Origin of the sequence: Methylobacterium sp. 190mf (genome assembly GCF_900107945.1) — a bacterium.
Lineage (GTDB): Bacteria > Pseudomonadota > Alphaproteobacteria > Rhizobiales > Beijerinckiaceae > Methylobacterium.
The window spans coordinates 1-110,854 of sequence record NZ_FNVI01000022.1 but is presented as its reverse complement, the minus strand read 5'-3'; the positions used below and the strand labels follow the sequence as shown (position 1 = coordinate 110,854).

109 protein-coding genes, 2 tRNA genes, 1 other RNA gene, 3 pseudogenes and 1 riboswitch (1 of these 116 cut by a window edge) are annotated in these 110,854 nt (G+C 71.2%); of the genes and pseudogenes, 68 read left to right on the top strand and 47 right to left on the bottom strand.

Annotated features, from left to right (window positions below):
- Nucleotides 1–15, top strand: the 3' portion of a protein-coding gene (locus tag C4T42_RS23635; RefSeq protein ID WP_020096319.1) for a glutathione S-transferase N-terminal domain-containing protein. 606 nt of this gene lie to the left of the window's left edge; only the last 15 of its 621 coding nucleotides appear in the window; its start codon lies beyond the left edge, outside the window; the stop codon is at nt 13–15.
- Between the two features lie 60 nt (nt 16–75).
- A complete protein-coding gene (locus C4T42_RS23630; protein WP_103985956.1) occupies nt 76–1,647 on the top strand; it encodes an ABC transporter substrate-binding protein in 1,572 nt (523 codons plus the stop codon).
- Nucleotides 1,648–1,675: 28 nt separating this feature from the next.
- Here the strand turns inward: C4T42_RS23630 and C4T42_RS23625 are convergent, their stop codons facing one another.
- Complete coding sequence (locus C4T42_RS23625; protein WP_244603265.1) at nt 1,676–3,595, bottom strand: EAL domain-containing protein; 1,920 nt, start codon at nt 3,593–3,595, stop codon at nt 1,676–1,678.
- A gap of 446 nt (nt 3,596–4,041) precedes the next feature.
- Between C4T42_RS23625 and C4T42_RS23620 the strand changes: the two genes are divergently transcribed.
- Both C4T42_RS23620 and gph read left to right on the top strand, forming a co-directional pair.
- The gene (locus C4T42_RS23620) at nt 4,042–4,386 is read left to right on the top strand and encodes an MliC family protein (protein WP_020096316.1); all 345 of its coding nucleotides are present in this window, start codon (nt 4,042–4,044) and stop codon (nt 4,384–4,386) included.
- Nucleotides 4,387–4,506: 120 nt separating this feature from the next.
- A complete protein-coding gene (gene gph / locus C4T42_RS23615; protein WP_103985954.1) occupies nt 4,507–5,205 on the top strand; it encodes a phosphoglycolate phosphatase in 699 nt (232 codons plus the stop codon).
- Nucleotides 5,206–5,212: 7 nt separating this feature from the next.
- On the opposite strand, the gene rclC is transcribed toward gph, so the two are convergent.
- From rclC to C4T42_RS23595, 4 genes are all read right to left on the bottom strand, one after another.
- Complete coding sequence (gene rclC / locus C4T42_RS23610; RefSeq protein ID WP_020096314.1) at nt 5,213–5,836, bottom strand: reactive chlorine resistance membrane protein RclC; 624 nt, start codon at nt 5,834–5,836, stop codon at nt 5,213–5,215.
- A gap of 36 nt (nt 5,837–5,872) precedes the next feature.
- Nucleotides 5,873–6,220, bottom strand: coding sequence for a carboxymuconolactone decarboxylase family protein (locus C4T42_RS23605; protein WP_020096313.1), 348 nt, complete (start codon nt 6,218–6,220; stop codon nt 5,873–5,875).
- An 87-nt stretch (nt 6,221–6,307) separates the two neighbouring features.
- The gene (locus tag C4T42_RS23600) at nt 6,308–7,291 is read right to left on the bottom strand and encodes an AraC family transcriptional regulator (RefSeq protein ID WP_020096312.1); all 984 of its coding nucleotides are present in this window, start codon (nt 7,289–7,291) and stop codon (nt 6,308–6,310) included.
- 86 nt (nt 7,292–7,377) lie between these two features.
- Nucleotides 7,378–8,091, bottom strand: coding sequence for a TetR/AcrR family transcriptional regulator (locus C4T42_RS23595; RefSeq protein ID WP_051123804.1), 714 nt, complete (start codon nt 8,089–8,091; stop codon nt 7,378–7,380).
- A gap of 165 nt (nt 8,092–8,256) precedes the next feature.
- Here C4T42_RS23595 and C4T42_RS23590 point away from each other — a divergent pair, with 165 nt between their 5' ends.
- From C4T42_RS23590 to C4T42_RS23575, 4 genes are all read left to right on the top strand, one after another.
- Nucleotides 8,257–9,462, top strand: a complete 1,206-nt coding sequence (locus C4T42_RS23590; protein ID WP_020096310.1) for an acyl-CoA dehydrogenase family protein — start codon at nt 8,257–8,259, stop codon at nt 9,460–9,462.
- A gap of 138 nt (nt 9,463–9,600) precedes the next feature.
- Nucleotides 9,601–10,779, top strand: coding sequence for a beta-ketothiolase BktB (gene bktB, locus C4T42_RS23585; RefSeq protein WP_020096309.1), 1,179 nt, complete (start codon nt 9,601–9,603; stop codon nt 10,777–10,779).
- Between the two features lie 17 nt (nt 10,780–10,796).
- A complete protein-coding gene (locus C4T42_RS23580) occupies nt 10,797–11,837 on the top strand; it encodes a phosphotransferase family protein (RefSeq protein ID WP_020096308.1) in 1,041 nt (346 codons plus the stop codon).
- A complete protein-coding gene (locus tag C4T42_RS23575) occupies nt 11,834–12,163 on the top strand; it encodes a DUF6285 domain-containing protein (protein WP_020096307.1) in 330 nt (109 codons plus the stop codon). Before C4T42_RS23580 ends, C4T42_RS23575 begins: the two co-directional genes overlap by 4 nt.
- Before the next feature lie 138 nt (nt 12,164–12,301).
- On the opposite strand, the gene C4T42_RS23570 is transcribed toward C4T42_RS23575, so the two are convergent.
- From C4T42_RS23570 to C4T42_RS23545, 6 genes are all read right to left on the bottom strand, one after another.
- Nucleotides 12,302–12,697: a CsbD family protein gene (locus C4T42_RS23570; RefSeq protein WP_020096306.1), complete on the bottom strand. Its 396-nt coding sequence runs from the start codon at nt 12,695–12,697 to the stop codon at nt 12,302–12,304.
- A 79-nt stretch (nt 12,698–12,776) separates the two neighbouring features.
- Complete coding sequence (locus C4T42_RS23565) at nt 12,777–12,980, bottom strand: CsbD family protein (protein ID WP_020096305.1); 204 nt, start codon at nt 12,978–12,980, stop codon at nt 12,777–12,779.
- 97 nt (nt 12,981–13,077) lie between these two features.
- Entirely contained in the window at nt 13,078–14,001 is a 924-nt protein-coding gene (locus tag C4T42_RS23560) for a hypothetical protein (protein ID WP_020096304.1), read from the bottom strand.
- Nucleotides 14,002–14,078: 77 nt separating this feature from the next.
- The gene (locus tag C4T42_RS23555; protein ID WP_020096303.1) at nt 14,079–14,582 is read right to left on the bottom strand and encodes a CsbD family protein; all 504 of its coding nucleotides are present in this window, start codon (nt 14,580–14,582) and stop codon (nt 14,079–14,081) included.
- 90 nt (nt 14,583–14,672) lie between these two features.
- On the bottom strand, nt 14,673–14,843 hold the full coding sequence (locus tag C4T42_RS23550; protein ID WP_020096302.1) for a CsbD family protein: 171 nt from the start codon (nt 14,841–14,843) through the stop codon (nt 14,673–14,675).
- Between the two features lie 95 nt (nt 14,844–14,938).
- On the bottom strand, nt 14,939–16,399 hold the full coding sequence (locus tag C4T42_RS23545; protein ID WP_103985953.1) for a helix-turn-helix transcriptional regulator: 1,461 nt from the start codon (nt 16,397–16,399) through the stop codon (nt 14,939–14,941).
- A gap of 260 nt (nt 16,400–16,659) precedes the next feature.
- Here C4T42_RS23545 and C4T42_RS23540 point away from each other — a divergent pair, with 260 nt between their 5' ends.
- Together C4T42_RS23540 and C4T42_RS23535 are read left to right on the top strand one after the other, a co-directional pair.
- Entirely contained in the window at nt 16,660–17,079 is a 420-nt protein-coding gene (locus C4T42_RS23540; protein ID WP_234081646.1) for an RNA polymerase subunit sigma-70, read from the top strand.
- A 383-nt stretch (nt 17,080–17,462) separates the two neighbouring features.
- Nucleotides 17,463–17,846 (top strand): hypothetical protein, encoded by a 384-nt coding sequence (locus tag C4T42_RS23535; protein WP_020096299.1) that lies wholly within the window; start codon nt 17,463–17,465, stop codon nt 17,844–17,846.
- Between the two features lie 53 nt (nt 17,847–17,899).
- On the opposite strand, the gene C4T42_RS23530 is transcribed toward C4T42_RS23535, so the two are convergent.
- Nucleotides 17,900–19,228, bottom strand: coding sequence for an alpha-amylase family glycosyl hydrolase (locus C4T42_RS23530; protein WP_103985951.1), 1,329 nt, complete (start codon nt 19,226–19,228; stop codon nt 17,900–17,902).
- A 270-nt stretch (nt 19,229–19,498) separates the two neighbouring features.
- Nucleotides 19,499–19,574 (bottom strand) — tRNA-Ala (locus C4T42_RS23525).
- A gap of 123 nt (nt 19,575–19,697) precedes the next feature.
- On the opposite strand from C4T42_RS23525, the gene C4T42_RS23520 reads away from it, so the two are divergent.
- Both C4T42_RS23520 and C4T42_RS23515 read left to right on the top strand, forming a co-directional pair.
- Nucleotides 19,698–20,000 (top strand): YggT family protein, encoded by a 303-nt coding sequence (locus C4T42_RS23520; protein WP_020091350.1) that lies wholly within the window; start codon nt 19,698–19,700, stop codon nt 19,998–20,000.
- Nucleotides 20,001–20,012: 12 nt separating this feature from the next.
- The gene (locus C4T42_RS23515; RefSeq protein ID WP_020091349.1) at nt 20,013–21,056 is read left to right on the top strand and encodes a MaoC family dehydratase; all 1,044 of its coding nucleotides are present in this window, start codon (nt 20,013–20,015) and stop codon (nt 21,054–21,056) included.
- Nucleotides 21,057–21,106: 50 nt separating this feature from the next.
- Here the strand turns inward: C4T42_RS23515 and C4T42_RS23510 are convergent, their stop codons facing one another.
- The 3 genes from C4T42_RS23510 to C4T42_RS23500 form a co-directional block, all read right to left on the bottom strand.
- Nucleotides 21,107–21,739, bottom strand: coding sequence for a hypothetical protein (locus C4T42_RS23510; RefSeq protein WP_020091348.1), 633 nt, complete (start codon nt 21,737–21,739; stop codon nt 21,107–21,109).
- 93 nt (nt 21,740–21,832) lie between these two features.
- Nucleotides 21,833–22,381 carry a formaldehyde-activating enzyme gene (locus C4T42_RS23505; RefSeq protein ID WP_012321386.1) on the bottom strand — a complete coding sequence of 183 codons (549 nt, stop codon included), beginning with the start codon at nt 22,379–22,381 and terminating at the stop codon, nt 21,833–21,835.
- A gap of 168 nt (nt 22,382–22,549) precedes the next feature.
- Nucleotides 22,550–23,113: a L,D-transpeptidase family protein gene (locus C4T42_RS23500; protein WP_020091347.1), complete on the bottom strand. Its 564-nt coding sequence runs from the start codon at nt 23,111–23,113 to the stop codon at nt 22,550–22,552.
- A 250-nt stretch (nt 23,114–23,363) separates the two neighbouring features.
- On the opposite strand from C4T42_RS23500, the gene C4T42_RS23495 reads away from it, so the two are divergent.
- The 9 genes from C4T42_RS23495 (at nt 23,364) to crcB (ending at nt 35,246) form a co-directional block, all read left to right on the top strand.
- Entirely contained in the window at nt 23,364–23,792 is a 429-nt protein-coding gene (locus C4T42_RS23495) for a hypothetical protein (RefSeq protein WP_020091346.1), read from the top strand.
- 156 nt (nt 23,793–23,948) lie between these two features.
- Nucleotides 23,949–25,229 carry an efflux RND transporter periplasmic adaptor subunit gene (locus C4T42_RS23490; protein ID WP_103985950.1) on the top strand — a complete coding sequence of 427 codons (1,281 nt, stop codon included), beginning with the start codon at nt 23,949–23,951 and terminating at the stop codon, nt 25,227–25,229.
- 18 nt (nt 25,230–25,247) lie between these two features.
- Nucleotides 25,248–28,406: an efflux RND transporter permease subunit gene (locus tag C4T42_RS23485; protein WP_103985949.1), complete on the top strand. Its 3,159-nt coding sequence runs from the start codon at nt 25,248–25,250 to the stop codon at nt 28,404–28,406.
- Between the two features lie 351 nt (nt 28,407–28,757).
- Nucleotides 28,758–30,374: an ABC transporter substrate-binding protein gene (locus C4T42_RS23480; RefSeq protein WP_100252894.1), complete on the top strand. Its 1,617-nt coding sequence runs from the start codon at nt 28,758–28,760 to the stop codon at nt 30,372–30,374.
- 10 nt (nt 30,375–30,384) lie between these two features.
- Nucleotides 30,385–31,365: an ABC transporter permease gene (locus C4T42_RS23475; RefSeq protein ID WP_042672011.1), complete on the top strand. Its 981-nt coding sequence runs from the start codon at nt 30,385–30,387 to the stop codon at nt 31,363–31,365.
- 175 nt (nt 31,366–31,540) lie between these two features.
- The gene (locus C4T42_RS23470) at nt 31,541–32,512 is read left to right on the top strand and encodes an ABC transporter permease (protein WP_020091341.1); all 972 of its coding nucleotides are present in this window, start codon (nt 31,541–31,543) and stop codon (nt 32,510–32,512) included.
- Between the two features lie 139 nt (nt 32,513–32,651).
- Nucleotides 32,652–33,632: an ABC transporter ATP-binding protein gene (locus C4T42_RS23465; protein ID WP_020091340.1), complete on the top strand. Its 981-nt coding sequence runs from the start codon at nt 32,652–32,654 to the stop codon at nt 33,630–33,632.
- Nucleotides 33,629–34,609 carry an oligopeptide/dipeptide ABC transporter ATP-binding protein gene (locus tag C4T42_RS23460; RefSeq protein ID WP_020091339.1) on the top strand — a complete coding sequence of 327 codons (981 nt, stop codon included), beginning with the start codon at nt 33,629–33,631 and terminating at the stop codon, nt 34,607–34,609. Before C4T42_RS23465 ends, C4T42_RS23460 begins: the two co-directional genes overlap by 4 nt.
- 64 nt (nt 34,610–34,673) lie before the next feature.
- Nucleotides 34,674–34,735: riboswitch (Fluoride riboswitch) on the top strand.
- Between the two features lie 79 nt (nt 34,736–34,814).
- On the top strand, nt 34,815–35,246 hold the full coding sequence (crcB, locus tag C4T42_RS23455; protein ID WP_020091338.1) for a fluoride efflux transporter CrcB: 432 nt from the start codon (nt 34,815–34,817) through the stop codon (nt 35,244–35,246).
- Nucleotides 35,247–35,265: 19 nt separating this feature from the next.
- Here crcB and C4T42_RS23450 read toward each other — a convergent pair whose 3' ends face one another.
- Nucleotides 35,266–35,709: an MEKHLA domain-containing protein gene (locus C4T42_RS23450; RefSeq protein WP_020091337.1), complete on the bottom strand. Its 444-nt coding sequence runs from the start codon at nt 35,707–35,709 to the stop codon at nt 35,266–35,268.
- A 6-nt stretch (nt 35,710–35,715) separates the two neighbouring features.
- Nucleotides 35,716–36,876 (bottom strand): L-dopachrome tautomerase-related protein, encoded by a 1,161-nt coding sequence (locus C4T42_RS23445; protein ID WP_020091336.1) that lies wholly within the window; start codon nt 36,874–36,876, stop codon nt 35,716–35,718.
- A gap of 308 nt (nt 36,877–37,184) precedes the next feature.
- Between C4T42_RS23445 and C4T42_RS23440 the strand changes: the two genes are divergently transcribed.
- Nucleotides 37,185–37,913 carry a ParA family protein gene (locus tag C4T42_RS23440; protein WP_020091335.1) on the top strand — a complete coding sequence of 243 codons (729 nt, stop codon included), beginning with the start codon at nt 37,185–37,187 and terminating at the stop codon, nt 37,911–37,913.
- Nucleotides 37,914–37,932: 19 nt separating this feature from the next.
- Here the strand turns inward: C4T42_RS23440 and C4T42_RS23435 are convergent, their stop codons facing one another.
- Nucleotides 37,933–39,318 carry a M20/M25/M40 family metallo-hydrolase gene (locus C4T42_RS23435; protein ID WP_020091334.1) on the bottom strand — a complete coding sequence of 462 codons (1,386 nt, stop codon included), beginning with the start codon at nt 39,316–39,318 and terminating at the stop codon, nt 37,933–37,935.
- Between the two features lie 273 nt (nt 39,319–39,591).
- Between C4T42_RS23435 and C4T42_RS23430 the strand changes: the two genes are divergently transcribed.
- The 5 genes from C4T42_RS23430 (at nt 39,592) to C4T42_RS32060 (ending at nt 44,254) form a co-directional block, all read left to right on the top strand.
- A complete protein-coding gene (locus tag C4T42_RS23430; RefSeq protein WP_026604649.1) occupies nt 39,592–40,116 on the top strand; it encodes a (2Fe-2S)-binding protein in 525 nt (174 codons plus the stop codon).
- The gene (locus C4T42_RS23425; RefSeq protein ID WP_020091332.1) at nt 40,113–41,120 is read left to right on the top strand and encodes a xanthine dehydrogenase family protein subunit M; all 1,008 of its coding nucleotides are present in this window, start codon (nt 40,113–40,115) and stop codon (nt 41,118–41,120) included. Before C4T42_RS23430 ends, C4T42_RS23425 begins: the two co-directional genes overlap by 4 nt.
- 8 nt (nt 41,121–41,128) lie before the next feature.
- Nucleotides 41,129–43,381, top strand: coding sequence for a xanthine dehydrogenase family protein molybdopterin-binding subunit (locus C4T42_RS23420; RefSeq protein WP_020091331.1), 2,253 nt, complete (start codon nt 41,129–41,131; stop codon nt 43,379–43,381).
- 204 nt (nt 43,382–43,585) lie between these two features.
- A complete protein-coding gene (locus tag C4T42_RS23415) occupies nt 43,586–44,023 on the top strand; it encodes an EamA family transporter (RefSeq protein ID WP_103985948.1) in 438 nt (145 codons plus the stop codon).
- 75 nt (nt 44,024–44,098) lie between these two features.
- The gene (locus C4T42_RS32060) at nt 44,099–44,254 is read left to right on the top strand and encodes a hypothetical protein (protein WP_020091329.1); all 156 of its coding nucleotides are present in this window, start codon (nt 44,099–44,101) and stop codon (nt 44,252–44,254) included.
- Between the two features lie 25 nt (nt 44,255–44,279).
- Here C4T42_RS32060 and C4T42_RS23410 read toward each other — a convergent pair whose 3' ends face one another.
- The 3 genes from C4T42_RS23410 to C4T42_RS23400 all read right to left on the bottom strand — a co-directional run bounded on the left by C4T42_RS23410 (nt 44,280) and on the right by C4T42_RS23400 (nt 47,291).
- Nucleotides 44,280–44,960 carry a glutathione S-transferase family protein gene (locus tag C4T42_RS23410; RefSeq protein WP_026604648.1) on the bottom strand — a complete coding sequence of 227 codons (681 nt, stop codon included), beginning with the start codon at nt 44,958–44,960 and terminating at the stop codon, nt 44,280–44,282.
- Nucleotides 44,961–45,033: 73 nt separating this feature from the next.
- Nucleotides 45,034–46,518, bottom strand: a complete 1,485-nt coding sequence (locus tag C4T42_RS23405) for a M48 family metalloprotease (RefSeq protein WP_103985947.1) — start codon at nt 46,516–46,518, stop codon at nt 45,034–45,036.
- Between the two features lie 5 nt (nt 46,519–46,523).
- Nucleotides 46,524–47,291, bottom strand: a complete 768-nt coding sequence (locus tag C4T42_RS23400) for a pentapeptide repeat-containing protein (protein WP_244603264.1) — start codon at nt 47,289–47,291, stop codon at nt 46,524–46,526.
- Between the two features lie 763 nt (nt 47,292–48,054).
- Between C4T42_RS23400 and C4T42_RS23395 the strand changes: the two genes are divergently transcribed.
- The 4 genes from C4T42_RS23395 to C4T42_RS23380 all read left to right on the top strand — a co-directional run bounded on the left by C4T42_RS23395 (nt 48,055) and on the right by C4T42_RS23380 (nt 52,759).
- On the top strand, nt 48,055–48,462 hold the full coding sequence (locus C4T42_RS23395) for a helix-turn-helix transcriptional regulator (RefSeq protein WP_012321411.1): 408 nt from the start codon (nt 48,055–48,057) through the stop codon (nt 48,460–48,462).
- A gap of 177 nt (nt 48,463–48,639) precedes the next feature.
- Nucleotides 48,640–49,818, top strand: coding sequence for a methionine adenosyltransferase (gene metK / locus C4T42_RS23390; protein WP_020091324.1), 1,179 nt, complete (start codon nt 48,640–48,642; stop codon nt 49,816–49,818).
- A gap of 315 nt (nt 49,819–50,133) precedes the next feature.
- The gene (locus tag C4T42_RS23385; protein ID WP_020091323.1) at nt 50,134–50,871 is read left to right on the top strand and encodes a tRNA (guanine(46)-N(7))-methyltransferase TrmB; all 738 of its coding nucleotides are present in this window, start codon (nt 50,134–50,136) and stop codon (nt 50,869–50,871) included.
- A gap of 172 nt (nt 50,872–51,043) precedes the next feature.
- Nucleotides 51,044–52,759 (top strand): HWE histidine kinase domain-containing protein, encoded by a 1,716-nt coding sequence (locus tag C4T42_RS23380; protein ID WP_051123710.1) that lies wholly within the window; start codon nt 51,044–51,046, stop codon nt 52,757–52,759.
- A gap of 25 nt (nt 52,760–52,784) precedes the next feature.
- Here the strand turns inward: C4T42_RS23380 and C4T42_RS23375 are convergent, their stop codons facing one another.
- The gene (locus C4T42_RS23375) at nt 52,785–53,639 is read right to left on the bottom strand and encodes a hypothetical protein (RefSeq protein ID WP_020091321.1); all 855 of its coding nucleotides are present in this window, start codon (nt 53,637–53,639) and stop codon (nt 52,785–52,787) included.
- Between the two features lie 299 nt (nt 53,640–53,938).
- Here C4T42_RS23375 and C4T42_RS23370 point away from each other — a divergent pair, with 299 nt between their 5' ends.
- From C4T42_RS23370 to C4T42_RS23355, 4 genes are all read left to right on the top strand, one after another.
- Nucleotides 53,939–54,538: a superoxide dismutase gene (locus C4T42_RS23370; RefSeq protein ID WP_020091320.1), complete on the top strand. Its 600-nt coding sequence runs from the start codon at nt 53,939–53,941 to the stop codon at nt 54,536–54,538.
- 200 nt (nt 54,539–54,738) lie between these two features.
- Nucleotides 54,739–56,265: a murein biosynthesis integral membrane protein MurJ gene (murJ, locus tag C4T42_RS23365; RefSeq protein ID WP_103985945.1), complete on the top strand. Its 1,527-nt coding sequence runs from the start codon at nt 54,739–54,741 to the stop codon at nt 56,263–56,265.
- Nucleotides 56,266–56,336: 71 nt separating this feature from the next.
- Nucleotides 56,337–57,014 carry a haloacid dehalogenase type II gene (locus tag C4T42_RS23360; RefSeq protein WP_020091318.1) on the top strand — a complete coding sequence of 226 codons (678 nt, stop codon included), beginning with the start codon at nt 56,337–56,339 and terminating at the stop codon, nt 57,012–57,014.
- Nucleotides 57,015–57,280: 266 nt separating this feature from the next.
- Nucleotides 57,281–57,628, top strand: coding sequence for a hypothetical protein (locus C4T42_RS23355; RefSeq protein ID WP_091676443.1), 348 nt, complete (start codon nt 57,281–57,283; stop codon nt 57,626–57,628).
- A 54-nt stretch (nt 57,629–57,682) separates the two neighbouring features.
- On the opposite strand, the gene C4T42_RS23350 is transcribed toward C4T42_RS23355, so the two are convergent.
- The 3 genes from C4T42_RS23350 to C4T42_RS23340 all read right to left on the bottom strand — a co-directional run bounded on the left by C4T42_RS23350 (nt 57,683) and on the right by C4T42_RS23340 (nt 61,516).
- Nucleotides 57,683–59,440, bottom strand: coding sequence for a carbamoyltransferase C-terminal domain-containing protein (locus tag C4T42_RS23350; RefSeq protein ID WP_103985944.1), 1,758 nt, complete (start codon nt 59,438–59,440; stop codon nt 57,683–57,685).
- Nucleotides 59,441–59,617: 177 nt separating this feature from the next.
- Complete coding sequence (nhaA, locus tag C4T42_RS23345) at nt 59,618–60,820, bottom strand: Na+/H+ antiporter NhaA (protein ID WP_020091315.1); 1,203 nt, start codon at nt 60,818–60,820, stop codon at nt 59,618–59,620.
- 54 nt (nt 60,821–60,874) lie between these two features.
- Nucleotides 60,875–61,516 carry a TlpA disulfide reductase family protein gene (locus tag C4T42_RS23340; RefSeq protein ID WP_020091314.1) on the bottom strand — a complete coding sequence of 214 codons (642 nt, stop codon included), beginning with the start codon at nt 61,514–61,516 and terminating at the stop codon, nt 60,875–60,877.
- Between the two features lie 42 nt (nt 61,517–61,558).
- Between C4T42_RS23340 and argH the strand changes: the two genes are divergently transcribed.
- The 3 genes from argH to C4T42_RS23325 all read left to right on the top strand — a co-directional run bounded on the left by argH (nt 61,559) and on the right by C4T42_RS23325 (nt 64,307).
- A complete protein-coding gene (argH, locus tag C4T42_RS23335; protein WP_020091313.1) occupies nt 61,559–62,938 on the top strand; it encodes an argininosuccinate lyase in 1,380 nt (459 codons plus the stop codon).
- Between the two features lie 250 nt (nt 62,939–63,188).
- The gene (locus C4T42_RS23330; RefSeq protein WP_020091312.1) at nt 63,189–63,470 is read left to right on the top strand and encodes a hypothetical protein; all 282 of its coding nucleotides are present in this window, start codon (nt 63,189–63,191) and stop codon (nt 63,468–63,470) included.
- 108 nt (nt 63,471–63,578) lie between these two features.
- Entirely contained in the window at nt 63,579–64,307 is a 729-nt protein-coding gene (locus C4T42_RS23325) for a hypothetical protein (protein WP_020091311.1), read from the top strand.
- A gap of 8 nt (nt 64,308–64,315) precedes the next feature.
- Here the strand turns inward: C4T42_RS23325 and C4T42_RS23320 are convergent, their stop codons facing one another.
- Nucleotides 64,316–64,603 carry a hypothetical protein gene (locus C4T42_RS23320; RefSeq protein ID WP_091675555.1) on the bottom strand — a complete coding sequence of 96 codons (288 nt, stop codon included), beginning with the start codon at nt 64,601–64,603 and terminating at the stop codon, nt 64,316–64,318.
- A 407-nt stretch (nt 64,604–65,010) separates the two neighbouring features.
- Nucleotides 65,011–65,688 carry an HAD family hydrolase gene (locus C4T42_RS23315; protein ID WP_020091309.1) on the bottom strand — a complete coding sequence of 226 codons (678 nt, stop codon included), beginning with the start codon at nt 65,686–65,688 and terminating at the stop codon, nt 65,011–65,013.
- 199 nt (nt 65,689–65,887) lie between these two features.
- Between C4T42_RS23315 and C4T42_RS23310 the strand changes: the two genes are divergently transcribed.
- Nucleotides 65,888–66,208: a hypothetical protein gene (locus C4T42_RS23310; RefSeq protein ID WP_020091308.1), complete on the top strand. Its 321-nt coding sequence runs from the start codon at nt 65,888–65,890 to the stop codon at nt 66,206–66,208.
- A 41-nt stretch (nt 66,209–66,249) separates the two neighbouring features.
- On the opposite strand, the pseudogene C4T42_RS23305 reads toward C4T42_RS23310, so the two are convergent.
- The 3 genes and pseudogenes from C4T42_RS23305 to C4T42_RS23300 all read right to left on the bottom strand — a co-directional run.
- Nucleotides 66,250–66,732, bottom strand: a pseudogene (locus tag C4T42_RS23305) (PAS domain-containing protein); the annotation flags it as partial.
- Between the two features lie 321 nt (nt 66,733–67,053).
- Nucleotides 67,054–67,218: a hypothetical protein gene (locus C4T42_RS32055; RefSeq protein WP_020091306.1), complete on the bottom strand. Its 165-nt coding sequence runs from the start codon at nt 67,216–67,218 to the stop codon at nt 67,054–67,056.
- Between the two features lie 9 nt (nt 67,219–67,227).
- Nucleotides 67,228–68,754: an FAD-dependent monooxygenase gene (locus tag C4T42_RS23300; protein WP_103985943.1), complete on the bottom strand. Its 1,527-nt coding sequence runs from the start codon at nt 68,752–68,754 to the stop codon at nt 67,228–67,230.
- On the opposite strand from C4T42_RS23300, the pseudogene C4T42_RS32885 reads away from it, so the two are divergent.
- Nucleotides 68,693–68,923 (top strand): annotated as a pseudogene (locus tag C4T42_RS32885) (hypothetical protein); the annotation flags it as partial. The gene C4T42_RS23300 and the pseudogene C4T42_RS32885 overlap by 62 nt on opposite strands.
- A gap of 67 nt (nt 68,924–68,990) precedes the next feature.
- Entirely contained in the window at nt 68,991–69,464 is a 474-nt protein-coding gene (locus C4T42_RS23295) for a TetR family transcriptional regulator (protein ID WP_348529874.1), read from the top strand.
- Nucleotides 69,465–69,490: 26 nt separating this feature from the next.
- Here the strand turns inward: C4T42_RS23295 and mepA are convergent, their stop codons facing one another.
- Nucleotides 69,491–70,411 carry a penicillin-insensitive murein endopeptidase gene (mepA, locus tag C4T42_RS23290; protein ID WP_020091303.1) on the bottom strand — a complete coding sequence of 307 codons (921 nt, stop codon included), beginning with the start codon at nt 70,409–70,411 and terminating at the stop codon, nt 69,491–69,493.
- A gap of 120 nt (nt 70,412–70,531) precedes the next feature.
- On the opposite strand from mepA, the gene C4T42_RS23285 reads away from it, so the two are divergent.
- Nucleotides 70,532–70,948 carry a PRC-barrel domain-containing protein gene (locus C4T42_RS23285; RefSeq protein ID WP_020091302.1) on the top strand — a complete coding sequence of 139 codons (417 nt, stop codon included), beginning with the start codon at nt 70,532–70,534 and terminating at the stop codon, nt 70,946–70,948.
- 25 nt (nt 70,949–70,973) lie between these two features.
- Here C4T42_RS23285 and C4T42_RS23280 read toward each other — a convergent pair whose 3' ends face one another.
- The 4 genes from C4T42_RS23280 to fumC all read right to left on the bottom strand — a co-directional run bounded on the left by C4T42_RS23280 (nt 70,974) and on the right by fumC (nt 73,714).
- Nucleotides 70,974–71,600: a ParB-like protein gene (locus C4T42_RS23280; RefSeq protein ID WP_020091301.1), complete on the bottom strand. Its 627-nt coding sequence runs from the start codon at nt 71,598–71,600 to the stop codon at nt 70,974–70,976.
- Between the two features lie 82 nt (nt 71,601–71,682).
- A complete protein-coding gene (locus tag C4T42_RS23275; RefSeq protein ID WP_020091300.1) occupies nt 71,683–71,907 on the bottom strand; it encodes a ribbon-helix-helix domain-containing protein in 225 nt (74 codons plus the stop codon).
- A gap of 137 nt (nt 71,908–72,044) precedes the next feature.
- The gene (locus C4T42_RS23270) at nt 72,045–72,242 is read right to left on the bottom strand and encodes a DUF4169 family protein (RefSeq protein WP_042672647.1); all 198 of its coding nucleotides are present in this window, start codon (nt 72,240–72,242) and stop codon (nt 72,045–72,047) included.
- A 62-nt stretch (nt 72,243–72,304) separates the two neighbouring features.
- Nucleotides 72,305–73,714 carry a class II fumarate hydratase gene (gene fumC / locus C4T42_RS23265; protein ID WP_020091298.1) on the bottom strand — a complete coding sequence of 470 codons (1,410 nt, stop codon included), beginning with the start codon at nt 73,712–73,714 and terminating at the stop codon, nt 72,305–72,307.
- Nucleotides 73,715–73,836: 122 nt separating this feature from the next.
- Here fumC and C4T42_RS23260 point away from each other — a divergent pair, with 122 nt between their 5' ends.
- Together C4T42_RS23260 and C4T42_RS23255 are read left to right on the top strand one after the other, a co-directional pair.
- Entirely contained in the window at nt 73,837–75,231 is a 1,395-nt protein-coding gene (locus C4T42_RS23260) for a cytochrome P450 (protein ID WP_091927894.1), read from the top strand.
- A gap of 85 nt (nt 75,232–75,316) precedes the next feature.
- Complete coding sequence (locus C4T42_RS23255; RefSeq protein ID WP_103985942.1) at nt 75,317–75,595, top strand: hypothetical protein; 279 nt, start codon at nt 75,317–75,319, stop codon at nt 75,593–75,595.
- A gap of 220 nt (nt 75,596–75,815) precedes the next feature.
- Here the strand turns inward: C4T42_RS23255 and C4T42_RS23250 are convergent, their stop codons facing one another.
- Nucleotides 75,816–76,442 (bottom strand): SspB family protein, encoded by a 627-nt coding sequence (locus tag C4T42_RS23250; protein WP_020091294.1) that lies wholly within the window; start codon nt 76,440–76,442, stop codon nt 75,816–75,818.
- Nucleotides 76,443–76,506: 64 nt separating this feature from the next.
- Nucleotides 76,507–76,888, bottom strand: a transfer-messenger RNA (tmRNA) gene (ssrA, locus tag C4T42_RS23245).
- Between the two features lie 24 nt (nt 76,889–76,912).
- Between ssrA and C4T42_RS23240 the strand changes: the two genes are divergently transcribed.
- The 7 genes from C4T42_RS23240 (at nt 76,913) to C4T42_RS23210 (ending at nt 83,928) form a co-directional block, all read left to right on the top strand.
- Nucleotides 76,913–77,737 carry a type II CAAX endopeptidase family protein gene (locus tag C4T42_RS23240; protein WP_100252910.1) on the top strand — a complete coding sequence of 275 codons (825 nt, stop codon included), beginning with the start codon at nt 76,913–76,915 and terminating at the stop codon, nt 77,735–77,737.
- Between the two features lie 146 nt (nt 77,738–77,883).
- Entirely contained in the window at nt 77,884–78,678 is a 795-nt protein-coding gene (locus tag C4T42_RS23235; RefSeq protein WP_103985941.1) for a thymidylate synthase, read from the top strand.
- Nucleotides 78,675–79,163, top strand: coding sequence for a dihydrofolate reductase (locus C4T42_RS23230; protein ID WP_020091291.1), 489 nt, complete (start codon nt 78,675–78,677; stop codon nt 79,161–79,163). The genes C4T42_RS23235 and C4T42_RS23230 overlap by 4 nt, the downstream gene beginning before the upstream one ends.
- Nucleotides 79,164–79,445: 282 nt before the next feature.
- Nucleotides 79,446–80,639 carry an FtsH protease activity modulator HflK gene (hflK, locus tag C4T42_RS23225; protein WP_042672660.1) on the top strand — a complete coding sequence of 398 codons (1,194 nt, stop codon included), beginning with the start codon at nt 79,446–79,448 and terminating at the stop codon, nt 80,637–80,639.
- Nucleotides 80,636–81,613 carry a protease modulator HflC gene (locus C4T42_RS23220; RefSeq protein WP_020091289.1) on the top strand — a complete coding sequence of 326 codons (978 nt, stop codon included), beginning with the start codon at nt 80,636–80,638 and terminating at the stop codon, nt 81,611–81,613. Before hflK ends, C4T42_RS23220 begins: the two co-directional genes overlap by 4 nt.
- A 113-nt stretch (nt 81,614–81,726) precedes the next feature.
- Nucleotides 81,727–83,280 (top strand): DegQ family serine endoprotease, encoded by a 1,554-nt coding sequence (locus tag C4T42_RS23215; protein ID WP_091979704.1) that lies wholly within the window; start codon nt 81,727–81,729, stop codon nt 83,278–83,280.
- Between the two features lie 141 nt (nt 83,281–83,421).
- Nucleotides 83,422–83,928, top strand: a complete 507-nt coding sequence (locus tag C4T42_RS23210; protein WP_020091287.1) for a coiled-coil domain-containing protein — start codon at nt 83,422–83,424, stop codon at nt 83,926–83,928.
- Nucleotides 83,929–83,931: 3 nt separating this feature from the next.
- Here the strand turns inward: C4T42_RS23210 and serB are convergent, their stop codons facing one another.
- Nucleotides 83,932–84,825: a phosphoserine phosphatase SerB gene (gene serB, locus C4T42_RS23205; protein WP_103985940.1), complete on the bottom strand. Its 894-nt coding sequence runs from the start codon at nt 84,823–84,825 to the stop codon at nt 83,932–83,934.
- A gap of 14 nt (nt 84,826–84,839) precedes the next feature.
- Here serB and miaA point away from each other — a divergent pair, with 14 nt between their 5' ends.
- Nucleotides 84,840–85,766, top strand: a complete 927-nt coding sequence (gene miaA / locus C4T42_RS23200; protein ID WP_103985939.1) for a tRNA (adenosine(37)-N6)-dimethylallyltransferase MiaA — start codon at nt 84,840–84,842, stop codon at nt 85,764–85,766.
- Between the two features lie 126 nt (nt 85,767–85,892).
- On the opposite strand, the gene C4T42_RS23195 is transcribed toward miaA, so the two are convergent.
- Entirely contained in the window at nt 85,893–86,762 is an 870-nt protein-coding gene (locus C4T42_RS23195) for an NAD(P)-dependent oxidoreductase (RefSeq protein ID WP_103985938.1), read from the bottom strand.
- Between the two features lie 290 nt (nt 86,763–87,052).
- Here C4T42_RS23195 and C4T42_RS23190 point away from each other — a divergent pair, with 290 nt between their 5' ends.
- The 5 genes from C4T42_RS23190 to C4T42_RS23170 all read left to right on the top strand — a co-directional run bounded on the left by C4T42_RS23190 (nt 87,053) and on the right by C4T42_RS23170 (nt 93,873).
- On the top strand, nt 87,053–89,113 hold the full coding sequence (locus tag C4T42_RS23190) for a carbon starvation CstA family protein (RefSeq protein ID WP_103985937.1): 2,061 nt from the start codon (nt 87,053–87,055) through the stop codon (nt 89,111–89,113).
- A gap of 8 nt (nt 89,114–89,121) precedes the next feature.
- Nucleotides 89,122–89,343 (top strand): YbdD/YjiX family protein, encoded by a 222-nt coding sequence (locus C4T42_RS23185; protein WP_020091282.1) that lies wholly within the window; start codon nt 89,122–89,124, stop codon nt 89,341–89,343.
- Nucleotides 89,344–89,567: 224 nt separating this feature from the next.
- Nucleotides 89,568–89,768: a DUF3606 domain-containing protein gene (locus C4T42_RS23180; RefSeq protein WP_020091281.1), complete on the top strand. Its 201-nt coding sequence runs from the start codon at nt 89,568–89,570 to the stop codon at nt 89,766–89,768.
- 106 nt (nt 89,769–89,874) lie between these two features.
- Nucleotides 89,875–90,309 carry a tellurite resistance TerB family protein gene (locus tag C4T42_RS23175; RefSeq protein ID WP_020091280.1) on the top strand — a complete coding sequence of 145 codons (435 nt, stop codon included), beginning with the start codon at nt 89,875–89,877 and terminating at the stop codon, nt 90,307–90,309.
- Between the two features lie 279 nt (nt 90,310–90,588).
- Complete coding sequence (locus tag C4T42_RS23170; RefSeq protein ID WP_103985936.1) at nt 90,589–93,873, top strand: efflux RND transporter permease subunit; 3,285 nt, start codon at nt 90,589–90,591, stop codon at nt 93,871–93,873.
- Between the two features lie 97 nt (nt 93,874–93,970).
- Here C4T42_RS23170 and cynS read toward each other — a convergent pair whose 3' ends face one another.
- Entirely contained in the window at nt 93,971–94,459 is a 489-nt protein-coding gene (cynS, locus tag C4T42_RS23165; protein ID WP_029358676.1) for a cyanase, read from the bottom strand.
- A gap of 306 nt (nt 94,460–94,765) precedes the next feature.
- Here cynS and C4T42_RS23160 point away from each other — a divergent pair, with 306 nt between their 5' ends.
- The 5 genes from C4T42_RS23160 to C4T42_RS23140 all read left to right on the top strand — a co-directional run bounded on the left by C4T42_RS23160 (nt 94,766) and on the right by C4T42_RS23140 (nt 100,738).
- Entirely contained in the window at nt 94,766–96,658 is a 1,893-nt protein-coding gene (locus tag C4T42_RS23160) for a sigma 54-interacting transcriptional regulator (RefSeq protein ID WP_026604645.1), read from the top strand.
- A gap of 86 nt (nt 96,659–96,744) precedes the next feature.
- Nucleotides 96,745–98,025, top strand: coding sequence for an EAL domain-containing protein (locus C4T42_RS23155; RefSeq protein WP_103985935.1), 1,281 nt, complete (start codon nt 96,745–96,747; stop codon nt 98,023–98,025).
- Nucleotides 98,026–98,202: 177 nt separating this feature from the next.
- On the top strand, nt 98,203–99,765 hold the full coding sequence (gene tsaE, locus C4T42_RS23150; RefSeq protein ID WP_244603263.1) for a tRNA (adenosine(37)-N6)-threonylcarbamoyltransferase complex ATPase subunit type 1 TsaE: 1,563 nt from the start codon (nt 98,203–98,205) through the stop codon (nt 99,763–99,765).
- 19 nt (nt 99,766–99,784) lie between these two features.
- Entirely contained in the window at nt 99,785–100,537 is a 753-nt protein-coding gene (locus tag C4T42_RS23145; protein ID WP_103985933.1) for a nucleotidyltransferase family protein, read from the top strand.
- A 124-nt stretch (nt 100,538–100,661) separates the two neighbouring features.
- Nucleotides 100,662–100,738 (top strand) — tRNA-Arg (locus C4T42_RS23140).
- A 25-nt stretch (nt 100,739–100,763) separates the two neighbouring features.
- On the opposite strand, the gene C4T42_RS23135 is transcribed toward C4T42_RS23140, so the two are convergent.
- Nucleotides 100,764–101,897: a tyrosine-type recombinase/integrase gene (locus tag C4T42_RS23135; protein ID WP_103985932.1), complete on the bottom strand. Its 1,134-nt coding sequence runs from the start codon at nt 101,895–101,897 to the stop codon at nt 100,764–100,766.
- A 484-nt stretch (nt 101,898–102,381) separates the two neighbouring features.
- Between C4T42_RS23135 and C4T42_RS23130 the strand changes: the two genes are divergently transcribed.
- Nucleotides 102,382–104,076, top strand: a complete 1,695-nt coding sequence (locus tag C4T42_RS23130; RefSeq protein WP_146074026.1) for a VPA1262 family N-terminal domain-containing protein — start codon at nt 102,382–102,384, stop codon at nt 104,074–104,076.
- Nucleotides 104,073–105,500: a hypothetical protein gene (locus C4T42_RS23125; RefSeq protein ID WP_146074025.1), complete on the top strand. Its 1,428-nt coding sequence runs from the start codon at nt 104,073–104,075 to the stop codon at nt 105,498–105,500. Before C4T42_RS23130 ends, C4T42_RS23125 begins: the two co-directional genes overlap by 4 nt.
- Nucleotides 105,501–105,667: 167 nt before the next feature.
- On the opposite strand, the gene C4T42_RS23120 is transcribed toward C4T42_RS23125, so the two are convergent.
- Nucleotides 105,668–106,246: a recombinase family protein gene (locus C4T42_RS23120; RefSeq protein ID WP_103985929.1), complete on the bottom strand. Its 579-nt coding sequence runs from the start codon at nt 106,244–106,246 to the stop codon at nt 105,668–105,670.
- Nucleotides 106,247–106,359: 113 nt separating this feature from the next.
- Here C4T42_RS23120 and C4T42_RS31575 point away from each other — a divergent pair, with 113 nt between their 5' ends.
- Both C4T42_RS31575 and C4T42_RS23115 read left to right on the top strand, forming a co-directional pair.
- Nucleotides 106,360–106,647 carry a hypothetical protein gene (locus C4T42_RS31575; RefSeq protein WP_146074024.1) on the top strand — a complete coding sequence of 96 codons (288 nt, stop codon included), beginning with the start codon at nt 106,360–106,362 and terminating at the stop codon, nt 106,645–106,647.
- A 9-nt stretch (nt 106,648–106,656) separates the two neighbouring features.
- Nucleotides 106,657–107,358, top strand: a complete 702-nt coding sequence (locus C4T42_RS23115) for a DUF2971 domain-containing protein (protein WP_103985928.1) — start codon at nt 106,657–106,659, stop codon at nt 107,356–107,358.
- Nucleotides 107,359–107,906: 548 nt separating this feature from the next.
- Here the strand turns inward: C4T42_RS23115 and C4T42_RS31570 are convergent.
- Nucleotides 107,907–108,302, bottom strand: a complete 396-nt coding sequence (locus tag C4T42_RS31570) for a hypothetical protein (RefSeq protein ID WP_146074023.1) — start codon at nt 108,300–108,302, stop codon at nt 107,907–107,909.
- A gap of 202 nt (nt 108,303–108,504) precedes the next feature.
- Between C4T42_RS31570 and C4T42_RS23110 the strand changes: the two are divergent.
- Nucleotides 108,505–108,927: pseudogene (locus C4T42_RS23110) on the top strand (MFS transporter); the annotation flags it as partial.
- 71 nt (nt 108,928–108,998) lie between these two features.
- Here C4T42_RS23110 and C4T42_RS31565 read toward each other — a convergent pair.
- The 3 genes from C4T42_RS31565 to C4T42_RS23105 form a co-directional block, all read right to left on the bottom strand.
- On the bottom strand, nt 108,999–109,259 hold the full coding sequence (locus tag C4T42_RS31565) for a hypothetical protein (protein WP_146074022.1): 261 nt from the start codon (nt 109,257–109,259) through the stop codon (nt 108,999–109,001).
- Nucleotides 109,260–109,496: 237 nt separating this feature from the next.
- The gene (locus C4T42_RS31560; RefSeq protein WP_146074021.1) at nt 109,497–109,772 is read right to left on the bottom strand and encodes a hypothetical protein; all 276 of its coding nucleotides are present in this window, start codon (nt 109,770–109,772) and stop codon (nt 109,497–109,499) included.
- A gap of 89 nt (nt 109,773–109,861) precedes the next feature.
- A complete protein-coding gene (locus C4T42_RS23105; RefSeq protein ID WP_103985927.1) occupies nt 109,862–110,263 on the bottom strand; it encodes a helix-turn-helix transcriptional regulator in 402 nt (133 codons plus the stop codon).
- A gap of 337 nt (nt 110,264–110,600) precedes the next feature.
- On the opposite strand from C4T42_RS23105, the gene C4T42_RS23095 reads away from it, so the two are divergent.
- The coding region (locus C4T42_RS23095) for a transposase (protein WP_181049204.1) at nt 110,601–110,854 on the top strand (254 nt) is incomplete at its 3' end.

Genomic DNA, 110,854 nt, shown 5'->3' with positions numbered 1-110,854 from the left:
GTCCCGCTGAGCTGAGGCGGGGCGCCCCCTGGTCCGGCGCTTGCGACGCCGGAATCCACCGTTCGGGGAGTGACGATGAGGCGACGCACCTTCCTGGCCGCGGGGGCCGCGGCCCTGGCGGCCCCCTCCGTCGGGCGGGCGCAGGGCGCCCGGGTCCTGCGCATGGTCCCCCAGGCGAACGTCACCTCCATCGATCCGATCTGGACGACTGCGATCGTGACCCGCAACCACGCCTACGTGGTCTACGACACGCTGTTCGGCCTCGACGCCGACCTGCGGCCGCAGCCGCAGATGGCGGCCGGCCTCAAGGTCGAGCAGGACGGGCGCAGGGTGACGATCCCCCTGCGCGCGGGCCTGCGCTTCCACGACGGCACGCCGGTCCTGGCGCGGGACTGCGTCGCCAGCATCCGGCGCTGGGCGGCGCGCAACGGCTTCGGCCAGACCCTGATGGCCGCCACCGACGAACTCGCCCACGACGGCGACACCGATATCGTGTTCCGCCTGAAGGCGCCGTTCCCGCTCCTGCCCCAGGCGCTGGCGAGCGTCAGCCAGCCGGCCTTCGTCATGCCCGAGCGGATCGCCCAAACCGATCCGTTCAAGCAGATCACCGACGCCACCGGCTCCGGGCCGTTCCGCTGGAAGGCCGACGAGTTCAACTCGGGCAGCCTGATGGTCTACGAGCGCCACCCCGGTTACGTGCCGGCGCCCGGGACGCCGAGCCTGACGGCGGGCGGCAAGGTCGCCCATTTCGACCGGATCGAGTGGCGGATCATCGCCGACGGCGCCACCGCGGCGGCGGCCCTGCAGAACGGCGAGATCGACTGGTACGAGCAGCCGCCGCCCGAACTCCAGCAGCTGCTCGCCCGCAACCGCGACATCGTGGTGGAGGGCCTCGACCGGCTCACCAACCCGGCGATCCTGCGGATGAACCACCTGCAGCCGCCCTTCGACGACGTCGCGGTGCGCCGGGCGGTGCTGCCGGCGATCGTCCAGAGCGACTTCATGGCGGCGATCGTCGGCGACGATCCCGGGGCCTACGACGACCGCTGCGGGATCTTCACGCCCGGCACACCGATGGCGAGCCAGGTCGGCCTGGAGGCGCTCACCGGGCCGCGCAGCCTAGAGGCGGCCCGCGCGGCGCTCAGGGACTCGGGCTACGACGGCGCGAAGATCCGGCTCATCGGCCCCACGGACCTGCTGGCGCCCGCGGCGCTGACCCAGGTCGCGGCCGACCTGCTCCCCCGGATCGGCTTCAACGTCGACCTGGCCCTGAGCGACTGGGGCACGGTGATCCAGCGGCGCGTCTCCCGCGAGCCCGTCGAGAAGGGCGGCTGGTCGGTGCTGCTCACCACCTTCTCGTCCTTCGACAACGCCGACCCCGCCGCCCTGCAGCCGCTCCGGGCCAGCGGGCCGAACGCGTGGTTCGGCTGGCCGTCGGTGCCGCGGCTGGAGGCGCTCCGGACCGCGTGGTTCGCGGCCCCCGACGCGGAGGCGCGCCGGGCGATCTGCGCCGACATGCAGCGGATCGCCCTCGAGGAGGTCGTGTTCGTGCCGGTCGGCTCCTACCGTTCGATGACGTCCTACCGGCGCGACCTCACGGGCCGCCTCCCGGGCTTCCCGATCCTCTGGAACCTCCGGCGCGCCTGAGGCGGCTCCGCCTCGCGCCGGTGCCGCCTCAGGCCCTCCGGCGCACCGTGCCGGCCTCTGCCTCTGCCTCTGCCGCTACCTTCGCTTCCGCCGCGCCCTCGCGCTCCAGCCGCTCCAGCAGGTCGCCGAGGGGCATCGGGCGGCCGATGTGGTAGCCCTGGGCGTAGCGGCTGCCGTGCCGCCGCGCCACGTCGAGCTGCGCCTCCGTCTCGATCCCCTCGACGATCCCGTCGAGGCCGAGGTTGCGGCACAGGTCCAGGATCGTGGAGACGAGGCTGCAGCCCCGGTCGGTGTCGATGTCGGCCATGAAGCCGCGGTCGATCTTGATCTTGTCCAGCGGCAGGCGGTGGACGTAGCCCAGGCTGGAATAGCCGGTCCCGAAATCGTCGAGCGCGATCTTGATGCCCAGGCTGCGCAGGGTGGTGATGGCCGCCTTGGCGTGGTCGAAGTCGCGCATCAGGGCGGTCTCGGTCAGCTCGAGCGTCAGGCGGCGCGGGTCGATGCCGCTGCCCCGCACCGCCGCCAGGATCGACAGGACGGTCTCGGGCGAGGCGAGGTCGTGGGCGGACAGGTTGAAGGACAGGCCGGTCCCGGGCGGGAGCTGCGCGCAGTCGGCGAGCGCCTTGCGCAGGAGCAGCAGCGTCACCGTGTGGATCATGCCGCCGCGCTCGGCGGCCGCGATGAACCGGTCCGGCGCGACGCGGCCCAGCGTCGGGCTCGTCCAGCGCGCCAGACCCTCCACGAAGGCGGTCCGCCCCGTGGCGAGGTCGAGGACCGGCTGGTAGTGCAGCACCATCTCGGCGGCGAGGTCCGCCGTCCGCAAGGCCGTCTCCACCGCCTGCTCGGCGCGGATCGCGTCCTTGTGCTCCTGCGAGAACAGGGTCGTCGCGCCGCGCCGCTGCTCCTTGGAGTGGTAGAGCGCGTAATCGGCGCGGTCGAACAGGGCGTCGGCGTCGTGCGAGACCCGGCAGGGCAGGGCGAGCCCGCCCGAGCAGCCGGTGACGACCTGGATGTCGCCGATCCGGATCGGCCGCTGCAGCGCCGTGCAGACGCCGTCGCAGAAGGCAAGCGCCGCTGCGGCCGAAGCCGGCGCGCGCAGGATCACGCCGAACTCGTCGCCCCCCAGCCGCGTCACCACCACGTCCGCCCCCGCGAAGGCCGCGAGGCGCCGGCCGGCCTCCGCCAGGACGCGATCGCCGACATTGTGCCCGTAGGTGTCGTTGATCGGCTTGAACCGGTCGAGGTCGAAGATCGCCAGGGCGAAGGCCATGTCCGCCCCGGAGGACGACCGGAGCGCCTCGTCGAGCTTCTGGAAGAAGTAGCGCCGGTTGGGGAGGCCGGTCAGGCTGTCGGTCTGGGCGAGGCGCGCGTTCTCCTCTGAGAGCCGGCTCGCCACGGCCTGGGACGCGACGAGGGCGACGAAGGCCCGGTAGTTGGTGTTGAGGATGCGGACCATCACGGCCGTGACGAAGGCCGTATTGGCCGCGATGGCGAGGAACACGTGGTTCCCGCTCGTCACGCAGCAGAACAGGAACACGCCCATGACGATGCCGGTGACCAGGAAGGCCGCCAGCGGCAGGTAGGTCAGGCAGAAGATGCAGGCGATCACCGTGACGGCCACGAAGATCGCGACGTGGCCCTGCTCGTAGGGGCCGCCGAACGTGTTCAGGACCATCGCCCAGATCACGAAGGCGACGGAGAAGAAGACCGTGAGCACCGTCGTTCGCCGCAGGTGGCGGGCGGCCTGCGCCTCGTTCAGGGTCTCGGGCCTCAAGCGCCACCAGTGGATCGCGCGCAGGAGGCACAGCGCGATCACGGTCCCCGGGATGCCGAGGGTCAGGTAGGCGGGCGCCAGACCGTAATGCGTCACCGCGAGGGCGCCGGCATTGACCGAGAGCAGTCCGTAGAGGGACGGGATATGCTTCTGCAGTTCCGCGAGCTGACGCATGGCCGTCAGACCCGGGGCGGATGCGGTCGACCTCCCGATCAATATCGAGAAAGGATATTTCGGACGGTTCATCGAAGCTGCGTCTGAGAGATTGCCGTATTATTATACTCCTAACATTAAAGAGATATTTAAGCCGCGAGCTGTCACGGCGGTCGTCCACGGCTCTATTCCCCGCGCCCGAGCGCCGCATCGCGGCGCTCGGGAGACAATCCGCCGGGCGGGCGAGCCGACGATTTACCGATTCCGTCCCAAGTTGAGCGGGAAGTGACCCGGTTCGACTTGTATCGAGGATCGTACAATTGCCTCGCTGCTCCATCTGCTCTTCCAGGGACTGGTGGATGGGGGTCGGTCGGCCGCCTCGCGTGCCGTCGGCGCCGATTGCCCGGACAGGACATCCCGGCGATGATCGTCGTCGCGGCCGCGGCCGCGGGGCTCAGGAGAGGCCGATGAGAATCCGTGTCCACGTCGCCCGGCTGGCGATCCTCGTCGGCGGGCTGCTCGTGGCCGCCGCGCCCGCGCAGGCCGAGACGATCGACGTGACCTTCGCCTGTCCGAACGGTCGGACGCTGGCCGTCACCTTCCTGAACGCCGCGGGGCCGGAGCGGGCGGTTGTCCGGCCGGACAACGGCGCCGCCGTCACCCTGCCGGTGCAGCTGAGCGGGTCGGGGTTCCGCTACGCCGACGCCACGCACGAGCTGCGGGGCAAGGGGCGGTCGGTCACGTGGACCGACGGCGCCGGCACGCCGGTCACCTGCACCGACCGGACGCCGGCCGACGCCAAGCCGCGCTAGGCTGCTCGGGGCGCGTGCCGGACCCTGGCCCGGCAGCGCCGGACCCGCTAGGAACCGCCCGTCCCGGAGATTGAGGCGTCGGCGTCCCGCCGCGCGTCGCCCGCGACGCGGAGACGTTCCTTGCCCGCGCCCGCGCCCCCGTCGCGCTTCGACGCCGTCCTCCTCGACTTCGACGGCACCCTCGTCGACAGCCTGGCCGATCTCCGGACGGCCCTGAACGCCACCCTGGCGCGGGAGGGCCTGCCGCCGGTCGGGACCGCCGCGATGCGGGCCATGGTGGGCGACGGCGCGGTGGCGCTGCTGCGGCGCGCCCTGCGGGCCTCGGGCGGCGATCCGGAGCGGGCGCCGGACCTGCTGCCGGCCTTCCTGGCCGTGTACGAGCCGCTCGCGGCCGCCGGTACCGCCCTGTTCCCCAACGCCGCCGCGGCGGTCCGCGACCTCCGGGCGGCGGGCTACGCGCTGGCGATCGTCACCAACAAGCCGGCCCGCGCCACCGGCCTGATCCTCGACGCGGTGGGGCTGGCGCCGCTGATCGACACGGTCGTGGGCGGCGACACGCTGCCCGAGCGCAAGCCCGATCCCGCGCCGCTGCGGGAGGCCCTGCGTCGCCTGCGGGTCGAGCCCGGGCGGGCCGTCATGGTCGGCGACATGCACCACGATATCGCGGCCGCCCGCGCCGCCGGCACCGCCGCCATCCTGGCCCGCTACGGCTACGGGCGCCCGGACGACGCGCGGACCGCCGACGCCGTCCTCGACGACATCGGCGGCCTGCGGGCGATGATCGGGGCGCTGCCCGCGGGCGGCACCCCGGCCTCCTAGGGGACTCCTAGCGGCTTGCCGCGAGGTCGAGGCGGGCGGGGGCGCCCGGCGCCCGGGCCTGCCGCTCGAGGACGGCGCGGGCGCTGTCGGCGAGGACGAGCCACGCGCCGGCCATGAGGGTGACGTCCTTGAGGACGAGGCGCCCGGCACCCGAGAGGTAGGGGAAGCCGTGCTCGGCGTCGCCGAGCGCGGCGACCCAGGCCTCGGGGGTGGTCACGAGGAACGACAGGGTCACCACCGGGGTGAGGAAGGCCAGCACCGCGCCGGCCAGACCCAGCCGCCGCGACGCCAGCCCGACGAGGACGAGCAGGCCGATCAGCAGCTCGACCGTGCCGAGTCCGCGGGAGAACGCGTAGGTGTGGTTGGCCGTCTGCCACGCGCGGGCGGCGAGGTTGAGCTCGCCCTCGTGGGTGAGGTGCTGCGCGTACTGGTCGGGGTGGGCGTAGAAGAACGCCATCACCGGGCTGTTGGCGACGAAGGGCGTGATGCTGTCGGCCTCGTAGGGCACGAACTTGAGCGCGCCGATCCAGAGGAAGATGACCGCGATGGCGACCCGCATGGCCTGGAGGCCGAGGCGGTTCGAGCCCGGCCCGGAGACGAGGCCGAGGACGCGGCGAACCTGCGTGTTCATGGCACGATTCCTTGCTCAATCGGATGGGGGGAGGGGCTACGCCTCGGCGGAGGCCGCGAAGGCGTCGAGCGCGCGGGTCGCGTAGACGACCGCGGCACCGGCATTGAGGCTGGTGGCGACCCCGAGGGCCTCGGCCAGCTCGGCCTCGGTGGCGCCGAGCTTGCGGGCGGCGTCGGTGTGGACCGTGATACAGCCGTCGCAGCGCAGGGAGATCGCCACCGCCACCGCGATCAGCTCACGGGTCTTGGCGTCGAGCTGGCCGGTCTTCTGGCCCGCCGTGCTGAGGGTGCCGTAGCCCCGCACCGTGTCGGGGCTGAGCTTGGCGAAGTGTCCGACGCCGGCGGTGACCTGCTGGCGGTAGCTGTTCCAATCGATCATGTGCATGACGACCTCCTTCGTGATGACGAGGAAGGTAGTCGGGGCCGGCCGCGCCCTCGATGACCGCGCGGCGCAGGCCGATGACCGGGCGGATCAAACCGCCTGCGGGGGCGCCTCGGCCTGCCGCGCCTGTCCGGGGCGGATCCCGTACTTGCGCAGGAACGCCCGGCTGAGGGCGGGCGCGGACTGGTAGCCGACCTCCGCGGCGAGACGGTCCAGCGGGACCGTCTCGGTGCGCAGGCGGTGATGGGCGAGCCCGAGCCGCAGGTCGGTGAGGAATTCCAGCGGGGCGACGCCCGCCGCCCCACGGAAGGCGCGCACGAGGCTCGCCCGCGACGCGGCGGCCGTCGCGGCCAGTTCGTCCAGCGTCCAGGGATGCACCGGGTCGCGCACCATCGCGAGCACCGCCCGGGCGGTGAGCGGCTGCCCCAGGAGGCGCAGCAGGCCCTCGGCCGGGGCCGACGCCTCGAGATGCGCGCGGAGCATCATCATGAACAGCGCGCTCGCGAGGTTCTCGGCGACCGCGACCGACCCGGCGCGGAGGTCGTTCAGCTCCTCGCGGATGCCCGCCAGGAGCGGCGCGAAGCGGGTGGCCAGGGGCTCGGTGCCGACGCTCAGGACGAGGAGGTCGGGCAGGGCGGTCACGATCAGGGTCTGGGGCGCCGCCTCGAAGGCCAGGCGGCCGCAGATCAGCTCGACGTCCGGCTCGGCCCCGACGGTGGTCTTGAACCGCAGATCGTGCGCGTGGCGGACCGCGACGGGCAGGGGCGTCGACGGCGGCGGCCCCGCGCCGTGGAACAGGTGCGCGTCGCCGCGCGGCAGGAGCAGGATGTCCCCGGCCGCGACCTGCAGCGGCGCGCCCCCAGGCCGCCGCAGCGTGGCGCGGCCGCGCGTCACGAGGTGGAAATAGGCCTGCCGCGTCGGCTCCGGCGCGTGCGGGGCGGCCCAGGCGCCGCCGAACCGGCAGACGTCGTCCAGGTGCGGCCGCACGCGCAGCAGCGGCGCGAGGCCGCTCAGCGGATCGTCGATTCCGGCGGTTCCGTGTGCGTCCGCGCGGCGCCCGATCGGTCCGGCCATGCTCCCCGCGCTCCGGAATGCCCTCCGGGCCCGGCATAAGGGCGCGCGGCGGCCCCGACCAGGGGGTGTTCGTCCGCCGCGCCGGTTCAGCCCGCCGCGATGGCCTTCTCGACGAAGGCGGTCACGCCGGCGATGTAGCGCTGGATCGGGATCCCGCGCTTCCGGTGCTTGGCCCGCTTCACGTACCAGTCCTGCAGGAGCGGCTTGATCAGCGCGGCGGTGAGGTCGACGTCGGCGACCGCGAAGACGCCCGCCGCCGCGCCGCGGGCGAGGACTTCGGCGAAGATGCGCTCCGTGGCGGCCTCGCTCTCCGTCGCCATCGTCCGGGCGGGGGCCGGGAAGCCCTTCGCCTCCATGAAGGCGAAGACGAACCAGGGCTGCATCGCCTCGGTCAGGCGGATATGGGTCTCGATCAGCCAGCGCAGATGCGCGGCCGGATCCGCCGCGAGCCCCGCCGGGGCCTGCCGCAGGACCGCCTCGGCCGTCTCGGCCACCTCGGTGAGGATCATGACCAGCAGCGTGTTCTTGTTGTCGAAGTACGAGTAGAGCCCGCCCATGCTGAGCCCCGAGGCCCGGGCGAGGTCGCGCAGGCTCGTCTCGTGGAAGCCCTGCCGGCTCGACAGCTTCAGCACCGCCTCGATGATCCGCGCGAGGTTGGCGACGGCGACATGGTCCTTCCGGACGCTGATCCGGTCCCGGTGCCGCGCCAGGATCCGCGCGCAGATCGCCTCGGTGGCGTAGGCGTCCTTCACCGGAAGGTGTGCCGGAAAGTTCGCCGGAAGAGCGTCTGCGGGGCTCATCGATCCATCGTCGCGCCGTCGTCGTTTCGTCGTCGCGCCAGCCCGCGGTGGCCACGACCGGGAGCGGCTCCCGAGGTCTAGCCCGTTGCCAGGCGCGAATCCAGGCGATAAAAAGCGAGCGCTCGCTCGATTTTCGTCGTCGGCACCGACCCAGGAGGTGGGCCCGTGGATTTCACCATCTCCCCGCGCGTCGAGGATTACCGCGCCCGGATCGCGGCCTTCGTGGACGCGCACATCTTGCCGCTCGAGGCCGATCCGGCCGCCTATGACGGCCACGGCAACATCAGCCTCGCCGAGCTGACGCGGCTGCGCGGCCTCGCCCGCGCAGAGGGCCTGTGGTGCCTGCAATTGCGGCCCGAGACCGGCGGCGCCGGGCTCGACAAGGTCGGCATGGCGGTCTGCTACGAGGCCATGAACCGCTCGATCTTCGGCCCGGTCGTGTTCAACTCGGCCGCGCCCGACGACGGCAACATGATGGTGCTGGAGAAGGTCGCGACCCCGGACCAGAAGGCGCGCTGGCTCGCGCCGATCGTGGAGGGGCGGGTCCGCTCGGCCTTCGCCATGACCGAGCCGCATCCCGGCGGCGGCTCCGATCCCGGCATGATCCAGACCCGGGCCGAGCGGCGGGGCGACGGCTACGTGGTCACCGGCCGCAAGTGGTACATCACCGGCGCCGAGGAGGCCGAGCACTTCATCCTGATGGCGCGCACCTCCGACGACGCGCGGAAAGGGCTGACCGCCTTCCTGTTCCACAGGGACCAGCCCGGCTGGCGGATCCTGCGCCGCATCCCGATCATGGGGCCGGAGGAGCACGGCGGCCATTGCGAGCTGCTGTTCGAGGGCCTGGAGATCCCGGCCGAGAACGTCCTGATGAACGAGGGCGACGGCCTGAAGCTCACCCAGATCCGCCTCGGGCCGGCGCGGCTGACCCACTGCATGCGCTGGCTCGGCCTGTCGAAGCGCTGCGTCGAGATCGCCCGGGCCTACGCGGCCGAGCGGCACGGCTTCGGGATCCGGCTGGCCGACCGGGAGAGCATTCAGCTGATGCTGGGCGACCTCGCGATGCGGATCGAGATCGGCCGCCTCCTGGTGATGAAGGCTGCCTGGGCCCTCGACCGGGGCAGCTTCGCCCGCAAGGAGGTGTCGATGGCCAAGGTCCACGTGGCCAACCTCCTGCACGCGGCCGCCGACACGGCGATCCAGATCAACGGCGCGCGGGGCTACTCCACCGACACGCCCCTCGAGTGGATCTACCGCTACGCCCGGCAGGCGCGCCTCGTGGACGGGGCCGACGAGGTCCACAAGATGGTCCTGAACCGCAATCTCGAGGCCGAGGGCGACGCCTTCTGGTCGTGGGACGTCGGGGCCTGAGCGTCGGGGCCTGAGCGTCGGGGCCTGAGCGTCGGGGCCTGAGCGTCGGGGCCTGAGCGGGGCCGACACCGTCCGCCCGCCGCGCGGGGCGCGTCGGCAGGCCGAGCCAGACAGGGAAGCCGAGAGGAAGCCGAGAGTATGACCGAGGTCGTGATCACAGGCGCGGTGCGCACCGCGATCGGCACGTTCGGCGGCGCGCTGGCCGGCACGCCGCCCTCCGTCCTCGCCGCAAGCTGCGTCGCGGAGGCGCTGCGCCGCGCCGGGACCGCGCCCGAGACGGTCGGGCACGTGGTCCTCGGCAACGTCATCCCGACCGAGCCCCGGGACGCCTACATCGCCCGCGTCGCGGCGATGGAGGGCGGGATTCCCGCGGAGGTGCCGGCCATGACGGTCAACCGCCTCTGCGGCAGCGGCCTGCAGGCGATCGTCTCGGCCGCGCAGTCCATCCTGCTCGGCGACGCCGAGACGGCCGTGGCCGGCGGCGCCGAGAGCATGAGCCGCGCCCCCCACCTGCTGACCACCGGGCGGACCGGGTCGCGCATGGGCGACGCCGTGCTGGTCGACTACATGCTCGGCGCGCTGACCGACCCGTTCGGCAACGGCCACATGGGCGTCACCGCCGAGAACGTGGCCGCGCGCTACGCCGTCCCCCGCGACGCGCAGGACGCCTTCGCGGCCGAGAGCCAGGCCCGCGCCGCGCGGGCGATCCGCGAGGGCCGGTTCCGGGAGCAGATCCTGCCGATCGAGGTCCAGCGCAAGCGCGAGACGGTGGCCTTCGACACCGACGAGCACCCGAAGGCCACGACCGCCGAGGACCTCGCCAAGCTGCGCCCGGCCTTCTCCAAGACCGGCAGCGTCACGGCCGGCAACGCCTCGGGGCTGAACGACGGCGCGGCGGCCCTCGTCCTGTCAAGCGCCGCGCGGGCCGCGCGCGACGGCGCGACGCCGCTCGCCCGCATCGTCGGCTACGCCCACGCCGGCGTGGACCCGTCCGAGATGGGCATGGGCCCGGTGCCGGCGGTGCGGCGGCTGCTGGAGCGGACCGGCCTGCGGGCGGCGGATTTCGCCGTCGTCGAGTCGAACGAGGCCTTCGCGGCGCAGGCCTGCGCGGTCTCCCGCGCCCTCGACCTCGATCCCGACAGGGTCAACCCGAACGGCGGCGCCATCGCCCTCGGCCACCCGATCGGCGCCACGGGGGCGATCATCACCGTCAAGGCCCTCTACGAGCTGGCCCGGACCGGCGGCCGCTACGGGCTCGTGACCATGTGCATCGGCGGCGGCCAGGGGATCGCCATGGCCCTCGAGCGCGTCCCGTGACGCGGCCCTGAGGCACCATGCTGGACGTGGATCAGAGGACGGCGCTCTGCGCCTGGATCGGCCGGACCCTGGAGGCCGGGTCGGTCGCGCTCGACGACGCCCGGCCGCTGACCGGCGGCTCGATCCAGGAGAACTGGATGCTGTCGTGCCGGGTCGACGGCGCGCCCCGGAGCTTCGTCCTGCGCAAGGACGCGGCCGCCACCATCGCGTCGAGCCGCTCGCGGGCGGAGGAGTTCCGGATCCTGCGCGCCGCCTTCGCGGCCGGCGTGCGGGTGCCGGAGCCGGTCGGATTCTGCGCGGATCCGGGGGTGGTCGGGGCGCCCTTCGCGCTGATGGGCCTCGTCTCCGGGATCGGGCTGGGGCCGCGGGTGGTCAAGGACACGAGCCTCGGCGGCGACCGCGCGGCCTTGGCCGAGCGGCTCGGCCGCGAGCTCGCCCGGACGCACGGCATCCTGCCGGCGGCCGGCCCGGGCACCGCCCCGGCGGACGACCTCGCCTTCCTCGGCGCGCCCGAGCCGGAGCCGGCCCTGGCCGAGATCCGCGCGCTCCGGGCGAGTCTCGACGGGATCGGCGCCGCGCGCCCGGCCCTCGAATGGGGCCTGCGCTGGGCCGAGCTCCACGCGCCGCCCTGTCCCCGGCCGGTCCTGGTCCACCGCGACTTCCGCACCGGCAACTACATGGTCGATGCCGAGGGCCTGACGGCGATCCTCGACTGGGAATTCGCCGGCTGGGGCGACCCGGTCCAGGATATCGGCTGGTTCTGCGCCGCCTGCTGGCGCTTCGGCCGGCCCGACCTGGAGGCCGGCGGCATCGCCCCGCGGGCCGCCTTCTACCGCGGCTACGAGGCCGAGAGCGGGCGCGCGATCGAGCCGGAGGCGGTGCGCTACTGGGAGGTCATGGCGCATCTGCGCTGGGCGGTGATCGCCCTGGAGCAGGGCCACCGCCACGTCTCCGGTCAGGAGACGTCGCTGGAGCTGGCGCTGACCGGCCGGATGGTGCCCGAACTCGAGGCCGCGATCCTGCGCGAGACCGCGCCCGAGCGGTGGGGAGCCCGATGAGCGAATCCTTCCTGGACGCGCCCGCGGGCGCCGCCCTCCTGTCGGTCGCCCGGCAGAGCCTCCTCGACGAGGTCGCGCCGGCCCTGTCGGGGCGCCAGCGCTACGTCCTGCTGATGGCCGCCAACGCGATGGGCGTGGTCATGCGGGAGATCGCGCAGGCCGGCGCGGCGGCCGGGGCCTGGGAGCGGGCGCTGGGCGGCGCCGGATCGCCGGCCGAGCTGGTCGCGGCGCTCCGCGCCGGCCGGCGCGACGGGGACGCGGCGCTCCACGCCGCGCTCGTCGAGACGACACGGATCGCCGCCGGCATCTGGAAGGCCCCGGGCTAGCGATCCCGGGCTCCGGATCCGGGCGTCAGTAGGTGCGGCCGGTGCCCCGGCGCCGGTCGTAGCGGCGCCCGAGATAGGCGATGAGCTTCGGCACGATGAAGGCCGTCAGGAGCTTGCGCAGCATCGGTAAACCCTCCGTCAGCGGGTGCGGCGGACGAGCCATCCCGCCGCGAAAGCGACGGCGGCCAGGCCCAGCAGGGTGTTGGTGCGGTTGGCGTCGGCCGTGCGGATCGCCTGCCGGCCGTAATCGGCGCCGCGGCGGCGCGCGTCCCGGGCGCGGTCCCGGCCCTCGTCGATCAGGTGGTCGGCCCGCCTCCGGGCGGCCTCGGCCAGATGGCGGCTGTCCTCCGCCAGGTCCTCCGCGAGGTCCTCGGCGCGGTCGCGGGCGCGGCCGTAGGCGTACTGCGCGCCGCCGGCCACCTGATTGACGGCGCCGCGCACTTGGCGGGCCGGGTCACCGGTCAGGCCGCCCAGGGCGGTCTGGGCGCGGCCCTTGAGGTGGCGGGACGCGCCGCGGATCTGGTCGCGGTTCATGCAGCTCTCCTGGTGTCGGGGAATGGAGCCCCGCCTCGGCGGGGGCGGCGGCGCCGGGGAGCCGGCGCCGCGGGACGGATCAGTGCTTGCCGGTGATCTTGTCGGCGACGGACTTGGCGCCGTCCTTGACGTCGCCGACGGTCTTCTGCGCCTCGCCCTTCAGCTCCTGCGCCTTGCCCTCGGCCACCAGCTTGTCGTTGCCCGTCGCCTTGCCGGCCGCCTGCTTGACGTTGCCCACCGCCTCGTTGGCCAGGCCCTTGATCTTGTCGGTCGTGCTGCTCATCGCGTGTGCTCCTGCTTCGCTGGTGAGGCCGGTCTCCCCGGCCGGTGGTGGCCCCCGCGATCGACGCGGGGGCCGGTGAAGGTGTCAGAGGGAGGTGTCAGACGCGCCGGGTCTCGTAGGCGCCGAGCAGGGTCGCGGGCTTGGGCGCGCCCATCCGGCCGCCGACATACGCCGCCAGCGCACCCAGGATCAGCGCCAGCGCGGCGTAGAACGCGCCCTGCGTGGCCGCCGACTTCGCCGTCACGGCAGCGGCCTCGGCCTTCTGCTTGGCGCTGGCCACCGCCTGCTCGTACTGCTTCTGGTAGTCGTCGATCTGCGCCTTGGCCTGATCCGGCGTGATGCCCTGCGCCTTGGCCAGGGCGTCGGCGGCGCGGGTCTTGGCCTGCTCCTTCTGGGCCGGGTCACCGGTCAGGACCGCCTTCACCGCCGCCACGGCCGCGTCCTTGGCGGCCTGCGGGTCCTGGCCGGCGGCCTGCTGGCGGACCTTGTCCTCGATGCCGTCGAGCGGGTTCGAGATCTTCGACAGCGACGGCGCCGCCGCCTGGGCGGCGGTCTGCACCGTGCCGCCGACGAGGTTGCCGGCGCCGCCGAGCGCGCTCGAGACGGTGCCGAGCGTGCCGCCGACCAGGCCGCTGGCGGCCGAGGTCAGCATGTACAGCACCACCAGGGTGGTGACCGCCCAGGAGACCAGCCCGTGCAGGGCGGCCGCACCCGGAAGGGCCTTGCCCGAGAGCCGCCCGGCAATGAGGCCGCCGGCCAGCGAGGCGACGAGGCCCGAGGCGACGAACCACGCGCCCGCACCCATCGAGACGGTGGAGGCGGAGGGATTGTCGGCGGCGGTCGTGCCGACCGAGGCCAGCCCGACGCCGACGCCGACGAGGTTGATGATCACCTGGGTGACCAGCGCGGTCACGGCGCCGGCGAAGATGGCGCCCCAGGAGACTTGGTTGAGCAGGACGGCGCGCGTGTCGGCGTGCGCGTCCGGCGCGAGGGGCGTTGCAACGGTCTGGATGGTGGTCACGCTGTCACTCCGGTGGTGGATCGCTGAAATTCGTGGGGCCGCCGGCCCGGACGGCCCAGGGGCGGCCGGGACGCGGCTCAGTCGCGGCGGGCGCTGACGAGCAGGCCGAGGCCGAAGCCCGCGATGCCGGCGATGAGCAGGGCGGCGAGCGGGTACTCGGCGACCTGCTGGCCGACCTCGCGGGTGCCGCGGCGCAGGGCGTGGCTGCCGCGCGCGTAGGCGTCCTCGGCGTAGTCGTACGCCTCCTCGGCGGCGTGGCGGACGCCGCGCTCGGCGCGGGCGTACTGGTCCTGCGCGGCGCCCTGGGCGCGGCGGGCGCGGGCCTCGACGTCGTCGGCCCCGAGATCGTCGACGGCGTCGCGAACCCGACCACCGAAGTCGCGGGCCGCGTCGGCCACGTGGTCGGCCGCGTCGCGCACGGTGTCCTTGGCCTGGCCGTAGAGGGTCTCGGCCTGTCCGGCGGCCTCGCGGGCGCGGCCCTCGACCGAGTCCCGCCGCGAGCCGGTCAGGTCGCCGAACGCGCCCTGCACCTTGCCGCCGAGTTCCCGGGCCGCGCCCGTGATCCGATTGGTATCGACCATGTCGTTCTCCTTCGTCGTCGCGTCGGCGACCGCCTCCGCGATCGCGCTCGTGGTGGGGGCGCCTCACCGTGAGGCGCCGGGTGACGTCCGTCAGCGCGGGCCGGAGCCCGCGGGCCCGGAGCCGGCCTTCGATCCGGGCGCGTCGCGCTTCTGGCGCCGGCCCTCGGTCTCCGTCCGGGCATCGCCGGTCAGCTTGCCGATGGCCTCCTTCACCGAGCCCTTGAGGTGCTCGGCGGACGGTGTCTTCCTGTCTTCGGTCATGGGCGCCTCGTCATGCGTGAGAAAACCCTTGCCGAGCGGAAGATGTACGCCGGGCGCGCCGGATCAATGGTTTAGTTGTACCAGTATGGCGGTATTCATCCGTCAGAGATGTTCAGGGGAAAGCCGTTCTCGCGCCCCCAAACGACTGCCTCGCTGCGCTTGTGGATGCCGATCTTGCGGTACAGGGCGGCGCCGTGATTGCGCACCGTGTTGCGCGACAGCCCGAGCTTGCGCGCGATCGCGTCGTCGCCGAGCCCCGCGCAGATCAGGTTGAGGATCTGGCGCTCGCGAACGGTCAGGCTCGGCGCCGCCGCGTCGCCGCCCTCCCGGGCCGGCCGGCGCAGGTTCGCCAGCTTCTCGATCAGCCCGCGGCTGAACCACGACGTGTCGGCCATCACCGTCTCGATCGCGTCGAACAGCTCCCGCTCCGAGTGCTTGCGCGCGGTGATGTCCTGCAGCACCAGCAGAACGAAGGCCGTCTCGTTGATCTCGACCCGCTCGGCCGAGACCAGGCAGTCGAGGTTCGCGCCGCTCTCGTGGCGCAGGCACACCTCGAGACCCAGCACGTAGCCCTGCCGCTCCAGGGCGGCCTCGACCTGCAGGCGCTGCTTCTCGGCGACCCACAGGCCGGCCTCCTCCAGCGAGCGGCCGACGACGCGGTCCCCGCCCAGGCCGAAGACCCGGCTGAACGCCTCGTTCACGCCCGTGACTTGGCCGTCCTCGGCCCGCACCAGCACGGTCGGGATCGGCGTCATCCGGAACGCCTTGGCGAAGCGCTCCTCGCTCTGGCGCAGGGCGGCCTCGGCCTTCCGGCGCAGTTCCAGGTCCGCGAAGGTGAACAGCATGCAGGGCTCGTCGCCCATCTCGATCGGCTGCCCGGCGACGATCACGAAGCGGCTCCCGCCGTCGGGCAGGTCGAGGCAGGCCTCCATCTGCGGGATCGTGCCGCCCGCGTTGAGCCGCGCGACGGCGAGGTCGCGGTTGCGCGCGCCGGCCAGGACGTCGACCTCGTAGACGCTGCGGCCGATGACGGCGTCGCGGGTGTGGCCGGTCATCTCCAGGAAGCCGTGATTGACCTTGACGTGGCGCAGGTCGGACAGCCGCGTGATCACGGCCGGGGCCGGGTTGGCGTTGAAGGTGCGCTCGAACCGTTCCTCGGCCTCGAACTGGTCGGAGACGTCCTTCAGGATCAGCGCGAGGCAGCTCGGGTTGCCGTCGCGGTCCGTGGCCACGAGGCTGCGCAGCGAGTGCACGAAGTCCATGTCGGGCTTGTCGGCCCGCCGCACCTCGACCACCACGTCGTGGAAGGTCTCGCCGGCGATCACGCGCTCGATCGGGTACTGGTTGGGCGTGATATGGTTGCGGTATCGGAGGCAGAAGCGGTCGCGATAGGCGTCGACGGTTGGGCCGAGCTCGTCGAGGCTCTCGGCACCGTGCATCGCCAGGGCGGCCGCGTTGGCGTAGGCGATGGTCTGGTCGGGCTCGACCAGGATCACGCCCTCGCTCAGGCCGGCGATGATCTGCCGGAGCTCATGCCTGTCGACGCCCGCCGTCACAGCTTCTGCACCCCTTCACGCGGTCACTGCCCTGTCGGCAGCGGGGCACAAACGGGTTGCGCACAAGCCGGTTCCCTCATCTAAGTTATTTTCCTGGTATACGCGCACCATTGACGCGGGCGTTTTGAGCCAAAGATAAATGCTCGCAACGCCGCGACGCCGTTCCCGCGCGCTCTCGGCCCCCCTTCCCAGAAGACGTGGCCATGCCGACCGTGCAGGATATTGACCGACTAGTGCGGGGGACCGCGGAACACGGGGACGTGATCTCCGCCCCGGGTGCGACATCATGTACGAGTCGGCGCGAGAATTTTCCAGAAGTTGCAGAACTTGAGGAAAATTCGCGTCTAAGACGCCTGCTCGACCGCCTGTCGGAGGCCGCGGACGCCGCGGAGGCCGAGGGGCAGGTCCCGGTCGGCTTCGGGGCGGCGCTGGTCGACGCCGTGCCGGACCTGCGCCGCCGCGCGCTGATGCTGACCCGCGACGCCATCGCGGGCGATGTCCAGGGGGACGACCTCGTCCGGCTCACCCTCCTGAAGGCCTGGGAGCGCCGGGCGGCGTTCCGGCCTGGAACCGGGATGCCCGCATGGCTCGACACGTTCCTGCGCAGCCGCCCCGCGGGCGGCCGCGCCGGGCCGACCGGCCTGTCGCGGAACGGCGTGTCTGCCGGGATGGCCCGCTGAGACATGTCGGCGCGTGGCATCCCGCGGAGCCGGTGAGAAACACGGCGTACTGGTAAAAATATCTCATTCCCACGAATGTGTTAGGCCCCATATCGCGGTCGTGGAACGCGCCGTGCGCCGTCGGGCGCCGCCGGGTTCCGCGCCCCTTTCCCGAGGTTGTGCCGGGCGGATGGCCCTCTTGTCCGGCACGGCCGCGAGGCCGGGCGCCCGCGCCGCTCCGGGCGCGCGTCCGGCCCGTTGCCCTTTCACCCCGTGCTCCGGCTCCCGACGCTCCGTCGTGCGACCGCACCGACTGACGGTCCGCCCGCGCGCCGTGCCGCGCGACGGATCCCCCCGGCACGGAGGAATCCCATCCGAGATCCGAGACCATCACTGAGGAGACGATGACCCGACTTCGCGCCGCACGGCTCGCGCCCGCCCTGATCCTGACCGCCTGCACGACCGTCTGCGCCGCGACGGGAGCCTCCGCGGCCAACCGGTTCGACGGGTCATGGTCGGTCATCGCCACCGCGGAGAGCGGGAGCTGCACGGGGCCCTACAGCTATCCCATCGTGATCCGGGACGGGACCGTGGACGACGTCGGCGGCAACGGCGTCGACGCCTCCGGCCGGGCAGGGCCGGACGGCCGGATCACCGGCACGATCCGCAAGGGGCTGGCCAGCGTCTCGGTCACGGGCCGCCTGCGCGGGTCCGCCGGGACCGGCCGCTGGACGCTGTCCGGGCTCGGTGCCTGCGCGGGGCGCTGGACGGCCCGCCGCACCGGCTAGGGAGAGCGGGCGGTCGGCCTCTTTCCGGCCCCTTTCCGGCCGAGGCGCGGCGGTCACACGGTCAGGACGGCCCAGCCGTGGGCCGGAAGGGTCACGCGGGCGCCGGTGCTGCCGGCCTCGGCGAGATCGCCGGTGCCGGCCTCGATCGCCCGGGCTTCCGGCACCGGCAGCGTCGCGTCCGCGTCGGCGAGGTTCAGGGCCGTCAGCACCCGCGCGCTCCCGTCGCCCAGCGCGAGCACGATCTGCGCGTTGGCGAGGTGCAGCGCCCGCGCCCGCGCGCGGTGGAGTCCGGCGTGGCGCCGCCGGAGGGCGATCAGGTCCCGGTGCAGCCGGTAGATCGGCCAGCCGTAGGGAGCGAGATCCGCGGGCGTCGGCGGGAAGGCCGGCCGGATAGCGTCGTCGCCGCCGACCCGCTCCTCCTTCACGCCGCGGAAGGCCTGCTCGTCGCCGGCATAGATCGAGGGCGTCCCGCCGCAGGTCAGCAGGATCGCCAGCGCGTGCGGCAGGTGCCGCTCGTCGGTGAGCCGGCTCGCGATGCGCGTCACGTCGTGGTTGCCCACGAAGGTCAGGGGCGCGAACCTGTCGAGAAGGCCGTTGTGCCGGTCCAGGGCGTGGGCCAGCTCGAACAGGTTGCGATCGTTGAGGGCGCTCCAGATCGCCTTCCAGAGCTCGTACTGGGTCACCGAATCCATGCCGGTGTCCTGCACGATGCGGGCGTAGTCGCCGTGGATCACCTCGCCGACGATGTAGGCCTCCGGATGCGCGAGGCGGACCTGCCGCAGCACGCGCGCCCAGAAGCGCGGCGGCACCGCGTAGGCCGCGTCCAGCCGCCAGCCGTCGGCGCCCCGGGCGAGCCAGTGGCCCATGACGGCGGCGACGTGGTCAGCGACGCGCGGGTCGTCGTGGTTGAGCGTGACGAGCTGCCGGTGTCCCTCGAAGCAGGCGTAGTCCGGCTCGATGCCCGGGCCGGAGCCCCGCGGCCAGGACAGCCGGAACCAGCCGGCCCGCTCGGATTCGGGCCCGTGCCGCAGGACGTCCTGGAAGGCCGGGTGCGCCCGCCCGACATGGTTGAACACGCCGTCGAGCAGGACGCGGAGGCCGCGGGCCCGGGCCGCCGCGACCAGGGCGTCGAAATCGGCCTCGTCGCCGAGGCGCGGGTCGATGCGGAAATGGTCGATCGTGTCGTAGCCGTGCGTGGAGGCCGCGAAGATCGGCCCGAGCGCCAGCCCGGACGCGCCGAGCTCGACCGCGTAGTCGAGCCAGCCGTGCAGGTGGGCGAGGCGGTGCGTGACCGGTGCGGCCGGATCGGCTTCGTCGGGGGCTCCGACGAAGCCGAGGGGAAAGACCTGCCACCAGACTGCCTGTTCGATCCAGGACGCCACGCGACCTCCTCCGTCTCCGATCGGGACCGAACCCTGCCGCGCCGCGATGGTTGCAGGCTCGCCGCCGGCCCGGACGCGGCCTCGGCTCGCGGCGGGGGATCCCCGGGCAGCCCGGACCAAGATCTGGGGCGGGGCGCGGTCACGGGTCGGGATGTGGGATCGGGCAGGTGGCGCGGGGCGGGAAGAGATCTCCGCGGACCGGCGCTAAGTCCCGGCCGCGCCAGCGCTATCGCTGCGGAACCGGGACGCTGTCTTGTCACCAGGAAAGCCTGGTGGAGCTGAGGGGATTCGAACCCCTGACCTCCGCAGTGCGATTGCGGCGCTCTCCCATCTGAGCTACAGCCCCGTCGAGGCGCCGGCCTTGTAGGCGCGGGCGGCTCAGCCTGTCAATTCCCTGTTTCAACGTCGCCCGCCGCGCGCCGCTCCGGCGCTGGGGTGCGGGCGGCCCGAAGGATACGCGCGGACCCGCATGAACGCCCTGATCTGGCTCTTCGACACGGTCGTCCAGCTTTTCATCTACGTCCTCATCGCAAGCGCGGTTCTCAGCTGGCTCGTCGCGTTCAACGTGGTGAACGTGCGCAACCCGATCGTCGCGCAGATCGGCGAGGTGCTCTACCGGCTGACCGAGCCGGTGCTGCGGCCGATCCGCAACCTGCTGCCCAATCTCGGGGGCGTCGACATCTCGCCGATCATCCTCATCTTGCTGCTGCTGTTCATCAGCCGTCTGCTGCATGAATACGCCGTGCCCGCAGCTTACGTTTACACGCAGTAGGGTCGAACGCCCGTGAAGACGAATCCTGGCCGCTTCTTCGAGGATTTCCGCCTCGGCGAGACCATCCGCCACGCCACCCCGCGCACCGTGACGGTGGGCGACGTGGCGCTGTACACGGGCCTCTACGGGCCGCGCTTCGCCGTGCAGTCGTCGGACGCCTTCGCCCGGGCCATCGGCTACCCGAAGAGCCCGCTCGACGACCTGCTCACCTTCCACATGGTGTTCGGCAAGACCGTCCCGGACGTCTCCCTCAACGCGCTGGCCAATCTCGGCTACGCCGAGGGCGGGTTCCGGCGGCCGGTCTACCCGGGCGAGACGCTCTCCACCGTGTCGGAGGTGATCGGCCTCAAGGAGAGCTCGAACCGGCAGACCGGCGTGGTCTACGTCCGCTCGGTGGGCTCCGACGAGCGCGGCGAGACCGTGCTGAGCTATTGCCGCTGGGTGCTCGTGCGCAAGCGCGACCCCGAGGCGGCGATCGCCGAGGAGCACGTGCCGAGCCTCGCCAAGGTGGTCGACCCGCAGGACCTCGCGGGCGCGCTGCCGAAGCTCTCGGCCGCCGCCTACGATACCGACCTCGCCGGCAGCCCGCACCGCTTCGCGGATTACACGGTGGGTGAGAAGATCGACCACGTCGACGGCATGACCGTCGAGGAGGCCGAGCACCAGATCGCCACGCGCCTGTTCCAGAACACCGCCAAGGTGCATTTCGACGGGCTGGCCGCCAAGGACACCCGCTTCGGCCGGCGCCTGATCTACGGCGGCCACGTGATCTCGCTGGCGCGGGCGCTGAGCTTCAACGGGCTCGGCAACGCCTTCGCCCTCGCGGGCATCAACGCCGGCCGCCACGTGGCGCCGCTCTTCGCCGGCGACACGGTCTATGCCTGGAGCGAGGTGCTGGCGACCGCCGATGTCGGCCGCGACGATGTCGGGCTCCTGCGCCTGCGGACGGTCGCCACCAAGAACCAGCCCTGCGGCGCCTTCCCGGACCGCGCCGGCGACGGCTACGACCCGGCGGTGATCCTCGACCTCGACTACTGGGCGTTCGTGCCGAAATAGGCGGCCGCGCCCCGGACGGCACCGCTCGGCGAGGCCGGCGGGGGCGCGCCTCAGCGGATCCCGCCGCCGACCACGCCCGCCTCGACCGCCAGCGACAGGCGGTCCGTGACCGCCCACTCGACGCCCACGCCGGCCACCGGCCGGACCGCGATGTCCTGGCGCGCGAACGGCAGCGACCCCGGGGTCGGCCCGACGCGCAGCGTCTGGTGCAGGGCCAGGGCGCCGGTCTTGGCGTAGACCAGCACGTCCGGCGCGACGAGGGTGCCGACCTTCACCTCCAGGGATCCGGCGAAGTCGTTGGAATAGGCGAGCCGCCCGTAGCCCGGCGTGAGGTTGCCGCCGAGGCCGGCGAGATAGTCGAACCCGCCGCTGATGCCGTAGAGGATCGGGCCCTCCTGCCACATCCGGCCGCCCTCGAACCCGATGGTCGGTCCCGAATAGCTGCCGAGATGCCGGGACGTGCTGACCGCGTAGCCGGTCGACAGGCGGGCGTAGGAGCCGGTCCAGCGGCCGTACGCGTCCTCGGGCATCTGCGGCCACGCGAAGGAGGGCAGCGGCGCGAAGCCGATGGACGGCCAGAACAGCGCCTGGGCGGCGGCGGGACCGGCCGGGAGCCAGCAGGCCCCGAGCACGAGGCCGGCCGCGAGGCGGCGGAACGGACGGGAATCGGCGCGTCTGCTCATGCCGCCATCCTACCCGAAGGCACCGGATCGCGACAGGCTTGGCCGTGGCCGCCCGCGGGATCGTGCGCGCCCCGCCCGCCGCTGACCGGGCGCTCAGATTTTTCCGTCGAGGCCCATCTGGTAGTACTTGTGGGTGATCTTGTCCTGGTTCTCGAGGAGCCAGTCGATCGAGGGCTCGTTGGTCATGGCCTTGCGGATCGCCTCGGTCATGCCCCGGCGCTGGATGTCGAACAGCGCCTTGTGGTCGACGTGCTGGGCCTCGATGACGCCGGGGCTGAGCCAGACCGAGCAGATGATGCCGAGGTCGTTGGCCTTGTGCTTGGGGATGTAGCCGGCGCGCACGGCGTCCAGCACGCCGTTGGCGATGGCGAACTGGACGGTGCCCATCAGGATCGAGGTGTACTTGCTCTCGGTGACACTGACCTTGGACACGCACAGGGTGACCGGGCGGACCATGATGTCGGTGTTGAGCAGGGCGAAGACGCGGCTGTGGCCGACGACCTGATCGCCGGTCAGCGTGGCCAGGGCGGTGCCGACCGGCCCGTCGAGCTCGCCGATGATGACCTCGGGCTCGGAGGCGGTGTTGGGCGGCCCGCCCGCGACCAGGGCCTCGCCGGCCCGCAGGATGATGCGCTCGTTCATGCTGTCCCTCGTGGCGGTCGGGCGATCCGGCTCTGCCCGACGGCGCGGCTCCTAACACCGGCCCGCCGCGCCTGTCGACGCGGGCGGGCGCACGCCACCGGCTGCGGCTCCGCGGCGCGGGAGGAGGGGGCGGCCGGAGGGGGGCGGCCGTCGCGGCCGCCCGCCCGGTCAGTCGCGCACGATGACCTTGGTGCCGACGCGGACCCGGTCGTAGAGGTCGGTCACGTCCTTGTTGGTCATGCGGATGCAGCCGGACGAGACCGCCGCGCCCATCGTCTCGGGCTCGTTCGAGCCGTGGATGCGGTAGAGCGACGAGCCGAGATAGAGGGCGCGGGCGCCCAGCGGGTTGTCCTGGCCGCCGGCCATGTACCGCGGCAGGTCGGGGCGGCGGGCCAGCATCTGCTGCGGCGGGCGCCAGTCCGGCCACTCCTTCTTCATGGTGACGGTCTTGGTGCCGGACCACGAGAAGCCCTGCCGCCCGACGCCCACGCCGTAGCGGACCGCCGCGCCGCCGCCGAGCACGTAGTAGAGCCGGCGCTGGCGGGTCGAGACCACGATGGTGCCGGGCTTCTCCTTGCCGGTCCACGCCACCGTCTCGCGCGGGATCGCCTGGCTGCGGAAGATGTTGAGGAAGTCCGCGATCGGACCCCTGTCCAGCGGGTTGGCGGCCGCCGCCGGGGCGCTCCCGAGCAGCAGGCCCGCGAGCCCGAGTAGCGCGATCCGTCTCGCCATGGTCTTCCGTCCTCCGTTCGTCGCGACGCGGTTCTTCGCGGATCTCGGCGGGTCTTCGCAGATCTCGGCCGGGCCCGCGCGGAACCCCTGCGCGCATGGGGAGAGCCGGCCCGGACTTCACGGCAAGGTTGAGGCCGGCCCGCCAGTATGGCCACTTCCGGGCGCAGCTGTGTGCTGCGCGCAACACTGGGCGGGTGGCGCGACGCCGTGGGTGATTGCGCGCGGCGACAGCCGTGCTTATCTCAGACTCGTGATCCGATCCGCCGCTCTCCTGACCCGCCGCGCCGCGGGCCTGCCGGACCGCCTCGCCCGGGGCCTCGCCGCGCTGGCGCTGCTCGTACTCGCGACGGCCGCGCTGGTGGCCGCGCCCGCGCGGGCCGAGGCCGCGCGCCCGGAGGGCCCGGCCTGCGCCATCGCGAGCCCGCGCCTGACGATCCTGTCCGGCACGCCGGACGCGCAGCCCGAGGCCAAGCGGTCCGAGGCCAAGCGTTCGGTCTTCGGCCGCACCGATCTCTGCGCCGCCGACAGCGAGATCCTCACCGAACTGGGGCTGCCGCGCCCGCCGGTCGACGCGCCGCGCCCCCGTCACACTGTCAACGCATCGTTCGACTACAGGTCCGACAGCGTACCGGCCTCCGCGCCGGACGGTTCGCCGCACCGGCCTCCACGCCGGGCCTGACGCGCGCGCCGGTCTCGCGGCCGGCATGATGGCGCGCCCGTCCTGATCTTCGCCCGACCGGCCTCGTGACCGGTCCCGGGATCTGACTCGACGATGCGCGGGCCCACGCTCCGCGCCAGCCTCAGCAGACGCATGCTTTCAGGAGCGTCGGTAATCGTGACCCGCACTTTGTCCGCCAGAATCCCGTCGTCGTTCCGCGCCTCGGCCCGCGCGACCGCCCTCCTGCCCGCGGCCCTGCTCCTGCTGGGTGTCGCCGCCTGCAACCCGAAGCAGGTCGCCGCGCCGACCCCGCCGGTGCCGGAGGTCGGGTTCGTCAAGGTCGAGCCCCAGGCGATCCCCTACCTGCGCGACCTGCCGGGCCGCGTCGCGCCGATGCGCATCGCCGAGGTCCGCTCCCGGGTCTCCGGGCTCGTGGTCAAGCGGCTCTTCGAGCAGGGCAGCCAGGTCAAGGAGGGCGACATCCTCTACAAGATCGACCCGGCGCCCTACGAGGTCGAGCTCGCCAGCGCCGAGGCGGCCCTCGCCCGCCAGGAGGCCGCCCTGGTGCTCGCCCGCCAGCAGGCCGACCGGCTCGAGCAGCTGCTCTCCCGCGCCACCGCGAGCCAGGCGCAGTACGACGCCGCCTTCGCGGCCAAGAAGCAGGCGGAGGCCGAGGTGGCCGGCGCCAAGGCGACCCGCGACCGCGCGCAGCTCAACCTCGGCTGGACCGACGTGCGCGCGCCGATCACCGGCCGCATCGGCCGGGCGCTGCTCACCGAGGGCACGCTGATCGAGCCGGGCTCCACGGGGGCGCTCGCCACGATCCAGCAGCTCGACCCGATCTACGTCGACATCACCCAGTCGGTCGGCGAGCTGAACCGCCTGCGCCGGGACCTCGCGAGCGGCGAGCTGGCGCGCCTGGAGGACAACACCGCCAACGTCCACCTGATCATGGATGACGGCTCCCTCTACCCGCTGGCGGGCCGGCTGCTGTTCTCGGACGTCACCGCCGACCCGAGCACCGGCCAGGTGACGCTGCGGGTGCAGTTCCCGAACCCGCACGACGAGCTGTTCCCCGGCATGTACGTGCGGGCGCGGATCAAGCAGGGCATCGATTCCGACGCGATCGCGGTGCCGCAGCAGGCGATCCAGCGCACCGACGACGGCCGCGCCGAGGTCTGGATCGTGCGTGCCGACGAGACCGTGATGCGCCAGCCCGTCGAGGTCGGGCCGGTGGTCGGGCAGAACTGGCTGATCCGCTCGGGCCTCAAGGCCGGCGAGCGCGTCATCATCGACGGCTTCCAGAAGATCACCGTCGGCGCCAAGGTGAAGCCCCTCGACCAGACCCCGGTCCACGGCGAGACCGGACCGAAGCACGACACCGACGAGGCGCCCGACGTGCCGGGCGACAAGGCGGAGGTCACCCCGCGGGCCGCCGCCGTCCAGCAGCGCCACTGAGTCCGGGAGAGCCCGATCATGGCACGCTTCTTCATCGACCGCCCGGTCTTCGCCTGGGTGGTGGCGCTGTTCATCTGCCTCGGCGGCGCGCTCGCCATCCCGAACCTGCCGGTGGCGCAGTACCCGGTGATCGCCCCGCCCTCCATCGCCCTGTCCACGGCCTATCCGGGCGCCTCCGTGGAGAGCCTCTACATCGGCACCACCCGGCTCATCGAGGATGAGCTGAACGGCGCCGCCAACATCATGAGCTTCGAGTCGACCACCGACTCGTTCGGCTCGGTCAACATCACCGCCACCTTCCAGCCCGGCACCGACCCGTCGCTCGCCTCGGTCGAGGTGCAGAACCGGCTGAAGCGCGTGGAGGCGCGCCTCCCGGCCGAGGTGCGCCAGCAGGGCATCCTCGTGGAGGAGGCCTCGGCCGCGACCCTCAACATCATCACCCTGGTCTCCAAGGACGGGTCGATGGACGAGGTCGGCCTCGGCGACTTCCTGATCCGCAACGTCATCAACGAGATCCGCCGCATCCCCGGCGTCGGCCGCGCGACGCTCTACTCGACGGAGCGGTCGCTGCGCGTCTGGGTGGATCCCGACAAGCTGCGCGGCCTCTCGCTCAGCGCCTCGGACGTCACCGACGCGATCCGCAACCAGAACGTCCAGGTCGCCTCCGGCTCGGTCGGCGCGCAGCCGAGCCCGACCCGGCAGGCGCTCACCGTGCCGATCATCGTGAAGGGCCAGCTCGGCACGATCGAGGAGTTCGGCGCCATCGTGCTGCGGGCCAATCCCGACGGCTCGAACGTGCGCCTGCGCGACGTCGCCCGGATCGAGCTCGGCGGCGACGCCTACCAGTTCTCCACGCGCCTCAACGGCGGCCCGGCCGCCGGCATCTCGGTGACGCTCGCCCCGGACGGCAACGCGCTCGAGACCGCCAAGGCGATCCGCGCCAAGATGGTGGAGCTGTCCCAGTTCTTCCCGCCGGACCTGAAGTGGGACATCCCCTACGACATCACCCCGGCGGTGGAGGCCTCCATCGAGAAGGTGCTGCACACGCTGGTCGAGGCGGTGGTGCTGGTCTTCCTCGTGATGTTCCTGTTCCTGCAGAACATCCGCTACACCCTGATCCCCACCATCGTGGTGCCGATCGCCCTCATGGGCACGGTCACGGTGATGTGGATCTCGGGCTTCTCGGTGAACGTGCTCACCATGTTCGGCATGGTGCTGGCCATCGGCATCCTGGTCGACGACGCCATCGTGGTGGTGGAGAACGTCGAGCGGATCATGAACGAGGAGGGGCTGCCCCCCAAGGAGGCCACCAAGAAGGCCATGGGGCAGATCACCGGCGCGATCATCGGCATCACCCTGGTGCTGATCGCCGTGTTCATCCCGATGGCGTTCTTCCCCGGCTCGGTGGGCATCATCTACCGGCAGTTCTCGATCGCGATGGTGACCTCCATCGCCTTCTCGGCGCTGCTCGCCCTGTCGCTGACGCCGGCGCTCTGCGCGACCTTCCTGAAGCCGATCGAGAAGGGGCACGGCCACGCCAAGGGCGGCGTGTTCGGGATGTTCAACCGCTTCGTCGATCGCGAGACCGCCCGCTACGGCCGCGGTACCGCGGCGTTCATCCGGAAGTCCGGCCGGGTGATGCTGGTCTACGTCGCGCTGGTGGCGGGCACGGCCTACGCCTTCGTCAACCTGCCGGAGGGCTTCCTGCCGGTGGAGGACCAGGGCTTCTTCACGGTCGACATCCAGACGCCCCCGGGCGCCTCCTACAACCGTACCCAGGAGGCGGTGCGCAAGGTCGAGGAGCACCTGCTGGCGCAGCCCGGCGTCGCCACCGTGACGATGCTGAACGGCTTCTCGTTCTCGGGGCAGGCCCCGAGCACCAGCCAGGCCTTCGTGACCCTGAAGCCCTGGTCCGAGCGCGACGCCAAGAACTCGGCCGCCGCGCTCGTGGCCGGCACCAACGCGGCCCTCGCCACGTACCGCGACGCCACGGTGGACGCGCAGGAGCCGCCGCCGGTCGACAACCTCGGCAACGCGGCGGGCTTCTCGTTCCGCCTGCAGGACCGGGCCAACCGCGGCTACGCGGCCCTGCTGTCGGCCCAGGAACAGCTCCTGAAGCTGGCCTCGCAGAGCCCGGTTCTCCAGAAGGTGAAGATCGAGGGCCTGCCGCCGACCCCGCAGGCGGAGCTGGTGATCGACCGCGAGAAGGCGGCCGCGCTCGGCGTGAAGTTCGAGGACATCAACAACACGATCCAGCTCAACCTCGGCTCGGTCTACCCGAACGACTTCCCCAACCGGGGCAAGATGCAGCGGGTCTACGTGCAGGCCGAGCAGCTCCAGCGCATGAACGCGTCGGACATCCTCAACTACGCGGTGAAGAACGCCACCAACACGATGGTGCCGATGTCGTCCTTCGCGGAGCTGAAATGGAGCATGGGGCCGAGCCAGATCGTCGGCTTCAACGGCTACCAGTCGGTGCGCTTCACCGGCGAGCCGAACCCCGGCTACACGTCGGGCGACGCCATCGCCGAGATGGAGCGGCTGATGCTGCAGCTGCCGAAGGGCTTCGGCTACGCCTGGACGGGTCAGTCCTACCAGGAGAAGCAGGCGGGCAGCCAGGCGAGCCTGCTGCTCGCCCTGTCGGTGCTGATCGTGTTCCTGTGCCTCGCCGCGCTCTACGAGAGCTGGGCGATCCCGGTCTCGGTGATGCTGGTGATCCCGCTCGGCGTCATCGGCGCGGTGGCGGCCGTGTACCTGCGCGGCATGCCCAACGACGTGTACTTCAAGATCGGGCTGATCACGATCATCGGCCTCTCGGCCAAGAACGCGATCCTGATCGTGGAGTTCGCCAAGGACCTCTGGAAGCCCGGCACCTCCGTGGTGCGGGCCGCGGTCGAGGCGGCGACGCTCCGGTTCCGGCCGATCGTGATGACCTCGCTCGCCTTCATCTTCGGCGTGGTGCCGCTGGCCATCGCCACCGGCGCCGCCTCGAAGAGCCAGCAGGCGATCGGCACCGGCGTGATGGGCGGCATGATCACCGCGACCGTGCTGGCGGTGTTCTTCGTGCCGGTCTTCTTCGTCGTCGTCATGCGCCTGTTCCGGCGCAAGGCGGTGGCGGAGGGCGAGGCGGCGGAGGCCGAGACGCGGCACGAGCCGGCGCGGGTGGCGGCCGAGTAGGCCGGCGCCGGCCGCGCGTTGCGGCGTCCGGTCGACGTCTTCGCTGGATGCCGCCCGCTCCGTCATCACGAGCGGAGCGACGTGACCCAGGGCAGCGCGCCGTCGCGCGGCGCCGCCCTGGATGGCTTCGGTGCGCTCGCCAAGACGGGGCGCGTCTAAGCCGCGATTCTGTAACGGGGATGAAGCGGGGAAAACGCGCTTCGGAACGCGCTTCGGAAGACACGAGATGTCGCGCCCCCGCGACAGGCTCGGCCCTCGTCTTGTATACAGATGGTCCGATGCTTGCTGACGCCGCGGTGGACACCGCCGGGGCAGCCGGCCGGTGGCGCATTCACGGTCTCGGAGATCCGCTTGTCCCGCTCAGCCCTGAAGACCCTCGCCCGCGGCGTGGCCGCGAGCACGGTCGCGACGTTCGCGTTCGCCGCGCTGCCCGCGCAGGCCGCCAACGTCTTCCGCTTCGCCTTCCAGGGTGACCTGAAATCCCTCGACCCGTACTCCCTCAAGGAGAGCTTCACGGAAGGGATGCAGCAGGCGGCCTACGAGTCCCTCGTCACCCTCGACAAGAACCTGAAATTCGCCCCCGGCCTCGCCGAATCCTGGGAGACGCCCGAGCCGACCCGCTGGCGCTTCCACCTGCGCAAGAACGTGAAGTTTCACGACGGCTCGCCGTTCACCGCCGACGACGTGATCTTCTCCGCCCAGCGCGTCCGCGCCCCGGGCTCGAACTTCACCACCAACGTGCCCGCCGACGCCGAGTTCGTGAAGGTCGACGACTTCACCGTCGACATGGTGCTGAAGAAGCCGAACCCGATCGCCATCGCCCAGTTCCCGACCTGGGTGATCATGTCGAAGGCGTGGTCCGAGAAGAACGGCGTCGTGCAGCCGACGCCGCCCAGCGCCACCAGCCCGAGCTACGCCACGCTGCACGAGAACGGGACCGGCCCGTTCGTGATCACCGAGCACCAGCCCGGCGTGAAGACCGTCTTCAAGAAATTCGACGGCTACTGGGGCAAGGTCGAGTCGAACCTCGACGAGGCGGTGCTGACCACCATCGCCAACCCGGCGACCCGCGTCGCCGCGCTCCTCTCCGGCGAGGTCGACTGGATCGACCCGGTGCCGCTGCAGGACCAGCAGCGGGTCAACGCCAGCGGCACCGCCACCGTGATGGCGGGACCTGAGCTGCGCACGATCTTCCTCGGCATGGACCAGGACCGGGACGAGCTGAAGGATTCCAGCGTCAAGGGCAAGAACCCGTTCAAGGACATCAAGGTGCGCGAGGCCTTCTACCTCGCCATCGACGAGGACACGATCGCCAAGCGCGTGATGCGCGGGCAGGCGGTGCCCTCCGCGCTGATGATCGCCCCGGCCCTCTACGACCGCGGCGCCGAGTTCAAGCGCCCGGCCACCGACCTCAAGAAGGCCAAGGAGCTGATGGCCCAGGCGGGCTACCCGGACGGGTTCTCGCTGACCATGGATTGCCCGAACGACCGCTACGTCAACGACGAGGCGATCTGCCAGGCGGTGGTCTCGATGCTGGCCCGCATCAACGTCAAGGTGAACCTGAACGCCCAGCCGAAGGCCAAGTACTTCGCCAAGGTGCTGGCGCCTGCCTACGACACCTCGTTCTACCTGCTGGGCTGGACCCCGTCCTCACTGGACAGCCACAACATCCTCTACGAGATCGTCGGCTGCCGGAAGCCCGGCGACAAGTCGGGCCGGGGCAGCTGGAACCTCGCCGGCTACTGCGACCCGAAGATCGACGCGATCGCCGACAAGGTCGAATCCGAGACCGACAAGACCAAGCGCGACGCCCTGATCAAGGAGGGCTTCGACGTCCTCAACGCCGACTGGGGCTACATCCCGCTGCACCAGCAGGCGCTGGCCTGGGGCGTCTCCAAGAAGGTCCACCTGACGCAGCGCGCCGACAACCTGCTGCTGCTCTACTGGGTGTCGAAGGACCCGCAGTAGGGGCCGGGGCGTGCTCGCCTTCCTGCTGCGCCGGGTGATCCAGGCGGCCGCGGTCCTCGCGGTCGTCGGGCTCATCGCCTTCGCGATGTTCCGGTTCGCGGGCGACCCCGTGAACCAGATCGTCGGGCCCGACACCACCGTGGCCGAGCGGGCCCAGATCCGGACGGATCTCGGCCTCGACGACCCGGTCCTGGTCCAGTTCGTCCGCTACGCCGGCAACGTGGTGCGGGGCCAGTTCGGCATCTCGTACCAGTTCCGGCAGCCGGTCTCGCAGCTGCTCGCCGAGCGCATGCCGGCGACGCTGGAACTCGCCTTCTGCGCGACGGTCTTCGCCCTGGTGGTGGGAATCCTGATGGGCGTGTACTGCGCGCTGCGCCGGGAGTCCTGGCTCGCCGGGCTGTTCCAGGCGGTCTCGCTGATCGGGATCAGCCTGCCGACCTTCCTGATCGGTATCCTGCTGATCTACCTGTTCTCGGTGACGCTGGGCTGGCTGCCCTCCTACGGGCGCGGCGACACGGTGCGGCTCGGCTGGTGGACCACCGGCTTCCTGACCGCCTCCGGGCTCAAGGCGCTGATCCTGCCCTCGGTGACGCTCGGCCTGTTCCAGATGACGCTGATCATGCGGCTGGTCCGCGCCGAGATGCTGGAGGTGCTGCGCACCGACTACGTCCGCTTCGCCCGGGCGCGGGGGCTCACCACCCGCGCCGTCCACCTGCGGCACGCGCTCAAGAACACCCTGGTGCCGGTGATCACCATCGCGGGGCTGCAGCTCGGCTCGGTCATCGCCTTCTCGATCATCACCGAGACGGTGTTCCAGTGGCCCGGCATGGGCCTGCTCTTCGTCCAGGCCGTGCAGAACGTCGATATCCCGATCATGTCCGCGTACCTGCTGCTCGTCGCGCTGATCTTCGTGACCATCAACCTCGTGGTCGACATCCTCTACACGGTGGTGGACCCGCGCCTGCGGCTGCCCGCGGGGCGGACGGCGTGAGGTCGGACATGACGGACTCCTCCGCCCGGCCACCCCGTCATCGCGAGCGCAGCGAAGCGACCCAGGGCAGCGCGCGTCCGGTCGGCGTGGCTCTGCTGGATCGCTTCGCGCCGCTCGCAAAGACGACAGGTGCCTCCCTGAGCTTCCCGACTGGACATGGCGTGAGGGGCGGCCGATGAGCGGGTACGACCTCGACGCCGGCGACGCGCCGCCGGTCCCGTTGCCGGAGGCGAAGCCCTCGCGGCTCGCGCGCTGGCGCGACTCCGACCTGCTGGCGAACTTCCTGCGCTCGAAAACCGCTGTGGCGGCGCTGATCGCCACGCTGCTGATGGTCGGGCTCGCCTTCGCGTCCCCGTGGATCGCCCCGCAGAACCCCTACGACCCGGCCCAGCTCGACCTGATCAACTCCAACCTGCCGCCGATCTGGCAGGCGGACGGACAGGCGCCGTTCTATCTCGGCACCGACGACCAGGGCCGGGACGTGCTCTCGGCGGTGCTGTACGGCCTGCGCCTGTCGCTGATCGTCGGCGTGCTCGGTGTGCTGACCTCCGGCATCCTCGGCATCGCCCTCGGCCTGATCGCCGGCTACGCGGGCGGCTTCCTCGACACGCTGATCATGCGGGTCGCCGACGTGCAGCTCACCTTCCCGGCGATCCTGATCGCCCTGGTGGTGGACGGCGTCGCCAAGGCGAGCTTCGGCAGCGCGCTCGATGTCGGGCCGCTGATCGGGCTGATCGTGGTGTCGATCGGCCTGTCCTTCTGGGTGCAGTACGCCCGGACCGTGCGCTCCTCCGTGATGGTCGAGAAGGGCAAGGACTACGTCCAGGCGGCGCGGCTGATCGGCCTGTCGCCCCCGGTGATCATGGTCCGCCACGTCCTGCCGAACGTCACCGGCCCGGTCTTCGTGATCGCGACGATCAACCTCGCGCTGGCGATCATCACGGAGGCGACCCTGTCGTTCCTCGGCACCGGCCTGCCCGAGACGATGCCGTCGCTCGGCACGCTGATCCGCACCGGCAACCGGTTCCTGTTCTCCGGCGAGTGGTGGATCGTCGCCTTCCCGGGGCTGGCGCTCGCCGGGCTCGTCATCGCCATCAACCTCCTGGGGGATTGGCTGCGCGACGCGCTCAATCCGAAGCTGCAATGATCGGGCATCGTCATCGCGAGCGCAGCGAAGCGACCCAGGGCAGCGCGACCTCGGTGAGCGCGGCGCCGCTGGATTGCTTCGCTCCGCTCGCAAGGACGGGAGGGGTCGTCCGACGGCCCGACGCCGGAACGGCCAAGGCATGACCGACACCATCCTCTCCGTGCGCGACCTGACGGTCGCCTTCGACACCCGCCGCGGGCCGCTCACCGCCATCGATCGGGTCTCGTTCGACATCGGCCGCGGCGAGATCCTGGGCGTCGTCGGCGAGTCCGGGGCCGGCAAGTCGGTGACCGGCTCGGCGGTGATCGGGCTGATCGACCGCCCCGGTCGGATCGCCGGCGGCGAGATCCGCCTGCGGGGCGAGCGCATCGACAACCTCTCCCCCGAGGCGATGCGGCGGGTGCGCGGCAAGCGCATCGGCATGATCTTCCAGGATCCGCTGACCTCGCTCGACCCGCTGTTCCGGGTCGGTGACCAGATCGTCGAGACCCTGCGCACCCACACCGACCTGTCCGCCAAGGCGGCGCGCAGCCGCGCCATCGACCTGCTCGCCGAGGTCGGCATCCCGGCGCCCGAGCGGCGCATCGACGGCTACCCGCACGAGTTCTCCGGCGGCATGCGCCAGCGGGTGGTGATCGCCCTCGCGCTCGCGGCCGAGCCGGAGCTGATCATCGCGGACGAGCCGACGACTGCCCTCGATGTCTCGGTCCAGGCCCAGATCATCACGCTGCTCAAGCGCCTGTGCCGCGAGCACGGCACCGCGGTGATGCTGGTGACCCACGACATGGGCGTCATCGCCGAGGCCGCCGACCGGGTGGCGGTGATGTATGCGGGACGGGTGGCCGAGATCGGCCCGGTCGCGTCGGTGATCGCCAAGCCGCACCACCCCTACGCGGTCGGCCTGATGGGGGCGATCCCGACCCTGTCGCAGGAGGCCGAAAGGCTGAGCCAGATCCCCGGATCGATGCCGCGGCTCACCGCCATCCCGAAGGGCTGCGCCTTCAACCCGCGCTGCCCGAAGGTCTTCGCCCGCTGCCGCGTCGAGCGGCCCGAGCCGATCCCGGTCGACGCGAGCCGGGTGGCCTGTCACCTGTACGATGCAGCGGAGCGCGCAGCGTGAGCGCCTACGTCGAAGTCACCGACCTGCGCCGCCAGTTCGACGTCTCGAAGCCCTGGCTCAACCGGGTGATCGAGCGCGAGCCGCGGAAATTCCTCACGGCGGTCGACCGCGTCGGCTTCGCGATCGAGAAGGGCGAGACCTTCGCGATCGTCGGCGAATCCGGCTCCGGCAAGTCGACGGTGGCCCGGATGGTGGTCGGCCTGCTGCCGCCCACGGCCGGCGAGGTGCGGATCACCGGCGTCTCGATGACTGACCCGCGCCAGGCCGCGGCGCGGCGGCGCCTGCGCGCCCGCATCCAGATGATCTTCCAGGACCCCTACGCGTCCATGAACCCGCGCTGGCGGGTGGGGAAGATCATCGCCGAGCCGATCCGGGCCTTCGACCTGATCCAGGGGGAGGGGGCGATCCGTGCCCGGGTCGGCGAGCTCCTCGGCCTCGTCGGTCTCCACGCCGACGACGCCCGAAAATACCCGCACGAATTCTCAGGCGGGCAGCGCCAGCGGGTGGCGATCGCCCGGGCGCTGGCGAGCCAGGCCGAGTTCCTGGTGGGCGACGAGCCGACCTCGGCGCTCGACGTCTCGGTGCAGGCGCAGATCCTCAACCTGATGCGCGACCTGCAGGACCGGCTGGGGCTGACCTACCTGTTCATCTCCCACAACCTCGCCGTGGTCCGCCACATGGCGACCCGGGTGGGCGTGATGTATCTCGGCCGCCTCGTGGAGGTCGCGTCCGCCAGGGACCTGTTCGCGACGCCGCGCCACCCCTACACGCGGATGCTCCTCGACGCGGTGCCCGACCTCGCCCATGTCGGCCGCGCCCGGGTGCCGGTCTCCGGCGAGATCCCGAACCCGATCGACCCGCCGCCCGGCTGCACCTTCAACCCGCGCTGCCCGCTCGCCAACGACCGTTGCCGGACCGAGGTGCCGGCGCTCCTCGACGGCGTCGCCTGCCACGCCGTGCAGGAGGGGCGGGCCTGACCAGCGGGCCCGGGGGGCTGCCCCGGGCGGCCGTTGCGCTCGGCCCGCGCAGGCGCTATGGGCCGTCCCCGATGGGGATGGAGTTCCCCGAAACCGCCCGTCAGGGCTGATGACTCCTACCGCGAAACCGGCGGTGGGAGTGCGTCTTGCAAGCACCCGCCGCGACGGCGGGTTTCTCATGCCCGCCCGACGCACTGGAGCGCGCATGTCCTTCACCACCTGCATCCTGGTCATGATCGGCGGTGCCCTCGGCACCCTGGCCCGCTACGTCGTCTCGGTGCTGGCGCTGCCCATCAGCCGCGACCTGCCCTGGGGCACGATCCTCATCAACGTGACGGGCTCGTTCATCATCGGCCTGTTCGGCACGCTGACCCTGGCGCATGGGCGCTTCCCGGTCTCCGAGAACGTCCGCCTGTTCGTGATGATCGGGCTGTGCGGCGGCTACACGACCTTCTCGTCGTTCAGCCTCCAGACCCTCGACCTCATGCGGAACGGCGCGGTGGTCCGGGCCATGGTCAACGTGTTCGCCTCGGTGGTGCTCTGCGTCCTCGCGGTCGCGCTGGGCCACGTCGTGGCGGCCCACTGGAACGGCGGCGCCGTGCAGATCGCCCAGGTCAGCATCGAGGAGGACGGCTGACCGGGCGGCGGCCTGGCCCTCACGCGTCGCGCCACTGCGCGAAGGTCGCGGCCTGCCCTACCGTCGCGCCGTCGCGGTCGAGCTGCCAGACCACCGCCTCGTCGATCCAGAAGCGCCGGCCGTCCTTGGCGATCCGCAGGCCGCGATAGCCGCGGCTGAAGCCGTCCCGGGTGACCGCGTCGAGGAGCCGCTGCCGCTCGGCCCGCTCGGGAGCCTCGGCCGAGAGCCGCGAGGGCAGGCCGACGAGCTCGTCCCACGCGTAGCCGAAGCAGGCCTGCGCGGTCCGGTTGGCGTAGACGAAGCGCGGATCCGCGCCCCCGTCATGGGCGAGCACCGCGAACGGGGCTGCCGCGTAGAGCCAGTCCGCGTCCGCATCCGCCGGCACCAGAGGCTCGCCGAGGCGCCGCGCGTAGCTGCCGGTGAGCAGGGCGAAGAAGTCCGGGTCGTGCGAGAGGTCCGTCATGATCCGCTACAGGACTGGGTCGGCGTCGATGCGCATGCGCAGGATCGCGTAGGGCGGCTGCTGCAGGTCCCGGCCGCGGTTGAATTCCGGCCGCCGGTTCACCTGGGCCGCCGAGATATAGAGCCAACGGTCCGGGGTGATCCAGAACGTGTCGGCCCAGACCAGCCGGTCGTCGGCGGCCAGCACCTCGACGGTGCCGTCCGGCAGGCGCCGGCCGACCGCGTTGTGCTCCTGCAGGCTGAGATAGACCCGGTCCTGGGAATCGGTGGTCAGTCCCCCGGTCATGCCCTTCTCGCCGAGATCCGCGACGGCGGCGGCCACGGCCGCGTCCGCGACGTCCGGATCGCGCAGGGCCGCTGTCTCGACCGCGTAGAGCCGCCGGCTCATCAGCGGCGCGTAGTAGAGGCGGCGGCCGTCCGGGCTGATCGCGATGCCGTTGGCGCCGCCCTTCGGGCTCTTCTCGGGCGCGTCGCCCTTCCGCTCCATCACGGGGCGGCGCTCCACGAACTTGACCATGCCCTCCTCGGACCGCGTGCTGACGTGGTCCGCGAGGCGCCGCACCACCCGCCCGCTGTCGAGGTCGACCGCCAGGATCGCGCCCGCGCCGGACTGGCCCTGGTCGGTGACGTAGGCCAGCGCGCGGCCGTCGCGCACGTCGACCCGCAGGTCGTTCAGGGAGGAATCCGGGCCGATCCCCGCGTCGAGGGGGATCGTCCGGCGGACGCTGTTCCGGCCGATATCGATCGCCAGGATCTTCGCGCCGCCCGGCACCGGCCGCCCCTTGCCGGCGGGCAGTCCGGCATCGAGCACCCAGAGGGTGTCGTCGCGGTCGAAGACGCCGTTGGGGACGTGGAACAGCGACGCCTGCGGCGCGCCCGGATCCGGGCGGTTGGTCGCCGCGTCCGGGTAGGGCTTCACCGACCCGTCGGGCAGCACCTCGCCGAGGGTGATCGGCTCCGCGCCGGTGAAGCGCGGCATCATCACGAAGATCCGGCCGCCCCGGGCGATGGCGAGCCCCGTGGGGGTCGAGGGCGCGTCCGCCGCGATGGCGAGCTCCAGCGTCCCCACGGGCCGGCTCGTCGGGGGCGACGGCGTCGCGGCGCGCGCCGCGGGGGCGGCGAGGGCCAGGAGACCGGTTCCGAGCAGGCGGCGGCGATCGAGGCGCATGGGGATCCTGTCGCGGAGCTTGTCGGGGCGAGGGTCTTGGCGCGCCGCTCAACCTGTGGGGATGCCGGCCCAACGCGCGGGCCCGGCGCACGATCCCGCGATGCGGTATCGCGGCGGCCTCGCGGCGGAAGTCCGGGACCGGTCCCCGGGACCGGTGATCGGGAGCCGCCTCGGGGCGGTCCACAGGTGCCGGGGCGCGGCGCTGGCTCCGGCCCACGCCGTCACGCTAAGCACGGTCGTGCCGGTCGTTCGATTCGGCGCCGCCTGGGCCGCGGCCCGGCTGACAGATGTGGAGAGGTGGGACACGCATGGATCCCGAAGGATCCGAACCGGCGCCGGAGACCGCGCCCTGGCCCGACGCCGGGCCGCTGCGGGTCCTCGCCCTGGCGGTGCAGAAGGGCGGGACGGGCAAGACCACCCTGGCGGCCTCCCTGGCGGTCGCCGCCGCGGAAGCGGGCGAGCAGGTGACCGCCCTCGATCTCGACCCGCAGAGCTCGCTAGCCGGCTGGGGGGCCCTGCGCAAGAACGACGGCAGGAGCGACCGCGCGCGCGACGCCGTCGCGGTCGACCGGGTCCAGCCCTGGGAGATGGGCCAGCTCTCGGAGATCCTCGGTATTCTCGCCGAGCAGGGCACGACCCTCGCCGTCCTCGACACCGCCGGCAGCGCGTCCGGCCTCGCGCCGGCCCTGAAGGACGCCGATTTCGTCCTGATGCCGGTCCGTCCCTCCCGGCTCGACATCGTGGCCGCCCGGCCGACGCTCCAGGCGCTGGTCGGCCTCGGCCTGCGGGAGCGGCTGGCCCTGGTGCTGAACCAGTGCCCGCCGCCGCCCTCGCCGCGCACCAGCGCCTACGCGGCGCAGCTGCGCGCCCTGGGCGTGCTGGCCGAGCCCGGGATCATCCACCGGGTCGACCACCAGGACGCCCTGGCGACCGGGCTCGGCGTCACGGAATTCGCCCCCGGCAGCCAGGCCGCCGAGGAGGTCCGGGCGCTCTGGGCCTGGGTCGACGGGAAGATGCGGGCGGCGCCCGCCCGCTGAGATCGGGCCGCTGCCGGGATCAGCCCTGGCCGAGGGCCGCGAGGATCCGCGCCCAGGAGCGCGTGCCCTTGTGGAAGCTCGTCAGGTCGTACTTCTCGTTCGGCGAGTGGATCCGGTCGTCGTCGAGGCCGAAGCCGATCAGCAGGGTGTCGCGCCCCAGGATCCGCTTGAAGTCGCCGACGATCGGGATCGAGCCGCCCGCGCCCACGGTCACGGCCGGCACGCCCCACTCGTCCTGCAGCGCCGCCTTGGCGGCCCCGAGCTGCGGCATGTCGAAGGGCAGGCTGATCGCCCGCGAGCCCTTGTAGGTGATGACCTCGACCTGGCAGTCGGCCGGCACCCGCGCGCGCACGAAGGCCTCGAAGCTCTCGGCGAGCCGCTTCGGGTCCTGGTCGTCCACGAGGCGGAACGAGACCTTGGCGGAGGCGGTGGAGGCGATCACCGTCTTGGTGCCCTCGCCGGTATAGCCGCCGATGATGCCGTTGGCGTCGCAGGAGGGGCGGGACTGCACCAGCTCGATCGGCATCCGCCCGCGCTCGCCCGCGGGCTCCTTGAGGCCGATCGGCCCGAGCAGCGTCTCCGGCGTCAGGCCGAGGCCGCGCCACTGCTCCAGCAACTCCGGCGGGCGCTCGTGAACGCCCTCGTAGAAGCCCGGGATCGTCACCCGCCCGTCCGCGTCGTGCAGGTCGGCGATGATCTTCGACAGAACGTGGATCGGGTTGCGCGCCGCGCCGCCGAAGAAGCCGGAATGCAGGTCGCGGTCGGCGCAGGTGACCTTCACCTCGAAATAGGCGAGCCCGCGCAGCGACGACGTGATGGCCGGGGTCTTCCGGTCCCACATGCCGGTGTCGCAGACGAGGACCACGTCGCAGCCGAGTCTCTCGCGGTTGGCCGCGACCCATTCGGGCAGGCCTTGTGATCCACTCTCCTCGGCGCCCTCGATCAGGATCGTGACGCCGCAAGGCAACTCGCCGTGCATGGCGATATAGGCCCGGCATGCCTCCACGAAGGTCATCACCTGACCCTTGTCGTCGGAGGCGCCGCGCCCGACGATCGTCTTGCCGCCCTGGCCGTCGTCAGCGATGTGCGGCTCGAAGGGCGGCGTCTTCCACAGGTCGAGGGGATCGACCGGTTGCACGTCGTAATGGCCGTAGAACAGGACGTGCGGCGCTCCCGGCTTCGGCCGGTGGGCCAGGACCACCGGGTGGAGCGAGGTCTCCTCCACCGAGGTCTCGAAGCCCAGCGCGGTCAGGTCCTGGGCGAGCCAGGCGGCGGCCTCGCGGCAATGCCCGGCATAGGCGGGATCGGTGGAGATCGACGGGATCCGCAGGAAGGCGAACAGCCGCTCCAGGGCGTTCTCCAGGTCCGTGTCGATGTCGTTGAGGATCGCGTCGAGCGCGGCCATCGGTGGCTCCGGGGTGCGGCGTGGACTCTGCGGGAAGGAGGGTTAGCCGAGGCGAGGTGGGGCCGGCAATGTCGGACGGTGCGGCGGCCGATATGCGCGCCGCAGGCGCGCCACCCTCGCTCACGGGTTGAGACGGCGCGCTCCGGAACAGGCGCAGATTGGAATGGTTATCGACCGGAAGCCCAGGCCGCGGCCCGCGCGTCGCTGCCGGTCGCTGCCCCGGACCGATCCGCTCCCGCCCGGCCCCGGCCGGCCCAGACCGTGGACGACATCATGCGCCTCGAGACCCAGCCGCCGGTGTCGGCGGACACGCCGATCGGCATCACGCTGACGATCAACGGGCAGCGGCGCGAACTGCAGGTCGCACCGTGGACCACGCTCCTCGACCTCCTGCGCGAGCGGCTCGACCTCACCGGCACCAAGAAGGGCTGCGACCACGGCCAGTGCGGGGCCTGCACGGTGCTGGTGAACGGCACCCGGGTGAATTCCTGCCTGACGCTGGCGGTGATGAAGGACGGGGCCGAGATCACCACGGTCGAGGGGCTGGCCGCCCTCGGCGACCGGGCGGGCAGCAACGCCCTCCACCCGATCCAGGAGGCGTTCATCGAGCACGACGCCTTCCAGTGCGGCTACTGCACGCCGGGCCAGCTCTGCTCGTCGGTCGGCCTGATGAACGAGGGCCACGCCCACACCCGGGACGAGATCCGCGAGGCGATGAGCGGCAATATCTGCCGCTGCGGCGCCTACACCAACATCGTCGACGCCATCGAGGACGTCATGCAGGGAGGCGCCCGATGAACCGCTTCGACTACGTCCGCGCCGGCACGGTGGCGGAGGCGGTGCAGGCCTTCGGGGCCGGGGCCCGCTTCATCGCCGGCGGCACCAACCTGATCGACCTGATGAAGTACGAGGTCGAGAAGCCGGGCCGGCTGATCGACATCACCCGCCTGCCCCTCGACCGGATCGAGGACAGCGGGGACGGCCTGCGGATCGGGGCGCTCGTGACCAACGCCAAGGCGGCCTACGACGATCGGGTAGCGGCCCGGTACCCGCTCCTGCGCAACGCCATCCTGGCCGGCGCCTCGGCGCAGCTGCGCAACGCCGCCTCCACGGGCGGCAACCTGCTCCAGCGGACCCGCTGCTACTATTTCTACGACGTGGCCACGCCCTGCAACAAGCGCGCGCCCGGCTCCGGCTGCCCGGCGATCGGCGGGATGAACCGCATCCACGCGATCTTCGGGACGAGCGCGCACTGCATCGCCACCCACCCCTCCGACATGTGCATCGCGCTGGCCGCCCTGGAGGCCACCGTGCGGGTGAGCGGACCGCAGGGCGACCGGTCGATCCCGTTCTCCGAGTTCCACCGCCTGCCGGGGGATTCGCCCGAGCGGGACACGAACCTCGCCCCCGGCGAGATCATCGTGTCGGTCGACCTGCCGGAGAGCCGCTTCCCGCAGCACTACACCTACCTGAAGCTGCGCGACCGCCTGTCCTACGCCTTCGCGCTGGTCTCGGTGGCGGCGGCCCTGGAACTCGACGGCGACCGGGTGAAGACCGCGCGGCTGGCGCTCGGCGGCGTCGCCCACAAGCCCTGGCGCAACCGCGAGGCCGAGGCCCTGCTGGAGGGCAAGCCCGCGACCCGCGAGAGCTTCCAGGCGGCGGCCGACCTGATCGTCGCGGAGGCCAAGCCCCAGTCGGAGAACGGCTTCAAGATCGATCTCGCCCGGCGCGCCATCGTGCGCGGCCTCGAGCAGGCCGCCGCCGGCACGCCCCAGTCGCTCAGCGACAAGCGCATCCAGTAGGTTCTGCCATGACACAGACCTTCAGCTCCACCGGCCGCGACACCTTCGTCGGCAGCCCGCGCAGCCGCATCGACGGGCCCGCCAAGGTGACCGGGCTCGCCAAGTACGCGGGCGAGTTCGCCGCGCCCGACCTCGCCTACGGCTATGTGGTGTCGAGTTCGATCGCCAAGGGCCGGATCACCGCCATCGACTCGGTCGAGGCCGAGGCGGTGCCGGGCGTCCTCAAGGTCCTGACCCACGAGAACCGGCCGCGGACCGCGTGGCGGGACAAGAACTTCCAGGACCAGGTGGCGCCCCCCGGCTCGCCGTTCCGCGCCCTCTACGACGACCTGATCGTGTTCAGCGGCCAGCCGGTCGCCCTGGTGGTGGCGGAGGATTTCGAGACCGCGCGCTACGCCGCGTCCCTCGTCCGCGTGAGCTACGCGATGGAGGAGCCCGGGACCGACCTGGAAGCCCTGCGCGGCACCGCCTACGACCCGCCCTACAAGCGCACGGGCATCAAGCCGCCGCCGGAGCCCTGGGGCGACGCCGACAAGGCGTTCGGCAGCGCGCCGGTCCGCGTGCAGGGCGCCTACAGCCTCGCCGACGAGCACCACAACCCGTTGGAGCCGCACGCCTCCACGGTGGTGGTCGAGCAGGACGGCACCTACACGGTCTACGACAAGATCCAGGGCGTCTCGAACAGCCACCAGTATCTCACCAACGTCTTCGGCCTGAAGCCCGATCAGGTCCGGGTGCTCAACCCCTATCTCGGCGGCGGCTTCGGCTCGGGCCTGCGCCCGCAGTACCAGCTGTTCCTGGCGATGCTGGCCGCCCAGGAGCTGAAGCGCTCCGTGCGCGTGACCCTGACCCGCGACCAGCTGTGGAGCTTCACCTACCGGTCCGAGGCGCTGCAGACGATCGCGCTCGGCGCCGAGGCCGACGGGAGGCTGACGGCCCTGCGCCACGACGCCGTCCAGGGCACCTCGCAGTACGAGGATTACCAGGAGGTCGTCGTCAACTGGTCGGGCGTCCTCTACCGGTGCGACAACGTCGCCCTCGGCTACCGGCTGGTGAAGCTCGACACGCCGACGCCCGGCGACATGCGCGCCCCCGGCGCGGTGACCGGCGTCTTCGCCATCGAGACCGCGATGGACGAACTCGCCTACGCGACCGGGCTCGACCCGATCGACCTGCGGCTGAGGAACTACGCCGAGTCCGACGCCACCGCCGAGGGCAAGCCGTTCGGCTCGAAGGAGCTGAAGAGCTGCTTCCGGCAGGGCGCCGAGCGGTTCGGCTGGGCGAAGCGCAGCCCTGAGCCCCGCTCCATGCGCGAGGGCCGGGAGCTGGTCGGCTGGGGCGTGGCCACCGGCATCTGGGAATCGATGATGATGCAGTCGAGCGCCATCGCGACCCTGACGCCGGACGGCCGCCTGACGGTCGGCAACTCCACCGGCGACATCGGCACCGGCACCTACACGATCCTGACGCAGATCGCGGCCGACACGCTGGGCCTGCCGATGGACGCGGTCACCACCAAGCTCGGCGACACCCGCCTGCCGGAGGCCCCGGTCGCCGGCGGCTCGTGGACGGCCGCCTCCTCGGGCACCGCCGTGATGAAGGCCTGCCGCAACGTCGGCGCGCAGGTGTTCAAGCTCGCCCGCGCAATGGAGAACTCGCCGCTGGCCAACGTCGACTTCGACCGCGCCGTGTTCGCGGACGGCCGCATCGCGGTCGCGGGCGATCCGGGCCGCAGCGTGTCGCTCGTCGAGGTGCTCCAGGCGGCGGGCGTCGACAAGGTCGAGGCCGTCGAGGAGGCCGGGCCCGACAAGGACTTCAATCAGAAATACGAGGCCTACACCCACTCGGCGATCTTCGCCGAGGTGAAGGTCGACGAGGAGCTGGGTCAGGTCCGGGTCACCCGCATCGTCTCGGCGATCGCGGCCGGCAAGGTGCTGAACCCGAAGACGGCGCGCAGCCAGATCCTCGGCGGCGTCGTGATGGGGATCGGCTCGGCCCTCGAGGAGGAGTCGATGCTCGACCACCGCATCGGCCGGTTCATGAACCACAATCTCGGCGAGTACCACGTGCCGGTCCACGCCGACATCTACGATATCGACGTGATCTTCGTGGAGGAGGAGGACAAGGCGAACCCGCTGGGCGTGAAGGGGCTCGGCGAGATCGGCATCGTCGGCACCGCGGCCGCCATCGCCAACGCGGTCTTCCACGCCACCGGCAGGCGGGTGCGCGACCTGCCGATCACCGTCGACAAGCTCCTGTGAACAGCGGATGTTTCACGGGAAACATTGACGGTTCGGCAAGGAGTCGCGCGGATCACGCTGGGCCGCGCCGTCAGCGCGAGCGCAGCGAAGCGACCCAGGGCGACGCGACATCGTCGAGCGTGGCGCTGTCTGGGTTGCTTCGCTGCGCTCGCAAGGACGAGGATGCGTCCGAGCCCTGCGAATAGGGACGGCGTAGGAATTTCCGTGAGCCCCCTGCTGGAATCCTGGCGCTTCTGGGCGCTCGCCGCCGCCGGCTTCGCGGCGCTGACCGCGATCCTCGCCAAGGTGGGGGTCGCGGGCGTGCCGTCGGACGTCGCGACCTTCGTGCGCACCGCGGTGATCCTGATCTTCGCCGGCGCGATCGTGGTCGCCTCCGGGCAGGCCGGCGGCCTCGCGCAGGTCTCCGGTCGGAGCCTCGTCTTCCTCGTCCTGTCGGGGCTCGCCACCGGGGCGTCGTGGCTCTGCTACTTCCGCGCGCTGTCGCTGGGCGACGCTGCCCGGGTCGCGCCGATCGACAAGCTCAGCGTCGTACTGGTGGCGATCCTCGGCGCCACCCTGCTCGGCGAGACCCTCAGCCTCGCCGTCTGGGCCGGCGTCGCGCTGATCGCGGCGGGCGCGGCCCTCGTCGCCTCCGGACTGTGAGACCGTGCGCGCTGGCGCACCGATCCCTTAACGCGATGCGCGCATCCTGCGGTTGCCTCGCGAAAGGGGACCGTCATGGAATGGGTTTATCGCGGCTTCGAGACCTCGATGCTCGGTCTCGCACTCTGTCTCGGACTCGGCGCCTGCCTCACGCTCGGCACCGCGCGCGTGCCGGCCGGAACGCTCTCCGTCACCCTGCCGATGCTCACGGTGACCGCCCCCGCGCCCTGAGGCGCGGGACCGGTCCGGCGGGGCGTCAGGCGGCGCCCTTCACGGCGCGGAACATGAAGCCCCGCGCCTCGGCGTCCATCTCCGCCTTGAAGGCGTGGCGGCCCTTCAGCGCCTCGGCGGCCTGGGCGGCCGGCCGCGCGTTGACCGCGTCGAGGTGGCGCTTGACGTTGGGCAGGTCCCCGAAGGCGCCCTCGCCGAGGACGAAGGGCACCATCCGGGCCCAGCCCCAGACCGCCATGTCGACGATCGTGTAGGTGTCGCCCAGCACGTAGGGGCGGTCGGCGAGGCGCTGGTCGAGGATGCCCCAGTGCCGGTGCGCCTCGAAGGCGTAGCGCTCGGTGGCGTAGGCGCCCCCGTCCTGCGCGAAGTGGCGGAAATGCACGCACTGGCCGGAGAACGGCCCGATGCCGGTCGCCACGAACATCAGCCAGGACAGCATCTCGCCGCGGACCGGCTCGCCCTCCGGCAGGAACCGGCCGGTCTTGCCCGCCAGGTACATCAGGATCGCGTTCGAATCGAACACGGTGACGTCGCCGTCGACGATCGCCGGCACCTTCCCGTTCGGATTGACGGCCGTGTAGGCCGGATCGAACTGCTCGCCCCTGCGGGTGTCGACCGGCACCGGCTCGTAGGGCAGCCCCATCTCCTCGAGGCAGAGGGCGACCTTCATGGGGTTGGGGCTGAGATTGTAGAAGAATCGAATCACGGCGCTCTCCCTGAACGACCCGGGCAGGATGTCCGGGCCCCGCGCCCGCACAAGGCGCGGCCGCGCAGGGCGGCTATTCCGCGACGATCTTGTAGCCGCGTCCCGGCACCAGCGCGGCGCCCCGCTCCAGCCCGTTGAGGACGAGGAACCGGTCGAGCGCCCGGTCGGGCACCGCCATGCGGCGGGCGAGGTCCTCGGCGCTGGTCGAAGTCGCCTGGACTACCTGCAGCCGCAGGGGGCGCAGGACCGCCTCGTCGGGCGACACGGCGACGAGGGTCGCGGTCCAGCGGCGGAAGGCCGGGTCGGGATCGGTGGCGCCCTTGGCGGCCATGATCATCCGGTAGGTCGAGTCGCCGATCCGGATGGCCGCGAGGCGGAAGGTCCACTCCTTCCCCCGCGACAGCGCGAAGGCCGCGGGGTGGCCCGCGACGTCCCGGGTCTCGAAGCCGGCCGGGTCGAGGGCGTCGTTCCAGCTCGCCTTGAGCACCGCCTCGAGGGACTGGCCGTCCTTGGCCTCGATCTGGTCGAACAGCAGGCGCCGGGCGCCGTCCGGGGTGGTCCCGAGCACCGCCGAGCGGGTGTTCTCCAGGGTGAAGCCCTCCGGCACCTCGAAGGCGATGCCGAGGCCGGGATGGATGAAGCGGTGCCCGCGCACCGCGCCGTCGCGCGGGTTGTCGCCGTAGGCGAGCCCGTCCACCGCCGCGAGGTAGGCGGCGCGGTCGTCGGTGCCGATGCCCGGCGCGCCGATGCGGCGGGCCGCGCGGGTGACCTGGGTGATGCGCTCGGCCGTGCCCGGATGGGTCGCCAGCATGTCGGGCGCGGCGGCGCTGCCGGCCTTCAGTCCTGTGGAGCGGTTGAGCGCGGCGAGGAAGCGCCCGGCCGCGAACGGGTCGTAGCCGGCCTTGGCCAGGGTGCGCACGCCGGTGGCGTCCGCCTCCAGCTCCTGCTCGCGGGAGAACCGGGCGAGGGCGAAGCGCGACTGGCTCTGCAGCTGCGCGCCGGTATCGGGGTCGTTCAGCACGTCGGCCACGACGCGGCTGACGAGCGCCGAGCGCAGCTCGAGCTCGCTGCGGGCCGTGGCGTGGTTGAGGGTCACGTGGGCCATCTCGTGCGCCAGCACGGCGGCCACCTCGGAGGTGTCGCTCGCCAGGGCCACGAGGCCGCGGGTGACGTAGAGCCGCCCGTTCGGCAGCGCGAAGGCGTTGACCACCGGTGAGTCGAGGAGCGTCACCGTGTAGGCCTGGTCGGGCCGGTCGCTGGCCTTCACGAGGCGGTCGGTCACCTCCGTCAGCATCCGCGTGAAGTTGGGGGCCCGGGCCTCGCCCCCGAAGGAGGCCACGAGCTTGAGGTGGTCGGCATCGGCGGCGCGCTCGCGGCCGGTGGTGCGCGGCGCCTCCGCGGGCACCCGCACCACGGCCGGCCGCACGGTCGCCTCGGTCTGGTCGGCCACGCAGGCGCCGAGCAGCAGGGCGAGGCCGCCCAACGCCGCCGCGCCGAGGGTGCGCCGCCCCGCCGCGCGGGTCCGCCCCGCGCCGATGTGCCCCGTGATCCCGCCCATCGCGATCAGCGCCGCAATCCCCGTTCCCCCTCCGGATCGGCCTCCGGCCGGTCCGTCTCCTCGAGCGTCTCGAGCCCGTCGAGGGCGACCTCCAGGGTCGGGCCGCGCCGGACCTCCAGGAGGCCGCGCACCCGCACGCGCCGGCCCTCGAGCGAGGCCGCACTCAAACCACGGGCGCGCATCATTCGCCAAGTGCGTTTCGATACTGTCACCGTGAGGCCGTCCGTGCCGCGGGCCGCGAAATCGAGATAGGTGCGCGCGCCGCGCTCGCCGACATGGCGGATTCGGCCCTCCGCGACGACGAAATGTCCGACCTTCTCCCGGAGCGCCGGGCCGTCCTCCGCCGCAGGGCGCGCCGCGCCCCAGAGGCCGAGCCCGCGCGCGCGGGCGGCCGCCTCCACGAGGCGCAGGCCGGGCCGGCACAGCGAATCGGCCTCGTTCGCGTCCGCGTACGCGAGGCCGGCCCCGATGAGGCCGCCCGCCAGATCCGCGCCCGCCAGATCCGCGCCCGCCAGATCCGCGCCCGCCAGATCCGCGCCCGCCAGATCCGCGCCCGCCAGATCCGCGCCCGCCAGATCCGCGCCCTCCGCGATGTCGCCCTCCGCGACCAGGAGGTCGGCCCGCGCGCGCTCCCACCGGTCGGGCTGCCCGCGGGGAACCACCGTGACCCGGGCGCCCCGCCGGGTCTCGAGCCAGGTCCGCGCGGCGGACGCGGCCTCCGGCGTGTCCGGCCAGCGCAGCGAGTCCAGCACCGCCCGGAGGCCCGAGACCATACGGATCTCCCCGCGGGGCCCGATTTCCGCCACTACCTCGTCGCGCGCCGGCCCGGTCGCGCACGCCGACGGCCCGGCGCGCGACGCGGCGCGTGCCGGACAGGGCACCGCAGCGGCGAGCGCCGCCGCCATCAAGGTCGCCATCGAGGCCGCCAGCGGGCGTCCCCGCACGACCGCCGCGCGCCCGCGCATCGGTTCCCCCCGCGATCGCGGGCTCCGGCACCGCGCCCCACCGGTCGCGGTTGGCCTCGGCCGGCGAGAATGCTATGGAGCGCCGGTCGTCTCCGTAGCTCAGCTGGACAGAGCACAGGTTTCCTAGAAGGTTCAATTGGGCGTCGCGCCGGGAAACCGCGCGACGGATCCGCTCAAAGTCGGGGAAAGCTTCCGGCATCGACGCGCCGCCGTCCGATGCTCTGCCGATCCCGAGCCAAGCCCGCGCGGCGCCCCGGCGTTCTGTGGGAAGGTGTAGAGACTAGACGGGCGGCACCTACCGGTTGGATGCAGTCCAGCCCACGGTGAAGGGATAGTCCAGGCCACGAACGCGGACCTTCGGGGCGCGGCGGCGAAAGCCGAAGTGGTATGAAACCTGGGGTCGCAGGTTCGAGCCCTGCCGGGGACACCAAGTTGTCTATTCTTGCAGATCTCCCGGCCGCAGAGCCGTGAGCAAATCGTCCACCACGTCGAACGCCTGCCGGTGACAAGTACCGAGGGGCGCGCTAAGCTTTGCCGCCAGGATTCATGGCAGGGGGTGGACGAGCACTTCATGGCGGGCCAGAAGACCGATCAGCGCGACGTCTATGTCGGGCAACGCATCGCCGAGCAGCGCCGCAAGGCATCGCTCACACAGCGCCGCGTCGCGCAGAGCTTCGGTATGTCTGCAGCTCAGCTCCAGAAGTACGAGAAGGGAACCAACCGGATCAGCGCCGTCCATCTCGACATCTTCTCGCGCATGACCGGCGTGCCGATGGATTACTTCTTCAAAGGGATGCCCCGGAACGATGACTTCATCGCGCCGGGCTTCAGCGAGCGCGAGCAGTCGACCCTGTCGGAAGCCGGGTTGAAGGGGCTGGCGGAAGTCGTGGGCCGCCACATCACCGAGAACTTCTCCGAGGAGGCGCGCCGCGACGTGGCCGACGCCATCCGGGCCCTCGAGAGCAAGCTCGGCGGCTGAGGGCAGGGGCGGGCCCCGGGGCGTCGCGCGATCGTTTTTCCGGTCGCTTCGTCCGGTATAGCGGATCCGTTCGTTCCTCCATCTTGACCGGCCCCCGGCCGGGTGCGAGAACCCCGGCCCCATGAAGGGTCAAACGCCGCGATCGCGACGGCGTACCTCTGCAGCCGAGGCCGTCCGATGCCGCGTTCCAACTACCTGTTCACCAGCGAGTCCGTGTCCGAGGGACACCCCGACAAGGTCTGCGACAGGATCTCGGACACCGTGGTCGACGCCTACCTCGCGGCGATGCCGGAGGCGCGGCTCGGCGTCGAGACACTCGCCACGACCAACCGCATCGTCATCGCCGGCGAGGTGCGCGGACCCGATTCGGTGACCTTCAAGGACCTCGAGGCCCTGACCCGCGAGGCCGTGAAGGATATCGGCTACGAGCAGTCGGGCTTCCACTGGAAGAACAACGACGTCGCGATCCACCTGCACGCCCAGTCGGCCGACATCGCCCAGGGCGTGGACGCGGCCGGCAACAAGGACGAGGGCGCGGGCGACCAGGGCATCATGTTTGGCTACGCCGCCGACGAGACGCCCGAGCTGATGCCGGCGCCGATCTTCTACGCCCACAAGATCCTCAAGGACCTCGCCGACGCCCGCAAGGCGAAGCAGGGCGACGCCGCCAAGCTCGGCCCCGACGCCAAGAGCCAGGTCACGGTCCGCTACGAGAACGGCCGCCCGGTCGAGGTGACCCAGATCGTGCTGTCGACCCAGCACCTCGACGAGTCCCTCGATTCCGCGGACGTCCGCGCCATCGTCGAGCCCTACATCCTGAAGGCGCTGCCGCAGGGCTGGGTCAACGAGGGCACGGTCTGGCACGTGAACCCGACCGGCAAGTTCGTGATCGGCGGCCCGGACGGCGACGCCGGCCTCACCGGCCGCAAGATCATCGTCGACACCTACGGCGGCGCGGCCCCGCACGGCGGCGGCGCGTTCTCCGGCAAGGACCCGACGAAGGTCGACCGCTCGGCGGCCTACGCGGCGCGCTACCTCGCCAAGAACGTGGTGGCCGCGGGCCTCGCCAGCCGCGCCACGATCCAGCTCGCCTACGCGATCGGCGTGTCGAAGCCGCTCTCGATCTACGTGGACCTGCACGGCACCGGCACGGTCGACGAGGCCAAGCTCGAGGCCGTGCTGATGGACGCCATGGACCTGTCGCCCCGCGGCATCCGCACGGCGCTCAGCCTGAACAAGCCGATCTACGCGCGCACCTCGGCCTACGGCCATTTCGGCCGTGCCCCCGAGGCCGACGGCGGCTTCTCGTGGGAGCGCACCGACCTCGCCGGCAAGCTGAAGTCGGCGCTGGCCTGAGGGCGGCTTCCGCTCGGCCCCGGGCCGACGCGCGGGCCGGAGATCGGCGGCGCGCCGGGGTGACGTGAAGGCGGTGCGGGCGGTGCTTTGAGCGCCGCCCGGTCCCGGATGCTCCGCGGCCCCGCGGCCCGTGTTCCCGATCGGGCGCTGGCGGCGCGGTGCGTTCGGCGCCGCGGCGTCCGCGCGGGTGCCGCGCCACCCGATCGTGCCGCGTCGCGGCGTGCCGGGCGTGCTGTCCCGGACGGCATCCCACCGACGCGCCCCGTCTCCGGTCGTGACCCGGGACGCGTCCCATCTCCGAGGTAGACTGAGCCGGTGGACACCGACGCCCCTGGACGCTCCGACCACCCGGTCGAGGAGCCGGAGCGCGCCTTCTTCGGGCGCCGCAAGGGCAAGCGCCTGCGCGGGCAGCAGGAGCGCCGGCTCGCCGAGCTGCTGCCGAGCCTGCGGGTCGACCTGCCGCCGGGCGACGCGATCCTCGATCCGCGCGCGCTGTTCCCCGCCATGCCGGCGCCGCCGGAGGCGCTGTGGCTGGAGATCGGCTTCGGCGGCGGCGAGCACCTCGCCGCCCAGGCGGCCGCGCATCCGGCCGTCGGCATCATCGGCGCCGAGCCCTTCGTCAACGGCGTGGTCAAGCTGCTGGCGGCGATCGAGGCGCGTGCGCTGCGCAACGTCCGCATCCGCGACGAGGACGTGACCGCCCTGCTGGCGCGCCTGCCGGATGCCTGCCTCGACCGGGTCTACCTGCTCTATCCCGATCCCTGGCCCAAGCGGCGGCAGCGCAAGCGCCGGTTCGTCTCCGACGCGTCGCTCGCCGAGATCGGCCGGGTCCTGAAGGACGGCGGCCTGTTCCGCTTCGCCAGCGACATCGACGACTATGCCGGCTGGACGCTCGTCCGGGCCGCGCGGTGCCCGGTCCTCGCCTGGACGGCGCGGGACGCGCGGGACTGGACGCGGCCGTTCCCGGGCTGGCCCGGCACGCGCTACGAGGCCAAGGCGCTGGCAGCGGGCCGCCGGCCCACCTATCTGGAATTCGCCCGCCGCCCCCGCTGAGAGCCCCCGCGGTCGGGTCGCGCGGGTGCCCGGTCGCCGCAGGCGGAGCGGAACGCCTTGCCACAGTCACGCTCGGGCGCCATCCTCAGGGCCCGCCGCGGTCCGTGATCGTGGCGGGAGGGGGCTCATCTCCGGCGGGAGCGCGCCACGGCGCGTTCGAGGATTCTTCCGAGTGAATGAGAGGGTGGGTCAGGACCCGGCGGCGGAGGACCCGTTGCGCGCCGGCTTCGACGAGGCCGCGATCGGCCTCGCCGTGCTGTCGGCGGACGAGGCGGGGATCGTCGCCGCCAACCGGGCCCTGCACGATCTCGCCGGCTGGCCGCCCGGCACCCTGCCCGGGCGCGCGGCCGCCGAACTCCTGGGCGAGGGGCCGGAGGGGCTCCGGGACGGTCTCCAGGTCTGGCGCCGGGCGGACGGCACGCCCCTCGACGTGCGGGTCCGGCGCGCGGGCCGGACCCTGGCGGTCGAGACGGTCGACGTGGACGCGGCGGCCCATTCCGAGGCGAACCGCGAGGCCCTCGCGGCCGCCGGGCTCGGGGAATGGCGCTGGGACCGCGCGACCGGCCTCCTCACCCTGTCGCGCCGCGCCGCCCGCATCCTCGGGCGCCCGCCGGGCCGTTCCGTCTCGTGGGAGGAGCTGAAGACCGGCCTGTCGCCGGCGGAGCTCGCGCGCCTGAGCGCACTGATCGCCGAGGCCGACGGGACCGACGAGCCCTACCAGTTCGACACGGCCACGACGGTGGCCGGGCGGACCGTGATCCTGCGGGTGCGGGGGCAGGCCGTGCCGGGCCCCGACGGCGCGCCGATCGGCATGGTCGGCGTCCTCCAGGACATCACCACGCGGGTCGAGGCCCGGGACGAGATCCTGTCCCGCGACCAGCGCCTGCGGGTCGCCACCACGGTCGCCCGGCTCGGCATCTTCGAGTGGCACATGCTCGAGGACCAGGCGATCTGGGAGAACGAGCACATGTACGAGATCTTCGGGCACGCGCCCGAGGACGGGACGATCGGCAAGACCGAGTTTCTCAACGACATCCTCCACCCGGACGACCGCCCCGCGGTCCGGCGGGCGATCTCCCAGGCGCTGCGGGAGGACGGGGACCTGCACATCAGCGGCCGGATCCGGCGCAAGTCCGACGGCGTGTGGCGCACGATCGACATGGCCGGCCGGTTCGAGCGCGACGCCCCCGGCCGCCTGCCGCGCCGCCTGATCGGCGTCGTCGCGGACGTGACCGACCGCCGGGTCGCGGAGGAGCGCCAGAGCCTGCTGATCCGCGAGCTGCACCACCGGGTCAAGAACACGCTGGCGACCGTCCAGGCCATCGTGGGCTCCACCGCGCGGACGGCGTCCAGCATCGAGAGCTTCTACGAGGCCTTTGTCGGGCGGATCAAATCCCTGGCGCACACGCACTCGGTGCTCACCGAGGACACGTGGCAGACGGCGTCGATCGCCAATCTCCTGCGCAACGAGCTGAAGCCCTACGCGGAGGTGGCGCCGGACGGCGCCGCCGAGGGGCGCATCAGCCTCGACGGGCCGGCGATCGACCTGCCCTCCGAGATCGCGGTGCCGATCGGCATGGCGATCCACGAGCTCACCACCAACGCGGCGAAGTACGGGGCCCTGTCGAACCGCACCGGCCGGGTGGCGGTGGAATGGTCCCTGGAGCCCGGCGGCCCGGCCGGGATCCTGCGGTTCTCCTGGCGCGAGACCGGCGGGCCGCCGGTCGCGCCGCCGAGCCGCCAGGGCTTCGGCTCGCGCCTGCTGCAGCGGGTCCTGATCACCCAGGTCCAGGCCGAGGTGACCACCGACTACGCCCCCGGGGGCTTCTCCCTGACCATGCGGGCCCCGATCCCGCCGCGCAACGACAGCCTCAACCCGCTGGTGTGACGCCGCGGCCGTCCCCGGGGCGGGTTCACGCCGCGCCGCGGGTTCCGGACTCGCCGCCGCCGTCAACGAAGGCTTTCAGCTCGTCGAGGGACGCGAAGGTGAAGCGGCCCTGCGGCGTCTCCGCCTCGATCGAGCCGTCCTCGAACATCACGTAGGTGTTGCCGCCGGAGGCGTAGCGCCCCACGACGGTGCGTGGGGCGGCCGGCGGGGCCGGCTCGGGCTCGGGGGGCGTGTCGAGGCTCGGGCGCAGGGCCGGCGCCTCGTCCGCGGCTGCCTTCTCGGGCTCTTCCCGCAGCGGCGGCTCGGGGGCGGCGAACAGGTCGTCCTCGGGCGCGATCGCGCGCTCGGTCGGCGCGTCCGGCTCGGGGCGGCGGTCCGCCTCCGGGACGAGGACGGGCGGGACCGCGTGCGCCGGCTCGGCCGGAACCGGCTTCGGCGCTTCGACCGCGCCGGGTTCCGAGAAGGGGGCGCGGGCCTCGTCGGCCCGGAGCTCCAGGCTCGGCTCGATCCGGGGCCGCTCGGGATCGAAGGACGGCTCGACCACCGACGGCACGATGAAGGCGGGCGCCGCCGGCAGGACCGGCGGCAGCCGGGTCCGGCCCTCGTCGACGGGGGCCGGTGCCGATGCCAGTGCCGGCGCCGCGGCGGGGGCCGGCCGCGCGCCGGCCGCCGGGGCGCGCCCGAGCGCGCGCTCCACCCGCCGGAACCCGAGCGCCACGACGCCGAGGCCGAGCAGCACCGCGCCCGACGAGGCCGCGACCGATCCCGCGATCACCATCGCGAGCCCGCTCTCCAGACGCACGTACGGGAAGCCCTGGATCACGGCGGCGCAGCCCCCGATGATCATGGCGGCGGCGAGCGCGAACAGCGCAGCGATCATGGTACTCTCTGACACGGGCCGGCTGACGGCCGGCGCTCAAGGCGTGCCGCACAGTAAGGCCTAGCCGTCATATTGCAAAACTCGGGACCGAGATGCCGGGGAAACCGGAATAGTCCGGATCTGCGCCGGCTATCTCCGGGTCGGCCGAGCCGCCGCGTGCCGGCGATCTGCGGAACTTCCCGCGCCGCCGTGGCGGAACGGCGTTGCCGTCCCGCGGCCACCGACTTACCTAGCGGGCTCTCGACTCGGGAGCCCCCGCCGGGGACGAGGCCGCCCCCTGCTAAGCGGAGATAGACGCGATGACCTTCACCCTGCCGGAACTGCCCTACGCCTACGACGCGCTGGGGCCGTACATGTCGAAGGAGACCCTCGAGTTCCACCACGACAAGCACCACAAGGCCTACGTCGACACGGGCAACAAGCTGCTTGAGGGCACGGATCTCCAGGGCAAGAGCGTCGAGGAGATCGTCAAGGCCGCCTACAACACGAATCAGCCGCTCTTCAACAACGCCGGCCAGCACTACAACCACATCCACTTCTGGCAGTGGATGAAGCCGAACGGCGGCGGCGCGATCCCGGGCGCGCTGGCCAAGAAGATCGACGAGGATCTCGGCGGCGCCGAGAAGTTCAAGGCGGACTTCATCCAGGCGGGCGTCGGCCAGTTCGGCTCGGGCTGGGCGTGGCTCGCCGTCAAGGACGGCAAGCTCGCGATCATGAAGACCCCGAACGGCGAGAACCCGCTGGTCCACGGCGCCAAGCCGATCCTCGGCGTCGACGTGTGGGAGCACTCCTACTACATCGACTACCGCAACCGCCGTCCCGACTACCTGAAGGCGTTCATCGAGAACCTCGTGAACTGGGAGCACGTGGAGAAGATGTACGCCGAGGCGACCCGCTGAGGCGTATCGCCGGTGCCGCGGATCCTGTGTCCGCGGCACCCTTGAGGTGGCGCACGAAACCGGCTCTTGATGCGCGCGACGCCGGCTGACCCGGTGCAGATGGGGCCGGCCATTTCCTCTCGATCGACACGCGCGACGCTTCGACCGTGCTCCCGCCCGCCCCCGTTGCGGGGGGAGGTGGTGGGCGAGCGCCCCAACCCATGATCCGCTCGATCCTGTCGGTCGGCGGCTGGACCCTGGTCTCCCGCGTCACCGGCTTCGCCCGCGACGTGGTCATGGCCGGCGTGATGGGCGCCGGGCCGCTGGCGGACGCCTTCGTGGTCGCCTTCCGGCTCCCGAACCATTTCCGCGCGATCTTCGGCGAGGGCGCGTTCAACACCGCCTTCGTGCCGGCCTATGCCGGGCTCGCGGAGGCCGGCGAGCCCGGGGCGGCGCACCGCTTCGCCGACCGCGTCTTCACCCTGATGCTGATCGTGCAGCTCGTGCTGCTCAATCTCGCCCTGCCGGCCATGCCCTGGGTGGTCCACGCCCTGGCGCCGGGCTTCGCGGAGGACGGCGAGCGCTTCCAGCTCGCCGTGGCGCTGACCCGCATCACCTTCCCGTACCTGCTGTTCATGACGCTGGTGACGCTGCTGTCGGGCATCCTGAACGCCCACCGGCACTTCGCCGTGGCGGCGGGCGCCCCGGTCCTGCTCAACCTCGCCATGCTGGCGGCCCTGGGGTTGAGCTTCCTGTTCCCGAACGCGGCCTACGCCGCCGCCTGGGGCGTCGCGGTCTCGGGCGTGCTCCAGTTCGGGCTGCTGTGGTGGGGCTGCCGCCGCGTCCGCGTGATGCCGGACCTCGCGGTGCCGCGCCTCGATCCCGCGCTCAAGCGCTTCTTCGTCGTGCTCGGGCCCGCGGTGATCGGCTCGGCCGGCTTCCAGATCGCGGCCTTCGCCGACACGATCATCGCGAGCTGGCTGCCCACCGGGGCGGTCTCGGCGCTCTACTACGCCGACCGGCTCTACCAGCTGCCCTTCGGCGTCATCGCCATCGCGGCCGGCACCGTGCTGCTGCCCGAGATGAGCCGCCGGATCGCGGCCGGCGACGTCGCCGGCGCCCACGCGGCACAGAACCGGGCCGCGGGCTTCTCCCTGGCCCTCTCGGCGCCGTTCACCGTGGCGTTCCTGACCATCCCGGGCCTGATCATGGCGGCGCTGTTCCAGCGCGGCGCCTTCAGCGCCGAGGACGCGGCGCGGGCGGCCTCGGTGCTGGCGGCCTACGGCCTCGCCCTGCCGGCCGTCGTGCTGGTGCGCAGCGCCGTGGCGAGCTTCTACGCCCGCCAGGACACCAGGACGCCGCTCTGGGCCTCCCTGACCGCGATCGGCGTCAACGTCGCCCTGAAGCTGTGGCTCACCGGCCCCTACGGCGTCACCGGCCTCGCGCTCGCCACCGCGGTCGCCCAGTGGGTGAACCTGCTGCTGCTGCTCGTCCTGGCCAAGCGCCGGGACTGGACGGCGCCGGGGCGCACGCTCGGCCTCACCGTCGCGGGGGTGGCGCTGGCCTGCCTCGGGCTGGCGGCGGTCGCCGTCTACGGCCAGGGGCTCGTCCAGGCGCTGGTGCCGGCCCTGCCGCACGGGCGTGACCTCGTCGTCCTGGCGGTGCTGGGGCTCGTCGGGGCCCTGGTCTACGGCGGCCTGCTGGCGGGCCTGCTGCACCTGTTCGGCCTGCGCCTGCGCCGGGCCTGAGTGACCCGGCCGGGCTCGCCGCCGCGCGGGTCCGGCCCCAGATCGGGCGAGAGCACCCAGTGAGGACCGCCATGACCGACGCACCGAATCCCCTCGCGGGCGTGAAGGCCGCGGTGTTCGACGCCTACGGCACGCTGTTCGACGTGAACGCCGCGGTCCAGCGCTACGCCGAGGCGGTGGGGCCGGACGCCGCCCACCTCTCCGAGGTCTGGCGCAACAAGCAGCTCGAGTACAGCTGGACCCTGTCGCTGATGGGCCAGTACGCCGCCTTCTGGGACCTCACCGTGCGGGCCCTCGACTACGCCCTGGCGGTCCACCCGAACGTCGATCCCGGCCTGCGCGAGCGGCTCCTCGACGCCTACCGGGACCTCGAGGCCTACCCGGAGGTCCCGGGCGTGCTGGCGGCCCTGCGCAAGCGCGGAATCCGCACCGCCGTCCTCACCAACGGCAACGCCGCCATGGTCGACCGGGCGGTCGCCTCGGCGGGGCTGGCCGACCACCTCGACGCGGTCCTCTCGGTGGACGACGCGCAGGTGTTCAAGACCCATCCCGACGCCTACCGGATCGCCCTGACCCGGCTGGCGGTGGGGCAGGGCGACGTGCTGTTCTGCTCGTCGAACCGCTGGGACGTGGCGGGGGCGGGGGCCTTCGGGTTCCGGACCGCCTGGGTCAACCGCAGGGGCCTGCCCGACGAGTACGCGGATCTGGCGCCCACGACGGTGGTGGGATCTCTCGACGGGCTGCTCTGAAGGGGGATCTGCGGCAGCCGCGTCCGGCGCGGGAAATGCCCATTCCGTCCTTGCGAGCGCAGCGAAGCAATCCAGGGACACGGCTGCATCCGGGCAAAGCGCGCTGCCCTGGGTTGCTTCGCTGCGCTCGCAAGGACGAAGCGGATATCGCGCCGCCACGGGCCTCCGCCGCGGCTTATCTGGTACACGATCGAATTGGCCCACTTCGCGGATTCTTAATCCTCCCGGTGTTGGATCATCCTCAACACGAACGGGAGATGTTTCGCGTGTCCTTGAACGGTTCCTTCACGACGATCCGCGCTGGGGCCGCAGCCCTCGCGGTCACCCTGGTGCTCGGGGCGGTCGCCCCGGCCACCGCCCGCGACCAGACCGGCGCCATCGTCGGCGGCCTCGCGGCCGGCGTCGTCGGCGGCATGGTCGGCAGCGCCCTCGTCAACGGCGCGAACCAGCCGCCCCCGCCGCCGCCGGAGTACCGCCCGCGCCGGGTCGTGGTCGAGGAGCCCGAGACCATCGTGGTGCGCGAGCGCCGCGGCCCGATCTGCCACTACGAGCGCCGCAAGGAGTGGCTCGGCGACGGCGAGTTCACCTACCGCCGCGTCGAGGTCTGCGAGTAAATCGCGTCCGCGGTTATCGGACCGGCGCCGCGTCCCCCGGGGGCGCGGCGCGTCTCATTTCACGACCAGCCAGTCCTCGACCACGAGGGCGTCGAGGCCGGTGGTATAGAACATCAGGATCGCGTCCTCCGCGCCGTGGAGGATCGGCTTGCCCATCACGTTGAAGCTCGTGTTGAGCAGGATCGGCACGCCGGTGATCGCCGCGAAGGCGCCGATCAGGGCCGCGTAGGCCGGGTTGCGCGCCGCCGTGACGCTCTGGAGCCGGCCGGTGCCGTCTTCGTGCACCACCGCCGGCACCCGGGCGCGGACCGCCTCGCGCCAGACCAGGGTACGCTCCATGTAGGGGCTGTCGGCGTAATCCTCGAACCAGTCCGGCCCGGCCTCCGCCAGGATCGACGGCGCGAACGGCCGGAACGCCTCCCGGTACTTCACCTTGGCGTTGAGCGCGTCCTTGGCGCCTTCCGGCCGCGGATCGGCCAGGATCGACCGGTTGCCGAGCGCCCGGGGCCCGAACTCCGCCCGGCCCTGCACACAGCCGACGAGGCCGCCCTCGGCCAGGATCCGCGCCGCCGCGCGGGTCGCCTCCGCGTGGCCGACGCGCCGGGCCCGGGGCTCCTGCTCGGCGAGCCGCTCCATCGGCGCCGTGGAGACCCGCGAGCCGAGATAGGGCGTGAGCGGCCGGGCGGCGGGCGGCGGACCGGCCCAGCCCGGATTGTCCTCCGCGTAGGCGAGCCACGCGGCGCCGACCGCGTTGCCGTCGTCCGCCGGGGCCGAGGGCACGTGCAGCCGGGTGAAGCCGGACCGGCCGAGCACCCGGCCGTTGTAGGAGGAGTTCAGCCCGCAGCCGCCCGCGATCACGAGGTTCTCTGACGGCGCCAGCGCGTGGGCCTCGGCCACCAGCGCGTCCATCAAAGTCGCGAACAGGTCCTGGCCGCAGCGGGCGAGGTCGGGCCAGCCGTTCTCCAGGGCATCGGCCGGGCGGCGGGCGCGGATCTCCGCGGCGACCGCCCGGATCGTCTCCGCGTCGGCGTAGCGCAGGCGGTGGCCCTCGACCGTGCAGAGCCGGCCGAGCAGGGCGGCGAGGTCCGGGTCGGGCCGGCCGTAGGGGGCGAGCCCCATGATCTTCCACTCCTCGCCCTTCACCTGATCGAAGCCGGCGAGGTCGGTGATCAGCCCGTACAGGAAGCCCAGCGAGCCGCGCCCGCGGTGGCGGCGCAGCTCCGTGATCCGGCCGCCCTCCAGGCGGTAGATCGCCGCCGCACCGGTCTCGCCCATGCCGTCGACCACCAGGGCGGTGGCCGTCTCGAAGGGGCTGCCCCAGAGGCCGTAGGCGGCGTGGCACAGGTGGTGCGGGTAGCGCCGCTGCCCGGCGATCGTCGCCCGGGGCGCCGCGCCGCTGATCCGCGCCTCCTGGTTCAGGGCCAGCAGGGTGCCGTGGCCGGCCCGCTCCTGCGCGCCGTGGAGGTCGGCGATGAACACCCGCTCGGCCTGCTCGGGCACGAAGGAGCGGTTGAGCGCCGTGGTGTGGGTGGCGAGCGCCATCAGGTCGAAGGCCCCGGCACCGGCCTGGCCGCGCAGGAAGTCGGTGAATTGCGGGCCCCAGGTCGAGGCGACGACGAGTTCCGAGCCCGGCGGGACGTGCGCCTTCAGCAGTGCGGCCATCTGCGACGGGGCGTCCGGCTCGCAGTTCGGCGCGCGCTTGTACTGCAGGGCGCGCTCCGCCGCCTCGGCGAAGAGCAGGGTGCCGTCGGGCCCGACCAGGGCGAGGGCCGGGTCGTGGAAGGTGGTGGCGAGGCCGAGATAGAAGCGCATGCCCACGGGGGGTAGCGCATTTTCGCGCCGGACGGAGCCCGGCACGTGCGCGAGGTGCCGTCCTTGCGCCGCCGTCATTGCGAGCGGAGCGAAGCAATGACGGCGGCGCCACGCTTCCCGATGTTCCGCTGCACTGGGTTGCTTCGCTGCGCTCGCAATGACGAAGCGCGCCGCCCGCTAGTGCGGGGCGACGCGGCGCTTCGCGACGAGGAGGATCGCCGCGCCGGCGAGTCCCGACAGGGCCGAGCCCGCGAGCACGCCGAGCTTCACGGCGGTCTCGTGCTCCGGGTCCGGGAAGGCGAGGCCGCCGATGAACAGGCTCATGGTGAAGCCGATGCCGCACAGGACCGCGACCCCGTAGACCTGCCCCCAGCCGGCCCCGGCCGGGCGCTTGGCCCATCCCAGCGCCACGGCCAGCCGCAGGCTCGCGAACACGCCGGCCTGCTTGCCGAGGAACAGGCCCGCCGCGATGCCGAGCGTCACCGGCTGGAGCAGGGCCTCGGGGGTGAGGCCGGAGAGGTCCACGCCGGCATTGGCGAAGCCGAAGACCGGGACCACCCCGTAGGTGATCCAGGGGGCGAGGGCGTGCTCCAGCCGGTGCAGGGGCGAGTGCGCGTCCTCCGGCCGGCCCGGGCTGACCCGGATCGGGATCGTGAGCGCGAGCAGCACCCCCGCGATCGTCGCGTGGATCCCGGAGCGCAGCACGAGGACCCACAGCACGAGGCCGAGGAGCCCGTAGGCCGGGAGCCACCCGATCCCCGCCCGGTTGAGGCCGTAGAGGGCGGCCAGCACCGCGGCGGCGAGCGCCAGCATGGTGAGGTCGAGGCCGGAGCTGTAGAACAGCGCGATCACCACCACGGCGCCGAGGTCGTCGACGATGGCGACCGCGCTGAGGAAGATCTTGAGGGAGACCGGCACCCGCGACCCGAGGAGCGCGAGGACGCCCAGCGCGAAGGCGATGTCGGTGGCGGCCGGGATCGCCCAGCCCCGCAGGGTGCCGGCCCCGAGATTGGTGAGCGCGTAGAATGCGGCCGGGACCGCCATGCCGCCGAGCGCGGCGATGCCCGGCAGGACCCGGTCGGGCCAGGTCCGCAGCCGCCCGTCGAGGGCCTCGCGCTTGATCTCCAGGCCGACCAGCAGGAAGAACCCGGCCATCAGGCCGTCGTTGATCCAGTGCTGCACGCTCATCGGGCCGAGTTCGGCGTGGAGGGCGTGCGCGTAGGTGTCCGCGAGCGGCCCGTTGGCGACGACCAGCGCCAGGGCCGCCGCCGCCATCAGGATCAGCCCGCCCGCCGCCTCGCCGGCGAGCAGCGTGCGGATGATCGAGAGGGGGCGGGGCCTCCGCCTCGGAGGGGCGCGGTCAGGTGCGGGCGAGGTCATCGCGACACGCCTTGCCGCGCATCGGAGACGCGCGCAACCGCGCGGCCGCGACCGTTACGACGTCCGCCCCAGGGCCGCGCGGATCAGCGCCAGCCCGTCCGCGCTCGACCACGCGGCCGGCCCCTTCATCACCCCGATCGTGCAGCCCTGCGCGTCGACCAGCATCGTGGTCGGCAGGCCGGGCGATTGCGTGTCGCGCTGGAGGATCGGCAGCACGCGGCCGCCGGGATCGGCGTAGAAGGCGAGGTCGTGGATGCCCGCCTGCTTCAGCCATTCCGACGGCTTCTCGAGGTTGCGCGTGTCGACGTTGATCGCGACGACCTGGAAGTCGGGCCCGCCGAGCTGCGCCTGGAGCCGGTCGAGGGCCGGCATCTCGGCCTTGCAGGGCGCGCACCACGTCGCCCAGAGATTCACGAGGAGCAGCCGGCCCCTGAGGTCGGCGAGGCCGGTCTCGGCGCCGTCCGGCCCCTTGAACCGGATGTCCGGCGCGGGCCGGGCCTGCGGCGGGGCCTGCATGGCGGCGACCTCGCCCTTCGCGGCCGCATCGACCCGGGCGAGCGCCGGCTTGGCGGCGGCGCAGGGCTGAAGGGCGCCGCCCGTGTTGCCGGGCAGGAGACCGCTCCCGTATAGGGCGAGGCCGAGGACGGCGAGCGCGGCGACGCCCGCGCCGGCCAGGATGGGCGTGCGGCCGGGCATCAGGCTCGGGCCTCGGGACGGTCAGGGCGCGGAAGGATCGACATGAGCAACCGGATGTGGGGCGGCCGCTTCGCGAGCGGCCCGGCGGAGATCATGGAGGAGATCAACGCCTCCATCGGGTTCGACAAGCGCCTCGCGCCCCAGGATATCCGCGGCTCGCTGGCGCATGTGGCGATGCTGGGCCAAGCCGGCATCCTGCCGGCGGAGGATGTGGCCGCGATCGAGGCCGGGCTCAAGTCCGTGCGCGACGAGATCGAGGGCGGCACCTTCGCGTTCAAGCGCGAGCTCGAGGACATCCACATGTCGGTGGAGAGCCGGTTGACCGAGATCGTCGGCCCGGCCGCCGGCCGCCTGCACACGGCGCGCTCGCGCAATGACCAGGTCGCCACCGACATGAAGCTCTGGGTGCGCGACACCCTCGATTCCCTCGACCAGCAGGCCGCCGACCTGCAGCGCGCCCTCAGCCAGGCGGCGCTGAAGCACGCCGGCACCGTGATGCCGGGCTTCACCCATCTCCAGTCGGCCCAGCCGGTGACCTTCGGCCATCACTGCCTCGCCTACGTCGAGATGCTGGCCCGCGACCGGGGCCGGTTCCGCGACGCCCGGGCGCGGCTCAACGAGTGCCCGCTGGGCGCCGCCGCGCTCGCCGGCACCTCCTTCCCGATCGACCGGCACGCCACCGCGGCGGCCCTCGGCTTCGACCGGCCGACCGCCAACTCCCTCGACTCGGTCGCCGACCGCGACTTCGCCCTGGAGGCGCTGGCGGCGGCCTCGATCTGCGCCGTGCACCTGTCGCGCTTCGCCGAGGAGCTGGTGGTCTGGACCTCGGCCCAGTTCAACTTCGTGCGGCTGTCGGACGGGTTCACGACCGGCTCGTCGATCATGCCGCAGAAGCGCAACCCCGACGCCGCCGAGCTGGTGCGCGCGAAGAGCGGCCGGATCATCGGCGCGCTGACCGGCCTGCTCATCGTCATGAAGGGCCTGCCGCTCGCCTACTCGAAGGACATGCAGGAGGACAAGGAGGGCACCTTCGACGCCCTCCAGGCCCTGTCCCTGTGCCTCGCCGCCATGACCGGCATGGTGAAGGACTTGGAGCCCAACGCCGAAGTGCTCGGCCGCGCCGCCGGCTCCGGCTACGCCACCGCCACCGACCTCGCCGACTGGCTGGTGCGCGAGCTCGGCCTGCCGTTCCGGCAGGCGCACCACGTCACCGGCCGCCTCGTCGGCGCGGCCTCCGCCAAGGGCGTCGGCCTCGAGGCGCTGTCGCTGCCCGAGATGCAGGAGGCGGAGCCGCGGATCACCGAGGCGGTCTACGCGGTGCTGGGCGTCGAGAACTCGGTGGCGAGCCGCACCAGCTACGGCGGCACCGCGCCCGACAACGTCCGGCGCCAGGCGCAGGCCTGGATCGAGCGGCTGGGCTGAGCCGCCGCGGCCGACGGCGACCGGCGCCGGCTGGCGCTTCGCGCCGCTAGCCCCCGAGGGTTGCCGGGGGGCTGCGGCCCGCCGCTCCGACCGTGGGGTGGCCCCGGTCGCCTCGGACCGGGGATCGGGCCCCGCTCATCCACAGGACCGCTCAAAATTGTGCATTGCAACCCTCGGCCCGCCCGCGCGTTCACCGTCTGGCTAAGTCCGCTCAGCTACAAGCTTCGCCGTCTGGATCGGAGTTCGCAGGATGCCTGTCGAGAGTTGGCTGAACACGGAGGAGGTGCCGGATTTCGCGGCGCACGCCACGGCGATGATCGACGCCGCCCTGACCGGTTCGGGCCTAACGCGCGAGTCCTACTGGGCCGCCGTCCGCAAGGGCTACAACACCCCCTACAACGATCCGCCCCGCCAGCGCGCCGCGCCGGCCCGGCCGAACGCGATCGCGGTGCCCGCCGGCCCGGCGGTCGAGCCGCTGCCGGTCCCGGCCGGCGTCATCGCGGCCCGGGCGACGGAAGCCCGCGCCGTCTGATTGTCGACGGATCCCGCCCCGCCATCTTGCCGACGTTTTACGCAAGCTTCACTAATCCCGAACCCCGGTCCGGCTCCTGACGGAGCCGCCCGTCGTCAGGAAGTGAAGATGGTCCGCGTCCCCCGCTCGCTCCCGGTCGGAGCTCTCGCCCTGCTCGCCTCCGGGCTGGTTACCGGCCTCGTCGGAGGTGTTCTCGGCGGGACCTGCCTGGTCGCGACGGCGGCCCACGCCCAGGACGCGGCGGCGGCCCCGGACGCCGGCGGTGGCGACGCGGCCCCGTCGCGGCGCGGGCGGCGGCACGGCCGCGAGCGGAGCAAGCGCGCCGAGAAGAAGACCGCGACCCCGCCGGGGATGCAGCAGGCCACCCCGGTGGCGATCTTCGGCGACTGGAACGTGTTCGTGAACGGCGACGGCCGCAACAAGCTCTGCTACGCGATCGCGCAGCCGCAGACGCGCTCGCCCAAGACCCTGAAGCGCGACACCGCCTACCTGTTCGTGAGCGTGCGCAAGGGCGAGAACATCCAGAACGAGGTGGCGGTGATGCTGGGCTTCCCGTCGAAGCCCGCGGCCTCCCAGGTCAAGCCCGGCTCCGCGGCCGCGCCGACCGACCCGAGCCTCAACCTCGGCGCCAGCCGCTACGGCCTCGTGGTCAAGGACGGCAATGCGTGGCTGCAGAACCCCGCCGAGGAGGCGCGGGTCGTCTCCGAGATGAGCGCCCGCAACCCGAAGATCATCATCAAGGCCACGTCGCTGCGCGGGAACCCGACGAGCGACGAGTACGCGCTCGGCGGATTCGCGGAGGCCATGAAGCGCACCCGGGACGAGTGCAGCAAGTAGCGGGCGGGTCAGGCCCGCCGCAGCGCGGGCCGGTGCGCCCGGTCGGGGGGCCGGGTCCGGGCGCTCATGCGCGCGCGGGCCGCGCGGGCGGCCTGCTCGGCCGTGCGGAACACGGCGCCGTCGAGCCCGTCGAAATCGCGCGCGGACGAGAAGAACCGGACGCCGCGCCCCTCGGGAACGGCGATCCCGGCGGTGACCTCACCGATCTCGATCACCCGGGCGGGTTCGCTCGGGCCGAGGGCCGGGTCCGCGAGGTCGGGACGGTCTTCGGGTTTGTACTCTGCGAGGCTGTGCATCGGATCGGGAACTCCCTGGGCCGGCCGGTCGCCGTGCCGGATCGCGTTGGCTGCTGCGGAGGATCGACGGGGCTCAGCGTCGACAGCGCCGGCGGGCGGCGGGGCAGCAGGGGGCGATCGGGAGCGGGTATCGTAGGGACGATGTGCGAGTGACCATCGGACGTCCTCCAGACTGAAGGACCGCGCGGCGCGGGGCCGGCGCAGTGCTTTAGCGTTTGATCACGCGGCGCAAGCTACGCTTCTCAAAGGACCGCGGCCGGTCCTGTCGCGCACCCGAAGTGCGCGGCCGGGCCGGCATCCCTGAAGATGGGCGCGGCACGGCGCACCGTCAACGGAACGGACTTCCGATTTCGAGGGCCGGCCTGGCAGGAAGCCGGTCCCGGGCGCGCGTCCGGGAGGCGGATCGTTCAGGCCGCGGCGATCACCGCGGCGAGGTCGGAGAAGTCCGAGAAGATCCGGGCCGCGCCGGCCTCCGCGAGCCCGGCGCCCGCCGGGTCGTGACCCCAGTGGCCGCCGCCGGTGAAGCCCGCGACCCGCATGCCGGCGCTCCGGGCCGCCGTGACCCCGGGAACGCTGTCCTCGATCACGAGGCAGGCCGCCGGAGCGACGCCCATCCGCTCGGCGGCGAACAGGAACAGGTCGGGGAAGGGCTTGCCCCGCGCCACCTGCGCCGAGGAGAAGACGCGGTCGCCGAACAGGGGGAGCAGCCCGGTCAGCGTCAGGGAGTGGCGCAGCCGCACCGGGTCGCTGCTCGACGCGACGCAGACCGGCAGGCCCACGGCGGCGACCGCCTCGGCGACGCCGCGCATCGCCCGCAGCTCCGCGTCGAACAGCGCCAGGGTCTCGGCCTTCACCGCCTCGACGAACCCGTCGGGCGCGGTGACGCCGTAGTCGCGGGCGATATGCGCCATGATCGAGGGCATCGCGGTGCCGGTGAAGCGCGCCCGCACGGTGGCGAAGTCGATGTCCACGCCGATCCGGTTGAGCCCGGCCGTCAGGCAGGCGAGGCTCAGGGGCTCGCTGTCCACGAGGACGCCGTCGCAATCGAAGATCACGAGGCCGAGATTCGTCGCGCGCGCGTCCAAGGTCGACCGTTCCCCGCACGGCCCGCCGCCGCCGGGCGACCCTGTGGCACGGGCCCGAGGGCCCCGCAACCGCGCGGATCGACGCTCGCCCCGGGCACTGACCGGGTGCTTGCACCTTGCGGCGCGGCCCCATACTCCCGGGGCGGGCGCGCCGATCCGGCACCCACGGCCCGTAAGGCAAGGCTCAGAAGGCCCCGCGATGTTCCGCTTCCTGGCCCGCGTCCTGGGCTTCCTGCTGATGGCCGGCGGCTTCGTCGCGCTGGTCTACGACGGCGCCCGCTCCATCGCCAACAACGGGCTGCGGGTGACGCCGCTCTCCGACGTGATCGCCACCCTGTTCAAGGACAAGGCCAGCGCCCTGCAGGGCAGCGTGGAGGGGGCGGCGCCCTGGCTCTGGCACATCCTGGGCCTGCCGCTCACCCTGGCGCCGGCCTCCCTGATCGGCCTCGGCCTCGGCGCGGTCCTGCTCTGGCTCGGCCAGCCGGGCCGCGAGCCGATCGGGTTCCTGACGAAGCCCTGATCCGACGAAGCCCTGATCCTCCGGGCGGCCTAGCGGGCCGCGAGCTTGGCCTCGGCCTCGGCCAGGGCGGCCTTCAGCCGCTCGATCTCGGCGGTCAGCGCGTAGTGCTCGCTGACGTCGAGCTGCGAGGCGAAGAAGTAGACCACCCGTCCCGCCTCGTCCCGCACCGGGCCGACGTAGAGGGCGTTCTGGAAGGTCGAGCCGTCCCTGCGGTAGTTAAGGAGGTCGACCCGGATATCCTCCTCCCGCCGGACGGCCGCGCGGAGGCGGTCGACGGCCGCCGCCTCGGTGTCGGGCCCCTGCAGGAAGCGGCAATTGCGGCCGACCACCTCCATCCGGGTGTAGCCGGTGAGTTTCAGGAAGGCGTCGTTCACGAAGACGATCGGGTTATCGTGCTGGGCCGGATCGGTGATGATCATCGGCATCCGGGTCGCCCGCACGGCGGCCGCGAAGGGATCGCCCCGGTGCGCCTCCGCCTTGAGGTCGTCCGGCACGTGGCTCGTGGCGGTCCCGCCCGTCTCCATCCGGATCAGCCCCTCACAGCGCCGCGCAGGGCGGCCGTCCGACCCGCGTCGTCGGGGCACCAAGCCGGAATTTGCCCGCGCGGTCCAGTCTCTCGCGGCGCGGTTCGCGGAGGGCGGGCGCCGAACGTCGTCCGGCGGTCCCCGCCTTCCCGTGTCGGGCGGCGCCCAAGACCGGGAGGCGGGCCGCTGGCGCACCGCTTCGCGGGGGCATGCCACCAGCAGGCCCCGGCCAAGAAGCTGGCCAAGAACCGGGCCAAGAACCGGGCCAAGAACTCGGCCGGCTGTTGCGGCCCGGCGGGAACCGGCGGCGGCGCCCGAGCCTCACGGGCTCCGGCTGTCGGGCCGCGTCTGCGGGCCCGGCACCGGGGCGCCGGCGGCGCCCCGCAGGGGCGGCGTGCTGTTCGGGCTGCGCAGCACGATCAGGACGCTGCCGAGGACCGAGAGGGCGAGGGCGGTCACGAGGAGGATGAAGAGCCAGCGGGGCATCCGGGGCGGTTAGCACATCGGAGCCGGCGCGCCGAGCGGCCCGGCCAGTGACGGGCCGAACCAGCGGCCCACCGCCTCCCGCAGGCCGTCGAGGGCCGTTGCCGCGCCCGTCCAGGCGACGCAGCCGTCGGGGCGGACCAGCGTCGAGGGCCCGTCCGGGACCGCCACGCAGCTCACCCGGCCCGTCGCCGCGGCGACCATCCGGGAGGCCGCGCCGTCGGCGCTGCCGTCGACGAGGAGGCCCCGGCCGTCCTGCATCGCGCCGTAGAGCGTCGCGCCACCGGCGCCGAGCGGCCCGTCGCCGGCCATCCGGCCGACCGCGTCCTCGGGCGAGCCGAGATCGTACCGGGCGCTCAGGCCGCGCATCAGGCCGCCGAGGATCCGGCTGACCTCGTCGCTCTCCAGGAGCCGCGCCATCAGGTCGCGCAGCGCGCCCGATTGCGGATCGGGCCGCAGGATCGCCGCCTGGGCGCGGGTGTTGGCCGTGACGGCCTCGGCCACCGGGCGCCGCTCGGCCGTGTAGGTATCGAGCAGGGTCTCGGGCATCTCCCCGCGCAGCACGGCGGCGAGCTTCCAGCCGAGATTGGCGGCGTCGCCCAGGCCGAGGCTCAGGCCCTGGCCGTCGAAGGGCGCGTGGACATGCGCCGCGTCGCCGGCGAGCAGCACGCGGCCCCGGCGGTAGGTGTCGACGAGGCGCGTGTTGTCGGCCCACCGGTTCGCGACCGCGACCCGGGCGACGCGGACGTCCGTGCCGCTGACCCGGCGCAGCGCGGTCTCGATCTCGTCGCGCGTGACGGGCGCCTGCCGGTCGGCCGGCGGGCCGCTGAAATCCAGCATGAACAGGCGGCGCGGGAACGGCCCGTGGCCGTAGACGCCCCCCGGCCCGCGGTGCCAGCCGACCGGCAGCGCGCCGGCGGGATCGTCGAGATCGGCGATCGCCTGGTACATGGTGAGCGTCGGCGGCGTGCCGGGGAAGGCGAAGCCGGCCATCTTGCGGACCGCGCTGCGGCCGCCGTCGCAGCCGACGAGATAGGCGCAGCGGACGCGCGCGTCGCCCGTCGGCGCGGTCCAGGCCACCTCGACCCTGTCGGCCGCCTCCGTGAAGCCCGTGAGCGTGCAACCGCGGCGCAGGTCGATCCCGAGCGCCGCGGCGCGGTCGAGCAGCATGGCTTCGAGGCTCTGCTGATCGACCGCGCGCATGCGCCGGTCCGGCTCCGCCTGCGGGCCGCGGCGGATGAACAGGAAGCCGAAATGGCCGCTGAACTGCGCCCCGCGCGGGCCGCCGCCGACCTGACCCGGCAGGCGGTCCATCGCCGCGAGGCTCCGCGCCTCGGCGGCCTCGATCGCCGCGCCCATCCCCCGCCGCTGCAGCGCCTCGACGCCCAGGGGGCCGAGCCCCAGCGCCTTGATGGTGGTGCTCGGCTCGGTGAGGCGCTCCAGCACCCGGACGCGCGCGCCCCCGAGGGTCAGCTCGATGGCTGTGAGGAGCCCGACCGGACCGGCTCCAACCACGACGACGTCGACAGGCTCATCCATGGACTTAATCGATTTCTATACTCAGTCCATGAATGGATGTGGTATGAGGCGGCGCATGTCAACGCCTCCCGACCGCCGGTCCCGCAAGCGCCTCGCCACCCGGCAGGCCATCTCCGACGCCGCCACGCGGCTGTTCCTGGAGCGCGGCTTCGACGCCGTGACGGTGGATGAGATCGCGGCGGCTGCCGATGTCGGCCGGATGACCGTGTTCAACCATTTCCCCCCGCAAGGAGGACATGTTCTACGACCGCGACGAGGAGGGGCGCGCACTCCTGCGCGAGACCCTGCGGCAGCGCGATCCCCGGGTCGCGCCGGTCGAGACGCTCCGCCAGCTGGCGCACCGGCTGGTGACGGGCCGGAACCCGGTCGTGGAATTCTCGGCGCGCAGCGGCGCCTTCGTCGCGACGGCGGCCGGGAGCGAGACGCTCAAGGCCCGGGCCCGGGCGATCCGGGACGAACTCGCGGGCGTGGTGCGGGTCGCGCTCGCCGAATCCGTCGGGCGCGGGCCGGAGGATCCCGACGCCGACCTGGCGGCCGGCCTGTTGCTGGCGACCTGGAGCGTGGCCTTCCTCCGGGCGCACCGGACCTTCCGGGCGACGCGGCGGACGGAGGCGGCGAATGCCGCCTTCCTGGCGGTCATCGACCGGGGGACGGCCGGCCTCGCGGCGGCGCTGGCCGGCACGCCCTACGCGGAGGCGGCCGCGCCCTGAGCGGCGACCATCCCCGGGGGCCCGGCCTACGGCGCCTTCAGCACCGCCCGGCAGGCGGCGGGCAGCGCCGCCATGGTCATGGCGGGCTTGGCCTTCGGCGGCGTCTTCGGGGGCTTCGGGTGGAGCACCGCGTCCGAGAACCAGTAGCTGAGGTCGTCGCAGCCGTCGCCCGGCGGCGGCGCGCCCTGGGGCTGGCAATCCTCCTGGCCGGCCGGGCAGGAAAGCCGGATATGGTAGTGGTAATTGTGCCCGTACATCGGGCGGACCTTGGACATCCAGCGGCTGCCCGCGGCGTCGCGGCAGAGGGCCTTCTTGATCGCCGCGTTGACGAAGATGCGCTCCACCTCCGGCTGCTCGGCGGTGATCTTGATCAGCTGCAGGTGCGTGGGCGTCCAGACCTGGGGATCGATGTCGAGGCGGTCGCGGCGGACCATGTCGGTGGCCGAGGTCTCCTCGCGCTCCGCCCGGCTCATGCGGTGGTCGGGCATCGGCGTCAGCCAGACGTCGGCGTCGATGCCGATCTGGTGCGAGGCGTGGCCGGTGATCATCGGGCCGCCGCGGGGCTGGGCCATGTCGCCCACGAGGAGGCCGGGCCAGCCGACCCGGGCGGCCTTCTGCGACAGCCGCTCGATGAAGTCGACGAGGTAGGGCGTGCCCCACATCCGGTTGCGGGACGGGCGCATGACCTGCCAGTTCGGCCCGTCGAGCGGCAGCGCCTCGCCGCCGGCGAAGCAGCCCTTGGCGTAGAAGCCGTAGATGTGGGCCGGACCGGAGGACGCCTTGGTGACCCGCCCGAACAGCGCCTTGGCGGGCGTCGAGGGCGCGTCCGGATGCTCCAGGGGCGGCAGCGGCTTCGGATTGACGCTGCCGCGATCCTGGGCCTGCGCGGCGGCGGGCAGGAGCAGGGCGGCGAGCGCGAGGCTCTGGGCGAAACGCGGCATCGGCATGCGGGGGCTGTTCGTCCGGCTGGAGAGGGCGGGCGCGGGCGCCCGCCGGAACGTGGCCCAGGGGCGGGGCGTTTTTCGGGCAGACGGCGCGCGTCGCGCGGAAACGGTCGGGAGGCGGCGATGACGGCCACGGGAACGGGAACGGACACCGGTCAGCCCGGCACGGCGAACCCGGCCGGCCGGGAGCCCCGCCGCCTGATCGCCAGCGATCGGGTCATCGGGACGGATGTCCGCCGGCCCGACGGGACACGGGTCGGACGGATCGAGCGGCTGATGCTCGACAAGGTCTCGGGTCGGGTCGCCTACGCGGTGATGAGCTTCGGCGGGTTCCTGGGCCTCGGCGAGGACTTCTACACGCTGCCCTGGTCGGTGCTGCGGTTCGAGCCGCAGCAGGACGCCTACGTGGTCGACATCACCGAGGCGCAGCTGCGCGCCGCCCCGGCCCGCACCCCCGAGGGCACCGATCCGGCCGCGGACGGCGCCTGGGAGGAGCAGATCCACCGCTACTACGACGCGGCGCCCTACTGGGGCATCTAGGCGGCGCCGGGACCGTCTGCGGGTCTCAGCGGACGTGGCGGGTCACCGGCCCGCACCAGCCGGGCAGGTAGTCGGCGTCCTTGGACTTGGCCAGCGACATCGCCCGCTCCAGGGCCGAGGAGAAGTCGTTCTCGATCCGCTTCTCCTTGATGTTCCGCCGCAGGAAGTCGGCCCAGAGAAACTCGCTGAACGGCGTCGTGTCCTTCGCGAAGCCGCCGGCCCGGCGCAACTCGCCGGCGAGGCTGCGATAGGGGTCGTCCACCAGGGCGTCGACGGATTTCGGGATGTCGTCGAAGTGCTGGCGCACGCCGTCGGCGTCGTAGGGGTGGGTCCAGGATTTGTGGTCGCAGACCGTCCAGAACGCGTCTTTGTCGAGGTAGTGCAGGTCGGCCACCACGGTGACGAGCACGTTCTCGACGCCCTCCTCGTGCAGGGCGCGGGACAGGTGGTGGTGATCGATGATGTAGTGGCGCTTCTTCGGCCCGAGCAGCGTCGGGATCATGTGGGCGCCGAGGAATTCCTTCTTCTTCTCGCCGTCGTACTCCCGCCAGCGCCGCCGCTTCTCCGCCACTTCCCGGTAGCCCACGGTCATCTGCGTCGGGCGCAGCTCCGCGATCGGGATGGTCTTGAGCAGCGGCTCTCTACTGGCCATGGGGTCTCCTTCGTGCGTGGATTTGTCACGCGATCGTCAGACACCTATTCAGGATCGGGAGAGCGGCCAGGGCGCGCGGCGCTCACGTTTCCGGCATCGCGCGGACGGCCTCCAGCACGAACACGCGGATCGCCGAGGACAGGTTCTGGCCGTCGCGGCCGGCGTCGATGTGCCCGATGAGGGCCTGGACCGACTGGCCCCGCGCCTCCGCGATCGCCCGCAGGGCCGCCCAGAACGGGTCCTCCAGGGACACGCTGGTCCGGTGGCCGGCGATCATCACGGAGCGCTTGGTGATGCCCGGGCTCATGGCGAGGCGGCTGCGCGTCCCGTCCTCGCGAGCGGAGCGAAGCGATCCAGGGCAGCGCGACCCTGGTCGGCGTGGCGCGACTGGATCGCTTCGCTCCGCTCGCGAGGACGGTGGGGCTGCTGCATCCGGATCTGCTCTCAGTCCGCCGGATCGGGCTCGCCCCGCTCCAGGCGGTGGCCCTCGTGCCGCTCGGTCTCCAGGGCCTTGCGGCGCTGCTGGAGGGTCCTGGCCTTCTTCGGCTGCCCGAAGGCGATCCGGTTGGCCTCGGCCTTCGTGTCGGCCTCGGCGCGGGCCTTCGCCTTGCGGACCTGACGCAGGTTGATGATCTCGGCCATGGATCGCCTCCCGGCAATGGCGGCCGGCGCAGGACACCCGCGCCGGCCAAATACCCAAGAAACTAATCGGCGCTGGGGGCCAGCATGGTCTCCGGCCGGACCACGCGCTCGAACTCCGCCTCGGTCACGTAGCCGAGGCGCAGGGCTTCCTCCTTGAGGGTCGTGCCGTTCTTGTGCGCGGTCTTGGCGATCTCGGCGGCCTTGTCGTAGCCGATCGAGGGGGCGAGCGCGGTGACCAGCATGAGCGACCGGCTCATCAGGTCGGCGATCTTGTCCTCGTTGGCCTTGATGCCGACGACGCAATTGTCGGTGAAGCTCACCGCCGCGTCGGCGAGCAGGCGGATCGACTGCAGCACCGCGTTGGCGATCACCGGCTTGAACACGTTGAGCTCGAAATTGCCCTGGGAGCCGGCGAAGCTCACCGTGGTGCCGTTGCCGATCACCTGGGCGCAGACCATCGTCAGGGCCTCGCACTGGGTCGGGTTGACCTTGCCGGGCATGATCGACGAGCCGGGCTCGTTCTCGGGGAGCGACAGCTCGCCGAGGCCGGAGCGCGGGCCCGAGCCGAGGAAGCGGATGTCCTGGGCGATCTTGAACAGGCCGGCGGCGAGCGCCGAGAGGGCGCCCTGCGTGAATACCAGGGCGTCGTGGGTCGCGAGCGCCTCGAACTTGTTCTCGGCCGACGTGAAGGGTAGGCCGGTCAGCTCGGCGACCTTGGCGGCGAAGCGCTCGGCGAATTCCGGATGGGCGTTGAGGCCGGTGCCGACCGCCGTGCCGCCCTGGGCGAGCGCCAGCACCCCCGGCAGGGTCGCGGCGACCCGCGAGCCGCCGAGGGCGACCTGCGCGACGTAGCCGGAGAATTCCTGGCCGAGGGAGACCGGCGTCGCGTCCTGCAGGTGGGTGCGCCCGATCTTGACGATCGCGTCGAAGGCCTTGGCCTTGGCGTCGAGGGCAGCGTGCAGGTGGGAGAGCGCCGGCAGCAGGCGACCCTGGATCTCGCGGGCCACCGCGATGTGCATGGCCGTCGGGAAGGTGTCGTTGGAGGACTGGCCGCGGTTGCAATGGTCGTTCGGGTGGACCGGCGACTTGCCGCCGCGCTGGCCGCCCAGGCGCTCGTTGGCGAGGCTGGCGATCACCTCATTGGCGTTCATGTTCGACTGCGTGCCCGAGCCGGTCTGGTAGATGACGAGCGGGAACTCGTCGTCGTAGCGGCCCTCAACGACCTCGGCGGCCGAGGCCGCGATGGCGTCGGCGAGCTTCGGGTCGAGGGCGCCGAGATCCTTGTTCACCAGGGCGGCGGCCTGCTTCACGACGCCGAGTGCGTGGACGAGCGGCGCCGGCATCCGGTCGGTGCCGATCTTGAAGTTCTGGATCGAGCGCTGCGTCTGCGCGCCCCAGTAGCGATGCGCCGGGACCTCGATCGGACCGAAGGTGTCGGACTCGGTGCGGGTGGCGGTCTCGGTGGGCGACATCGTGGCCTCTACGTCTGGTGCAGTGCGGTGCCTACTTAAATGAGGCGCGGGTGAATCGCGATGCCGGTTTTCCCCGGCGCGCCGACAAGGGCGGGGCTCTGTTCCCGCCGGACAAGGAGCCGATGAGCGCCACGATCGATCTCTCCGAACCGATGGCCGGCACCCGGTTCCGCCCCGTCGTGCCGCCGCCGCTGAAGGAGCCGCTCGGCCTGTTCGAGTTCCTGCGGGCGGCGCGCAAGAACCCGATCACCACCTGGATGGACGCGCATTTCAAGCTGCCGGTCGTGGCGGCCGAGGGCGCGATGGGCCGGATCACCCTGGTGAGCGACCCGGCGCTGATCCGCTACCTGCTCATCGAGAACCCCGACGGCTACCGCAAGGACGACCTCCAGCGCCGCGTGCTGGCCCCGGGGCTCGGCAACGGCCTGCTCAGTGCCGAGGGCGACGAGTGGCGGCTCCAGCGCCGGACGCTGGCGCCGATCTTCAACGCCCGCACGGTCCAGGGCTTCTCCGACGCGATGAACGCCGCCGGGGCGCGGCTCGGCCGCCGCCTCGTCCGCCGCGACGGCAAGCGGGTCGACGTCGCCCTGGAGATGACCCGCGTCACCCTCGACGTGCTGGAGCGGACGATCTTCACGCAAGGTTTGCCGAGCGATCCCGACGCGCTGGGCCGCGCGATCACGCGCTTCCTCGAGGCCGTCGGGCCGATCGACCCCCTCGACGTGTTCGGCGTGCCCGATTTCGTGCCGCGGATCGGCCGGTTGCGGGCGCGGCCCGCGGGGCGCTTCTTCGCCGAGGTGGTCGACGAACTGATCGCACGGCGCAAGGCGCTGATGACGGGGGGCGAGGCGCCGCGGGACCTGCTGACGCTGCTGCTCGCCGCGCAGGATCCCGAGACCGGCAACGGGCTCTCGGACCTCGCCGTGAAGGCCAACATCGTCACCTTCATCGCCGCCGGCCACGAGACCACGGCCAACTCCCTGACCTGGGCGCTCTACTGCCTGTCGCAGGATCCCGCCGCGCAGGCGCGGGTCGAGGCCGAGGTCGACGCGGCCGGGCCGGGGGATTTCGCCGTCGAGCGCCTGCCCTTCACCCGGGCGGTGATCGAGGAGGCGATGCGGCTGTTCCCGCCGGTCCCGTTCCTCAGCCGGCAGGCGGTCCGCGACGACCGGCTCGGCCGGATCAAGGTGCCGCGGGGCTCGCTGGTGATGGTGGCGCCCTGGGTGCTCCACCGCCACCAGCTGCTCTGGGACGACCCGGAGGCCTTCGTGCCGGAGCGGTTCCTGCCCGAGAACCGGGACGCGATCCCGCGCTTCGCCTACCTGCCGTTCGGGGCGGGGCCGCGGGTCTGCATCGGCCAGAGCTTCTCGATCCAGGAGGCGGTGATCGTGCTGGCCCACGTGGTCCGGGCGGTGCGCTTCCGGCTGCCGGCGGATCACCCGCCGGTCACGCCGCTCCACCGGGTGACGCTCCGGCCGGAGCACGGCTTGCGCATGGAGGCCGAGCGGCGAGCGTGAGCGGGTTGACGAGTTCCCCGTGCGTTCTCACATTGCCGGAACGGGTCAGCAGAGTCGCGCTGGCTGAGATCGGGCACGAACCGCGATGGTCGACACCGTTGCTCCCGCGACGCTGGATTATGCCGAGCAGGTCGCCCGCGTCCTGCGGTCCAATGCGGAGACGGAAAAGTTCGTGGCCGAGCAGCGGAAGCTGATCGACGAGCAGACCAAGCTTCAGGCCGAGGCGGCGAAGCTGCACGCCGAGACGCTCAAGCTCGGTCGAGACCGTGTCCTGGCCCCGCTCTCCATCGGTTTTGCCGGCATGGCAGCAGCGGCCGCATTCTTCGGCGCGGGCGCCGCGTTCGTCAAACTTATGAGCCCCTGATCGTCGATCTGGGGCACGACTGGCGCCGGCGCGGTCCGAAATGCCTGCCGCGACTGTGTGAAGCTCCCTGGGCGATCGTCTGGGCAACGTTCGGTCGAGGCCTGCTATCGGGCATGCCCCGAGCTTCGATTTGAGCGCGTTCCCATCGCCTCGCCTCACCGCGCCTGAGCCTGACGGATCTCGCAGCTGAAGGTCGTGACCGAGTCGGCCAGGGGCGATCTCAGCTCTTCTTGCGGAAGGCGTCCAGGCTCACGACCTCGGCGCTGCCCTCCTCACCCTCCTTCTTGGCGGCGGGGCGGGGGGCCTTGTCGTCGGTCTTGCCGGCGTCCTTCTCGCCCGGGGCGGCGGGCGCGGGCAGCCCCTTCGGCGCGCCCGCGCCGATCGTCGCGAGACCGGCGCTCTTGGGCCGCACCTCGCCGGGTTCCGAGCCGGCGCCGCGGGGACCGGGCTTGGCCGGGGCGGCGTTGGCCTCCTCGGGGGTCTCGCCGGCCTCGCTGAGGTCGAACTTCAGGCCGAACTGCACGGAGGGGTCGAAGAAGCCCGACAGGGCGTCGAACGGCACCAGCAGGCGCTCCGGCACGCCCGAGAAGGACAGGCCGACCTCGAAGGCGTGCTCGGTGACGTTGAGGTCCCAGAACTGGTGCTGCAGGACGATCGTCATGTCCTGCGGGTACTTCTCGCGCAGGGCCTGCGACATCCGCACGCCGGGGGCCTCCGTCCGGAACGAGACGTAGAAATGATGCTCGCCCATCAGCCCCTCGCGGGCCGCGTCGGTCAGGACCTTGCGCACCACGCCGCGCAGGGCGTCCTGTACCAGGAGGTCGTAGCGGATCAGGTCGTCTGCCATCTGCGGTCGCGCTCTCGCCCGGTCTGCCCGGCGCCCCGCCGCGGATGGCCGGACCGAGGACTGAAGTGGAGGCTTCTGTTGCCAGGCGCCTCCGAACCCCGCCTATGCGGAGCTACCCGCTAGGACTTCAGGTCGATATTGGGGACCGCTTACGCGGCCACCGCCACCGGAGCAAAGTTGTCGTTGGCAACTATTGCAAAGGCCCGATAACGGCGGAACCATGCCGAGCGAAAGCTCAACCTTTACGCCCTCGTCGATCCTATTTCGCCCCCGCCGAAGCCCCGGTTCCGATCACGCCCCTTGCGGCAGCATGTCCTGGGCTCGGGTGGAGGCGCCGGGTACCGCCCCCGGGTCCGATAGGTTTATTGCGAAGAACGTTTATCGCCATAGCCGGCCTCGCGACCGGCTCCCGAGATATAGAGGGGATCGGTCCGGTTTTGAAGCCCGATCGTGTCGCGCCGCCGCCTCATTTGGAGCCTCCGGGGGAGGCTGTTGCCGGAAGTGCGCAGTCGCGCGCCGCCGTCCCCGGTGCGCGGGGCCCGCTCGAGCGCGCCTGGGGCGCGACGTGGCGGCTCGGCGCCCTGGTCGCCCTCGTGGTCGTCTATCTCGGCGCGGCGAGCCTCCTGTCCCTCGCCACGGTGCGCGTCGGCTTCGACCTCTGGAGCGGGATCGACCCGTTCCTGCCCCCCGAGCGGCGCCCGTTCCTGGGCGCGGTGGAACTCGCCCACCGGGCCTTCGCGATCGACGCCCTGCGCCAGGTCTACCTCGCCGCCCTGGTGCTCGGCGGCGCGTGGTGGCACGACCGGGCCGGTTGGCGCCGCCGCCTCGCCCTCGACCGCGAGCGGCCGAACGGCATGCGGCCGGTCGCGCTGCTGGGCCTCCTGCTGGTCTGGCCGGTGCTGCACATCGCCTGGGTCACCGGCACGGCGGAGCTGTTCGGCGCGAGCTTCGGCCAGCACGTGCGGCTGTCGCCGTTCATGAGCCAGGCGGCGGTCGCGGCCTGGCTCGCCTATCTGGCGATCCTGGCGCCGGTGGCCGAGGAACTGCTGCTGCGCGGCGAGGCCTTCGCCCGCGCCCGGGCGGCCGTCGGACCCGCGGGGGCGATCCTGGTCACCGCGCTCATCTTCGCCGCCGCCCACATCTCGTCCTGGGGGCTCGCCCGGCCGGTCTCGCTGCTGCCCCTCGCCCTGGCGCTGGGCTGGCTGCGCTGGCGCACCGGCCGGCTCTGGCCCGGCATCGCCCTGCACGGCTGGTCGAACCTCGCCCTGGTGACCTACCTGCTCTGGCCGGTCTGAGGGCTGGTCTGAGGGCCTGTCCGAGGCCGGCCTGGCCGACAGGGCGCCGCGCGCAGGCCTGCGCCGGAGCGGCTCCCGCGCGACGGCGGTGGACATATGGCGGCGGCGCGCTTGCCGGCCGGCGCGCCGGCGCGCAGGAATGGGCGATGGACGCTTATCACGACCTGCTCCGGCGGATCCTCGACGCGGGCGTCGCCAAGGACGACCGCACCGGCACCGGCACGCTCTCGGTGTTCGGCCACCAGATGCGCTTCGACCTGTCGGCGGGCTTCCCGCTGGTCACCACGAAGCGGCTGCACCTGCGCTCGATCATCCACGAGCTGCTCTGGTTCCTGGCGGGCGACACCAACGTGGCGGCGCTGAAGGCGAACGGCGTGACGATCTGGGACGAGTGGGCGGACGAGCGCGGCGATCTCGGCCCGGTCTACGGCAAGCAGTGGCGCTCCTGGGAGAGGCCCGGCGGCGGCACTGTCGACCAGATCGCCGGGGTGCTCGACGAGATCCGGCGCAACCCCGATTCCCGCCGCCTGATCGTGTCGGCCTGGAACCCGGCCGACCTCGACCGGATGGCCCTCGCGCCCTGCCACTGCCTGTTCCAGTTCTACGTCAGCGAGGGGCGGCTCTCCTGCCAGCTCTACCAGCGCTCGGCGGACGCCTTCCTGGGCGTGCCGTTCAACATCGCGAGCTACGCGCTCCTGACCCACATGATCGCCCAGGTGGCCGGCCTCGGGGTCGGCGACTTCGTCCACACCTTCGGCGACGCGCACCTCTACAGGAACCACTTGGAGCAGACCCGCACCCTCCTGGCCCGGGAGCCGCGCCCGCTGCCGCACCTGCGGCTCAACCCGGAGGTGCGCGACCTCTTCGCCTTCCGGTTCGAGGACATCGCCATCGAGAACTACGACCCGCATCCCGCCATCGCGGCCCCGGTGGCGGTATGAGCCCGATCGTTTCCCTGGTCGCCGCCGTCGCCCGCAACGGCGTGATCGGCCGCGACAACGGGCTCGCCTGGCATCTCTCCAGCGATCTCAAGCGCTTCAAGGCCCTGACCATGGGCAAGCCGATGCTTATGGGCCGGCGCACCTGGGATTCGATCGGCCGGCCCCTGCCGGGGCGCCGCACCCTGGTGCTGACCCGGGACACGGGCTTCCGCGCCGAGGGGGTCGAGACCGTCCACGACTGGGACTCCGCGCTGGCCGCCGCCGGGGCGGAGCTGATGGTGGTCGGCGGCGCCGAGATCTACGCGCTCGCGCTCCCGCACGCCGACCGGCTCCACCTCACCGAGGTCGAGGCCGAGCCCGCCGGCGACGTGCGATTCCCCGCCTTCGACCGCGCCCGCTTCCGGGAGACGTTCCGCGAGGCGCACCCGGCGGGCCCGCGGGACGAGCACGCCTTCGCCTTCGTCGACTGGGAGCGCGCACGCTGAGGCGCGCCGCCGCATTTGCGTTCCGCGCCGCGCATGCCCACCTGCCAGCCTTGACAGCACGGGGCGTGCGCCCGCAGGTGCCTGTCGGGTGCGCGCGCTCACGCCGGGCCTGCACATCCTGCGGGAAGATGCGCGTGCGGGCCCTCGAGGCCTCCAGCCGGGAGCGGTCGCGGTGCGATCGGTCCGGATGGTCGGGACTAGGCGGGCGAGCGTGGCCGTTCAGGCAGGGGGCGCCGGTCGGGACGTGGGCCGGGCGCGGACAGGCAGGAGACGACGGCTAGGATGCCTTGGAGCAATCAGAGCGGCGGCGGGGGGCCCTGGGGCCGGCCCGGCGGTAACGGCGGTGGTCCCTGGGGTGGCGGCAGCGGCGGCGGCGGTGGCAAGACGCCGCCGAACCTCGAGGACCTGCTCCGGCGCGGGCAGGACCGCCTGCGCGGTCTGATCCCGGGCGGCGGTGGCGGTTCGGGCGGCGGTTACGGCGGCGGCGGCTCGACCGGCGTCGGCGGCGGCCGCAGCGCGGCGGTGATCGCCGTCCTGGCCGTCGCCATCTGGCTCGCGACCGGCTTCTACACCGTCTACCCCCGTCAGGTCGGCATCGAGACCATCTTCGGTCGCTACGTCGGCACCAAGGGCGAGGGCCTGCGCTACAACTTCCCCTATCCGATCGGCGGGGTGGTGAAGCCGGATGTCGGCTCCCAGAACTCGATCCAGATCGGCTTCCGCGCCGGCCCGAACGGGCAGGGCCGCAACCGCGACGTGCCGGACGAGAGCCTGATGCTCACCGGCGACGAGAACATCGTCGATCTCGACTTCGAGGTGCAGTGGCGGGTCAACCCGCTGAAGGCCTCCGACTTCGTGTTCAACCTCCAGAATCCGGAGGGCACCATCAAGGCGATCTCCGAGAGCGCGATGCGCGAGGTGATCGGCCGCCGCAACATCCAGGCGATCCTCACCAACGAGCAGTCGAGCATCGCCCAGGAGGTGAAGGAGATGGTCCAGAAGGCGCTCGACGAGTACGGCGCCGGCGTGCGCATCGAGGTGGTGCAGCTCGTCTCGGTCAACCCGCCGCCGGAAGTGCGCCCCGCCTTCATCGACGTGAACGCGGCCCAGCAGGACGCCGACACGGCGCAGAACGAGGCCAAGACCTACGCCAGCCGCGAGGTGCCGCAGGCCCGCGGTAAGGCGTCCCAGATCGTCCAGCAGGCCGAGGCCTACCGGACGAAGGCGACCGCCGACGCCACCGGCCAGGCCGCGCGCTTCAGCGAGGTCTACGCCTCCTACAAGGCCGCCCCGGCGATCAGCCGCGAGCGGATCTTCCTGGAGACGATGGAGAAGGTCCTGGGCTCCGTGAACAAGGTGATCATCGACCAGAACGGGACGCAGTCCGGCGGTGCCACCGCGGCCGGCGTGCTGCCGGTGCTGCCGCTCTCCGAGTTCGGCGCCCGCGCCCAGACCCAGACGGGAGCTGCCCGATGAAACAGGCTCTCCGCACCGGCCTGATCGTGGTCGCGGCCATCGTCGCGATCGGCCTCTACGCCTCGATCTTCACCGTCGGCCAGATGCAGCAGGCGCTCGTCCTGCAGTTCGGCCGCGTCCGGGCCGTCCTCAACGCCACCGGCGAGGACAAGCCCGGCCTGTACTTCAAGATCCCGTTCATGGAGAACGTGGTCGTCTTCGACAAGCGCGTGCTCGACCTCGACCTGCCAGTCCAGACGGTGCTCACCGCCGACCGGCAGAACCTGGAGGTGGACGCCTTCGCCCGCTACCGGATCGTCGATCCGCTGCGCTTCTACCAGGCGGTGGGCAATATCGGGCTGGCCAACCAGCGGCTCGCGAGCTTCACCAATTCCGGCCTGCGCAACGTGCTCGCCCGCTCGACCCGCGACGCGATCGTGAAGACCGATCGCGGGCAGCTGATGCACCAGATCCAGGAGGACGTGAACCGGCAGGCCAAGGCGCTCGGCATCGAGATCGTCGACCTGCGCATGACCCGCGTCGACCTGCCCGCGCAGAACTCGGCCGCTGTCTACCGGCGGATGAAGACCGAGCGCGAGCGCGAGGCCGCCGACATCCGCGCCAACGGTGACCAGATCGCCGCCACGATCCGCGCCAAGGCCGACCGCGAGGTCACGGTCATCCTGGCCGAGGCGACGCAGAAATCCGAGCAGCTGCGTGGACAGGGTGACGCGGACAAGAACCGCATCCTCGCGGACGCGTTCGGGAAGGACGCGGATTTCTTCAGCTTCTACCGCTCGATGCAGGCCTACGAGAGCGGGCTGAAGGGATCCGATACCCGCCTGGTGATCAGCCCGAACACGGACTTCTTCCGCTTCTTCAGCGATCCGCAGGGCCGGGCACCCGCCCCGGCCGCCCGCGGGCCGCGCGGGCCGGCCGATCCGAGCGCTACCACGGGCTCGACGACCGGCTCCACGGCGGGGACGGCGCGCTGAGGGGGCCCGTTGGCGCCCCGGCGCCCGGGGATTACCGTGCAGGACAACCCGCGGGCGATCGGCCATCGGTCGAGGCCCGCGGGACCGGAAACGCGTTCATGAAGAGGTCGACCATGCACCCCGTCGCGAGCGCCCCCGAGGCGCCGTTCGACCGCGCCCCGGCGCGGCCCCGCTCCCGCGCCCGCGCGGTGATGGCCTCGATCCTGATCGGCGCCTCGGTCACCGTCTCCGTGGCCGCGACCGCCCTGCCGGTGCCGGCCTTCGCCAAGGGGCCGGCCTCCCTCGCCGATCTCGCCGAGCAGGTCACCGACGCGGTGGTGAACATCTCCGCGTCCACCACCGTCGAGGCCCGCGCCGGCCGTGCCGGGCCGCAGGTGCCCCCGGGCACCCCGTTCGAGGACCTGTTCGAGGAGTTCTTCAACCGGCGCGGCGGCCGCGGCGGCGGTGGCGGCGGTGACGGCGACGGGCCGCGTCAGCAGCGCAAGTCGAACTCCCTCGGCTCCGGCTTCATCATCGATTCCGCCGGCCTCGTGGTGACGAACAACCACGTCATCGGCGACGCCAACGACATCCAGGTCATCCTGCACGACGGCACGAAGCTGAAGGCCGAGATCGTCGGCAAGGATTCGAAGATCGACCTCGCCGTCCTGCGGGTGAAGCCCCCGGCCGACCGCACGCTGAAGGCCGTGCCGTTCGGCGATTCCGACAAGATGCGGCCCGGCGACTGGGTCATCGCCATCGGCAACCCGTTCGGGCTCGGCGGCTCGGTCTCGGCCGGCATTGTCTCGGCGCGGGGCCGGAACATCGAGTCCGGACCCTACGACAACTACATCCAGACCGACGCGGCCATCAACAAGGGCAATTCCGGCGGCCCGCTGTTCAACATGGACGGCGAGGTGATCGGCATCAACACGGCGATCCTGTCGCCGACCGGCGGCTCGGTGGGCATCGGCTTCGCGGTCCCGTCGGGCACGGCCAAGCCCGTGATCGACCAGCTCCGCGACTTCGGCGAGGTCCGCCGCGGCTGGCTCGGCGTGCGCATCCAGAACGTCGACGACACCACCGCCGAGGCGCTCAACCTCAAGGGCGGCGCGCGAGGCGCCCTGGTGGCCGGCGTCGACGAGAAGGGACCGGCCAAGACCGCCGGGATCGAGGTCGGCGACGTGATCCTGAAGTTCAACGGCGCGCCGGTGAAGGCCTCGGGCGACCTCCCGCGCATCGTCGCCTCGACGCCGGTGGGCCAGAAGGTCGACGTGGTCGTCATGCGCAAGGGCGAGGAGGTGACGAAGCCCGTCACCCTCGGCCGCCTGGAGGACGGCGACAAGCCGCAGCTCGCCAACCTGCGTCAGCCGGAGCCCGAGAGCGCGACCCGGCAGGCGCTGGGCCTCAACCTCTCCGGCATGACCGACGAGCTGCGCAAGAAGTACTCCATCAAGGACACCGTGAAGGGCGTGGTCGTCACTCGGGTCGACCCGAACTCGACCGCCGCCGACAAGCGGATCCAGCCCGGCGAGGTGATCGTCGAGGTCGGCCAGGAGTCGGTCAGCACCCCCGCGGAGGTGACCAAGCGGATCGACGCCCTCAAGAAGGACGGGCGCAAGTCGGTGCTGCTGCTGGTGGCGGGCGCCACCGGCGACGTGCGCTTCGTGGCCGTCGGCCTCGACTGAGCGGCCTCATCCGCGTTGCCGAGGGCCGTCGCTCCGCGGGGGGCGGCGGCCCTCGCGCGTTCAGGGGTCCCACATTGACGCTACGCGGCGGCACGGCACACTGGGGCCGCGAGTCGGTGCGGCTCGGGCGAGTTCGGACCCATGACGGCCGTTGCGTTCGACACCCTGAAATTCGCCCGCGCCCTGCGGGAGAAGGCGAAGCTGTCGCCCGAGCAGGCGGAGGGCCTGGCCGACGCGCTGGTGGACGTCTTCGACGGGAATCTTGCAACCAAAGCCGACATTCGCGACGTGCAGGCCGAACTGCAGATCGTCCGCGGCGATATCGAAGCCCTCAAGATACAGACCCGCGGCGACATCGAGGCACTGCGACTCACGACCCAGGCGGATATCGAGGGGCTTCGCATCTCGACCAAGGCGGATTCTGACAGTCTTCGTCAGTCGACCAAGTCGGATATCGAAGCCCTCCGCCTATCCACAAAAGCCGACATCGACAGTCTGCGCCTTGAGACCAAGGCCGACATCGAGGCCGTGAAGGGCGCGATCGCCTCCGCGAAGGTCGAGACGGTGCGCTGGCTCGTCGGCGCGATCGGCTTTCAGACGCTCGCCGTGCTCGGCGCGGTCATCACCCTGACCCGCACCCTCCACTGAGCCTCACCCCACGAACTCCGCCGCCGCGTAGCCCTGCAGGTACAGGAGCGCCGTGAGGTCGCCGTGCTCGACCCGGACCCGCGCCGCGGCCGCGACCGCGGGCTTGGCCCGGAACGCCACCCCGAGGCCGGCCTCGCCCAGCATGTCGAGGTCGTTGGCGCCGTCGCCGACCGCGAGGGTCTCGGCGGCGCCGAGGCCCAGCTGCCCGCGCAGCGCGATCAGCGTCGCGCGCTTCTCGGCCTTCCCGACGATCGGGTCCTCCACCAGGCCGGTGAGCCGCCCGTCCGCCACGCCCAGCACGTTGGACCGGTGCTCGTCGAAGCCGATCATCGCGGCGATCGGGCCGGTGAACAGCGTGAAGCCCCCGGAGACCAGGCAGGTCTGGGCGCCGTGCGCCCGCATCGTCCGCACCAGCGTGCCGCCGCCCGGGGTCAGAGTCAGGTGCTCGGCGATCAGCCCGTCGACCGCGCCGACCGGGATGTCCTTCAGGAGCGCGACGCGCTCGCGCAGGGCCGGCTCGAAGGCGATCTCGCCCCGCATCGCCCGCTCGGTGATCGCCGCCACGTGGTCCTTGAGGCCGAGCGTCCCGGCGAGCTCGTCGATGCATTCCTGCTCGATCATGGTGGAATCCATGTCGGCCAGGAACAGGCGCTTGCGCCTGTGCGCGTCGGCGGGCAGCACCGCGAGGTCGATCGGCTCGCCGGCCAGCGCCGTGCGCAGCCTGTCGGTGAGGGACGCGGCGGCCGCGGGCTCGCCCGGCACCAGCAGCTCGGCCGCCACCTCGCCGTGCAGGATCCGGGGCTGGTGCTCCGTCCGCAGCACGGCGCGCGTCTCGGCCAGCACCGCGTCGGTGATGGACGGCCGATCCGGGTTTGCTATCAGGACCGCGACCAGCATCGTGGAGTTTCGCCTTGCCGCCAGACCGGGGGGAAGCCGGGGGGCGCCCGGCCGCGGTCCTCATCGCAGGGCCCACCGCGTCGGGCAAGTCGGCGCTGGCCGCGCGGCTGGCGGAGCGTCACGGCGGCGTGGTGATCAACACCGATTCCATGCAGGTCTACGCGGACCTGCGCCGCCTGACCGCGCGGCCCGACCCGGACGAGGAGGCGCGGGTCCCCCACCGGCTCTACGGCCACGTCGACGGCGCCGTGAACTACTCAGCCGGACACTTCGCCCGCGACGCGGCGGCGCTGCTGGCGACGCTCGGCGGGCGCCTGCCGGTCTTCGTCGGCGGCACCGGCCTGTACTTCCGGGCGCTGGAGCAGGGCTTCTCGGAGCTGCCGCCCGTGCCCGAGGCGGTGCGGGCGCGGGTGCGGGACGCGGCGGAGGGGCGCCCGACCGAGGCGCTGCACGCCGAGCTCGGCCGGCACGATCCCGAGGGGGCCGCCCGCCTGCGGCCGAGCGACCGGATGCGGGTGATGCGCGCCCTGGAGATCTTTCTCGCGACGGGCCGACCGATCGCCAGCTTCTACGGCGATCCCGTTCCCGGCCCGCTCGCCGGGCGGAACCTCCAGAGAATCTTCCTGGCACCCGACCGGGCGGTGCTGCGGGCCCGGATCGACGCCCGCTTCCGGACCATGATCGCCGAGGGGGCGCTGGACGAGGTCGCCCGCCTGCGCGCGCGCGGCCTCGACCCGATGCTGCCGGTGATGCGCGCCCACGGGGTGCCGGGCCTGATCGCCCACCTCGACGGGGCGATGAGCCTCGAAGCGGCGATCGTCCGGGGGCAGGCGGATACGCGCGCCTACGCCAAGCGCCAGTTCACGTGGTTCCGCCACCAGATGGGGGAGGCGTGGCGCTGGGTGGATCCGGAATCCGCGGGGGTCGAGGAGCCGTTCTGAGGCGAGCGTCCGACCGCCGGGGGAGACCGGTGCGCGCGGTGCCGCGATCCAGGCGGCCCCCTCTCGCGGGAGAGGGGACCTGTCGCGTCTTGCCCGGTCCTCGGCTCCGGGCGAAGGCCGGAGGCGTCAGCGCTCCAGCCGCGCCACGAGGCTCGACGTGTCCCAGCGGTTGCCGCCCATGGCCTGCACCTCGGCGTAGAACTGGTCGACGAGGGCCGAGACCGGGAGCTTGGCGCCGTTGCGGCGGGCCTCGTCCAGCAGGATGCCGAGATCCTTGCGCATCCAGTCGACCGCGAAGCCGAAGTCGAACTTGCCCGCGTTCATGGTCTTGCCGCGGTTCTCCATCTGCCAGGAGCCGGCGGCGCCCTTGGAGATCACGTCGAGCACCGCCTCGACGTCGAGGCCGGCGCGCTTGGCGAAGTGGACGCCCTCCGACAGGCCCTGGACGAGGCCGGCGATGCAGATCTGGTTGACCATCTTGGTGAGCTGGCCGGCGCCGGCCGGGCCCATCAGCCGGCAGGCGCGGGCGAAGGACCCGATCGCGCCCTCGACCTTGGCGTAGGTCGCCGCGTCGCCGCCGCACATCACGGTGAGCACGCCGTTCTCGGCGCCCGCCTGGCCGCCGGAGACCGGCGCGTCGATGAAGCCGAGCCCCTTGGCCTCGGCCGCCGCGGCGAGCTCCCGGGCGACCTCGGCGGAGGCCGTGGTGTGGTCCACGAACACCGCGCCGGGCTTCATGCCGGCCAGCGCCCCGTCGTCGCCCAGCACGACGCTGCGCAGGTCGTCGTCGTTGCCCACGCAGGCGAACACGATCTCGGCGCCCTCGGCGGCCTGCCGGGGCGTGGGCGCGGAGGCGCCGCCGTAGGTCTTCACCCAGGCTTCCGCCTTCGGGGCGGTGCGGTTGTAGACGGTGACGTCGTGGCCACCCTTCTTGGCGAGGTGTCCGGCCATCGGGCCGCCCATCACGCCGAGACCCAGGAATGCGACCTTCGCCATTGTCGTGCGCTCCTCGCGGGCCCGGACCGCGCCGGCGCCCTTCCTTCTCCGACGGCGGGCGGCGACGGAGCTCGGCAGCCGGGCCGTGAAGGGGGTCGGGGCCGTGCCGGGGGACCCGATGTGACAGATTGGGCGTCGTGCCGCCGCCGACGCTGCATCACAGCTCGGATCGCTTGCGTCAACGCCGGACCAATAGGATAACCCGCCCGTGTAGCCCGGGACCACGAAGTCCCAGCCGGAGCCCCCCGCGCGTGGCCCCGCGCGCGAGGCGTTCGGTCAGGGAGTGGGACATGGGTTCGGCGATCGGCAGGCACGGGCCCTGGGCCCTCGTGGGGGCGCTCGGCGCCGCGGCGCTGGCGATCGTGGCGAGCCAGCGCGGCGAGACGATCAACGCCCTCTGGATCGTGGTCGCGGCGGTCTGCGTCTACCTCATCGCTTACCGCTACTATTCCCAGTTCATCGCCGACAAGGTGATGCGGCTCGACCCGAAGCGCGCGACCCCCGCGGTGCGCCACAACGACGGGCTCGACTACGTGCCCACCAACCGCGGCGTCCTGTTCGGCCACCACTTCGCGGCGATCGCGGGCGCGGGCCCGCTGGTCGGCCCGGTGCTCGCCGCCCAGATGGGCTACCTGCCCGGCATGCTGTGGATCCTGGCCGGCGTGGTCCTCGCGGGCGCCGTGCAGGACTTCATGGTCCTGTTCGTGTCGATGCGCCGGGACGGCCGCTCGCTCGGCGAGCTGATCCGGGCCGAGCTCGGCACCGTACCGGGCATCATCGCCCTGTTCGGCACCTTCCTGATCATGGTGATCCTGCTCGCCGTGCTGGCGCTGATCGTCGTCAAGGCGCTCGCCGAGAGCCCCTGGGGCACCTTCACGGTGATGTCGACGATCCCGATCGCCATGCTGATGGGCGTCTATTCCCGCTATATCCGCCCGGGCAAAATCGGCGAGGTCTCGATCCTCGGCTTCGTCCTGCTGATGCTCGCCATCGTCGCCGGCGGCTCGGTGGCGGCGAGCCCGGTCTGGGGGCCGGCCTTCACCTTCACGGGCCCGCAGCTCTGCTGGATGCTGATCGGCTACGGTTTCGTGGCGTCGATCCTGCCGGTCTGGCTGCTCCTCGCCCCGCGCGACTACCTGTCGACCTTCCTCAAGATCGGCACCATCGTCGGGCTGGCGCTGGGCATCGCCTTCGTCGCCCCGCACATGCAGATGCCGGCGGTCACCAAGTTCGTCGACGGCACCGGCCCGGTCTGGGCGGGCAGCCTGTTCCCGTTCCTGTTCATCACCATCGCCTGCGGCGCGGTCTCGGGCTTCCACGCCCTGATCTCGTCGGGCACCACCCCGAAGCTGATCGCCAGCGAGTCCGACGCCCGCTTCATCGGCTACGGCGGCATGCTGATGGAATCCTTCGTGGCGATCATGGCGCTGGTCTCGGCCTGCGTGATCGACCCGGGCGTCTACTTCACCATGAACTCGCCCGCGGCCCTCATCGGCACGACGCCCGAGACCGCCGCCGCCGCGGTGACCAAGCTCGGCTTCGCCACGACGCCGGAGGTCATCACCCAGACCGCCGCCGACGTCGGCGAGCACACGATCATCTCGCGGGCCGGCGGCGCGCCGACCCTCGCGGTCGGCATGGCCCACATCATCTCGTCGGCCATCGGCGGCAAGGCCATGATGGCCTTCTGGTACCACTTCGCGATCCTGTTCGAGGCGCTGTTCATCCTCACGGCGGTGGACGCGGGCACCCGCGCCTGCCGGTTCATGGTGCAGGATCTCGTCGCCTTGGCGATCCCGTCGTTCAAGAACACCACGTCGTGGGGGCCGAGCATCGCGGCGACCGCCATCTCGGTGGGAGCCTGGGGCTACTTCCTCTACCAGGGCGTGACCGACCCGCTGGGCGGCATCAACACCCTGTGGCCGCTCTTCGGCATCTCGAACCAGATGCTGGCCGCGGTGGCGCTGACGCTCTGCACGGTGGTGATCTTCAAGATGAAGCACGAGCGCTACGCGTTCGTGACCATCATCCCGACCGCGTGGCTGTGCATCTGCACCCTCACGGCCGGCTGGCAGAAGATCTTCTCGGCCGACCCGAAGATCGGCTTCCTGGCCCACGCCGAGCGCTACGCGGCGGCGGCGGCCGAGGGCAAGATCCTGGCGCCGGCCAAGAACGCCGACCAGATGAGCCAGATCATCCTCAACGACCGGATCGACGCGGTGCTGGCGGCCCTGTTCATCGGCCTCGTCGTCGCCATCGCGGGCTTCGGCATCGCCGCCTGCGTGAAGGCGTGGCGCGCGGACCGCTGGACCGCGCTGGAGACCGAGCCGCACATGGTCGCGGCGGAGTAGGAGGTCCCATGCTGCCGTCGTCGAACCTGCGGGACCGGATCCGGACGCTGTCCAAATGCGTCTGCGACGGCGCCCGCCTGATGGTCGGGCAGGGGGACTACGCGGCCTATGCCGAACATGTCCGCCGCACCCATCCCGACCAAGCGCCGATGAGCGAGGTGGAGTTCTTCCGCAACCGGGAGAACGCCCGCTTCGGGGTCGGCAACACCGCGGGTTTCCGCTGCTGCTGACAGGCGGCCGGTGAGCCCGTTCGTCCTTGCGAGCGGAGCGAAGCGATCCAGGCAGCCTGCGTCTTCCAACGTCGCGTTGCCCTGGGTCGCTTCGCTGCGCTCGCGATGACGGCGGCGTGTCTTCGCCGCGGACCGGGCCCCGCTCGCTGCGCGGACCCGATCGGGCCCGGCCGGCGTTCTCCCCGCCGGAGGGCCGCCCGGCCCTCGCGCGACGCGGAGAGCCGATGACCGACCAGAGCGTGCAGGACCCGATCGAGCCCCGGGCCGTCAACATCGCCCATGCCTGGGAGCGGGCCTACTGGGCGCGCCGGTTCATGGTCCCGGTGGAGCAGGTCGAGGCCGCCGTGGCGGCGGTCGGCGACGATCCGGCCCGCGTGGCCGCCCATCTCGGGCGGGACTGGCCGGGCCACGAGCCCGCCACCTGAGTCCGCCGCGCCAGGACTAGTCCTCCGCGATCCCGGGCTTAAGCTCGGCCGCATCTTGACTCCGCCGCCACAATATCCGCCATCTCAGGCCCGACGGGAGGTCGGCATGAGCATTTTCCAGGACGCCATCCTTCGGTTCGGCCGCACGATCATGTCGTACGCGGGCGACGCGGTCTTCCTGCAGGCCGCGGTCTCGTCCGCCGCCAACGTCATCGTGGCCGATGGCGACGTGGGCGAGGAGGAGATCGAGTCGGCGATCACCGGCATCCGCGCCAACCCGATCCTCGAGAAATCCTACGACACGCTGCGCGTCGAGCAGGAGCTCTACGAGGCGATCACCCGGGCCAAGACCCGGGCCGGGCGGCTGGAGAACCTGCGCCATGTCGGCGCCATCGCGGATCGGCCGATCGAGCAGCGCCAGGACGTGTTCCTGATCGGCGCGGACGTCGCCGATATCGACGGCATCAGCGAGGTCGAGCACAAGGCGCTCGACGAGATCGCCGGGGCGCTGCAGGTCGACAAGTCCGCCCTGCTGCGCTGATCCGGCCGGCCCGTCGCCCGGCAGACCCCGAGACGGCGTGCCGGGACGGCGCGCCGAGAACGCTCTCCCCATCCGGCGCCCGCATCCCGAGGTGACGGGGCGTGGGCCGCCGTGCCGGGCCCTCGCGGACGCGGGCGCGATGCGGCCGACACCCCGAACCTGCGGCGACGCGGCCCGTCCCTTGCCTGACCGGACGTGATAGCGAAACAGTCCGGGTTTAGCCGTTGAGTCGGTTTACAACGCGGAGTTGCCGGCCCGGGGCCGGACGGCGGAGACCGCATGGGCCTCGTCCTCTACGCGCTCAAGTTCCGGATCACGACCTACGTGCTCGCGGTCCTGATGATGCTCGGCGGCGTCGGGGCGATCGTCGTCGCGCCGAAGGACGTGCTGCCGGTCGTCGACATCCCGGTCGTCGTGGTGGTCTGGACCTATACCGGCCTCTCGGCGCCGGAGATGGAACAGCGCATCACGACCTACGCCGAGTACGGCATCTCCAACAACGTCAACAACATCCGCCGCATGGAGTCGACGACGCTCCAGGGCACGGCGGTGCAGCGGATCTACTTCGAGCCGACCGTCAGCCTCAATCTCGCCATCGCCCAGGTGGTGTCCTCGACCAACTCGATCCGCGCCGTGATGCCCCCCGGCACGCAGCCGCCGGTGATCGTGCGCTACTCCGCCTCCTCGGTGCCGGTGATCCAGCTCGCCCTGACCTCGGCCAAGGAGAGCCTCAACCAGGTCTACGACTACGCCCAGTACCGGATCCGCCAGACCCTGGCGCAGGTCCCGGGCTCGACCCTGCCGTCGCCCTTCGGCGGCGCGCCCCGGCAGATCATGGTCGACCTCGACCTCAACGCCCTCCAGGCCCTCGGCCTGACGCCGCTCGACGTCACCAACGCCATGACGGCCCAGAACCTGACCGTGCCGTCCGGCCTCGCCAAGATCGGCGAGCAGCAGTACCCGGTCCAGCTCAACGGCACCCCGCCGTCGATCGAGACCCTGAACCTCGCGCCGATCAAGGTGGTGGCCGGCCAGCCCGTGCTGGTGCGCGACGTCGCCTATGTCCGCGACGGCGGCCCGCCACAGGTCAACGTGGTCAGCGCCGACGGCCAGCAGGCGGTGCTGATGCAGATCATCAAGAACGGCAACGCCTCGACCCTGAGCGTGGTCAACAACGTCAAGGCGGCGATGCCGACGATCCGCGCCGCCGCACCCGAGGGGCTGGCGATCAAGCCGCTCTTCGACCAGTCGGTCTACGTCTCGAACGCCATCGAGGGCGTGCTCCACGAGGCGCTGACCGCGGCGGCCCTGACCGGCCTCGCCATCCTGCTGTTCCTCGGCTCCTGGCGCTCGACGATCATCGTGCTGATCTCGATCCCGCTCTGCGTCATGACCTCGCTCGCCGTGCTGGCGGCGCTCGGCGAGACCATCAACGTGATGACGCTGGGCGGGCTGGCGCTCGCGGTCGGCATCCTGGTGGACGACGCCACGGTGGCGATCGAGAACACCTACCGGCTGTTCGAGGAGGGCGAGGAATTCCGCGAGAGCGTGGTCCACGGCGCCGCCGGCATCGCCAAGCCGGCGCTGATCTCGACGCTCGCGATCTGCGCGGCCTTCACGGCCGTGTTCGCGCTCACCGACACGCCGAAATACCTGTTCACCCCGCAGGCGCTCGCGGTCGTGTTCGCGATGCTGACCTCCTACCTGCTGTCGCGGACCCTGGTGCCGCTGCTAATCGACGTGATCGTGGCGCCGGAATACCGGCAGAAGCACGCGAAAGACCGGGACGTGCACCGGGCGCAGGACGCGGCGCCCCGGCGGGGCCGGATCGCCCGGGCCGTCGGCCTCGTGGGCGCCCCCGCGCTGCGGCTCGCCGGCCGGATCCACGGCGCGTTCGAGCGCGGCTTCGCGCGGTTCCACCGCGGCTATGTCGGGCTGCTCCACGCGGTGCTGCGCCACCGCGTCGTCACCCTGGGCGCCGTCGGCGGCGTGCTCGGCATGACCGGCGTGCTGTTCGTCTTCGTCGGCCAGGACTACTTCCCGCAGATCGAGGCGAGCCAGATGACCATGCATCTGCGCACCCGCGTCGGCATGCGCATCGAGACCGCCCGGCAGGTCTTCGCCGAGGTCGAGGACACGGTCCGCGAGGTGATCCCGGCCGGTGAGGTCGACCAGATCCTCCAGAACATCGGCCTGCCGTCGAACAACTACAACTTCGCGTTCTCGGACGGCTCGTTCGTCTCCTACAATGACGGGCAGATGCTGATCAGCCTGAAGGAGGGGCACGGCCCGGTGGCGGGCTACATGAAGCGCCTGCGCGAGGTGCTCATGAAGCGCTTCCCCGACGTGGTCGTCTACTTCCAGCCCGCCGACATGATCACCCAGATCCTGAACTTCGGCGTCCTCACGCCGATCGACGTGCAGGTCTCCGGCCGGCACAAGGAGAAGGACCTGGAGGTCGCCCAGCGCATCGTGCAGCGGCTGAAGCACACGAAGGGCCTCGTCGACGTCCACCTGCAGCAGATCGTCAACGAGCCGCAATTCTACGTCGACGTCGATCGGCGCCTCGCCTCCGAACTCGGGCTGACCGAGCAGCAGGTGGCGCAGAACATGAACATCTCGCTGTCCGGCAGCTACCAGGTCACGCCGAACTTCTGGCCGGACCCGAAGACCGGCATCCCCTACCAGCTCTGGGTGCAGACGCCCGAGTACCGCAACAGCTCGCTCACCGACCTGCGCAACACGCCGATGTTCGTGCGCGCCGCCGCGACCTCCGGCTCCGGCCCCGGGGTGCTGACCCTGCTGTCGAGCCTCGCGGACATCCGCCGGACGCCGACGCAGACCATGATCAGCCACGTCAACATCCAGCCGACCTTCGACATCTTCGCCTCGGTGCAGGACCGGGACCTCGGCTCGGTCGCGCGCGAGATCGACAGGATCGTCGAGGACGAGCAGAAGAACCTCGAGGCGCCGGACAAGATCGTCGTCCGCGGCCAGATCGAGAACATGCGCTCGGCCTTCTTCCGCCTGGAGATCGGCCTCGGCATCGCGCTGATCGCCGTCTACCTGCTGATGGCGGTGAACTACCAGAGCTGGGGCGACCCGTTCGTGGTGATCGCCGCCCTGCCGATGGCCTTCTGCGGCATCACCTTCGCGCTGTTCGTGACCGGCACGCCGTTCTCGATCCCGTCGATCTTCGGGGCGATCATGTCGGTGGGCATCGCCTCGGCGAACTCGATCCTGCTCGTCACCTTCGCCAAGGAGCACCGGGAGGAGACCGGGTGCAGCGCCCTGGAGGCGGCGATCACCGCGGGCGAGACCCGGCTGCGGCCGGTGCTGATGACCGCCTCGGCGATGTTCCTGGGGCTCATCCCGATGGCGCTCGGGACCGGCGAGGGCGGCGAGCAGAACGCCGCGCTCGCCCGCGCGGTCATGGGCGGCATCGCCTTCGCGACGCCCGCGACCCTGCTGCTGGTGCCCTTCCTCTACGTGCTGATGCGCGGCGGCCCGGCGCGGCCGGTGCAGGATTACCTGGAGCCGGAGGGCCGCCCGGCGGCGGCGTGAGGGACGGCGGCGCGTCGCGCGCCGCGGCCGGTGTCGCTGGCCCGATCCGGATGCCTGACCGTCGGATCCCGGTCGGGGGGATGCCCTTGCGGGTCGCTCACCCCTCCTTGAAGCCGTATTCCGGCGTGTCGTCGTCGTTGCCGTAGTACTTGTACGGCAGGAACTTGCCCGACATGGTGAGCTTCACGCGGTCGCCCTTGTTGTTGGCCTCCCGGGCCATGTCCATGTTGAAGTCGATCGCCGACATGATGCCGTCGCCGAACTCTTCCTGGATCAGCTCCTTGAAGGTCGTTCCGTAGACCATCACCAGCTCGTAGAACCGGTAGATCAGCGGGTCGGTGGGCGGCATGGACGGGATCGAGCCGCGATAGGGCGGCTCGTTGAGCATCCGCTCCTCGGCGGCGGTGAGGCCGAAGAGCTCGGCCGCCCGCTTGGCCTGGGCCTTCGGGAGCTTCATCTGGCCCATGCAGGCCGCGGTGATCAGGAACGGCGACAGGCCGCCGATCTCCGCGTGGATGTGCTTCCAGCTCCACCCCTTCTCGCGCTTGATGTCGAGAAGCTTCTCGGTGAGGTCTTCGCGCTTCATCGTCGGCTCCCGGATCTCGATCTGCGATGGGTCCGGTGAGGCCGCGCGCTCCGCGGCCCCACCCACCCGGTGTGGGTGCGCGTCCGGACCGCGACCGGTGAGGGGGGACGGTCGCGTCCGGACGCGGACATCCGCCGGGCGTCGTCGCGGCGCGCCTTCGGGAGCGGTGCCGGCCGACGGGCGGACAGCCTCATTCGGCAAAGGGTGTGCCAGAAGGGATGCCGGAGAAATCGCTCGGTCTGCCAGAGATTTGGTCGCCTGGAGATCGCTCACGACATCTCGTCGGAAACGAGATATCGTGAGCCAATGACGATATCTCGTGAGTCCGGTGCCGCCGGAAGCTTCGGGCCGGTCTTCGAGGCGAGCCCGGATCCCATGCTGGTCCTCGCGCCGGAGGAGGACCGGGTCGCGGACGCCAACCCGGCGGCGGCGCGCCTCCTCGGCTACGGCCGCCCGGCCTTGCGCGGCGCACGGGCGAGCGCCCTGTTCCCGGGCCAGCTCCCGGCGCTCACGGTCTTCACCGAGGCCGCGCTGGCCCGGGGGCACTGGTGGACGCGCACATTGGCGCCGCGCGACGCGGCCGGGCGCGACCTGCGGGTCGAGACCGCGGCCTTCCCGCTCCCGGGCGACGCGATGCGCCTCCTCGTCACCCTGGCGGACCCGGACACGCTCCACCGCCGCCAGGTCGACGGCGAGGCCGAGGCCCACATGCGCGCCGGCCTCTCGGAGTGGCAGCGCGTGGAGCGCATCTTCCGCGACATCGAGCGGGGCAACCAGCTGATCCTGCGCGCGGCCGGGGAGGGGATCTACGGCGTCAACGCGGAGGGCGTGACCACCTTCGTCAACCCGGCCGCCGCGCGCATGCTCGGCTGCGAGGCCGCCGACCTCGTCGGCCGGGACATGCACGCCGCCGTGCACCACACCCGCCCGGACGGGAGCCACTACCCCCACCGCGACTGCCCGATCTACGCGGCGTTCCGGGACGGGACCGTGCACCAAGTCGATCACGAGGTCTTCTGGCGCGCCGACGGCACCGCCTTCCCGGTCGAGTACACCTCGACGCCGATCCGCGACCGGGGGCGCCTGCTCGGCGCCGTCATCGTGTTCCGCGACATCAGCCAGCGCCGTGAGGCCGAGGCCCGCCTGACGAGCGCACTCGCCGAGGTCGATTCCCTCCGGGAGCGCCTGGAGCTGGAGAACGCCTACCTGAAGGAGGAGATCCGGGCCGAGCGCCAGCACCAGGGCATCATCGGCCGCTCGCCCGCCATCGCGGCGACGCTCCGGCAGGTCGACCGCGTCGCCGCCACCGACGCCACCGTGCTGATCACCGGCGAATCCGGCACCGGCAAGGAGCTGATCGCCCGGGCGATCCACGAGGGCAGCCGCCGCAGTGCCCGCCCGATGATTCGCGTCAACTGCGCGGCGATCCCCCGCGAGCTGTTCGAGAGCGAGTTCTTCGGCCACGCCAAGGGCAGCTTCACGGGGGCGCTGCGCGACCGGATCGGCCGGTTCGAACTCGCCGACGGCGGCACGCTGTTCCTCGACGAGGTCGGCGAGATCCCCCTCGACCTCCAGGGCAAGCTGCTGCGCGTCCTGCAGGAGCGCTCGTTCGAGCGGGTCGGCGAGGCGCGCACGCGGGCGGTGGACGTGCGCGTGGTCGCGGCCACCAACCGGGACCTGCGCGCCGAGATCCGGGCGGGCCGCTTCCGGGAGGACCTCTACTTCCGCCTCAGTGTCTTCCCGATCCAGGCGCGGCCCCTGCGCGAGCGGCCCGAGGACATCCCGCCGATCGCCCAGCACCTGCTCCGGGTCGCCGCGCGCCGCCTCACCGTCCCGGAGCCGCGCCTCACGGAGGGCGATGTCCGCCGCCTCTGCCGCTATTCCTGGCCCGGCAACGTCCGGGAACTGGAGAACGTGATCGAGCGGGCGGTGATCCTCTCCGCCCGGGGGCGCCTCCGCCTCGACCTGCCCGACGGTGAGGCGACCGGACCCGCGGACGCGGCCAGCCCGGCCGCGCCGCCCGGCGGGCGGCCCGCCAGCGAGGCCGAGCGCCGGGCGCGCGACCGCGCCGAGATCGTCGCGGCCCTGGCGCTGGCGGGCGGCCGGATCTCCGGGCCGGGCGGCGCGGCCGCGCTCCTCGGCCTTCGGCCGACGACGCTGGCCTCGCGGATCAAGGCACATGGGATCCCGCGCGGCTGATCCGGCGGGCCCTTGATCCGATCTTAAGGCCGCTGTGCCAAAGCTCGCGCCGGGCTTTCCCCGCGAAGGCGCAGCGTCCCCGACCGATGCACGACCTCTCCGATCCCGTCACTCTCCCGGCCGGCACCGTCCTGTTCGAGGAGGGGGCGATCGGGCACTGCGCCTACCTGATCCTGAGCGGGCGCATCGCGATCTTCCGGCGGCGCGACGGCGGTGAGGCCGTGCTCGCCCGGCGCGGCCCCGGCGAGATCTTCGGCGAGATGGCCATCCTCGACGCCCTCCCGCGCTCCGCCGGCGCGCGCGCCGAGGCGGATTGCGTGCTCGTCCCGGTGGACGCGGCGCAGATCCGCCAGCGGCTCGCCGGCGCCGATCCGATCCTGCGCCTCTGCCTCGAGGGACTCATCGCCCGGCTTCGCGAGACCCTGCCCCGCCTCGGGCCGGCTTCCGCCGAGGGGCTTCAGGCGCCGCCGTCGCCCTCCGCCCGCGCCGATTTCGACGCGACGGTCGCGTCGCTCGCGCAGGAGCGCGCCCTGCGGCGCGCCCTGGCCCGGGACGAGTTCGCGCTGTTCCTGCAGCCGATCGTGCGGCTCGCCACCGGGCGCCTCGCCGGCTTCGAGGCCCTGATCCGCTGGCACGATCCCGAGCGCGGGCTCGTGCCCCCCGCCGCCTTCATTCCGGCCGCCGAGGCGAACGGCCTGATCCTGGCGATCACCGCCTGGGTGATCGACGCGATCGGCCGGATCGTGCCCCGCATCCTGCAGGCCGGCCTGCGCGCGCCCGCCTCCGTCGAGCCCTCCCTGTTCGTGAGCTTCAACGTCACGGCCCAGGATCTCGCCCGCGCGGACATACCGGGCCTCGTCGACGCGATGCTGCGCCGGACCGGCCTCGCGCCCGGCGCCCTCAAGATCGAGGTCACCGAGAGCGCGCTGATGCAGGATCCGGCCGGGGCCGCGGCCGCCCTCGCGCGCTGTCGCGCCGCCGGCCTCGGCATCGCGGTGGACGATTTCGGCACCGGCTACTCCTCGCTCAGCCATCTCAGCACCCTGCCGATCACCACGCTCAAGGTGGACCGGGCCTTCGTCCGGGCAATGCTGGCGGAGCCGCGCGATCGCCGGATCGTCCAGACCATCCTGCGGCTCGCCGAGGAGATCGGGGTGGCGGCGGTCGCGGAGGGCATCGAGGGCCGCGCCGAGGCGGAGGCCCTCGCGGCGATGGGCTGCGCCCTGGGCCAGGGCTACCATTTCGGCCGCCCGATGCCGGAGGCCGACGCCCTCGCGGCGGCGGCGGCCTGGAACGCCGACGCGTGGCGCGTCGGGCTCTCCGGGGAGGCTGATCCGGGGCGGCACGGGTTCCACGCCCGGGCCTGACGGATTCCCGGCCCCGGCGCGGTCTTTCGCCACCCCCGCGAGCGTGGTTTCGATGCACCGGGCGGGCGGGAAGCGCGCGGCTCCGGGCGGAAACGCTTGCATCCGGTGCGTGTTTTCGGACCATGCGTCTTCGGGTCTCGGAGGCGGGCTTTGGGCGGAGACGAGCGGGACGGGCAGATGGCCGAAGGGTCTGCGGGGGCATCCGCGCATCCGGCGCCCTGGGAATTCGTGCTGCCGGAGGAGACGGCCACCGAGGATCTCGGCCTGTTCCTGTCCGAGTTCCTGATGCCCGGGGACGTCGTGGCTCTGTCCGGCGGCCTGGGTGGTGGCAAGACCACGCTCGCCCGCGCGGTCATCCGCGAGCTCGCCGGCGACCCGCGCCTGGAGGTGCCGAGCCCGACCTTCACGCTGATCCAGCCCTACGCGGCCCGCGACGGCCAGCCGATCGTCCACGCCGACCTGTACCGGCTGCGCGACCCCGACGAGTTGGTGGAACTCGGCTTCGACGAGATGGCCGAGGGCGCGATCACCCTGGTGGAGTGGCCCGACCGGATGCCGCCCCGCGCCGGCCCGGTGCTGACCGTGGACCTGTCCCTGCGGGCGGAGTTCGGCCCCGAGGCGCGGCTCGCGCGGATCGACGGCACCGGCGGCATGCGCGCCCGCCTCGACCGGGCCCGCGCGGTGCGCCGCCTCCTCGACCGCAGCGGCTGGGACATCGCCGAGCGGACCTTGATGCAGGGGGACGCCTCCTCCCGCGCCTACGAGCGCCTGACCAAGCCCGACGGCACCAGCGCCGTGCTGATGATCGCGCCGCCGCGACCCGACGGGCCGCCGGTGCGGGACGGCAAGCCCTACAGCGCGATCGTGCACCTCGCCGAGAGCGTCCACGCCTTCGTGGCCCTCGACCGCGGCCTGCGGGCACTCGGCTTCTCGGCCCCGAAGATCTACGGCGAGGACCTGACCGAGGGCCTGCTCATCCTGGAGGATCTCGGCAGCGAGCCGGTGATCGAGGGCGGCGCCCCGCGGCCCGAGCGCTACGCCGAGGCCGTGCGCGTGCTGGCCAAGCTCCACGCCAACCCGCTGCCCCCGGTCCTGCCCGTGGCGGAGGGGATCGAGCACAGGCTGCCGCCCTACGACATGGAGGCGCTGCTGTTCGAGGCGGAGCTGATGCCCGAATGGTACGCCCCGGCGATCCGGAACGTCAGCCTGTCGGCGGCGGCGCGGGCGGCCTTCGTCGACCTGTGGCGGGCGGCGCTCCAGGGGGCGATTCCCGATCGGCCGACCTGGACCCTGCGCGACTACCATTCCCCGAACCTGATCTGGCTGCCCGAGCGCGACGGGCTGGAGCGGGTCGGGCTGATCGATTTCCAGGACGCCGTCATGGGCCACCCGGCCTACGACGTCGCCTCGCTGCTGCAGGATGCCCGGGTCGATTCCAGCGCGGAGTTCGAGCTGCGGCTCCTCGGCCTCTATGCCCGCGAGCGCCGCGGCCGGGACCCGACCTTCGACGTCGGCGCCTTCGCCACCGCCTACGCGCTGCTGGCGGCCCAGCGGGCCACCAAGATCCTCGGCATCTTCGCGCGCCTCGACCGGCGCGACGGCAAGCCCGGCTACCTCGCCCACCTGCCGCGGATCGAGGGCTACCTCGCCCGCAACCTCGCCCATCCGGCGCTCGCCGGTCTGCGGGCCTGGCACGCGGACCATCTGCCGGGCCTCGTCGCCCCGGCGCCCGACCCCTGACCACCGGATTCCCGACCGCATGAGCGATCCCAGCCCCGCCGTCAGCCGCGCCTTCGTCCTGGCCGCGGGCCTGGGCAAGCGCATGCGGCCGGTGACCGCCACCGTGCCGAAACCCCTGGTGGAGGTGTCCGGCAAGGCCCTGCTCGACCACGCCCTCGACCGGGTCGCCGAGGCCGGGATCGGGAGCGCAGTCGTCAACGTCCACTACCTCGCCGACCTGATCGAGGGGCACCTCGCGCGCCGGGCCGAGGGGGCGGCCCCGGGACCGGCCACGACCGTCTCCGACGAGCGCGCGGCGCTGCTGGAGACGGGCGGCGGCATCCGCAAGGCGCTGCCGCTCCTGGGCGACGCGCCGTTCGTGGTGCTGAACTCGGATTCGTTCTGGCTCGAGGGGCCGGCCTCCAACCTGCGCCGGCTGATCGAGACCTGGGACGGGGACCGCATGGACGGCCTGCTGCTGGTAGCACCGACCGCCACCAGCCTCGGCTACGAGGGCTCCGGGGATTTCGTGATGGATCCGGACGGCCGCCTAGAGCGCCGCGGCGAGCGCGCGGTGGCGCCGTTCATCTACGCGGGGGTGGCGATCCTCACGCCGGGCCTCTTCGCCGACACGCCGGAGGGCGCGTTCTCGCTCAACCTGCTGTTCGACCGGGCGATCGCGGCGGGGCGGCTGTTCGGGATGCGGCTCGACGGCCAGTGGCTGCATGTCGGCACGCCGGAGGCGATCCGGGCCGCGGAGGAGCGCGTTCGCGCGAGCGCCCGGGCCCCGTAGAGAGCCGGATCCGGGGCACGATGCGCGGAGCGCGAAGTCCTTGTCCGAAGTGTCTTGCCAAGCCGGATCTGAGCCTCTAGAAGCCCCTTCACACCGGCGGGCCGAGAGCCCGCCGCCGTGTCAGGCGCCCGTAGCTCAGCTGGATAGAGCACCAGACTACGAATCTGGGGGTCAGAGGTTCGAATCCTTTCGGGCGCGCCATCAACTACCTGATTTTGCTAGATAATCAGGAACGCCGGGCCAGCGACGGTTGGCGAGTTTGCAAGCGGTTTGCATACTCCGTGGCCGACGACTTTTCCCACCTCTCGATTGCACGATCAGCCAGTCCCCCGGATCGCGCCATATAGCGGTCGAGGATCTGGGTCACGCTCGCTAGCTTATGGCCGGTGATTGCCGCGATTTCCTGTGGCGTGGATCCGACTTCCGAAAGCAGCGTGATTGCAGTTCCTCGTAAGTCGTGGAAGTGCAACGCTACCGGGTCTCTGAAGCCGAACAATCTGGCCCGATCGAGCTGTGCTTCGCGCGTCGCTCGATGCCACGTACGAGCGAAATGCCGCTTGCCGAACGAGCGGCCGGACTTCGTGGTGACGATGTGCGATGTCGTCTGATCCATCCCATCGAGTGTGCCGCGTAACGCCTCGGTACACGGGATCCTCATGAGCGGCGCTGCCCGTCCATGCCGCGCGTTCTTGCCCTGCCTCAGCCAAATATTCTTGCCGTCGTACGCCGACCACTCCAGTCCCAAAATATCGGCCTGCCGCTGTCCGGTGTGCAGCGCGAGCATGAGCGCCCGCTGTAACTCTAGCGGCGCCACGCTCATGAACGCCTCGATATGCTCGGGCAGCCAAATGACCTCCGATCGATCGGCGCTGTGTAAGCGTTCAAATCCGCGAACGTGGTTGAAGTGGATGTGACCCCGGCGCTTGGCCCACGTAAGCATGGCTGACAGTACCGAAAGCCTGTTGTCTGACTCACGCTCTCCCGAATCGGTCGCCACCTTGTCCCGCCAGTCCATGAAAACAGTTATGACTTCGTGATCCTGTAGAGCCAAAACCGGCATATCGCCAAACTCTGGCTCCATGGTTGTGAGCATGCGCCGGTATTCCCTTTGCGTGCTCAATGCCAACTTCTTATTGAACTCCGGCGAGTCGGTGTATCGCCTGATGAGCCAAATTACGTCCTGTGTTGTTTGCGAGCGACGGATGCTCGCCTGGGCGGCGGCATAACTGGCTCGAAATTCAACTGTTCCTGGCAGTCCGGTAAGGCGAGTCTTGGTTGCGCGGTGGTAATAATAAATATTTTCAGTGCCGTCCGCGCGTTGCTTGCGGACTATGTTGACCCCCGGCAGTTCGCTGATCACGTCGCATCTTCCACTGTTGTAGGTGATGAGCCTCCTTCAGTGGGTGGGCACAGGAATTAACCCGGCCGAGAAAAAAATCAATTTCGGCTACCAGCCAGCGCTTGGTGCCACGCAATGGGCCGGGGACGAGCCCAAGCTTCATCCACCGGGTGAATTGGCCGGGGGTGATACGGCACAGCTCCGCAGCCTCAGCCTTCGTGACACACCGGGGCGACAACAAACTGGTATCCGACATCGTTCTCGAACGCGCTGCCAACGACCGTCCCTGGCTCGCCGTGCGGAGCGCTGCACGTGCATGCCGGAAGCGCGAAAGTCGCGTTCCTGAGTACATATAACGGCGGGACGATCTCGCGAGCTGGTTTGGCGCCAAAGGTCCTCGTAGCTAGCGCTCAGCCCTACCTAGCATGGGCCCTGGATCGTTGATTCAACTTCAGCGAGGGACCGTTCGGGCGTATGCGTATGGATGAACCGGGGGCAGAATTTGATGACCGCTGGAGCGCTGGAGCCAATCCCGAGCCCGAGCACTCAGCTTGATGGCAGGGGCGCGGCCTATGCACGGTTGCGCGAGCAGTTGCGCCCGTTGCTAGAGCACGGTCGAATCGGGCAATTCGACCACGTCGAGCTGATTGAGATCACGGCCACACCGCGCGGGGCTCAACCCTTGAACGTCCTTTCGCTGGCCGTTCTTGCGGAAGGCCGCCCGGACGTGAGCGATGCCGATCGACCGCAATTTCCGATCCCACGGATACGGGTCGATGGCTTTCGCGACTGGTCCTTTGGCGTCGCGCGCACGCTCCGACCCTTGCCGGCCCTCGATCGAACCCTGGAGAATTATGCGCAAACTGGGGTGTGGGGGCTGAGCGGCTGTGCCCTCCAAGTCGGTGCTCTGTGGCCCGAGCCCCCGATGTTTGCGCCTCCTGATGGCTCAGTGGCCGTCCCGCTCAATAGGGTCCTCAAAAACAATTTCTGGGCTGGGTCATACGTGTTCCGCCTGCTTGATCGGCAGAAGCTGCACCTCACCCCCTTCTTCGCCGACCGCCGCCGCCTGCAGCAACTGTCCGAAGCGGTGTCGGCCGCCGTCCCGATTGCCTTCGCCGGCTTAGCGGACCTGTTGGGGGACGTGCTGATACAGGTGCCGGTCACAGTCGTCGTGCCCAGTGTCGCGGTGCCCCGGGACGGCGACCATTTGCGGCTTGAGACGATATGGCGGCCGGGAACGCTGCCGCGTGCCCTAACGGCTGCCGCGCGAGCCAAATGGGACGAACTCCTGACAGGCGCCGCGGTCAGCGAGCGGCTCGAATGCAGCGGCGACCTAGCGGTCGATGGCCGGCGGCGACCCGTCGAGTCGGAGGTGCTCGACGTTGGGTCAGGCGCGCTCCTGATCGCGACCGCGCCGACCTCGGTGTTGAGACAGATCACGCTCAACAGCCACATGCTGCAGCACGAACCCCGGCTGTTCAGCGCCGCGGACCATGACGACGTCGTTAGGCCGGAGCGCGTCGGCCTCATCGCGACGACGAGGACCGTCGTCGGTGAGGATCCTGGCCAGGATGCCGACTTTTGGCTCGGTCGGCGTCAAGAGATGGAAGAGCGCCGCCGCCTGGAGGAGACGCGCGATTTCGTCCAGTACCGGCCGGCCGCCGGCTCGTCGGCGGAGCGGGCCCGCGCTCTGGCCGACATCCGCTTCCTCATCGCCCGACATGGCGAGGGAGGGGTGGACCTGTGGGACCCATACCTCACTGCCGCTGATCTCCTTCAGACACTGTTTTGGTGCCCCCACGGCGGAGTACTCTTGAGGGGCCTGAGCGGCGGAAGCGATCCGCCACGCGTGGCGCGACCGGGAGGGGCCGAGCCGGGGTCGGTGCAGCCACCGCCGGCCTCATTCGCGGATCGCCAGCGGGTCCTCCTCGCTCGCGACGGCGGCAACCTGGAGGGCCTGAGGCTGGAGTACCGCAACAGCCGGGGGCCCGGCGGCTGGGCGTTCCACGACCGGTTCCTGATCTTCCCGAACGGCCCGGACGGTCCGCTGGCGTGGTCGCTGGGCACGTCCGTCAACAGCCTGGGCAACGCGCACCACATCCTGCAGCGCGTCTCGAACCCCGCGCTGATCGCCGGGGCCTTCCAGGATCTCTGGTCCGCGGTGGACCAGCCGGAGCACGTCGTCTGGAGGTCGTGGTGACCGCGCGAGTGCGGGCACTCGCCCGCCTCCTGGAAGCTTGGGATGGTCAGGTCGAGCCGCCCGTCGCTGTAGAGGCCGTGATCCGGGAGGGCGGGTCCGCGGTGACAAACGCCACGCTCGATAGCTTGTTGGTCGCGGCCCGCCGGGACCTCGGCGACGTGCCGACCGCGCTCGCGGCCCTGCCGACCCTGGACCCGGATGGGGTGCGCCGGTTGTCCGCGCGCCTCGGTTGGGTCGTGCACACGCTGTGCGAGCTGGATCCGGGCACCGACAACGCCGTGCAGAGGTTCGAAGCGGCTTTGGTCTGCGCGGCTTTCTGGGATGAGGCCGGGGGTTTCTGGGAGGCGGCGCGATCGCGGTTCGTCGAACGAGAACTCATCCCGGCAGGTCTCCGGGCGGTCATCCGGGGCCGGGCGCCGAACGCTCATGTCCCAGCGAATGCGCCGGTCTGGGAGTGCGAGCACCTGGCCTTCCTGCAAAACGCGGAGCGGGCGAGCGATTGGGCGCAGCTCGCGGAGCTGGCCCGCGCCTTCCCGCGCTTACCAAAACTCGACGCCGCCGCGATGCAGGCGCTTCACGGATTGCTCGCGCTGGACCGCCCCAGCCTGATCCGCCTCGTCAATGGCGTCGAGAGTTGGACGCACGGTCACTTGCTGTTGGGGTCGTTGCCTCTCGAAGAGGCCTTCCGTGTCGCTGTTGAAACCGCCAGCCCGCACGCCCGCTTCGCCGCGGTCGAGCGTGTCGTCCGGCGAGAGAGGCGCACCCTCACCCTTAATGAAGGGGCGGCCCTCACCGATCTGCTCACCGTCCTCGCGGCCGACGAGCCCGGGTGGCCCAGTTGGCTTGCGGTGTTCAACCGCTATCCCGTCCGCAACCCGCACATGCAGGAATCCCTCGGCCGTGCGCTCGCCCGCGCCAGCGACGGTGCACTCGAAGCTTACGTGTACAGCATCTCGCTCAGCACCCTGGGCGGTGATGGGCGCGCCGCTGTCACTGGCTGCCTAACGGCATTCCGAGTCCGTGCGGACGCCGAGCGGCGGCGGGTCCTCTGGAGGAGCGCCCACCAGCGGTGGCGGGCGTGGGACTTCGACGCGGGTGACCGGGATGGTACCCTGACCGGGATTGCGACCACCGAACTCGACTATGCTGTCGTGGGCTGGCTCGTCGAAGGGCACTCCGAAAGCGCTTCGGACCCGGACGCCGAATTTGCGCGCGGCCTTCACGAACTGGACCTATGTTGGCACGCGTCTGTCAGCGTGGCGATCTCGACCTTCTTTCGGCTCCTCTCACACTACCAAATCACCGCCCACGCGAGGGGGGTATCGCCGGACGGCAATGACTGGCTCCCGGGCCCGGGCGCTCACTTGCCGCCAGCCGCGGCCGAACCGTTCGTCCGCCGCCGCTATCACTGGGACGTGAGTTGAGGACGGAAACACGCGCAGGGCCGCCGCCGGCAGCCGTCCTCTGGTGCATCGAATTTCGCGCGTCGGACAAACTCAGCGACGGACACGTCGTGATGGGTCCGACGCTGACTTTTTCCGACACTCGACGGGTACGCGTTTCGTGTCCTCGGCGATGCTCTCACCGCGCTCTAGCTTGAAATCGTCATGGCCGTGGCTGCGTCCTTTGGACGGAGCGTCCGGTGGACGCTGCCCACGCCGATCCCGAGCCGCTTGGCGATCTTGGCCATGCTCAGGCCCTCCGCTGCCAGCGCCTCGATCTCGGCGGCACGGGCTCGCGCGGTCGGCTTACGCCCCTTGTACAGCCCGGCGGCCTTGGCCTTGGCGATGCCCTCGCGCTGGCGCTCCAGCATCATTTCCCGCTCAAACTGCGCCACGCCGGCCAGCACGTTGAGCATCAGCTTGCCTGTCGAAGTACCCGTATCCACGCCTAAGCTCAGGATGCGCAGCGCCACACCCTTGGCTTCGAGCCCGGTCAGAATCTCGCCCATATGCGTCACTGATCGGGCCAGCCGGTCGAGCTTGGTCACAACGAGCGTGTCGCCCTCCCGGACGAACTCCAGCGCCGCCGTCAGCTGCGGGCGTTTCGCGACCGAAGACACTTGCTCACTGAACAACCTTTCACAGCCTACGCGCTCCAGCTCGCGAAGTTGCGCCTCAAACCCGGCCTCCTGGTCGAGAGTGGAAACTCGGGCGTACCCCACCAGCATGCTGGACCTCGGCGAACCGTTCCAATAGACTCATTGACATTGGACACGATCGCATTCCAAAAATCAAAGTGATTTTATCGGAATAGGATTTGGGGCGTGGTGGAACGCTCCACATGACCAAGCCCTATTGGATCGGCAATGCCGTTGCTGCCAAAGCATGGCTTCAAGCGGACGAACCGTGGACCTGCGCAACACCTGTTATGGGGGGCTACCCATGGCAGTCGCTCGCCGAGCGACCGCTGCCGGATCAGCGCGGACATTTCGTGCTGGACTTTGCACGGACTAACCCATTGTATAAAAATCACTTTTTGTACCGCTTATTACTCTTGATTTTTGGAACGATAGCCCTTGGTATCCAACGGGGGGACAGTCGAGTAATCATATCAGACAAGCAGCTTTGAGGATAACAGATGCCTGCTCGCATCAAAATTGTATCCAAGCCCAAAAAACTCTACCGCTATCGTGCTCTGACTGACAAACATGATGACCCTGCCGGAAAAACATTCAAACAGGAAATAAAGGCCATCAAAGACAACTACATCTGGGCGTCAAATTTCAAAGCAATGAACGACCCGATGGAAGGTCTATACAAAGGAGATGATACTTTTCGAGAAAGAGTAGATTTGTATCATGCCTTGTTCCAAAGTAAATTGAATGTTGGTATTGTCTCATTCTCTGAAACGCCCACAAATGAACTGATGTGGGCGCATTATACAAATAACATGAGAGGTATTTGTATCGAATATGATGTAAGCAAGCTGCTCGCGGAATTAGATGACGATGATCAACTCGTGCGCATGACATATGACGAGGAAATGCCCGTTATTTCTAAGACAGCATCTATTGACAGCCTCGCACGCAGCGTCCTTGGGCGTAAAAATCACCGCTGGAGTCAAGAACGAGAATGGCGATTAATGACAACTAAGATGAATGAAGTGAGATACAACAATCCCGAATGTATTACAAGAATAATCTTGGGAACCAATCTAGATAATCATCAGACTGATCGCTTCGAAGAACTCACTCAGTTTGAGATAAAATATATTGACGTTGATGATTACAAACTTACAGTCGTCGGCTCGGATGACCCACCTCGCTTCGCTGTCAGCTAGTTTGTTCATAATGAGATGTATTTGAACCGGTATGCGACGGCAGCGGCAGCATCGGGTTGCCACCGCCGGCAGCTGCACTGCCAGGCTACCCATCGATCTGACGCGCAGGGAGGGGTACAGCCGGACACTCATGCCGGGTACGTTCCTGCTCTGCAGTTTCGAAGGGCAAGCCCCAACGGAACGCTGACTCGGTTTCGTTTGGCTGGTTCGGTGGTCAGCGGTTCGGCTTGGGCGGTCGAACACAGCTCAGTGGCCCGTGGAGCAGCTGGTACGGCGCGGGCCTACACATAATGAACCCGCGTTCGGTGCATGCTTTTGCAATCATGCGATATTATGGCGAGCTGCCTCCGAGTTGTCGGAGGCTTGGATGACGCACCCATATCCGCGTCTTTGGGCCGGCCCCTCCCCGGGCGTGACGCATATGGTGAAGCTGCGCCACTCGGCTAACAAAGCGGTGGTCGTCTACACCAACAATCGATCAAGCGATCTAAAGCCGAGATCCGGGAGTGAGCCGCTACAAATATTAGCCTTTATTCATACAAAATATGCTATTTTATTGAACTGAGAGTTTTGTTGATTGCGCTCACAGCGGCATTGCCATGACCCTGGGCCTGCGCTCCTCGTAATGTACAAGTCCTTACATCGCTGGTATTTGTTGAAGCTGCATAGGCCAACCCGGCACACTGTGTTGCTTCGTCGCGAGCAACATTCAAGCTTTCGACATCGATTTTTATAATACCAAACTGACGAACTTGTGGCAATGACGCTATAAAAAGCAAAACACCAATCCCTAGTACTCGCCAGCTCTTTGCGGAAGTCCACTCAATTGTTACACCAAATAACTGAGTGGGCGTTACAGCGCCCAACAATATTAGTATGACTGCCCCAACGAGCAAGACACTATTTGCGTCTCTAAGGAATTGAAACAAACCCTCGGGCAGCATTATGTGTGATCCCAATAGCCATGCCGATTTCTAGCTTAACCACATTATCCTGTGTCAATCCTGCAACAGTCCCTTGCAGATCGGTCAAAATGGTCGCCGCCTGACGATGTCGTGATCGTGTCAGTGACGATTGAGCGCCGGGGTGCTTGGCCGCTGCTTTGGCCGCGGTAGACCAATGGCTGCCAACTGGAACGGCGGCTCGGCGGCGACGTACGGCACGCTGATTGGCCCGGCCCAAGTGACCGCCTGGGTGATCGAAATGTCTACGAAAGGGCGGCGCCACCCGCTTTGGACGCTGACGGCCGCCTTCGGCCTGGTCACACTCGGGCTCAGCTTCTTGGCTGCTGGACTACCAGGCGTTGGGTCATGGCTCATGCTCTATGGTGCCGGCAACGGCATCTACTCGCTTGCCCGGGGTACGGTGCCACTCGCGCTGTTCGGTGCTGACCGCTACGCCTCGTTGATCGGCCGACTAGCTCGGCCGGGCCTCGTGGCTCAAGCGCTTGCCCCGCCCATCGGTGCGTTCGTGCTCGCGCATGGGAGCGCCGATGCATTGCTATGGGTTTTGGTGGCACTCGCCGCGACGAACCTGGGACTGGTTAGAGCGCTCTGGCGGTTACGCTGACGCTACGCTTGCACCACAGTGGCAACCTGCTGTTGCAGGTATTATCGCCCCGACCTTCACGAACAACAGGATCAGGCTGAACCCGGGCACACCCATGAAGCAGTCCCTGGTCCGCGTCGCTGGAACTCGCTGATGTCCTCGCCCCGGTTCAGCCGATCGACCAGCTCCTGGGCGCGCTCGCGCGTCGGGCGGTGGACAGGCATGCCATCGACCAAATGCTGCTTCCAGCGGCCGTCGGCCGCTGACCACACCTCAACCGTCCAGCAAGGGATGTTCGGGTGGTCGGGGTTGGTGTCATCCGCCGCGCGGAACCGGGGAGCAAGAATGGCCATGAGGCGCTCGGATGATGGTGCCACTCATTCAAAGAAAGCTTCCTGAAGTTCACCCGAAATGCGTGGGTACCAACATGAACCGCTGGATCCATATCCCAGCGCGTACGTCTCCTCCGAAGTCGATGCGCCGGCTCCAAAACCCAAAAAGTTCGTTGTTCCGGAAAATCACCGGGGGCACGGGAGGATACCTCCAGAAATTACAGGAACTTCGCAATTTCTGGAGGCTTTAAATCAACGCTACGAAACGGATCCGCTTGCAGTAATGCTGAATTGCATCTCCTCGAAGCCTTGCGGCTTTAAAATCTCGTTTGCAATAAACTCCACCAGCTCGAATAGATCGGAATTTCTGGAAACAAAAATATACATCGATAAAACGCCAATCTGCTCGACGTAGCCGAAAAATTCTCTCGTCCAGCACGAAAGACATTCATTTATTTCCGGGAATATTTCCTTGTCTCCATCGGCTGGCATGTATGTCAAAACGACACGGCGGGTGGCGAACTTATTGAGCATCTCGATTTCCTCGGCACCACAAGCGGTGCACACGAGGTGGGGCTCATGACGTGTTGACGTACTAAGGAGCGATTTTTCGCGATCGAAGCTCAAGCTGCTCCTGATGATCTCTGCGCGATTGCCAGCGCAATTCCCAGCAGGTGCTTCCGCGGCTTGCCGGTGAGGGCGGCCCACGCCCGAAGCAGCTGGCGCGTGTCGCCGTCACCCATACTGCCGGTGTCAATGGGTGGGCTCGGCTCGAACAAGCTGCTGGGCGCACCCACGAACCAGAAACCCGGCTCGACGCACAACGCCCGGGCGATTTGCACCAGCCGGTACGGGCTGAGGCGCAGAGCGCCAGTCTCGTAATCCCGGTACGTCCGCTCGTTGAGCCCCAGCACCTCGGCAAGGCTGTATGTCGTATGCCCGCGGATCATCCGCTGCAGCCGCATGCGCTTGCCGATGTGGCGATCAACCGGGTTGGGGACGTGGTTTTTCGCGCGCCGGGGCATCGCAAGCAGCTCATAGAGAAGGGGTTTCGGACGATTTCCTCCCCCTGATCATAAATAAGGTCCTGGGCACTTCGGACCCGCCCAATCAGAAATGAAGCACCGCCGGCCCTTTGCCGGACGTGTCGCCACGGCTTGCTCGGGCCCTAGCTTGATCGTCGGTAGGAACGCGTGGGCGAGGTCGTGTCCCTGGAGGTGGTGTAGCTCGCCGGTAGCGGGAGAGCCCGCCTGCGCGCCCTTCACAGCGCTGTAGCAGGCGGGATCTCTCGCGGGGTGGTCATCGGCGGTTGCCGGGTAGGGTCGGGTTGCGAGCACCAACCGCGAACCCGAGAGCCCCCCGATGACCGACGAGATGATGGCCCTGCGCGGGCTGATGGAGAAGAGCGCCGACGCCGATTTGCTGCGCGAGATGATCGGCTTTGCGGCCGAGCGGCTAATGGAGCTGGAGGTTGGTGGCCTGACCGGCGCGGCCCATGGCGAGAAGAGCGCCGAGCGGCTGGTCCAGCGCAACGGCTACCGTGACCGGGATTGGCAGACGCGGGCCGGCACGGTCGAGCTGCGCATTCCGAAGCTGCGCAAGGGCAGCTACTTTCC

Coding starts and splice junctions, on each gene's coding strand:
- C4T42_RS23630 (WP_103985956.1), top strand. CDS start 76: ATGAGGCGACGCACCTTCCTGGCCGCGGGGGCCGCGGCCCTGGCGGCC.
- C4T42_RS23625 (WP_244603265.1), bottom strand. CDS start 3,595: ATGCGTCAGCTCGCGGAACTGCAGAAGCATATCCCGTCCCTCTACGGA.
- C4T42_RS23620 (WP_020096316.1), top strand. CDS start 4,042: ATGAGAATCCGTGTCCACGTCGCCCGGCTGGCGATCCTCGTCGGCGGG.
- rclC (WP_020096314.1), bottom strand. CDS start 5,836: ATGAACACGCAGGTTCGCCGCGTCCTCGGCCTCGTCTCCGGGCCGGGC.
- C4T42_RS23605 (WP_020096313.1), bottom strand. CDS start 6,220: ATGCACATGATCGATTGGAACAGCTACCGCCAGCAGGTCACCGCCGGC.
- C4T42_RS23600 (WP_020096312.1), bottom strand. CDS start 7,291: ATGGCCGGACCGATCGGGCGCCGCGCGGACGCACACGGAACCGCCGGA.
- C4T42_RS23595 (WP_051123804.1), bottom strand. CDS start 8,091: ATGAGCCCCGCAGACGCTCTTCCGGCGAACTTTCCGGCACACCTTCCG.
- bktB (WP_020096309.1), top strand. CDS start 9,601: ATGACCGAGGTCGTGATCACAGGCGCGGTGCGCACCGCGATCGGCACG.
- C4T42_RS23580 (WP_020096308.1), top strand. CDS start 10,797: ATGCTGGACGTGGATCAGAGGACGGCGCTCTGCGCCTGGATCGGCCGG.
- C4T42_RS23575 (WP_020096307.1), top strand. CDS start 11,834: ATGAGCGAATCCTTCCTGGACGCGCCCGCGGGCGCCGCCCTCCTGTCG.
- C4T42_RS23570 (WP_020096306.1), bottom strand. CDS start 12,697: ATGAACCGCGACCAGATCCGCGGCGCGTCCCGCCACCTCAAGGGCCGC.
- C4T42_RS23565 (WP_020096305.1), bottom strand. CDS start 12,980: ATGAGCAGCACGACCGACAAGATCAAGGGCCTGGCCAACGAGGCGGTG.
- C4T42_RS23555 (WP_020096303.1), bottom strand. CDS start 14,582: ATGGTCGATACCAATCGGATCACGGGCGCGGCCCGGGAACTCGGCGGC.
- C4T42_RS23550 (WP_020096302.1), bottom strand. CDS start 14,843: ATGACCGAAGACAGGAAGACACCGTCCGCCGAGCACCTCAAGGGCTCG.
- C4T42_RS23535 (WP_020096299.1), top strand. CDS start 17,463: ATGACCCGACTTCGCGCCGCACGGCTCGCGCCCGCCCTGATCCTGACC.
- C4T42_RS23520 (WP_020091350.1), top strand. CDS start 19,698: ATGAACGCCCTGATCTGGCTCTTCGACACGGTCGTCCAGCTTTTCATC.
- C4T42_RS23510 (WP_020091348.1), bottom strand. CDS start 21,739: ATGAGCAGACGCGCCGATTCCCGTCCGTTCCGCCGCCTCGCGGCCGGC.
- C4T42_RS23505 (WP_012321386.1), bottom strand. CDS start 22,381: ATGAACGAGCGCATCATCCTGCGGGCCGGCGAGGCCCTGGTCGCGGGC.
- C4T42_RS23500 (WP_020091347.1), bottom strand. CDS start 23,113: ATGGCGAGACGGATCGCGCTACTCGGGCTCGCGGGCCTGCTGCTCGGG.
- C4T42_RS23485 (WP_103985949.1), top strand. CDS start 25,248: ATGGCACGCTTCTTCATCGACCGCCCGGTCTTCGCCTGGGTGGTGGCG.
- C4T42_RS23470 (WP_020091341.1), top strand. CDS start 31,541: ATGAGCGGGTACGACCTCGACGCCGGCGACGCGCCGCCGGTCCCGTTG.
- C4T42_RS23465 (WP_020091340.1), top strand. CDS start 32,652: ATGACCGACACCATCCTCTCCGTGCGCGACCTGACGGTCGCCTTCGAC.
- crcB (WP_020091338.1), top strand. CDS start 34,815: ATGTCCTTCACCACCTGCATCCTGGTCATGATCGGCGGTGCCCTCGGC.
- C4T42_RS23450 (WP_020091337.1), bottom strand. CDS start 35,709: ATGACGGACCTCTCGCACGACCCGGACTTCTTCGCCCTGCTCACCGGC.
- C4T42_RS23445 (WP_020091336.1), bottom strand. CDS start 36,876: ATGCGCCTCGATCGCCGCCGCCTGCTCGGAACCGGTCTCCTGGCCCTC.
- C4T42_RS23440 (WP_020091335.1), top strand. CDS start 37,185: ATGGATCCCGAAGGATCCGAACCGGCGCCGGAGACCGCGCCCTGGCCC.
- C4T42_RS23435 (WP_020091334.1), bottom strand. CDS start 39,318: ATGGCCGCGCTCGACGCGATCCTCAACGACATCGACACGGACCTGGAG.
- C4T42_RS23430 (WP_026604649.1), top strand. CDS start 39,592: ATGCGCCTCGAGACCCAGCCGCCGGTGTCGGCGGACACGCCGATCGGC.
- C4T42_RS23425 (WP_020091332.1), top strand. CDS start 40,113: ATGAACCGCTTCGACTACGTCCGCGCCGGCACGGTGGCGGAGGCGGTG.
- C4T42_RS23420 (WP_020091331.1), top strand. CDS start 41,129: ATGACACAGACCTTCAGCTCCACCGGCCGCGACACCTTCGTCGGCAGC.
- C4T42_RS32060 (WP_020091329.1), top strand. CDS start 44,099: ATGGAATGGGTTTATCGCGGCTTCGAGACCTCGATGCTCGGTCTCGCA.
- C4T42_RS23405 (WP_103985947.1), bottom strand. CDS start 46,518: ATGGGCGGGATCACGGGGCACATCGGCGCGGGGCGGACCCGCGCGGCG.
- C4T42_RS23400 (WP_244603264.1), bottom strand. CDS start 47,291: ATGGTCTCGGGCCTCCGGGCGGTGCTGGACTCGCTGCGCTGGCCGGAC.
- C4T42_RS23395 (WP_012321411.1), top strand. CDS start 48,055: ATGGCGGGCCAGAAGACCGATCAGCGCGACGTCTATGTCGGGCAACGC.
- metK (WP_020091324.1), top strand. CDS start 48,640: ATGCCGCGTTCCAACTACCTGTTCACCAGCGAGTCCGTGTCCGAGGGA.
- C4T42_RS23375 (WP_020091321.1), bottom strand. CDS start 53,639: ATGATCGCTGCGCTGTTCGCGCTCGCCGCCGCCATGATCATCGGGGGC.
- C4T42_RS23370 (WP_020091320.1), top strand. CDS start 53,939: ATGACCTTCACCCTGCCGGAACTGCCCTACGCCTACGACGCGCTGGGG.
- murJ (WP_103985945.1), top strand. CDS start 54,739: ATGATCCGCTCGATCCTGTCGGTCGGCGGCTGGACCCTGGTCTCCCGC.
- C4T42_RS23360 (WP_020091318.1), top strand. CDS start 56,337: ATGACCGACGCACCGAATCCCCTCGCGGGCGTGAAGGCCGCGGTGTTC.
- C4T42_RS23350 (WP_103985944.1), bottom strand. CDS start 59,440: ATGCGCTTCTATCTCGGCCTCGCCACCACCTTCCACGACCCGGCCCTC.
- nhaA (WP_020091315.1), bottom strand. CDS start 60,820: ATGACCTCGCCCGCACCTGACCGCGCCCCTCCGAGGCGGAGGCCCCGC.
- C4T42_RS23340 (WP_020091314.1), bottom strand. CDS start 61,516: ATGCCCGGCCGCACGCCCATCCTGGCCGGCGCGGGCGTCGCCGCGCTC.
- argH (WP_020091313.1), top strand. CDS start 61,559: ATGAGCAACCGGATGTGGGGCGGCCGCTTCGCGAGCGGCCCGGCGGAG.
- C4T42_RS23330 (WP_020091312.1), top strand. CDS start 63,189: ATGCCTGTCGAGAGTTGGCTGAACACGGAGGAGGTGCCGGATTTCGCG.
- C4T42_RS23325 (WP_020091311.1), top strand. CDS start 63,579: ATGGTCCGCGTCCCCCGCTCGCTCCCGGTCGGAGCTCTCGCCCTGCTC.
- C4T42_RS23320 (WP_091675555.1), bottom strand. CDS start 64,603: ATGCACAGCCTCGCAGAGTACAAACCCGAAGACCGTCCCGACCTCGCG.
- C4T42_RS23310 (WP_020091308.1), top strand. CDS start 65,888: ATGTTCCGCTTCCTGGCCCGCGTCCTGGGCTTCCTGCTGATGGCCGGC.
- C4T42_RS32055 (WP_020091306.1), bottom strand. CDS start 67,218: ATGCCCCGCTGGCTCTTCATCCTCCTCGTGACCGCCCTCGCCCTCTCG.
- C4T42_RS23300 (WP_103985943.1), bottom strand. CDS start 68,754: ATGGATGAGCCTGTCGACGTCGTCGTGGTTGGAGCCGGTCCGGTCGGG.
- C4T42_RS23295 (WP_348529874.1), top strand. CDS start 68,991: ATGTTCTACGACCGCGACGAGGAGGGGCGCGCACTCCTGCGCGAGACC.
- mepA (WP_020091303.1), bottom strand. CDS start 70,411: ATGCCGATGCCGCGTTTCGCCCAGAGCCTCGCGCTCGCCGCCCTGCTC.
- C4T42_RS23285 (WP_020091302.1), top strand. CDS start 70,532: ATGACGGCCACGGGAACGGGAACGGACACCGGTCAGCCCGGCACGGCG.
- C4T42_RS23280 (WP_020091301.1), bottom strand. CDS start 71,600: ATGGCCAGTAGAGAGCCGCTGCTCAAGACCATCCCGATCGCGGAGCTG.
- C4T42_RS23275 (WP_020091300.1), bottom strand. CDS start 71,907: ATGAGCCCGGGCATCACCAAGCGCTCCGTGATGATCGCCGGCCACCGG.
- C4T42_RS23270 (WP_042672647.1), bottom strand. CDS start 72,242: ATGGCCGAGATCATCAACCTGCGTCAGGTCCGCAAGGCGAAGGCCCGC.
- fumC (WP_020091298.1), bottom strand. CDS start 73,714: ATGTCGCCCACCGAGACCGCCACCCGCACCGAGTCCGACACCTTCGGT.
- C4T42_RS23260 (WP_091927894.1), top strand. CDS start 73,837: ATGAGCGCCACGATCGATCTCTCCGAACCGATGGCCGGCACCCGGTTC.
- C4T42_RS23255 (WP_103985942.1), top strand. CDS start 75,317: ATGGTCGACACCGTTGCTCCCGCGACGCTGGATTATGCCGAGCAGGTC.
- C4T42_RS23250 (WP_020091294.1), bottom strand. CDS start 76,442: ATGGCAGACGACCTGATCCGCTACGACCTCCTGGTACAGGACGCCCTG.
- C4T42_RS23235 (WP_103985941.1), top strand. CDS start 77,884: ATGGACGCTTATCACGACCTGCTCCGGCGGATCCTCGACGCGGGCGTC.
- C4T42_RS23230 (WP_020091291.1), top strand. CDS start 78,675: ATGAGCCCGATCGTTTCCCTGGTCGCCGCCGTCGCCCGCAACGGCGTG.
- hflK (WP_042672660.1), top strand. CDS start 79,446: ATGCCTTGGAGCAATCAGAGCGGCGGCGGGGGGCCCTGGGGCCGGCCC.
- C4T42_RS23220 (WP_020091289.1), top strand. CDS start 80,636: ATGAAACAGGCTCTCCGCACCGGCCTGATCGTGGTCGCGGCCATCGTC.
- C4T42_RS23215 (WP_091979704.1), top strand. CDS start 81,727: ATGCACCCCGTCGCGAGCGCCCCCGAGGCGCCGTTCGACCGCGCCCCG.
- C4T42_RS23210 (WP_020091287.1), top strand. CDS start 83,422: ATGACGGCCGTTGCGTTCGACACCCTGAAATTCGCCCGCGCCCTGCGG.
- serB (WP_103985940.1), bottom strand. CDS start 84,825: ATGCTGGTCGCGGTCCTGATAGCAAACCCGGATCGGCCGTCCATCACC.
- C4T42_RS23195 (WP_103985938.1), bottom strand. CDS start 86,762: ATGGCGAAGGTCGCATTCCTGGGTCTCGGCGTGATGGGCGGCCCGATG.
- C4T42_RS23190 (WP_103985937.1), top strand. CDS start 87,053: ATGGGTTCGGCGATCGGCAGGCACGGGCCCTGGGCCCTCGTGGGGGCG.
- C4T42_RS23185 (WP_020091282.1), top strand. CDS start 89,122: ATGCTGCCGTCGTCGAACCTGCGGGACCGGATCCGGACGCTGTCCAAA.
- C4T42_RS23180 (WP_020091281.1), top strand. CDS start 89,568: ATGACCGACCAGAGCGTGCAGGACCCGATCGAGCCCCGGGCCGTCAAC.
- C4T42_RS23175 (WP_020091280.1), top strand. CDS start 89,875: ATGAGCATTTTCCAGGACGCCATCCTTCGGTTCGGCCGCACGATCATG.
- C4T42_RS23170 (WP_103985936.1), top strand. CDS start 90,589: ATGGGCCTCGTCCTCTACGCGCTCAAGTTCCGGATCACGACCTACGTG.
- cynS (WP_029358676.1), bottom strand. CDS start 94,459: ATGAAGCGCGAAGACCTCACCGAGAAGCTTCTCGACATCAAGCGCGAG.
- C4T42_RS23160 (WP_026604645.1), top strand. CDS start 94,766: ATGACGATATCTCGTGAGTCCGGTGCCGCCGGAAGCTTCGGGCCGGTC.
- C4T42_RS23155 (WP_103985935.1), top strand. CDS start 96,745: ATGCACGACCTCTCCGATCCCGTCACTCTCCCGGCCGGCACCGTCCTG.
- tsaE (WP_244603263.1), top strand. CDS start 98,203: ATGGCCGAAGGGTCTGCGGGGGCATCCGCGCATCCGGCGCCCTGGGAA.
- C4T42_RS23145 (WP_103985933.1), top strand. CDS start 99,785: ATGAGCGATCCCAGCCCCGCCGTCAGCCGCGCCTTCGTCCTGGCCGCG.
- C4T42_RS23130 (WP_146074026.1), top strand. CDS start 102,382: ATGACCGCTGGAGCGCTGGAGCCAATCCCGAGCCCGAGCACTCAGCTT.
- C4T42_RS23120 (WP_103985929.1), bottom strand. CDS start 106,246: ATGCTGGTGGGGTACGCCCGAGTTTCCACTCTCGACCAGGAGGCCGGG.
- C4T42_RS31575 (WP_146074024.1), top strand. CDS start 106,360: ATGACCAAGCCCTATTGGATCGGCAATGCCGTTGCTGCCAAAGCATGG.
- C4T42_RS23115 (WP_103985928.1), top strand. CDS start 106,657: ATGCCTGCTCGCATCAAAATTGTATCCAAGCCCAAAAAACTCTACCGC.
- C4T42_RS31570 (WP_146074023.1), bottom strand. CDS start 108,302: ATGCTGCCCGAGGGTTTGTTTCAATTCCTTAGAGACGCAAATAGTGTC.
- C4T42_RS31565 (WP_146074022.1), bottom strand. CDS start 109,259: ATGGCCATTCTTGCTCCCCGGTTCCGCGCGGCGGATGACACCAACCCC.
- C4T42_RS31560 (WP_146074021.1), bottom strand. CDS start 109,772: ATGCTCAATAAGTTCGCCACCCGCCGTGTCGTTTTGACATACATGCCA.
- C4T42_RS23105 (WP_103985927.1), bottom strand. CDS start 110,263: ATGCCCCGGCGCGCGAAAAACCACGTCCCCAACCCGGTTGATCGCCAC.